General features: G+C 53.2%; 116 protein-coding genes, 1 pseudogene and 3 riboswitches (2 of these 120 cut by a window edge). Of the genes and pseudogenes, 28 read left to right on the forward strand and 89 right to left on the reverse strand.

The features are described from left to right. From ACTHPM_RS21920 to ACTHPM_RS22010, 19 genes and pseudogenes are all read right to left on the reverse strand, one after another. Positions 1-327 carry the 5' portion of a hypothetical protein gene (locus ACTHPM_RS21920; RefSeq protein ID WP_440398436.1) on the reverse strand. 27 nt of this gene lie to the left of the window's left edge, so only the first 327 of its 354 coding nucleotides appear in the window; it begins with the start codon at positions 325-327; its stop codon lies beyond the left edge, outside the window. Beyond that, positions 317-829: a hypothetical protein gene (locus ACTHPM_RS21925; protein WP_440398437.1), complete on the reverse strand. Its 513-nt coding sequence runs from the start codon at positions 827-829 to the stop codon at positions 317-319. The genes ACTHPM_RS21920 and ACTHPM_RS21925 overlap by 11 nt, the downstream gene beginning before the upstream one ends. Beyond that, positions 826-1,392, reverse strand: coding sequence for a phage tail protein (locus tag ACTHPM_RS21930; RefSeq protein ID WP_440398438.1), 567 nt, complete (start codon positions 1,390-1,392; stop codon positions 826-828). Before ACTHPM_RS21930 ends, ACTHPM_RS21925 begins: the two co-directional genes overlap by 4 nt. Then, complete coding sequence (locus ACTHPM_RS21935) at positions 1,389-1,745, reverse strand: hypothetical protein (RefSeq protein ID WP_440398440.1); 357 nt, start codon at positions 1,743-1,745, stop codon at positions 1,389-1,391. Before ACTHPM_RS21935 ends, ACTHPM_RS21930 begins: the two co-directional genes overlap by 4 nt. A gap of 11 nt (positions 1,746-1,756) precedes the next feature. Next, positions 1,757-1,927 carry a DUF7210 family protein gene (locus ACTHPM_RS21940; protein ID WP_440398441.1) on the reverse strand — a complete coding sequence of 57 codons (171 nt, stop codon included), beginning with the start codon at positions 1,925-1,927 and terminating at the stop codon, positions 1,757-1,759. A 23-nt stretch (positions 1,928-1,950) separates the two neighbouring features. Beyond that, on the reverse strand, positions 1,951-2,985 hold the full coding sequence (locus tag ACTHPM_RS21945) for a major capsid protein (protein WP_440398442.1): 1,035 nt from the start codon (positions 2,983-2,985) through the stop codon (positions 1,951-1,953). Between the two features lie 14 nt (positions 2,986-2,999). Further along, a complete protein-coding gene (locus ACTHPM_RS21950; RefSeq protein WP_440398443.1) occupies positions 3,000-3,383 on the reverse strand; it encodes a head decoration protein in 384 nt (127 codons plus the stop codon). After that, a complete protein-coding gene (locus ACTHPM_RS21955) occupies positions 3,383-4,525 on the reverse strand; it encodes a head maturation protease, ClpP-related (protein WP_440398444.1) in 1,143 nt (380 codons plus the stop codon). The genes ACTHPM_RS21950 and ACTHPM_RS21955 overlap by 1 nt, the downstream gene beginning before the upstream one ends. Then, on the reverse strand, positions 4,503-6,110 hold the full coding sequence (locus ACTHPM_RS21960) for a phage portal protein (RefSeq protein WP_440398445.1): 1,608 nt from the start codon (positions 6,108-6,110) through the stop codon (positions 4,503-4,505). Before ACTHPM_RS21960 ends, ACTHPM_RS21955 begins: the two co-directional genes overlap by 23 nt. After that, positions 6,107-6,346 carry a DUF6148 family protein gene (locus tag ACTHPM_RS21965; protein ID WP_440398446.1) on the reverse strand — a complete coding sequence of 80 codons (240 nt, stop codon included), beginning with the start codon at positions 6,344-6,346 and terminating at the stop codon, positions 6,107-6,109. The genes ACTHPM_RS21960 and ACTHPM_RS21965 overlap by 4 nt, the downstream gene beginning before the upstream one ends. A 24-nt stretch (positions 6,347-6,370) precedes the next feature. Beyond that, a complete protein-coding gene (locus ACTHPM_RS21970) occupies positions 6,371-8,245 on the reverse strand; it encodes a phage terminase large subunit family protein (protein WP_440398447.1) in 1,875 nt (624 codons plus the stop codon). Continuing rightward, entirely contained in the window at positions 8,223-8,756 is a 534-nt protein-coding gene (locus ACTHPM_RS21975; RefSeq protein WP_440398448.1) for a hypothetical protein, read from the reverse strand. The genes ACTHPM_RS21970 and ACTHPM_RS21975 overlap by 23 nt, the downstream gene beginning before the upstream one ends. A 281-nt stretch (positions 8,757-9,037) precedes the next feature. Then, entirely contained in the window at positions 9,038-9,265 is a 228-nt protein-coding gene (locus tag ACTHPM_RS21980) for a hypothetical protein (protein WP_440398450.1), read from the reverse strand. A gap of 6 nt (positions 9,266-9,271) precedes the next feature. Then, the gene (locus ACTHPM_RS21985) at positions 9,272-9,493 is read right to left on the reverse strand and encodes a hypothetical protein (RefSeq protein WP_440398451.1); all 222 of its coding nucleotides are present in this window, start codon (positions 9,491-9,493) and stop codon (positions 9,272-9,274) included. 237 nt (positions 9,494-9,730) lie between these two features. Then, positions 9,731-9,934, reverse strand: coding sequence for an Acb2/Tad1 domain-containing protein (locus ACTHPM_RS21990; RefSeq protein WP_440398452.1), 204 nt, complete (start codon positions 9,932-9,934; stop codon positions 9,731-9,733). A gap of 52 nt (positions 9,935-9,986) precedes the next feature. After that, positions 9,987-10,649, reverse strand: coding sequence for a hypothetical protein (locus ACTHPM_RS21995; RefSeq protein ID WP_440398453.1), 663 nt, complete (start codon positions 10,647-10,649; stop codon positions 9,987-9,989). A gap of 276 nt (positions 10,650-10,925) precedes the next feature. Further along, on the reverse strand, positions 10,926-11,324 hold the full coding sequence (locus tag ACTHPM_RS22000) for a hypothetical protein (protein ID WP_440398454.1): 399 nt from the start codon (positions 11,322-11,324) through the stop codon (positions 10,926-10,928). A 372-nt stretch (positions 11,325-11,696) separates the two neighbouring features. Further along, positions 11,697-12,272, reverse strand: a complete 576-nt coding sequence (locus ACTHPM_RS22005; RefSeq protein WP_440398455.1) for a hypothetical protein — start codon at positions 12,270-12,272, stop codon at positions 11,697-11,699. Between the two features lie 77 nt (positions 12,273-12,349). After that, a pseudogene (locus ACTHPM_RS22010) lies at positions 12,350-12,502 on the reverse strand (LuxR C-terminal-related transcriptional regulator); the annotation flags it as partial. A 233-nt stretch (positions 12,503-12,735) separates the two neighbouring features. On the opposite strand from ACTHPM_RS22010, the gene ACTHPM_RS22015 reads away from it, so the two are divergent. From ACTHPM_RS22015 to nagA, 7 genes are all read left to right on the forward strand, one after another. After that, positions 12,736-13,029, forward strand: coding sequence for a transposase (locus ACTHPM_RS22015; protein ID WP_440397603.1), 294 nt, complete (start codon positions 12,736-12,738; stop codon positions 13,027-13,029). Between the two features lie 192 nt (positions 13,030-13,221). Beyond that, on the forward strand, positions 13,222-14,085 hold the full coding sequence (efeO, locus tag ACTHPM_RS22020) for an iron uptake system protein EfeO (protein WP_440397604.1): 864 nt from the start codon (positions 13,222-13,224) through the stop codon (positions 14,083-14,085). A gap of 3 nt (positions 14,086-14,088) precedes the next feature. Then, a complete protein-coding gene (gene efeB, locus ACTHPM_RS22025; protein ID WP_440397605.1) occupies positions 14,089-15,393 on the forward strand; it encodes an iron uptake transporter deferrochelatase/peroxidase subunit in 1,305 nt (434 codons plus the stop codon). A gap of 38 nt (positions 15,394-15,431) precedes the next feature. Beyond that, the gene (locus ACTHPM_RS22030; protein WP_440397606.1) at positions 15,432-17,276 is read left to right on the forward strand and encodes an FTR1 family iron permease; all 1,845 of its coding nucleotides are present in this window, start codon (positions 15,432-15,434) and stop codon (positions 17,274-17,276) included. 293 nt (positions 17,277-17,569) lie between these two features. Then, a complete protein-coding gene (locus ACTHPM_RS22035) occupies positions 17,570-18,454 on the forward strand; it encodes a MurR/RpiR family transcriptional regulator (protein WP_440397607.1) in 885 nt (294 codons plus the stop codon). After that, a complete protein-coding gene (gene nagB / locus ACTHPM_RS22040; RefSeq protein ID WP_440397608.1) occupies positions 18,451-19,179 on the forward strand; it encodes a glucosamine-6-phosphate deaminase in 729 nt (242 codons plus the stop codon). Before ACTHPM_RS22035 ends, nagB begins: the two co-directional genes overlap by 4 nt. After that, entirely contained in the window at positions 19,176-20,351 is a 1,176-nt protein-coding gene (gene nagA / locus ACTHPM_RS22045) for an N-acetylglucosamine-6-phosphate deacetylase (protein ID WP_440397609.1), read from the forward strand. The genes nagB and nagA overlap by 4 nt, the downstream gene beginning before the upstream one ends. A 166-nt stretch (positions 20,352-20,517) precedes the next feature. Here nagA and ACTHPM_RS22050 read toward each other — a convergent pair whose 3' ends face one another. After that, the gene (locus tag ACTHPM_RS22050; protein WP_440397610.1) at positions 20,518-21,570 is read right to left on the reverse strand and encodes a YhcN/YlaJ family sporulation lipoprotein; all 1,053 of its coding nucleotides are present in this window, start codon (positions 21,568-21,570) and stop codon (positions 20,518-20,520) included. 101 nt (positions 21,571-21,671) lie between these two features. After that, on the reverse strand, positions 21,672-22,259 hold the full coding sequence (locus ACTHPM_RS22055; protein WP_440397611.1) for a hypothetical protein: 588 nt from the start codon (positions 22,257-22,259) through the stop codon (positions 21,672-21,674). Between the two features lie 210 nt (positions 22,260-22,469). On the opposite strand from ACTHPM_RS22055, the gene ACTHPM_RS22060 reads away from it, so the two are divergent. Beyond that, positions 22,470-23,387 carry an NAD-dependent epimerase/dehydratase family protein gene (locus ACTHPM_RS22060; RefSeq protein WP_440397612.1) on the forward strand — a complete coding sequence of 306 codons (918 nt, stop codon included), beginning with the start codon at positions 22,470-22,472 and terminating at the stop codon, positions 23,385-23,387. A gap of 65 nt (positions 23,388-23,452) precedes the next feature. On the opposite strand, the gene ACTHPM_RS22065 is transcribed toward ACTHPM_RS22060, so the two are convergent. Genes ACTHPM_RS22065 through ACTHPM_RS22075 form a run of 3 tightly spaced genes read right to left on the reverse strand, consistent with a single transcriptional unit; the run spans position 23,453 to position 25,278 of the window. After that, positions 23,453-23,839: a hypothetical protein gene (locus tag ACTHPM_RS22065; RefSeq protein WP_440397613.1), complete on the reverse strand. Its 387-nt coding sequence runs from the start codon at positions 23,837-23,839 to the stop codon at positions 23,453-23,455. Positions 23,840-23,854: 15 nt separating this feature from the next. Then, complete coding sequence (locus ACTHPM_RS22070; protein ID WP_440397614.1) at positions 23,855-24,916, reverse strand: glycosyltransferase family 4 protein; 1,062 nt, start codon at positions 24,914-24,916, stop codon at positions 23,855-23,857. Between the two features lie 26 nt (positions 24,917-24,942). Then, on the reverse strand, positions 24,943-25,278 hold the full coding sequence (locus tag ACTHPM_RS22075; protein WP_440397615.1) for a hypothetical protein: 336 nt from the start codon (positions 25,276-25,278) through the stop codon (positions 24,943-24,945). 219 nt (positions 25,279-25,497) lie between these two features. On the opposite strand from ACTHPM_RS22075, the gene ACTHPM_RS22080 reads away from it, so the two are divergent. Then, positions 25,498-26,127 carry a DUF1796 family putative cysteine peptidase gene (locus tag ACTHPM_RS22080; RefSeq protein ID WP_440397616.1) on the forward strand — a complete coding sequence of 210 codons (630 nt, stop codon included), beginning with the start codon at positions 25,498-25,500 and terminating at the stop codon, positions 26,125-26,127. Positions 26,128-26,325: 198 nt separating this feature from the next. Here the strand turns inward: ACTHPM_RS22080 and ACTHPM_RS22085 are convergent, their stop codons facing one another. The 23 genes from ACTHPM_RS22085 to ACTHPM_RS22195 all read right to left on the reverse strand — a co-directional run bounded on the left by ACTHPM_RS22085 (position 26,326) and on the right by ACTHPM_RS22195 (position 51,697). After that, on the reverse strand, positions 26,326-26,490 hold the full coding sequence (locus ACTHPM_RS22085) for a hypothetical protein (protein WP_440397617.1): 165 nt from the start codon (positions 26,488-26,490) through the stop codon (positions 26,326-26,328). Between the two features lie 37 nt (positions 26,491-26,527). After that, positions 26,528-27,754 (reverse strand): glycosyltransferase family 4 protein, encoded by a 1,227-nt coding sequence (locus ACTHPM_RS22090; protein WP_440397618.1) that lies wholly within the window; start codon positions 27,752-27,754, stop codon positions 26,528-26,530. Positions 27,755-28,037: 283 nt separating this feature from the next. After that, on the reverse strand, positions 28,038-28,475 hold the full coding sequence (locus ACTHPM_RS22095) for a hypothetical protein (protein WP_440397619.1): 438 nt from the start codon (positions 28,473-28,475) through the stop codon (positions 28,038-28,040). 82 nt (positions 28,476-28,557) lie between these two features. Beyond that, on the reverse strand, positions 28,558-29,277 hold the full coding sequence (locus tag ACTHPM_RS22100; protein ID WP_440397620.1) for a glycosyltransferase: 720 nt from the start codon (positions 29,275-29,277) through the stop codon (positions 28,558-28,560). After that, entirely contained in the window at positions 29,274-30,209 is a 936-nt protein-coding gene (locus ACTHPM_RS22105) for an NAD-dependent epimerase/dehydratase family protein (protein ID WP_440397621.1), read from the reverse strand. The genes ACTHPM_RS22100 and ACTHPM_RS22105 overlap by 4 nt, the downstream gene beginning before the upstream one ends. Beyond that, the gene (locus ACTHPM_RS22110) at positions 30,170-31,018 is read right to left on the reverse strand and encodes an SDR family oxidoreductase (RefSeq protein WP_440397622.1); all 849 of its coding nucleotides are present in this window, start codon (positions 31,016-31,018) and stop codon (positions 30,170-30,172) included. Before ACTHPM_RS22110 ends, ACTHPM_RS22105 begins: the two co-directional genes overlap by 40 nt. Further along, positions 31,015-32,001: a polysaccharide biosynthesis protein gene (locus tag ACTHPM_RS22115; protein WP_440397623.1), complete on the reverse strand. Its 987-nt coding sequence runs from the start codon at positions 31,999-32,001 to the stop codon at positions 31,015-31,017. The genes ACTHPM_RS22110 and ACTHPM_RS22115 overlap by 4 nt, the downstream gene beginning before the upstream one ends. Beyond that, positions 31,994-33,085 carry a non-hydrolyzing UDP-N-acetylglucosamine 2-epimerase gene (gene wecB, locus ACTHPM_RS22120; RefSeq protein ID WP_440397624.1) on the reverse strand — a complete coding sequence of 364 codons (1,092 nt, stop codon included), beginning with the start codon at positions 33,083-33,085 and terminating at the stop codon, positions 31,994-31,996. Before wecB ends, ACTHPM_RS22115 begins: the two co-directional genes overlap by 8 nt. 12 nt (positions 33,086-33,097) lie before the next feature. Continuing rightward, positions 33,098-34,519 (reverse strand): glycosyltransferase, encoded by a 1,422-nt coding sequence (locus ACTHPM_RS22125; RefSeq protein WP_440397625.1) that lies wholly within the window; start codon positions 34,517-34,519, stop codon positions 33,098-33,100. Positions 34,520-34,656: 137 nt separating this feature from the next. After that, positions 34,657-35,796: a CgeB family protein gene (locus tag ACTHPM_RS22130; RefSeq protein ID WP_440397626.1), complete on the reverse strand. Its 1,140-nt coding sequence runs from the start codon at positions 35,794-35,796 to the stop codon at positions 34,657-34,659. A 26-nt stretch (positions 35,797-35,822) separates the two neighbouring features. Continuing rightward, positions 35,823-36,917: a CgeB family protein gene (locus ACTHPM_RS22135; protein ID WP_440397627.1), complete on the reverse strand. Its 1,095-nt coding sequence runs from the start codon at positions 36,915-36,917 to the stop codon at positions 35,823-35,825. 229 nt (positions 36,918-37,146) lie between these two features. After that, entirely contained in the window at positions 37,147-37,506 is a 360-nt protein-coding gene (locus ACTHPM_RS22140; protein ID WP_440397628.1) for a hypothetical protein, read from the reverse strand. 26 nt (positions 37,507-37,532) lie between these two features. Beyond that, a complete protein-coding gene (locus tag ACTHPM_RS22145; protein ID WP_440397629.1) occupies positions 37,533-37,805 on the reverse strand; it encodes a hypothetical protein in 273 nt (90 codons plus the stop codon). Beyond that, positions 37,802-38,140 (reverse strand): restriction endonuclease subunit S, encoded by a 339-nt coding sequence (locus tag ACTHPM_RS22150; RefSeq protein ID WP_440397630.1) that lies wholly within the window; start codon positions 38,138-38,140, stop codon positions 37,802-37,804. The genes ACTHPM_RS22145 and ACTHPM_RS22150 overlap by 4 nt, the downstream gene beginning before the upstream one ends. Positions 38,141-38,170: 30 nt before the next feature. Further along, positions 38,171-38,458: a nucleoside-diphosphate sugar epimerase gene (locus tag ACTHPM_RS22155; RefSeq protein ID WP_440397631.1), complete on the reverse strand. Its 288-nt coding sequence runs from the start codon at positions 38,456-38,458 to the stop codon at positions 38,171-38,173. Between the two features lie 132 nt (positions 38,459-38,590). Beyond that, on the reverse strand, positions 38,591-40,000 hold the full coding sequence (locus tag ACTHPM_RS22160; protein ID WP_440397632.1) for a glycosyltransferase family 2 protein: 1,410 nt from the start codon (positions 39,998-40,000) through the stop codon (positions 38,591-38,593). Positions 40,001-40,068: 68 nt separating this feature from the next. Next, positions 40,069-41,169, reverse strand: coding sequence for a GT-D fold domain-containing protein (locus ACTHPM_RS22165; RefSeq protein ID WP_440397633.1), 1,101 nt, complete (start codon positions 41,167-41,169; stop codon positions 40,069-40,071). Between the two features lie 62 nt (positions 41,170-41,231). After that, positions 41,232-41,963 (reverse strand): sugar phosphate nucleotidyltransferase, encoded by a 732-nt coding sequence (locus ACTHPM_RS22170; RefSeq protein ID WP_440397634.1) that lies wholly within the window; start codon positions 41,961-41,963, stop codon positions 41,232-41,234. After that, entirely contained in the window at positions 41,960-42,748 is a 789-nt protein-coding gene (locus ACTHPM_RS22175; protein ID WP_440397635.1) for a glycosyltransferase family 2 protein, read from the reverse strand. Before ACTHPM_RS22175 ends, ACTHPM_RS22170 begins: the two co-directional genes overlap by 4 nt. Next, positions 42,745-43,860, reverse strand: coding sequence for a glycosyltransferase family 2 protein (locus ACTHPM_RS22180; protein WP_440397636.1), 1,116 nt, complete (start codon positions 43,858-43,860; stop codon positions 42,745-42,747). Before ACTHPM_RS22180 ends, ACTHPM_RS22175 begins: the two co-directional genes overlap by 4 nt. 5 nt (positions 43,861-43,865) lie before the next feature. Then, positions 43,866-44,687 (reverse strand): glycosyltransferase family 2 protein, encoded by an 822-nt coding sequence (locus ACTHPM_RS22185; RefSeq protein WP_440397637.1) that lies wholly within the window; start codon positions 44,685-44,687, stop codon positions 43,866-43,868. 202 nt (positions 44,688-44,889) lie between these two features. After that, positions 44,890-50,475 carry a WIAG-tail domain gene (locus ACTHPM_RS22190; protein WP_440397638.1) on the reverse strand — a complete coding sequence of 1,862 codons (5,586 nt, stop codon included), beginning with the start codon at positions 50,473-50,475 and terminating at the stop codon, positions 44,890-44,892. Between the two features lie 64 nt (positions 50,476-50,539). Then, a complete protein-coding gene (locus tag ACTHPM_RS22195; RefSeq protein ID WP_440397639.1) occupies positions 50,540-51,697 on the reverse strand; it encodes a glycosyltransferase family 4 protein in 1,158 nt (385 codons plus the stop codon). 245 nt (positions 51,698-51,942) lie between these two features. Here ACTHPM_RS22195 and ACTHPM_RS22200 point away from each other — a divergent pair, with 245 nt between their 5' ends. Beyond that, positions 51,943-53,025 carry a YheC/YheD family endospore coat-associated protein gene (locus tag ACTHPM_RS22200; RefSeq protein ID WP_440397640.1) on the forward strand — a complete coding sequence of 361 codons (1,083 nt, stop codon included), beginning with the start codon at positions 51,943-51,945 and terminating at the stop codon, positions 53,023-53,025. A 29-nt stretch (positions 53,026-53,054) separates the two neighbouring features. Here the strand turns inward: ACTHPM_RS22200 and ACTHPM_RS22205 are convergent, their stop codons facing one another. The 3 genes from ACTHPM_RS22205 to ACTHPM_RS22215 are packed head-to-tail and all read right to left on the reverse strand — an operon-like array spanning position 53,055 to position 55,994. Then, positions 53,055-53,864, reverse strand: coding sequence for an energy-coupling factor transporter transmembrane component T family protein (locus ACTHPM_RS22205; protein WP_440397641.1), 810 nt, complete (start codon positions 53,862-53,864; stop codon positions 53,055-53,057). After that, entirely contained in the window at positions 53,861-55,372 is a 1,512-nt protein-coding gene (locus ACTHPM_RS22210) for an ABC transporter ATP-binding protein (protein ID WP_440397642.1), read from the reverse strand. Before ACTHPM_RS22210 ends, ACTHPM_RS22205 begins: the two co-directional genes overlap by 4 nt. A 25-nt stretch (positions 55,373-55,397) precedes the next feature. Next, complete coding sequence (locus ACTHPM_RS22215; RefSeq protein ID WP_440397643.1) at positions 55,398-55,994, reverse strand: ECF transporter S component; 597 nt, start codon at positions 55,992-55,994, stop codon at positions 55,398-55,400. A gap of 98 nt (positions 55,995-56,092) precedes the next feature. Further along, a riboswitch (TPP riboswitch) is annotated at positions 56,093-56,205 on the reverse strand. 318 nt (positions 56,206-56,523) lie between these two features. Here ACTHPM_RS22215 and asd point away from each other — a divergent pair. Then, positions 56,524-57,321: an archaetidylserine decarboxylase gene (asd, locus tag ACTHPM_RS22220; protein WP_440397644.1), complete on the forward strand. Its 798-nt coding sequence runs from the start codon at positions 56,524-56,526 to the stop codon at positions 57,319-57,321. 18 nt (positions 57,322-57,339) lie between these two features. Here asd and ACTHPM_RS22225 read toward each other — a convergent pair whose 3' ends face one another. The 4 genes from ACTHPM_RS22225 to pdxR all read right to left on the reverse strand — a co-directional run bounded on the left by ACTHPM_RS22225 (position 57,340) and on the right by pdxR (position 61,924). Next, positions 57,340-58,194 (reverse strand): SDR family oxidoreductase, encoded by an 855-nt coding sequence (locus ACTHPM_RS22225; RefSeq protein ID WP_440397645.1) that lies wholly within the window; start codon positions 58,192-58,194, stop codon positions 57,340-57,342. Positions 58,195-58,211: 17 nt separating this feature from the next. Beyond that, on the reverse strand, positions 58,212-59,222 hold the full coding sequence (locus ACTHPM_RS22230) for a phosphotransferase enzyme family protein (protein WP_440397646.1): 1,011 nt from the start codon (positions 59,220-59,222) through the stop codon (positions 58,212-58,214). 402 nt (positions 59,223-59,624) lie between these two features. After that, positions 59,625-60,410: a helix-turn-helix domain-containing protein gene (locus tag ACTHPM_RS22235; protein ID WP_440397647.1), complete on the reverse strand. Its 786-nt coding sequence runs from the start codon at positions 60,408-60,410 to the stop codon at positions 59,625-59,627. Between the two features lie 53 nt (positions 60,411-60,463). Then, complete coding sequence (gene pdxR, locus ACTHPM_RS22240; protein ID WP_440397648.1) at positions 60,464-61,924, reverse strand: MocR-like pyridoxine biosynthesis transcription factor PdxR; 1,461 nt, start codon at positions 61,922-61,924, stop codon at positions 60,464-60,466. A gap of 160 nt (positions 61,925-62,084) precedes the next feature. On the opposite strand from pdxR, the gene ACTHPM_RS22245 reads away from it, so the two are divergent. The 3 genes from ACTHPM_RS22245 to ACTHPM_RS22255 all read left to right on the forward strand — a co-directional run bounded on the left by ACTHPM_RS22245 (position 62,085) and on the right by ACTHPM_RS22255 (position 64,471). Continuing rightward, entirely contained in the window at positions 62,085-62,744 is a 660-nt protein-coding gene (locus ACTHPM_RS22245; protein ID WP_440397649.1) for a pyridoxamine 5'-phosphate oxidase family protein, read from the forward strand. Between the two features lie 189 nt (positions 62,745-62,933). Continuing rightward, positions 62,934-64,235 carry an aminotransferase class I/II-fold pyridoxal phosphate-dependent enzyme gene (locus tag ACTHPM_RS22250; RefSeq protein ID WP_440397650.1) on the forward strand — a complete coding sequence of 434 codons (1,302 nt, stop codon included), beginning with the start codon at positions 62,934-62,936 and terminating at the stop codon, positions 64,233-64,235. A gap of 113 nt (positions 64,236-64,348) precedes the next feature. Then, positions 64,349-64,471 carry a YjcZ family sporulation protein gene (locus tag ACTHPM_RS22255; RefSeq protein ID WP_440397651.1) on the forward strand — a complete coding sequence of 41 codons (123 nt, stop codon included), beginning with the start codon at positions 64,349-64,351 and terminating at the stop codon, positions 64,469-64,471. Positions 64,472-64,578: 107 nt separating this feature from the next. On the opposite strand, the gene ACTHPM_RS22260 is transcribed toward ACTHPM_RS22255, so the two are convergent. From ACTHPM_RS22260 to ACTHPM_RS22280, 5 genes are all read right to left on the reverse strand, one after another. Next, a complete protein-coding gene (locus ACTHPM_RS22260) occupies positions 64,579-65,799 on the reverse strand; it encodes an ABC transporter permease (protein WP_440397652.1) in 1,221 nt (406 codons plus the stop codon). 2 nt (positions 65,800-65,801) lie between these two features. Beyond that, positions 65,802-66,548 carry an ABC transporter ATP-binding protein gene (locus ACTHPM_RS22265; RefSeq protein ID WP_440397653.1) on the reverse strand — a complete coding sequence of 249 codons (747 nt, stop codon included), beginning with the start codon at positions 66,546-66,548 and terminating at the stop codon, positions 65,802-65,804. Positions 66,549-66,596: 48 nt separating this feature from the next. Next, positions 66,597-68,003, reverse strand: a complete 1,407-nt coding sequence (locus ACTHPM_RS22270) for a DEAD/DEAH box helicase (protein ID WP_440397654.1) — start codon at positions 68,001-68,003, stop codon at positions 66,597-66,599. A 158-nt stretch (positions 68,004-68,161) separates the two neighbouring features. Continuing rightward, positions 68,162-68,935, reverse strand: coding sequence for an SDR family NAD(P)-dependent oxidoreductase (locus ACTHPM_RS22275; RefSeq protein ID WP_440397655.1), 774 nt, complete (start codon positions 68,933-68,935; stop codon positions 68,162-68,164). Positions 68,936-68,972: 37 nt separating this feature from the next. Then, entirely contained in the window at positions 68,973-69,431 is a 459-nt protein-coding gene (locus ACTHPM_RS22280; RefSeq protein ID WP_136608419.1) for a chemotaxis protein CheX, read from the reverse strand. 395 nt (positions 69,432-69,826) lie between these two features. Between ACTHPM_RS22280 and ACTHPM_RS22285 the strand changes: the two genes are divergently transcribed. Further along, positions 69,827-70,729, forward strand: a complete 903-nt coding sequence (locus ACTHPM_RS22285; RefSeq protein ID WP_440397656.1) for a LysR family transcriptional regulator — start codon at positions 69,827-69,829, stop codon at positions 70,727-70,729. Between the two features lie 35 nt (positions 70,730-70,764). Continuing rightward, positions 70,765-71,574, forward strand: coding sequence for a histidinol-phosphatase (locus ACTHPM_RS22290; protein WP_440397657.1), 810 nt, complete (start codon positions 70,765-70,767; stop codon positions 71,572-71,574). Positions 71,575-71,732: 158 nt separating this feature from the next. Here ACTHPM_RS22290 and ACTHPM_RS22295 read toward each other — a convergent pair whose 3' ends face one another. Genes ACTHPM_RS22295 through ACTHPM_RS22305 form a run of 3 tightly spaced genes read right to left on the reverse strand, consistent with a single transcriptional unit; the run spans position 71,733 to position 74,211 of the window. Further along, positions 71,733-72,701, reverse strand: coding sequence for a DMT family transporter (locus tag ACTHPM_RS22295; protein WP_440397658.1), 969 nt, complete (start codon positions 72,699-72,701; stop codon positions 71,733-71,735). Positions 72,702-72,725: 24 nt separating this feature from the next. Then, positions 72,726-73,316 carry a GNAT family N-acetyltransferase gene (locus ACTHPM_RS22300; RefSeq protein WP_440397659.1) on the reverse strand — a complete coding sequence of 197 codons (591 nt, stop codon included), beginning with the start codon at positions 73,314-73,316 and terminating at the stop codon, positions 72,726-72,728. A 55-nt stretch (positions 73,317-73,371) separates the two neighbouring features. Continuing rightward, positions 73,372-74,211 carry a metallophosphoesterase gene (locus tag ACTHPM_RS22305; protein WP_440421683.1) on the reverse strand — a complete coding sequence of 280 codons (840 nt, stop codon included), beginning with the start codon at positions 74,209-74,211 and terminating at the stop codon, positions 73,372-73,374. 112 nt (positions 74,212-74,323) lie between these two features. Between ACTHPM_RS22305 and ACTHPM_RS22310 the strand changes: the two genes are divergently transcribed. Continuing rightward, positions 74,324-75,703 (forward strand): aldehyde dehydrogenase, encoded by a 1,380-nt coding sequence (locus ACTHPM_RS22310; protein ID WP_440397805.1) that lies wholly within the window; start codon positions 74,324-74,326, stop codon positions 75,701-75,703. 13 nt (positions 75,704-75,716) lie between these two features. On the opposite strand, the gene ACTHPM_RS22315 is transcribed toward ACTHPM_RS22310, so the two are convergent. Further along, complete coding sequence (locus ACTHPM_RS22315; RefSeq protein WP_440397661.1) at positions 75,717-76,361, reverse strand: ion channel; 645 nt, start codon at positions 76,359-76,361, stop codon at positions 75,717-75,719. Positions 76,362-76,667: 306 nt separating this feature from the next. Between ACTHPM_RS22315 and ACTHPM_RS22320 the strand changes: the two genes are divergently transcribed. Beyond that, positions 76,668-77,252: a VanZ family protein gene (locus ACTHPM_RS22320; RefSeq protein ID WP_440397662.1), complete on the forward strand. Its 585-nt coding sequence runs from the start codon at positions 76,668-76,670 to the stop codon at positions 77,250-77,252. A 112-nt stretch (positions 77,253-77,364) separates the two neighbouring features. On the opposite strand, the gene sdhB is transcribed toward ACTHPM_RS22320, so the two are convergent. The 3 genes from sdhB to ACTHPM_RS22335 are packed head-to-tail and all read right to left on the reverse strand — an operon-like array spanning position 77,365 to position 80,574. Further along, positions 77,365-78,129, reverse strand: a complete 765-nt coding sequence (gene sdhB, locus ACTHPM_RS22325; RefSeq protein WP_440397663.1) for a succinate dehydrogenase iron-sulfur subunit — start codon at positions 78,127-78,129, stop codon at positions 77,365-77,367. A gap of 15 nt (positions 78,130-78,144) precedes the next feature. Continuing rightward, a complete protein-coding gene (sdhA, locus tag ACTHPM_RS22330) occupies positions 78,145-79,890 on the reverse strand; it encodes a succinate dehydrogenase flavoprotein subunit (RefSeq protein ID WP_440397664.1) in 1,746 nt (581 codons plus the stop codon). A gap of 15 nt (positions 79,891-79,905) precedes the next feature. Further along, on the reverse strand, positions 79,906-80,574 hold the full coding sequence (locus ACTHPM_RS22335; protein ID WP_440397665.1) for a succinate dehydrogenase cytochrome b558 subunit: 669 nt from the start codon (positions 80,572-80,574) through the stop codon (positions 79,906-79,908). Positions 80,575-80,811: 237 nt separating this feature from the next. On the opposite strand from ACTHPM_RS22335, the gene ACTHPM_RS22340 reads away from it, so the two are divergent. Next, positions 80,812-81,723 carry a LysR family transcriptional regulator gene (locus ACTHPM_RS22340; RefSeq protein WP_440397666.1) on the forward strand — a complete coding sequence of 304 codons (912 nt, stop codon included), beginning with the start codon at positions 80,812-80,814 and terminating at the stop codon, positions 81,721-81,723. A gap of 133 nt (positions 81,724-81,856) precedes the next feature. On the opposite strand, the gene ACTHPM_RS22345 is transcribed toward ACTHPM_RS22340, so the two are convergent. Genes ACTHPM_RS22345 through ACTHPM_RS22355 form a run of 3 tightly spaced genes read right to left on the reverse strand, consistent with a single transcriptional unit; the run spans position 81,857 to position 85,190 of the window. After that, positions 81,857-83,101 (reverse strand): cation:proton antiporter, encoded by a 1,245-nt coding sequence (locus ACTHPM_RS22345; RefSeq protein ID WP_440397667.1) that lies wholly within the window; start codon positions 83,099-83,101, stop codon positions 81,857-81,859. Positions 83,102-83,120: 19 nt separating this feature from the next. Further along, complete coding sequence (locus tag ACTHPM_RS22350; protein ID WP_440397668.1) at positions 83,121-83,789, reverse strand: potassium channel family protein; 669 nt, start codon at positions 83,787-83,789, stop codon at positions 83,121-83,123. A 60-nt stretch (positions 83,790-83,849) separates the two neighbouring features. Continuing rightward, positions 83,850-85,190 carry a TrkH family potassium uptake protein gene (locus ACTHPM_RS22355; protein ID WP_440397669.1) on the reverse strand — a complete coding sequence of 447 codons (1,341 nt, stop codon included), beginning with the start codon at positions 85,188-85,190 and terminating at the stop codon, positions 83,850-83,852. A gap of 68 nt (positions 85,191-85,258) precedes the next feature. Then, a riboswitch (cyclic di-AMP (ydaO/yuaA leader) is annotated at positions 85,259-85,398 on the reverse strand. Positions 85,399-85,659: 261 nt separating this feature from the next. On the opposite strand from ACTHPM_RS22355, the gene ACTHPM_RS22360 reads away from it, so the two are divergent. Beyond that, entirely contained in the window at positions 85,660-87,342 is a 1,683-nt protein-coding gene (locus ACTHPM_RS22360) for a CPBP family intramembrane glutamic endopeptidase (protein WP_440397670.1), read from the forward strand. Between the two features lie 26 nt (positions 87,343-87,368). Here the strand turns inward: ACTHPM_RS22360 and uvrC are convergent, their stop codons facing one another. After that, positions 87,369-89,252 (reverse strand): excinuclease ABC subunit UvrC, encoded by a 1,884-nt coding sequence (gene uvrC, locus ACTHPM_RS22365; protein WP_440397671.1) that lies wholly within the window; start codon positions 89,250-89,252, stop codon positions 87,369-87,371. 134 nt (positions 89,253-89,386) lie between these two features. Continuing rightward, positions 89,387-89,704: a thioredoxin gene (gene trxA / locus ACTHPM_RS22370; RefSeq protein ID WP_136608436.1), complete on the reverse strand. Its 318-nt coding sequence runs from the start codon at positions 89,702-89,704 to the stop codon at positions 89,387-89,389. 369 nt (positions 89,705-90,073) lie between these two features. Between trxA and ACTHPM_RS22375 the strand changes: the two genes are divergently transcribed. Further along, positions 90,074-90,232 carry a YqzM family protein gene (locus ACTHPM_RS22375; protein WP_440397672.1) on the forward strand — a complete coding sequence of 53 codons (159 nt, stop codon included), beginning with the start codon at positions 90,074-90,076 and terminating at the stop codon, positions 90,230-90,232. Positions 90,233-90,331: 99 nt separating this feature from the next. On the opposite strand, the gene dnaI is transcribed toward ACTHPM_RS22375, so the two are convergent. The 4 genes from dnaI to ACTHPM_RS22395 form a co-directional block, all read right to left on the reverse strand. Continuing rightward, positions 90,332-91,288 (reverse strand): primosomal protein DnaI, encoded by a 957-nt coding sequence (gene dnaI, locus ACTHPM_RS22380; RefSeq protein WP_440397673.1) that lies wholly within the window; start codon positions 91,286-91,288, stop codon positions 90,332-90,334. Positions 91,289-91,379: 91 nt separating this feature from the next. Beyond that, positions 91,380-92,900 (reverse strand): helicase DnaB, encoded by a 1,521-nt coding sequence (locus tag ACTHPM_RS22385; protein ID WP_440397674.1) that lies wholly within the window; start codon positions 92,898-92,900, stop codon positions 91,380-91,382. Positions 92,901-92,979: 79 nt separating this feature from the next. After that, positions 92,980-94,620: an alpha/beta hydrolase family protein gene (locus ACTHPM_RS22390; RefSeq protein WP_440397675.1), complete on the reverse strand. Its 1,641-nt coding sequence runs from the start codon at positions 94,618-94,620 to the stop codon at positions 92,980-92,982. A 95-nt stretch (positions 94,621-94,715) separates the two neighbouring features. Next, the gene (locus ACTHPM_RS22395; RefSeq protein WP_440397676.1) at positions 94,716-95,012 is read right to left on the reverse strand and encodes a YuiB family protein; all 297 of its coding nucleotides are present in this window, start codon (positions 95,010-95,012) and stop codon (positions 94,716-94,718) included. A 255-nt stretch (positions 95,013-95,267) separates the two neighbouring features. Between ACTHPM_RS22395 and hemQ the strand changes: the two genes are divergently transcribed. Next, positions 95,268-96,017: a hydrogen peroxide-dependent heme synthase gene (gene hemQ / locus ACTHPM_RS22400; protein WP_440397677.1), complete on the forward strand. Its 750-nt coding sequence runs from the start codon at positions 95,268-95,270 to the stop codon at positions 96,015-96,017. An 84-nt stretch (positions 96,018-96,101) separates the two neighbouring features. On the opposite strand, the gene ACTHPM_RS22405 is transcribed toward hemQ, so the two are convergent. Then, positions 96,102-96,359, reverse strand: a complete 258-nt coding sequence (locus tag ACTHPM_RS22405; RefSeq protein WP_440397678.1) for a hypothetical protein — start codon at positions 96,357-96,359, stop codon at positions 96,102-96,104. A gap of 1 nt (position 96,360) precedes the next feature. Next, positions 96,361-97,554 carry an NAD(P)/FAD-dependent oxidoreductase gene (locus ACTHPM_RS22410; RefSeq protein ID WP_440397679.1) on the reverse strand — a complete coding sequence of 398 codons (1,194 nt, stop codon included), beginning with the start codon at positions 97,552-97,554 and terminating at the stop codon, positions 96,361-96,363. 475 nt (positions 97,555-98,029) lie between these two features. Between ACTHPM_RS22410 and ACTHPM_RS22415 the strand changes: the two genes are divergently transcribed. Beyond that, complete coding sequence (locus tag ACTHPM_RS22415; protein ID WP_440397680.1) at positions 98,030-99,031, forward strand: NAD(P)/FAD-dependent oxidoreductase; 1,002 nt, start codon at positions 98,030-98,032, stop codon at positions 99,029-99,031. A 205-nt stretch (positions 99,032-99,236) separates the two neighbouring features. Here the strand turns inward: ACTHPM_RS22415 and ACTHPM_RS22420 are convergent, their stop codons facing one another. Together ACTHPM_RS22420 and ACTHPM_RS22425 are read right to left on the reverse strand one after the other, a co-directional pair. Beyond that, on the reverse strand, positions 99,237-99,380 hold the full coding sequence (locus ACTHPM_RS22420) for a sporulation histidine kinase inhibitor Sda (protein WP_136608445.1): 144 nt from the start codon (positions 99,378-99,380) through the stop codon (positions 99,237-99,239). 289 nt (positions 99,381-99,669) lie between these two features. Continuing rightward, complete coding sequence (locus ACTHPM_RS22425; protein WP_440397681.1) at positions 99,670-100,332, reverse strand: YheC/YheD family protein; 663 nt, start codon at positions 100,330-100,332, stop codon at positions 99,670-99,672. A gap of 212 nt (positions 100,333-100,544) precedes the next feature. Here ACTHPM_RS22425 and ACTHPM_RS22430 point away from each other — a divergent pair, with 212 nt between their 5' ends. After that, entirely contained in the window at positions 100,545-100,757 is a 213-nt protein-coding gene (locus tag ACTHPM_RS22430) for a hypothetical protein (RefSeq protein WP_440397682.1), read from the forward strand. Positions 100,758-100,855: 98 nt separating this feature from the next. Here ACTHPM_RS22430 and ACTHPM_RS22435 read toward each other — a convergent pair whose 3' ends face one another. Continuing rightward, positions 100,856-101,215, reverse strand: coding sequence for a HesB/IscA family protein (locus ACTHPM_RS22435; protein ID WP_440397683.1), 360 nt, complete (start codon positions 101,213-101,215; stop codon positions 100,856-100,858). Between the two features lie 430 nt (positions 101,216-101,645). On the opposite strand from ACTHPM_RS22435, the gene mqnE reads away from it, so the two are divergent. Together mqnE and ACTHPM_RS22445 are read left to right on the forward strand one after the other, a co-directional pair. Continuing rightward, complete coding sequence (mqnE, locus tag ACTHPM_RS22440) at positions 101,646-102,752, forward strand: aminofutalosine synthase MqnE (RefSeq protein ID WP_440397684.1); 1,107 nt, start codon at positions 101,646-101,648, stop codon at positions 102,750-102,752. 87 nt (positions 102,753-102,839) lie between these two features. Further along, positions 102,840-103,901 carry an NAD(P)/FAD-dependent oxidoreductase gene (locus tag ACTHPM_RS22445; protein ID WP_440397685.1) on the forward strand — a complete coding sequence of 354 codons (1,062 nt, stop codon included), beginning with the start codon at positions 102,840-102,842 and terminating at the stop codon, positions 103,899-103,901. On the opposite strand, the gene ACTHPM_RS22450 is transcribed toward ACTHPM_RS22445, so the two are convergent. Continuing rightward, complete coding sequence (locus tag ACTHPM_RS22450; protein WP_328275916.1) at positions 103,898-104,152, reverse strand: YuzB family protein; 255 nt, start codon at positions 104,150-104,152, stop codon at positions 103,898-103,900. The genes ACTHPM_RS22445 and ACTHPM_RS22450 overlap by 4 nt on opposite strands. Before the next feature lie 172 nt (positions 104,153-104,324). Here ACTHPM_RS22450 and ACTHPM_RS22455 point away from each other — a divergent pair, with 172 nt between their 5' ends. Then, positions 104,325-104,570: a NifU family protein gene (locus tag ACTHPM_RS22455; RefSeq protein WP_076173718.1), complete on the forward strand. Its 246-nt coding sequence runs from the start codon at positions 104,325-104,327 to the stop codon at positions 104,568-104,570. 66 nt (positions 104,571-104,636) lie between these two features. Here ACTHPM_RS22455 and ACTHPM_RS22460 read toward each other — a convergent pair whose 3' ends face one another. The 7 genes from ACTHPM_RS22460 to ACTHPM_RS22490 all read right to left on the reverse strand — a co-directional run bounded on the left by ACTHPM_RS22460 (position 104,637) and on the right by ACTHPM_RS22490 (position 111,376). Further along, positions 104,637-105,422, reverse strand: coding sequence for an SDR family oxidoreductase (locus tag ACTHPM_RS22460; protein ID WP_440397686.1), 786 nt, complete (start codon positions 105,420-105,422; stop codon positions 104,637-104,639). A gap of 308 nt (positions 105,423-105,730) precedes the next feature. Then, on the reverse strand, positions 105,731-106,573 hold the full coding sequence (locus ACTHPM_RS22465) for a MetQ/NlpA family ABC transporter substrate-binding protein (RefSeq protein WP_440397687.1): 843 nt from the start codon (positions 106,571-106,573) through the stop codon (positions 105,731-105,733). Between the two features lie 149 nt (positions 106,574-106,722). After that, positions 106,723-107,391, reverse strand: coding sequence for a methionine ABC transporter permease (locus ACTHPM_RS22470; protein ID WP_440397688.1), 669 nt, complete (start codon positions 107,389-107,391; stop codon positions 106,723-106,725). Beyond that, the gene (locus ACTHPM_RS22475; protein WP_440397689.1) at positions 107,391-108,401 is read right to left on the reverse strand and encodes a methionine ABC transporter ATP-binding protein; all 1,011 of its coding nucleotides are present in this window, start codon (positions 108,399-108,401) and stop codon (positions 107,391-107,393) included. The genes ACTHPM_RS22470 and ACTHPM_RS22475 overlap by 1 nt, the downstream gene beginning before the upstream one ends. A 134-nt stretch (positions 108,402-108,535) precedes the next feature. After that, a riboswitch (SAM riboswitch) is annotated at positions 108,536-108,674 on the reverse strand. Positions 108,675-108,764: 90 nt separating this feature from the next. Beyond that, a complete protein-coding gene (locus tag ACTHPM_RS22480; protein WP_440397690.1) occupies positions 108,765-109,484 on the reverse strand; it encodes a Cthe_2314 family HEPN domain-containing protein in 720 nt (239 codons plus the stop codon). 392 nt (positions 109,485-109,876) lie between these two features. Then, positions 109,877-110,833: a COX15/CtaA family protein gene (locus tag ACTHPM_RS22485; protein ID WP_440397691.1), complete on the reverse strand. Its 957-nt coding sequence runs from the start codon at positions 110,831-110,833 to the stop codon at positions 109,877-109,879. Positions 110,834-111,028: 195 nt separating this feature from the next. After that, the gene (locus ACTHPM_RS22490) at positions 111,029-111,376 is read right to left on the reverse strand and encodes a thioredoxin family protein (protein ID WP_440397692.1); all 348 of its coding nucleotides are present in this window, start codon (positions 111,374-111,376) and stop codon (positions 111,029-111,031) included. A 90-nt stretch (positions 111,377-111,466) separates the two neighbouring features. On the opposite strand from ACTHPM_RS22490, the gene ACTHPM_RS22495 reads away from it, so the two are divergent. After that, complete coding sequence (locus tag ACTHPM_RS22495; protein ID WP_440397693.1) at positions 111,467-112,927, forward strand: DUF2515 family protein; 1,461 nt, start codon at positions 111,467-111,469, stop codon at positions 112,925-112,927. Positions 112,928-112,965: 38 nt separating this feature from the next. Here ACTHPM_RS22495 and ACTHPM_RS22500 read toward each other — a convergent pair whose 3' ends face one another. Next, on the reverse strand, positions 112,966-113,163 hold the end of the coding sequence (locus ACTHPM_RS22500; RefSeq protein ID WP_440397694.1) for a putative polysaccharide biosynthesis protein. It continues 1,446 nt past the right edge of the window; only the last 198 of its 1,644 coding nucleotides appear in the window; its start codon lies off the right edge, out of view; the stop codon is at positions 112,966-112,968.

A 113,163-nucleotide genomic window follows, 5' to 3' on the forward strand; every position in this document is an offset into this window, starting at 1 on the left:
AGCATTCAATGCCGTGCCTGTCGTGTTAATTTGTTTTTTTGCTTCCTGCAGCTTATTGACGGGCACAAAAAGCGCCTTGATTTGTGGATAAGCTGTGTACAACGGCTCGAAATACTTAGGATGACCGCCCAGAAACGTCTGATTCGTCCGGATCCCAACGCCATTCTGCCGAATTGACGGGCCGATGTAGATCAGCTGCTCCCGATCTGTTCCGGATACGGCGGTTTCCTCCTTGGTCTCCGACACCTCATCCGGTTCTGCATTCGCAGCCAGCGTCACCGTGGGCTGCTGCTCTTCCTGCTTTTCCTCGTACCTCTTAGAACCCATTCTTCCATACCTCCTGTTCAATTGACGGCACTTCCCAAGTCGTCGACATATACCCCATCCAATAGGGATCGGGCTGCTCTTCGTAAAATCCCATTGAGAGCGGACGTGTCAGCCGGAAAGACCATCCTTCATATGTTTCTCGCAAAAAAGAGGCTCTTACGTATTCCATGAGATGCAAAACATCCATGTATCCGTCGGGCCCTCTTCCTTCACATCCAAACGTCAGGTCAATATTCGCCGTCCGGTAACCGTCCTCCGTGTCCTCCGCATCGTTAAAGATGACGATGATAAACGGCCAGCGCTCGTCCCGCTCCTCTGGCAGCGTGGTCTGGGCAGGCGTAATATCGGTTTCCTGAACCAAAGGGTCATAATCGGGCGTAGCACGCGCCGGCAGATCCACCTTGTAAATGTTCGGCCGGAGTCGTTCCGGGCCGAGAACCATGCCTTGGGTGATCTCCTGCAGGTATTCCTGCAGCTTATCCATAATGATACTTGGGGTCACATCTTCAACCTCCCTAACGTGCGGTCAAGCTCATGCGGCAGGCGCTTTTGCATTTCCTCTCCATACACCTGCTGTACATGCTCCCGGACCACTTCATTACCAACCATTGACGGTACGGCAGGGCCGCGGAGCTCCTTGATAGGCAAGCGCTTTTTGCCAACCCGCTCAAATACGCCGGTATGACTACCAGCTTCGGCGACAAACGCGCCCGGAATCGGCTTCTTTGCGCCGCCCCGAAGCACCGCCGCTTTGATCGCCTTGGGCGCTCTTTTCAATCGGCGTTTCGGAGAGACCGAGAACTTAATCAATGGGATTGCATACCCTTGTGAAGTCATTATGGCTTTCAATGCACTGCCAGTTGCCTTCCGGATCCGGATGGTCTCCACGACTTCCTTTTGCTTAACCACATACCGCTCGCGCGTCTTCCGCCCAGCTTCCGTCTTTGCCCGCTGTGCAGCCCGGTTGAGGCTGGACAAGAACGCTTGTCGCGTGGCCTTGTCCATTTGCTTCAAAGACCGGCTTACCTGCATAAAGTTGTCCTTGATCTGAAAAAAGTCACTCATGGCCGGGTACCATTGGACTGCAGCACGATCTTCAGGATACCGGTGTCATTCGATACTCCCTTGACCTTATACTTCAAAAAGTCCAAATAAAAATTCTGGTCCACCCTTGGGGTATAAACCAGAATCTTAGGATCGATATGGACAATGGCACTATGGGCAGATACGCCGTCCGCGCTTTGGATAGGTCTGCCGTCCAGGGTGAACTTCTCGACGATCATGGAAAGCACACGGTCTTTCTGTCCTGCCTGATTTTTCTCATCGGTAAAAGTAGAAACCGTATGAAGCTCTGCGAATTCATTCGGATTCATGAATGTTTGCTGTACGTCTACCGCCATTTGCTCTCTTAAATTCATGGTGCAGCCCCCTAAGCATCAGGCTTTTGGTTATCCTTGGACTTGACGGGCTTCTTCTCTTCCTCAATCACTTCAAGGGCAAGCAGGCGCTCGGCCTCTTCCTTTTTGAGTCCGGGCACCTCATCACCTGGCCGGTAATACTTACCGTTATGCAACACCTTGCCTGTAGCAATGTATTCCATGGATATCATCCTCTCATGTTAAATTAGAGTACTTTGGCGACAACCCAGCCGGCCACGTTTGAAGGCACGGCCAACGGACGGGAAAGCATCTGCAGCCAGCGCTGGGCAGGTTCCACGGTAACCCAGGATTGCGGAGTGATTTTGCCCATAACCCGAACGAATTGCTCTGTTTTAGGGTCCATAATGACGTTGGCGCCATAATGGAAGGTGAACTTGTCGCGAGTTGACAAGATCGCAATCGTTCCAGCCGGAATGAATGGAACCTCTTGCCCAGCATCATTGGTGTAAGTGCCGGTGTAACTGTACACGTCCATGCCCACATCACGGAGGCGGCCATGGTATGTCACACCGTCCGGAAGCAGAGTCGTGTCGATGTTGCCCACATCCACCCCTTTGTTATCGGCGAGCTTCAGAATCGATGGATGACGCATCAAGGCTACAGCTGCATCGTAGTCAGCAAGGACCAGGTTCGGTGTAGGTGCATTGGCATCCATGACGGCCTTGCGCTGTGCAGCCAGGAATTTGAGCGGATCAGATGCGGCATTGCTCCACAAGTCCGTGCCTGATAACGTCACGATGTTGGTAAAATCGTATTCGATGACCTGGTTCACACCTTCGCCGATTTGGGTCACCTTGCCTGTGAACATAAGCTCGGAGGCCTGTTGAACCAGTCGGCGAGTGATCGTGGCCTGAAGGTCGATGATGTCCTTCGCAAGCAGTTTTCGTGCTCGTACTTCTGGTTGATCCGGGTTAATCAAGCTTTCGCCGGCACTACGTACTTTGAGATCGATCGCAGTTATAGGGCGGGCAGGTTTGATCAGTGCTGGCTTATATTGCTTCGCCGTGAAACCGGTTCGCTGAATAACTTTACCTGGCTGAAGCTCAGATACATACGGCGCAATCGGCTTGTTTCCTTTCATGGTTTGGATTTCGACGGTTTCAGTGTCGAATGTCTCACCGTCTTGGAAGAACGTATCCAAAATATATGTGCTTGGCGGCGGCAGCTGACCGATCACCTTCAGCAAAGTCGGGAATGCATACAAATCTTTAATAGCCATCGTGGTTTTCCTCCTTATTTTACGACCCGTTTGGTATAGATTTTTGCGTTATTCAGAGCTGCTTCGTGGTTTGCAATCGTATCTGTGCCACCAAAAATTAATGCATCTCGGTTAAATTCGCCTTGAGTGTACACCGTAGCACGCTGCTGGGCAGTCGTTGCATCTACAAATTCATCGGCCAATACAGCCACCGGAATTTTTTGGGCAGCTCCTGCAGCAGCAGAATCAACAACAGTGCAGATCCAAGTCCCATCCGGGGAAAACCCTGTTCTAGCCATTACAGTTCCGCGGATAAATACTGCCCCTGCAGCCGGTTCAATGATAATGGATTGAGTGACAATCGGCTGGACCATTCCGGCGATCAGGTTATCATAAGGCACGCTTTCGTATGCTGGCATTATTTTCGACCTCCCATGATATTTTTGATTTCCTCAGCCAGGGCATCAGCTTCCGCTTGAGACGTAACTTCAGGATTTGGCGTAGCCGGCGCTTCGTCCGGTGTTACGCCGTTGACCCCGCTGTTCTGGGAATCGTTGGCACGACGCTGTCCTTCATTTGCAATACGCTCCGCAGAAGCCTTGACAATATCCATCGCCGCTTCGCCCGCTGTCTTACCTTCTGCAATCGCATTGGCTACGATCTCGGCCGCACCTGGGGCAGTGGCAAGAGCATTGAGTTCCGTAATCCGTCCCCGTTCCTGCGTTACTCCGAGATTCATAATCTCGTTGTATAGGTCGGGGTATTGTGCTTTCAATTCATCCTTATTCATTGGCTGTTCTTCCTCCTTCGTTTGTGGTTCAGCATTTTCTTGCTGACCATCTTCATTTTCCATGCTGTTGGATACCTGGGGCATAATTGCCGATAAGTCCAAACCAGCAAATAGGCCTTGCTTATCGCCGTTACTGGTGCCGCCCTTGAGCATGGCACTGATCAGGACATCGCGGAGCTTCGCTTCCACATCCGGTGGGATCTCTCCACTGATGCTATTTGTAATGGCAATCAGGGAGTTTTCCTCGTCAAACAGTATTCCGTCAGCAAATCCAAAACCAACAGCCTCTTGTGCATTCATCCACGTTGTCTTATTCATGAGCGCCAGTAATTCGTCAGTGCTTTTGCCTGTCTTTAGACGGTATGCATTGGTAATTGCGACATCGGTACCACTCAGCATATCAGCGTTACTGGAGTGAGCATTTTTGTCCCCTTCGGTCCCCGTCCTTGCATTATGAATCATCAATTGTGACGTCGGTGACATCATGATTTCATCAGCTGCCATCAGGAAAAATGATGCAGCACTAGCAGCTACACCTGTGACCTTTGCTTTCACCTTTCCGGCGTACTCCTTCAGAATGGTGTACACTTCCGACCCGGCAGACACTAATCCTCCTGGGGAATTGATATAAAGCTCGACATCATCCCCTCGAGCATCATCCAGTTCCCTCGATAGCCTTCCGGCGCTGATATATGGCATACCAATCCAGTCATATAACCAGACACTGCCGTCACCTATGACTGGGCCATTAAGCTTGATCTTCTTCGGCATCTTCTTCTTCACCCCCCTTCACAGATGAATCGCTTTGTTCTTCAAGCCCGTTTTGCTCGCGAACCTTCTTTTCATAGGCAAGCTGCCGAACGTTGCTCTCGTATTCGGAGCCAGTCAGCTCAGCCGCCTCACGAGCCCGCGTGCTAAATCCATTCTCAACCCGGATGACAGCTGCATTTGCTTCTTTCACAGGATCAAGCTGACCTTGAGAAGGACCGTGCCATTCGGCTTTGGTGTATGCCTTAAAGAGCAGAGGATCGTCAAAGATACCAGGTGCATCAATACGGCCTTTGATAACCGCCTCAGCAAACCATTCCTCATAGATCGGCTGACAGAAGTCTGCTGACATCCAAGACCGACGCATGCGGAACATCTTCCAAGCTTCCAGCAAGGCTGCTCTGGAGGCTGAGTACGAAGCCGTAAAGTGCTTGAGCAGCAACTCATATGGAATCTCTAAAGACGCGCCTACCTGCCGTAGAATGGCCGTGACAAACGGGTCAAATCCGCTGTTTGGGCGCCCAGGATTAGCAATGCTAGCTTTTTCTCCCGGCTCCAAAAACTGCACAGCTCCATTACCCAGTGCTATGTCATCGTCCGCCAAAGGCAGGGGCTCCCCGGTCGGGTTATCAACGGGCGGAAGTGGTACTCCAAATTCGCTCTTCTCCTGGGACTGTGTCTCGATAAAAACCGTGAACATCCCACTGATGACCGCTGCCATCAATTCGGCTTCGGTATAACGCTCAAGCTGCTTGAGCGATTCGATGACTGGGGCCAAGATGGGAACTCCGCGCCTTTGTTCTGGGCGTTCCGCCTCCATTAGGTGCAGCACGTTCCGACGTCCGCTCTCTTCGCCTACCACGGTAACCCTCTGCCATTTCGTCGGCAGTGCAAACGTCGAACCGGGGTGCTTGTCAGAAAACCAATAAGCAACGACCATGCCGTCATTATCCACCTCGACCCCGCTGCTCAACTTGTTGTTCATCTCAACCTGCTTGGTTAGCGGATTACTGCATCGGTCAGCCTCAAGCAGTCGGACCCGCAGATCATAAATCGTATGTTTACGCTGCAAGAGTGGTAGAAGTACAAACGCATCACCTGACATCATCCATGATAGAAACGCGAGCTGCTGGAGTTCATAGAAGTTGTGCATGCCGGCGGCGTCGCAGTCTTTAGATTCTGCCCAGAGTGCGAATTCCCGCTCGATCTGTCGCTTCAGGCGTGCGGCCTGCTCCTCAGATAGGCGTAAAAAATCGGCATCGAAGGAAGGTTTTAGCCTTAACCCCGTGCCGATAATGTTTGTTCTCAGCGTTTTCAACGATCCGTTTGCGAGCGATCCGCCCATGTAGAGGTCACGGGCACGCGGTCGCAAGTCTTCCAGATTAACATGGATGTCTTCCTCGGCGTCACCCGCTGCGGGATTCCATGCCTTCAAAGAGTTTTTCCTTCGGCTCGCTCCGTGGTCTCCGTACCCCTGATTGAATACTTCTTGCACCGCTCGCTGCCGAGCGATCTCTGTACGGGCCAGTTCTCGTTTAGCTGCAATACGGGGTGCCACAACAGCCACCGTTTTATCCAGCCAACTCATAAATCAATCGGAACATACCGACGTACTTTATGACTAGGCCCCAGACCCAGCTCGCATCTTTGAATATCGTCCATTTGCTTCTGCCAATATTTAATTTGCTGCATGACCTCAGCCAGATTCGCTCGAGTCAACGATCGCCCCGCAATGCTGTACGACTGCCCGGTGGAGAGAGCCAATTCCGCGGCTAGCCAGGCGTTTAGGTGCTGCTGTGCTACTTCCTTTGTATACAATGGCATTTCCTTTTCACCTCCTCTCAAGTATTAGATACTGCTCTTGGTTCCGCGTCGCCGTTTCGGGGCGGGTTGTACACCGCTCCCTGTACTCGCTCCAGCCAGCGCTGGAACTCTCGCCGCACCAGAACAGTACGGCTGCATGTTTTCCAAATCCGGCTGCAGGATTTCGATGGCTGCCCGGTTATATACCGCTAAGTCTAGCGGTTCGTTCCGAGTCCGAATCTTCACCCATACTTGATACGGGACGCCCATCTTTTGACGCGTATGAAGTGCCTCGGCTGTCAAACCCTCGAAATATTGCCGCTCATAACCCCGGTTACGCTCCGGAGTGGTCAGCGGAAAGTGGACGTATCCGCGCGATTTGAAGCCGAACTCGTCAACCATCGGAATTTTCAAAGCACTCATAACCTTTGACTTGCCCTCATCAACGCCGAGACGGACGACTGTCGCTTTATATCTGTTGTTTGTGGATGTACCTATGATCAAAGGTAACCGGGTTCCATCTCCAGTACCTTCGCCCTTGATAGGGAATATCCGCCGCCCATTACGCTCTTTACTGAAGCGATACACTTCGTTCGTAAAGTGACCGCCTGAGTCCATGCATGTCAGGGCGATTGGATACTTCCTGCCATCCGCATCCTCCCAGGTCCGCTGGAGGTATTCGTCAAGATCGGCCCATACCTGCGGCTGCTTTAGATCGCCGTATATGATGTGGTACTGAATGCGCCAGTTCTCATGCCCAGCTCCCCAGCCTTGAATTTCGACCTCGAACCGATCATCCTGGGTATCTACAGCTGCCGTTAGGATCTTTACACCATCCGGCACGTCCGCATGGTACATCTCCCGGCGGTTATACAGGACATCCTCGTCCAACTGCTCTCCTTTTTCTTCCCACGTCTCACCAAGGGAAGTATTGACCCAGGCTTTCAAGGTCTCAGTACCGTTTGCCTTCGCCTCGCGAAATTCCTCGATGATGGTTGCCCAGCGCTTCCATGGGCTTGCCAGTTCGTTCAGATGGAACCCGCGCACCTTGCGATTTTCCTTCCGGGCTATCCACTTGCCGGCGCCCGCCTTCCATTCCATTTCAGAGTGAAGGGCGCCGCAATATTTGCAGGCCATCGATGCATCTTCAAAGCGAATTTGACCCCATGCCAGCGGCTGGTGGTCCCCGCAGCTCGGGCAAGGCAAACTCCATTGTTCCATGCTGCTTGCTTCATATGCCGTTTCAATCCGGGACGCACCTTTGATTGTCGGGGTACTTACCAGTACACGCTTCCTATTGTGAAAGGTTGTTGCCCGCTTGGAAACCAGCGTTACCGGGTCACCCTCGCTACCTGCAGAGACCGGGTAACGGTCCACCTCATCCAGAAGCACAACCCGGATAGGACGAGACGCCAAAGAGGCCGGCGAGTTGGCGCCAGCCATCGTGATATGTCCACCAGGAAACGTTTTGTGCAGCATGGTGTTCCCGCTATCTCTACTCTTGGCTCCGGCCATCCTTTTTTTCAATTCTGGACTATCCCGGACCATCGGAGAAAGTCGATCTTTCGAAAAAGCTTGGGCCAGTTCGAGTGTGGGCTGGACCAGCATGATCGGCGAGGGGTCCTGGTGGATGAAGTACCCGATGATATTCAGGATGATTTCCGTCTTTCCCACCTGGGCCGAAGACATGACGACGATCGTTTCCGTCTCATCATCGTTTAAAGCGTCCATGATTTCGCGCTGATAAGGCGCCCGCTCTGTCCGCCATTGCCCTGGTTCAGCGGAGGCTTCCGAGGAAAGGCGTCTGTATATGTCTGCCCAATCAGAAACTGTCAGGCTTGGCGGTGGAGCAACAACCCTAGCAATCTTCCGGAATAGGGCTGCTGTCTTTAGAAAATTAGGAACTGCCATCAGAATCATTCCTTACCTGTTCCTGTTGGAACAGCTCCGGGTCATAATCAGCTAATTCAGCCAGTGCTTCATCCAGCGCCGCCGATAAACGTCCTTTTATAACGTTCAATTCACTCTGACCAATCAGTTCAGGGGCTAACCGCATCGGAATTGCTCGTATTCGCTGCCGAAACGCACCAAGCATGTCGTTCATAACGGCCTCAACGTCTTCTGAACGGTGCAGTTCTCCCTGCATTTCGGCCAGTTCCAAGGCTGATTTTTCCTTCTTTATGCGCTCGTGTTCGGTCTTTTCGTCCATGTACCGTGGCCTTTTATCATCTTCCCTGCCCCCAGCAACGTGCTCGATGTAGGCCTGAACAGAAAGACCGAGGTTATATTTGCCACGGTCAACCTGCTTGAGGATTCCTTCGCCGGTGATCTGCCGAACCCACCGGTCCGATTTACCGATAATGGCCGCCAATTCCCCGGTACCGATGACCCTCTCATGCAGTTTATTTGCTTCCGCTTTCTTTTTGGCCATTATCTCACCTCAACTTCCGTTTTTTATCGATTTCCCCGCTCTTTGATCGCATGGTCACATTATTCGAAGGAATTTTCATGCTCTTCGAATATTAGGGACTATTGAAACGGAAGCGGAACTGAATTTTTGAAAATAAATCTAGCGGAAAATCGGGGTCGTCCGCACCCGCACCTAATCCGAACCCTCAGAAGGACCCGTGAACGAAAATTCGACCCCTCTCAGCCTTTCAAATCATTCACTCGACTGTTTGCTCATCTTCATAACAAAACGCCTACACGGAGTCATTTAATCCGTCTGGTGATGTACCGTATCACATCCCTGAACTTATCCCACACCATTTGTTCTTTATTGGTAAGGTTATACGATGGTATTGCCGGTTCACCTAACCATGACGCAGTTTCATCAGGATCTCGGTTGAGGATCGCAATAATGATTTCCGTCTCTTCGTCTGTTAAACCAAGATGCTGTCCAAACACTCGGCTTGTTGGTGGTGTTGTGGTTTGATCCATACTGCCTCACCCTTTCCAGGTTTCTATTAACGAGATAATCCCAAGTGTGATGATACAAATCAACCATATCGAAAATACAATTGCGAGCCCTCCCCAAAACGGTATGGTCACCCACCACCAAGACCAATCGATATACCCCGTCAATTTGAGAACAACGAATGCAACTCCTAGAAGCCCGATAACTCCGATGCCTCCACTCTTCTGCGAGCTGTTGCTTTGCTTGCTCATTACGATTTATCTCCTTTCCTATTCATTCCGCCCTTGCCGGCGTTCTTGTCGGTTACGCGGTGGTGTCGATATTGCCTGCGTCTTCCTAGCGAGCCATGATGTATCAACTGGCTGATGTCCACCAGTGAATGCTTCAATCACCCTACGCTTTCCGCACTTACTACATTCTTGATACCTGTGAATGCTGAATCGCTTCACGGTTTTCCATCTGTGGAATGTGTGCATACCTTCTCACCCTCAGTTCCTAGCAATAGCAGCATTAGCCCACATGACGGCTTGCTCAAGGTTCGTCATGGCAAGTGACTTCTCACGACTGTTCGGGCACAGCTCGTCAATGGCAGTTGCCATCCCTTTTGCTAAATTCCTGAGCGCTTCGTATTTCTCGGGCTGCCCTTCCTTCGGCGCGTGATATTTAAAATTGTTCTCGATTTGCTGATTCATATTGATCGCTCCTTTCCCCAAAATAAAAAGCCACTCGAATGAGTGACCTTGTTTATCCCGTATCAAACCGCCGTGGAGCAGCATGCAGGAAAGCTATGATATTCCCATTGTTGCTTTTCGGCAGCTCTTTGAAATGCTCCATGACCTCAGCCTCCCATTCCTCTGCTGTAACTCCAAAGGACTGCAGCTGATCGATCTGCTCGCCTATGCTTTGATATTGCTCTTCAGTTATTCTCATATGCTGTTTTTTCTTATTCGAAGCAAAGTGTTTCAGATAGGTTTGGAAGTAGGGATTTTGTATCTTTTCAAAAGCGATGTATTTATTAAATCTTTTATTATTCGTTAGTATTTTATCATTAGTTACTAGCGTTGGATTTTCCACAACTGGAAAACCCGATTCTGGACGTAATGACGGGCATTCGTAAATATCGAGTTCCCAGGACATGATCTTGCCTCGCTCATTTTTGACCGGATAGCGATGCACGTATCCAAGCTGCTCGAGCTCCTTCATGCCAGCGCGGATGCTGTCCTTTCCATCGGTCGTGTGCTTGATCAGCTCGTCCAGGTAAAACCGGAAATGGTCCGTCTTGGATAACATGTAGGCGAGCAACCCGCGGGCTTTGAATGAGAGCCGTTCGTTCTGGAGGGCTTCGTTATCGATCCGGGTGAACGGTGGCGGATCCTTACCTGTCTTTTTAACTCGATGTGTTGCCACGTCACTCCCTCCAAATTATTAAGAGTTGTGATATAATATTCCAAACTCCACCGGCCCCTGTCTTAGGGCTTGCCCGGGATGGGGAGATGGTTGCTAGCCTGAAGCAAACCACTCTGGGGGAGTGAGGCAATGAGAAGTCGAATTCGATTCGATTTCACCATCACTGTCGGTGATGTACTGACTTTCATCAGTCTTATCATCGACTTTTTGGAGCTCCTACGAATGTAGGGGCTTTTGCCTTTTTAATAGAAAAGCACCCTTTAAGGGTGCTCAAAATTAGCTGCGTTGTGAGATATTATTATTAATCCAGTTCTTTAGAAATTCATCGCAAGACTTCCAACTTTCAACTAATTTATCACGAGCGCTGACAAGCCACGATAAGTTTTCATCTTTATCAACAATCACTTGTTTTAACTGGAAAGCATAGTGGTCGAATGCAGTGAAGTAGCCATCTATTTCAGGATGAACCACATCTTTTTCCCAGTAGATGCGCTTTAATTCCAGATAACTCTGCTGGGCCATTATTAAAAAACTAAGAGAAATTCCATACATTGTATTATCTTCATCGTATTTTTCAAGTACTTTGAATGCCTTGAGAGAATCTGTATACGATAAACTCATGGTTTCTTGAAAGTGATAAAGGGTCGCTATTCTTCTTTCAGTCTCTGTATCCATTTTTCTCACCTCCTCGACATCACACTTCGACATCAAGGAAGTAATTTCCTTTTAAAGGAGCCCACTCACAAACTCAGCCACGTAGGCACGTGACCTTGAACGCTTATGACAGACCCCCCGAATAATGGCCCACCCCCAAAATATAGTCGCACACAATACATTGTAGGCAGACAGGATCGTCGAGCTCGGAGCTTTCACCACCAATAGAAAAGGCCGGCTCTTTGGCCGACCTGGTAAGCAGGGCATTCATGCCCCTGTGGTGTCCTTCATTCGATTTTCCATGATACAAATATATCACGTCTAAAACCTAACAGTTCACAAGCTTTTCTTATTTTTTTCATAATCTTTTCGCAATATCTTCTTTCAATCCAATTATATAGACTCTTCTTTTGGACGATAAGAATAAAGGCCCGGCAATCTAGGCTCCCTTCCTTCTTTCATAGCCAAATAACGCTCTACCTGCCTGTCATTCATTATATCGAAATCAAATTTCTCTTCATCAGTATCGAACCAGAATGTCCATAGAGCACCACGCACCTTAACATCTATTACTATAGTTGGCGGGTCGATCTCTTCACTTTGGTTGGGATCACATCCAAAATCGTCAATGGAGATAACCACACGTTCCAATTCGCGAAATCTGGTCACATTTTCAATTTCGTCCATCACAAAATGTGTGAACTCAGCATTTGTTAGATCGCGGATTTTCCCGTATTCGACTCCGCCCTTCGTCTCAAACACATCTTCGAACATGACACTGTTAAAGCTTTCCTTATACCCTTCAAAAAAGACATAGGTTTGCGCCTGATAAATACCTATTTGATCTATAGTGTATACCTCACCTTTCTGAAGGATACTCAATGCATGCTCTGCTTCCCCTTCCCACCCTCCCTTACCAGTAAAGCGGATCTTTGATCCTTTACTAGCTTTTAATATGTTCATGCTCAATTCGAACAACTCCCCTCAACAAATTGTATGTATTGTATAAAAAAAGAAGCATCACAATGTTTGTGTGCTTCGAATTATATTACATTGGAGATGTGGTTCCGCACCGTCTTTTCACTGATAAACAACTGCCCGGCTATATCGCGAGTCGTTTTATCTTGAACAAGCAGCTCGAACACTTCACGTTCACGATGAGTCAATAAAAATTTGCTTTTATGATCGTTCCCCTTCAATGGTGTCACCCCTCCTTGCTCGGGTTTGTATGGTATAACAAGGTAAAGGGATACAGTCAACTCATATTATGTAAGGTTCAGGCCAATGGTGTCGTTCAGGCTAAAAAATAGGCTTCAGCCTTGTGGGCGGGCTTTGACGCAATCGAAATCATCGTAAAAGATCCGTTTAGCGGGATCACCCGGGTTTAAATTCGAAGGCCGGTGCCGAAAATGGAGCCAAGGAGGTGCTGGCTTTGCTGTTTTGGCTTATTGCCGGTTTTATCGTAGTCCCCTTCATCATGGCGGCCCTGGCTGTTTCGTTTCGACCGATCAGGTACATCATCCATTTGCTTGCGCTGATCTCCTTTTACGTGACCGGATCCATCATTACATCAGCTGTATATCTGAACAGAATCCATGAAACCGTCCTAACCACCCATGTCCATCATGTGCTGTTGAACCCCTGGTTTTTGATCACGGGCGCCTATCTTGGGCTTTATATCCCCTATCGCCTGCTCGCGGGATTTTGGGTTCGCCGGCACCAGTAACCATACGATAAAAAGCGGCACTCGGCAGCAATTTGCAGCCAGGGTGTTTTTGCCATGCATCCAATATACGGTACTAAAAATAAAGATTGACAGAAACCAAGCAACTCTATATTATTATTCCAGGCATGATATTGAGAATCATTATCAGTTAAGGCCGAAATACATACTTTCATATAAAAGGAGCTGCTGTTCTTGAAATACAATGCGATTCTCCCCACTGGTATTCTGGCTGCTTCCCTCCTCTTCAGCGGATGCGGGCAGCAGGATAAGACGGAGGCGGACCAGGCGCCAGCCGAATCTGCGGCCACCGAAACGAGCACGGTCCCCGCTTCTGACTTCAGCGCTGCGATCGAGCAGTACCGCTCATTTGCCGTTGAACAGTGTGATCTGTTCGTCAAAGAAACGGAGAAATTCACCGCTGCGGTCAAAGCCGGAAATCTGGACGAAGCCAAAAAGCTTTACGCGCCTGCGCGTGCCTACTATGAGCGGATCGAGCCGGTCGCCGAAGCGCTTGGGGACCTGGACCCGAACATCGATGCACGGGTGAATGACGTTGACGCGGCCGACTGGCGCGGCTTCCACCGCATTGAAAAGGCGCTATGGGAGGACAAAACGGCCGCCGGACAGGAAGGTTATGCCGATCAGCTGTTGAAGGACGCCCAGCTGCTTAGAGCAAAAATCGAAACGATCGATATCGACGCCAGCCTGATGGTCACCGGCGCCGTGGAGCTGCTGAACGAAGTGTCCTCCTCCAAAGTGACCGGCGAGGAAGAGCTATACTCCCACACGGATCTGTATGACTTCGCCGCCAACGTGGAAGGCGCGAACAAAATTTTCGAGATCCTGAAGCCGGAGCTTGCGAAGAAGGATGCCGATTTGGAGAAGGAAATCGGCGAGCGGTTCGCCGCCCTGAAGCAGGAGCTGGACGCGTTCAAGAAAGGCGACGGTTACGCGGATTACACCGATCTGAAGGAAGACGAGATTCGCAAGCTCAGCCAAAACCTCGATGCTTTAGCTGAACCGCTGTCCAATATGGGCAAAATTTTGGGAGTGTAAACCATGTCAGACCAGCATACCGATCCTCGTCCAAATCCGAACGACAATTCCATCCTGAAAAAACCGGTGACCCGCCGCGATGTCCTTCGTATGGCGGGTACCGGCGGTCTTGGGCTTCTCCTCGGCGGGGGCGCCATCGGCAGCCTGTTTGCGGCCGAGAACATCCGCAAAACGGAAGCAGCACAATCCCAGGAAGCATCGGGGGCAGCCATTCCCTTCTACGGACCCCATCAGGCCGGAATTGTCACCCCCGCACAAAACTTCATTTGTTTTGCGGCCTTTGACGTAACGGCCAGCGGAGCCGCCTCGCTTCAGAAGCTGTTCCGGACCTGGACCGGGGCTGCCGCGGCTATGGCGGAAGGCAAACCGGTCGGCGCGGAGAGCAGCAATCATAACCTGCCGCCCGTCGACACCGGTGAATCGGCCGGCCTGTCTCCCTCCCGGTTAACGATCACCTTCGGCGCCGGTCTGACGCTGTTCGATGACCGGTTCGGCCTTGCTGCCAAACGCCCCTCTTCCTTCCGGGAGCTGCCTTCCTTTAACGGGGATCAGCTCGAGCCGCAGTGGTGCGGAGGCGATATCGGCGTGCAGGTCTGCGCGGACGATATGCAGGTCGCCTTTCATGCTGTCCGTAACCTGGCCCGCATCGCCCGCGGCACCGCTGTCCTGCGCTGGGTGCAGGAGGGCTTCCAGCGTTCCGCGCAGGCGGATCCGGCCGGAGGCACGCCGCGCAACCTGCTCGGCTTTAAAGACGGAACGGCCAATCCCGCTGTCAGCAGCGCCCGGGACATGAATTCGGTCGTCTGGGCGCAGGGCAGCGACGGCGCCGCCTGGATGGACGGGGGCAGCTACATGGCTGTCCGGCGCATCCGGATGCGCATTGAGGTGTGGGACCGTTCCAGCCTGAAGGACCAAGAGGATACCTTCGGGCGCTATCGTGCCAGCGGGGCTCCGCTCGGATCGGCCAACGAATTTGATCCGGTCGATCTCGCTGCCAAGGATGCTAAGGGGAACCCGCATATCCCTGCGGACTCCCATGTCGCTCTTGCCCGCGGGGACGGCTCCATCCGAATGCTCCGCCGATCCTATTCCTACTCCGGCGGCATGGATCTCAAGACAGGCCAGCTCGACGCCGGCCTGCTGTTCATCAGTTATCAACGCGATATATACAAGCAATTCGTCGCCATGCAGCAGAAGCTGTCCAAGGGCGACCGTCTGAACGAATATATCCTGCATGTCGGCAGCGCTGTATTTGCCTGCTTCCCGGGGGCATCCAAAGGCGGATACATCGGAGATACCCTGTTCTAAGGCTGCCTCACCAAATTGCTTTAAAGGAGATTATAGTCATGCTGCGAAGCCATCGTGCCGCACCAATCAGTCCATACAGGGATAGCCAAACGGGCATCAGGAACATTTGGCTCCTCGTCATGCTCGTTGTCTTCTTCCTCTCTGCGGCCCCGGCGCTTGCGGAAGCAGAGCCTTCCGGGTCCCTTGACCACCTGCTGCCTGCCGTCGGCAGCGCGCTCGTGGAAGCCGGGCAGCAGCAATGGAAGGAGGCAGCCGGTGACCTGCAGCAGTTCAAAGAGCTGTGGCTTGCCGTTAAACTTGCCGATGGTCAAGCGCTTGCCGAAGCCAAGGCGCAGGTCGACGCCGCCCTGACGGATGCCGAGTCAAAGCTTCAGGCAAAGGATGCCGGGGCCAAAGTTTCGCTCTCAACGCTCGCGAAGGCGGTTAACGCCTATGTGGAAGCTGCATCGGAGCCGCCGGGAAGCGAGAACGCGTCAAGCGGCACCGAAGCCGCCGCCCAATTGCTCCCTTTGGCCCAAGAGAGCCTGGCAGCTATAGAAAGCAAGGATTGGGCCAAAGCCAAGTCGAGCTACCAGAGCATCGTGAACGGCTGGCCCAAAACGGAATCGCCGATCCGCAGCGATAACTTTACCGTGTACGGTCAACTGGAAACGCAGATCAGCCTTGTACGGATCTCCCTGCAGGCAGATCCGGTTCGCGAAGATCAGGCTGCCCGGGAAATGAGAAAGCTGGTCACGGTTCTTACCGACTATACGGAGGGCAAAATACAAAATATCGCTGCCGCTGAAAACGGAAGCCATTATACCCTTTCCGATCTTCTGGGTGTACTTGAAACCGCACGTCAGCATACCGTGGACGGACAAAGCGGCAAAGCCGCGGACAATATGAACCAATTCATCGCGTCCTGGCCTTCCGTCGAAGGCGAAGTGCGCATCTCTTCTCCCTCTCTCTATACCAAAGTGGAGAACCAGATGTCCGAAGCATCGGGATACCTCCTTTCAGCCCCTCCGCGCAATCAGGAGGCATTAGCCCTCATTGAGGAAATGAAAGCTTCCTTAACTAAGGTCGCCGGAAGCCACCGTTATACCTTTTGGGATGCTGCGCTCATCCTGCTTCGCGAAGGTCTGGAAGCCATACTGGTCATCGCGGCCCTGCTCTCTTACCTGAAGCGCAGCGGCAACAGTGAAGGCCGCAAATACATATGGTCCGGAGCAGGCACCGGCTTTGTCATGTCGCTTGTTTTGGCAGTCGTACTCACCTACGCCATATCCCAGGCAGCCTCAGGCAGCGCACGCGAGATGATCGAGGGTATCACCGGTCTCGTTGCCGTCGTCATGATGATAACGGTGGGACAATGGCTTCATAACAAGTCCAATACCAAGGCCTGGAATCAGTACGTCGGAACACAGGTCAACCAAGCGCTGGCCAAAGGGAGTCTGTGGTCCCTCTTCGCGGTGGCCCTGCTGGCGATTCTGCGTGAAGGTGCCGAAACAACGATTTTCTATGTCGGCATGGCTTCCTCCATCTCTATGCTTCAGCTCGTGATCGGCGTGGCGGTTGCGCTTGCCATCCTTGTGATTTTGGGCTATGCCATCATCGTGCTCAGCGCGTCGCTTCCGGTTCGCGCCTTTTTCCTGGGAGCAACGCTGCTGATCTATTATCTTGTCTTCCGTTTCCTTGGCGACAGCATACACGCGCTGCAGATCGCCGGACGTCTGTCAGCCCATTCCGCATCCTCCCTGCCTTCCGTTTCATGGCTTGGCATGTATCCGACCTGGGAGACATTCATACCGCAGCTCATTATTTTGGCCTACATCATCTGGCAGGTCTTGCGGCAGGAAGCCGGAAAGGGAACCAAAGGGAAGCCTCGCATCAGTGCCTAACAATTACATTTGGAGCGCCTGATTTGTACGTAAAGAGGCTTTGGCAGTGCCCAAATATTCTGCCCAAAATAATCAGCAGCAAAGCAAATTCGCACTGATAAACAGCCCGTGTTCATTGGAACGCGGGCTTTGTCATTTCCTGGGGAATGTTTGTCTTATGAATCTTGAAATCCCCCTTGTCACCTGGCGACTTTTGTCCTATGATGGGGTTAGATATAAAAATAATTTTCTTGAATTTGAAAACAATCGCAAAAATTATTTTCATAAACTCAATCGAATCAGGAGGTCCTATCGTGGCACCTATCTTGTATGCCCTGGCGCAGGAAAAAGAAAAACTGTCCCAGCAGGAACGCCGGATTGCCGATTACATTCTCTCTTCCCCGGCGGAAGTGGTGCATATGGGAATCAAGGAGCTGGCCGAGCAGTGCGGAACCAGTCCGGCCACGGTCACGCGCTTTTGCAAGGTCTTCCATTTAAAAGGCTATCCTGACTTAAAGGTCAAGCTGTCCGCGGAAATTGCCCATACGGAGATGCAGGAACGGAGCCAGGCTTCCTCTTATCAAGACATCGTCGCGAACAATCCGTTGTCCAAAATCGTGGAAGCCATGGAAGCCAACCATCTTACCTCCATTCATGACACCACTTCACTGCTGGACATGAACCGGCTGTCAGAAGCCATCAACTTGCTGTGCGCGGCGCAACGGATCGATCTGTATGGCGTGGCAACCTCGTCGGTTGTCGCCCTCGACTTTTACCAGAAGCTGATCCGGATCGGGAAGAACTGCACCGCGTTCGCCGATCCCCATATGCAGATCACGTCGGCTTCCACGCTGACAAGCCGGGATGTGGCCGTTGCCATTTCCTATTCCGGTGAAACCGAGGAAACGATCAACGCGCTGGCCTGCGCCAAAGACAGCGGAGCCGCGACGATCACCCTTACTTCTTACGGCAGCAACACGCTGGCTTCCATGGCCGACATTCCCCTGTTCGTTTCTTCGCTCGAAGAAGGCATGCGGCGCGGGGATATGGCTTCACGGATCGCCCAGCTTCATATTATCGATATTCTTTTCATGGGCATGAGCAGCGAGCAGTTCGGACAGTATGTGCCCAAGCTGGAGCAATCCTACCAGAATGTCCGGAACTACCGAAAACCTAGAGGAGGTCATTCACCCGTATGAACATCTACACATTCAAGCAGGAGGCCGATTTCGTCAACACCGGAGCCAGCCTCATCGCAAGCCTGCTTCACACCAAACCAAGGTCCGTTCTCGGCCTTGCGACAGGCAGCTCGCCGATCGGCATCTACCAGCGCCTGATTGAGATGAACCAGCAGGGACTCGTCAGCTTTGCCAAGGCTTCCAGCTACAATCTGGATGAGTATGTCGGTCTGCCGGAGGGCCATCCGGAAAGCTACCGTTATTTCATGAACGACAAGCTCTTCAATCATATCGATATCAAAATGGAAAATACGCATGTGCCCGACGGCAATGCAGCAGATCTCGAAGCCGAGTGCCAAAAGTATGACGCCATGCTGGAAGAGAACGGTCCTGTGGACCTTCAGATTCTCGGGCTCGGTCATAACGGCCATATCGGCTTCAATGAGCCGGATGAGGGCCTGGTCGGCGGAACGCATCTCGTTGAGCTTCAGGAAAAAACGCGCACGGCGAACGCCCGCTTCTTCCCTTCGCTTGATGACGTGCCGACGCAGGCCGTAACGATGGGTGTAGGCAGCATTTTGAAGGCCAAACAGATTCTGCTGCTCGTGCGCGGCGAAGACAAAGCGGAAATCGTCAAGCGCGCCTTGAAGGGACCTATCACATCCCAGTGTCCGGCATCGCTGCTTCAGTGCCACCCGAACGTCGTCGTATTATTGGATCAAGGAGCAGGGAGGTTATTAGTATGAGTGAAGGATCGGTTCAACTGCTGTACGGAAAGGTTGTCGTACCCGGCAGCGTGATCGAGGAAGGTGTCGTTGCCATTCAGGAAGGCAGCATTGTATATGCGGGAGAGGTGCAGCAATTGCCGGAGCGCTGGCAGAGCGCGGGCACGGACAGCAAAAAAACGGACGGCTACATTATGCCGGGCTTTATTGATGTCCATGTTCATGGAGGCAACGGCGAGGATTTCATGTATTCCGGCAAGGATGAGCTGGATAAAATCACTTCCTTCCACTGTTCCCAGGGAACAACCGCCATGCTGGCCACGACCATGACCGCTCCCAAAGCATCGATCGATAAAGTGCTGGAGGAAGTAAACCATTATAGACAGCAGGATATGCCCTACACAATCATCGAAGGCGTGCATATGGAGGGTCCTTTCATCAGCCCGAAATGGCCCGGAGCCCAGAATCCGGAGCACATCGTCCTGCCGAGCGTAGAATGGCTGGAAGCCTGGGATGCCCAGTATCCGGGACTGATCAAGCAGGTGACGCTGGCTCCGGAACGCGATGGCGCCTTGGAAGCCATCGCTTGGATGAGCGAGCATGGCATCAATGCCGCCCTCGGCCATACGGACGCGACCTACGAAGAGGTCGAGGCTGCGGTTGAAGCGGGCCTGCGCCAAGGCGTGCATACGTTCAACGCCATGACGCCGCTCCATCACCGCAAGCCGGGAACGGCCGGCGCGGTCCTGGGTGATGACCGGATTCATGCCGAGATTATCGCCGACGGGATTCACGTACATCCGGCAGCCATTTCCATCCTGGCTAAGCTGAAAACGAACGATAATCTCATACTGATCACCGATGCCATGTCTGCTGCCGGCATGCCGGACGGAGATTATATGATCGGCGACCTCCCTGTCCAGGTCAAAGACGGGATCGCCATGCTGAAAGGCGAATCGAACAGTCTGGCCGGAAGCACGCTGACCATGATCAAGGGCTTCCGTTACCTCGTCGAAACCGTCGGCTTAAGCATTGAGCATGCCTCGCGCGTTGCCAGCTACAACCCGGCCAAGCGCCTTCGTATCGAAGATCGCACCGGCACGCTGGAAGCGGGCAAGCAGGCCGACGTTCTGATGCTGGATGACAGCCTGAACCTGAAGGGCGTCTGGGTACGCGGACGCCAGGTATTTTAATATTGAATTAGAAATGATTTTAAAATTATAAGCAATCTTGCACACCAAAGCCTCTCCGAAATATCTATTTCGGGAGGCTTTTGGTTTTTCTATGGGAAATGTGCTGACCTTTCTGATTAACAACAATAAAAAGCAGCCGCGCGTGAAGCGCGAAGCTGCTCTGAAATTACTGCATCATATGTCTGCCGGCAGGCGTTTTACCAAGGGGAGCCGGACGGGTGTTTCCCATCGGGGTTATCTTGTTGTTATTGTTCATGTTGGTGTTGTTGTTCATGTTGTTATTGTTCAAGTTGTTGCCGTCCGTGCCCGTGTGCATCGGGAAGATGCGCTCGAACATCGTGGACATTTCGGTCAGCATGCCTTGAACCGGATGTCCGTTCTTCAACTCGGTTGCATAATTGCTGACGCGTTGGACAAAATCAGGATTAGCGGATACGTAGACGTTGGTGATGCTTGGATCGGATTTTTTGATCGTATCGCTGATTTTATTTTTAATTTCCATACTCACATCGTCTTTGTTATCGGACAACGTTCCATTGGTACCTGACGTGCCGGGAGTCGTGGCGTTATAGCCGTTGCTTCTCGTGATCGGTTCCCCGTCGCTCGTCGTGTAGTTATGCAAACGATGCGTATCGGTTCCCGTACCCGAGCCGTTTCCGGTCATGCCGCGCATAATTCCGTAGCTGCCCGTTCCCATCGTGCCGTACAACCCGCGGTTGTTCGCGCTCATGGAGCCGCTGCCTACGCTGCCATTGTCATTGTTAAAGCTGCTGTTATTCGTCGAGCCAAAGCTGCTGCTGCGGTAATTACTATTGGTGCTCTTCATGCCGTAGTTGCCGGTAATGCCTTTGGCGCCCATATGGCCCTTGGCGCCGTTCTCCAAGGACACGGCCACATAAGCGCTGTTACCGCCGCGAAGGACATTGGCTGTACGCACTTCCTTCATTGCAGCAACCTTGTCCGCAAGATCCTGCGAGGAGGTTAAGCTGCCCACGCGATGGCTCGAGCTCGTATTGTACGTCGACATCCGATCCCCACCGTCCCGCAGGGAGTTGACGTTAAGACGGCCGTTCATGCCGTTCAATCCGCGCGCGTCATGAACATTTTTGGTGCGGACATTGGTATTGGCAGGCTCGTTTGTCGTACAGCCGGCCACACCAGCCACGCTCACAAGCAGGGCCGCGGATATGGAAAGGCTAATCGCTTTGGATCGCATCATGAGTTCATCCTCCGTTATGATGTAATGTAGGAACACCTTTTAGGATGACCGTGCGATCAGGCGGATATGCTGAAAGGATTTGGCATCACACCTCGTTCATTTTAATTCCTTCCCCCTGCGGCTGCTTTTATTGAATCCACCTTTTTTTCCAGCTCCATCAAGCTTTTTATCGGTATCGGGTAAACCTGCGATTCCCCGGCGGGAATGATCCATGCCGTCTCGGGATATGCTGGCTCGACTGCGATTTGATATACCTTGTCCCCATGCTCCGGACCGCTTACGATCGTTACGGTAGAATCCATGACCTCTGCTTTCAAGGAAGAAGCCTTGCGTGAAGATTCCAATCCCCGGATGAGCAGCGCGTTCATTTCCGTCAGTATCCCCTGCGCCTGCTCCGCGGAAACCGGAGAGCCGTTCAATGTCCAAACATCGCTTTCAGATTCCCCTCCGCCCTCGGCATGCTTAAGCATCCATGAGGTTCTTTTTCCATCCCACTCGACGGTTATTGCCTCCTTATTAGCCCAAACGGCTTCCCCTTCACTCGTCGGTTCGCCTGCATCGCCTGGAAGAGACTGCATGTTATTCTGTCCAGTGACTTCCGTTTCATAGGGACGAAACCAATAGGCTGCGCCGGCGATGAGTATCATGCAAATGACAATGATGATGGCTGGCATCCATTTTTTCGCCATATGTTCCACCCTCCCCTTCTTTGACAATCTCAAGACCCCTATGAATATGTTACCCCGGGTAACTCTCCGTTACTACCTTGTTTCCTCCTTACATGGATTTCTTCGGGGAGAACGGTAATTAGGCGAACAGGAAATAGGGAAATGCCTAATACCAACCAAACGCCTGCCACATACGATACATCATGACCTTATCCATCAGGAGGTAAAAACATGAAAACGGTGGTGGTAACAGGCGGAGCCGGATTTATCGGTTCTCATCTCGTGCAAGAGCTGGTCGAAGCGCAGCATCAGGTCCATGTCATCGATAATCTTTCCTCCGGGTCGGCCGGCAGGGTTCATCCTGCCGCGTCTTTGCATGTGGAGGATATCCGGAGTCCGGCGGCCCTGCAAACGGTTCTTGCTCTGAATCCCGATGTGATTTACCATCTGGCGGCGCAGGCCGATGTCCAGCAATCCATCCACGATCCGCTTCAGGACATGGACCATAACGTCAAGGGAACGCTAAACATGCTCGAAGGCTGCAGGCAAGCCGGCGTCCGGAAGTTTATTTTTGCATCAACATCGGGGGTCTATGGTAATCTTGAGACCAATAAACTGAGGGAGACCGATCCGGCTGCCCCTATCTCTTTTTACGGCCTGTCCAAATATGCTGCTGAGCATTATATTCGCCTGTATGGGCAGCTCTTCGGTTTGGATTGGGCAATCATGCGTTTCGCCAATGTGTATGGCCCTGGTCAAACCTCTAAAGGAGAAGGCGGAGTCGTATCGATTTTCATGAATCAGCTCCGTCAGAACCAGCCTTTAACCATCAACGGTGACGGCGAGCAGACCCGGGATTTCATTTATGTAAAGGATGTGGTTTCGGCCTTGATTGCCGCGCAGGCATCGGGAGACCTCCCTATTCTTCATGTCAGCACCGGGAAGGCAACCTCCGTCAACCGTCTAGTCGATCTTCTTGGGCATTTTCGCGGCGTGGAAATCCAGACCAAACATCGCCCAGACAGATCCGGAGATATTCGTCACAGCTGCTTATCGAATGACCGTATTCTCGCCGAATTGGGATGGAAGCCCGCTTTCGAAATCGAAGAAGGGCTGAAAGAAACGTATACTCATTTCATGAATCCCTGAACGATGAAGCAAATAGGCAAAAGAGGCCGATCCCGCTCGAACCGGGGAATGGCCTCTTTCGTTCTTCAAACTGGTGCGTACACGCTCCCCTCCAATGCATAGGAAACGAGACGGGCCTTCTGCTCGCCGGATTTGACCGACAAATAAAAATGACGCATGCCGCCTTCCGCAGTCAGCGTGAAGCTTTCTTTCGTACGCGCTTTGGCATAACAGGTCTCAAGCGTCCAGTAAATGACCGGTCCGTCAGCGGCATCCTTTCGCAGAAAGAATTCGAGTTCCCCCAGGTCGCACATCGGCTTGAGCCAGGAGACGTCAATGGAGAGCACAACGCGGTCTCCGGCCTCGATCCCTTCAAGCGTAACGGAGGTCAGCACGATTTCCTCGGCCCCGACGACAAACGAGTCAAACGTCCCGGCAGCGGCTCCCTGGCTGGTTTTATATTTGAGCGACATCCTCTTTCATCTCCTTCACAATTGATTGACCATCCGGATAAAGCTGAGACAATATAAATGGGGGTTGAACTCCGTTTGCAGCAGCCGCAGCGCATTGTTCCGAATGTCTTCCCGGCGCGGGGCGTTCAGCATCAAATCGAGCCCTTCCTGAAGCGCCTGCGCGATATTGCCAAGCATGTAGTTTTTGCCGGTCTCGTTATGCCGGATACACAATGCGACGCCATCCGAATTTGTCGCGAGTACGGGGCATCTGCAGCTCATCGCTTCCAGTACGGACAGTGGTCCCCCTTCGACCTTGGAAGTGGAGCACATGAAGCCGCCGGAATCGCCGATCAGCGAATAATAATACTGCATCTGCGCATTTGGCACATTGGACCGAAGCGTCAGCCGGGGGCGCAGTCCCAGGTTATCAACCATTTGCTCGAACTGCTCCCGCTCATGCGGGTCCGACAGATTGGGATCCTCGAACATCCATAACGCCAAATTCGGAATATAATAGGAAAGCTGATGACCGATGTGAAGGAACTCCCTCCAGTTCTTATTGTCCTCCATCCGGCCGAGCCAGGCGATGATGGGCTGCTCAGGCTTCGCGGCAGGACGGTATGTGAAGGCTTCGGAATCAAAACAGTTGGGAAAATGAAACTGTGGAATGTGAGGATAAAACTCCTGAAACAAAGCGGCAATATGAGGCGTGCAGGGATTGAGCAGACCATTCGCGTAGCTGTTGACATACGGGATAGCCTCCATCAGCTGCTTTCTTGCATTCTCTTTCGGACCGTAGCCTTGAATCTCGAGTACCAGCTTCCCCGTGTAGCCGAGCTGCCTGAATCTAGGGAAGCTCTTATGATCCGTCGTGACGACGATGACGTCAAAGTTGCCAGCCGCCAGAATGCCGCGGATCTCCTCATCATCATTTGTGATGTGCATTGGAACCTCGTCGTTGTTTTGCACGCCCGCCCCCCAATGGAAATAGAGGCAGGAAGCATGAATCCCGTATTTTTTCAAGGCTTTGCATCGCAGCCGGTTCAGCGTATCCATGCCGCCGCTGGGCACATAAAATACAAACAATACATTCACGTCGCGTTTCCTCCTCTATCCTCCGGTTACAACGTACGGATCGTGTCCTCCTGCGTATATAAGGCAATCAGATGTCCTTGATTGTACATCCTTAAAGTGACCCCTGTATGGGCATATTCGTTGACATTCGAGACCAAAACGATCTGAAAGGGCATGTAACCTGTCACGATATTCTGAAGGGGCACGGCAGCGCCGGAGCTTACATGAATCAACTGTACATAAAATAGCCCCTGTTCCCCATAGGCGTGGACCAGCATCTCGAAGCCAACGCTTCCGCCGTTGGTAACCTCCACATCAACGGATTCGATGTAACGGCAATCGATCGGGGCAAAGGGTGCTGCTTCGAGCCGTAAAATGGACATAACCATCCTCCTGAAATCAAGTCTTATCCCATCGTATGTTGTTCCCTGCAGACGGTAAGGGCGTTTGGCTTTGGCCACAGACCTAAATATGAAGAAGGAATAAACGGAGATACAAGCGAACCCGTCAAGCAACGCATCTAATAGAAGAAAGGAACTGCAGTTGAATCCTGCTTCTCCTTGGGAAATCCTTACGATGAAGCGAAAGGAAGGATAACATTCATGCGGATATCAGATCTGAAAGGAACCTATGACGCGATCTTCAGCCTGGGAGATTTGTGCCTGGCTTCGATGCAGCTTGAGAAATTCGATCTTCGTCCCTATGCCGGCCCCCTCGATTGGATGGCTACTTATAATTTGGCTAACGTCAACCGGCTGCTCCGGAACCATTTCGCTAACTTCATGAACTACGAAAATCTGTTCGTCGAGAAACGGCTCAGCGATCAGCTGTATCTGGTCCGGGAAACTTACTACGATTTTCTGTCCAACCATGACTTTTTTACTCACAACAATTTCCCTCCCTACCTGGCTGCCTACCCGGAAGTGAAAGCGAAGTATGACCGCCGGGTTCAGCGCTTTATGGAGAAAATGGCTACCGCGCGCAACATTCTTTTTATCCGGACGGAAGGGTCGCTCGAAGACGCGCAGGAGCTGCAGGAGGTGTTATCCGGTCTTGTAGCGCATGATTTTAAGGTTCTGCTTATCAATCACACCGCCGTGCCGCATGTCATGGAGACCGATTGGCCGCTCGACAAGGTGTGCTCCATCCTGATGCCAAACGATGACAAATGGGAAGGGAACGATCATCTGTGGGCTGAAATATTTAAGGGGGTTCAATTGGCGGAATATTAAACGATTAAATAAAGAGTCCCTTTTGAGCTTGATGCAATTAATTAATGATTGGATTAAAAAAGTCGAATTCGTTAAAGAATCCGACTTTTTGTTTATTATGCTGTAAAAATTTCATTTGGCAGCATAGTGCATTGCAGAAATCAGCCCTGCAGCGAAGATGTGACGAGGCGTGCTCCATCCCGTTGTTCGTGGATATCCTCAAAAAGTCAGCACTTCCATATCCGGAAGCCTGTAATCCGCAGGCAGCTGTTCAAAAATCCGGTTCCACACCGCATAGTCCACCAGCACGTCAAGATGCGAGGACTGCGCGACGAAAATCCGGTTGTACAGATCCCCGATAACCATAAACGGATCTCCTTCCATAACTCTTCTCCCTCCTCCCTCTCTCACATATCCTCACTTAACGACCGATGCTGGCCGCAGCCCTGCCGTACGCATTCAGCAGTCTTGCGATCATCAGATCCATCGACCAGTGCTCCTGAGCAAAGCGGGCAGCATTCTGGCCCAGCATTTGGCGGAATTCGTCATTCCCCAGAAGCACGTTCAAATGATCGGCAAGCGTGAACGGATCCCTCACCGGGGATACGAGTCCGGTTACGCCGTGTTCCACCATCTCCGGCAGTCCGCCTGCACTCGATACGCATGAAGCCAACCCGGCGATCTGTGCTTCCATAACCGAGAAAGGCTGGTTATCCTGAATACAGGAATGTACGAATATATCGGATTGCAGAAGCAGCGCCGGAATGTCGCGTCTTTCCCCCATGAACACGACTTTGTCCTGAAGCGACAGCCCCGCGGTCTGCCTCATCAGCTCCTCGCGTTTTTCTCCCTCGCCCACGATCCAGCATACCCAGTCATCGCGCATATGCTTCAGCATGCCCAGAGCGGAAATCAGCACATCGATTCCTTTCACGAAGGCAAGCCGGGCTGGGACGATGATCACTTTTTTGCCCGGCGGCTTCTGGATATCGGTTCCGTTCTGCGCGCTTTGCCAAAAAGGGCCCGTATCCAGTCCGTACTGAAAAACCTCGATCCGTTGTTCCGGTACGCCGAAATCATGCACAAGCTCGTTTTTCTGCCACTGGGTCGAAGTGATGGTCAGCTGCCCCGAGGTGGCCCCGTAATATTCAATCGAATCAAAATATTTCCATCCCGGAGAATGCTCCTGAACGCCAAGATGCGGATTCAGACGGAAATGATTATGCAGCTCCAGACTGACAGAGCCGTGAACCTGCGCAACCAGCGGAACATGCGGTGGTTTGACCCGGTGCAAAGCTCTGGCCGCGAAAATATCCTGCGTATGAATGACATCGTATTGCCCCAGTCCGAAATAGGCTGCCGAAAGTTCCATGAAATAACGGTCTTCTTCATAGAAATGAATGAACGGGTCTTGGTGCATCCGTGGCGCCTGCACTGCAGACAGTTTGGCAGTCAGAAAGGGACGTAGCGCGGTTTTGGACAGCTCCTGCCCCCGGTTGATGATGTGAAATTTGGAGTAATCTGGACTGTTTCCCATCAGATCCACCTGGTGCCCCATTGCTTCCAGCCGCTGCTGAATCTGCAGCATGTATTTCCACACCCCGCCGACATGGGGAATGAGCCAGTAGGTTGCCAGTAGTATTTTCATGCAATCTCCTTTCCATGGGATCCGGCAAGCCGGATTCATTCAGGGTAATCCGTCCATGATCGGACACTATACTATATTATTGAAGAGCCAGGCAGGACCCGACTCCTGAACCCTACTTGCACAAAAAAACGTCTATCGATGTACTTTCAAAGGAAACCGGACGGTATTAAAATGGTTTTTTGTTGCGAGAACGGGAGGATTTGCTTCGAATTGCATACTTTCTGATATCCTAAAAAAAGGCACCGGATACCGGTGCCCATGATCATTATAAGATTTTGCGTTCTTAATCCGAGAACGCCACGGCTTCGAAGCTTTCGGGTCCTACCCGTGTCGGAATGACTGCCAGGCCTGCGGGAATGCTGACAAAAGCCTGATAGATGACAAATCCAGGGTTCGTGGTGAGTAAATCAATACCCGAGACCGTTACGACATCCGTCGTCAGCAGCAGCGTACCTACAGGAAGTGATTTCGTTGCTGTATAAACCGTAGTTGAAACACCTTCTACCACTCTATTAATCGTGATCGTGACCGGCACAAGTACGGCAACAACGGCACTCAGGGTAACCGTAGCCGTGAAATGCACGGACAGGTTCGCACCTGCAGTGGACGTATTCAGACCCAATGTTCCGAATAATGCCGGCGTGGTGCTTGCAGGAATGGATACGGCTCCTGCTGTGGAGACATTTTGCGATATTTGACTATCAACCAATACATTTGGCATGTTGTGTTCCCTCCTTTCATACTATATTTATGCTATATTTGCGAAATTTGCATGGACGAACCATGCGGCTCATTCATCCAATTCATGCCCTTTCCATGATCGATATCAGCGGTCCCAACGCACTACGTACCTGGCTGCTCGTCATAGCATATTCCTGCTCAATGACCGCGCGGTGGCGGATTGTTCCCATGGCTTCATGCTGACGGTACCCGACCAGCGGCTCATCCAGATACAGCAGTGGAAAACCGGCCTGAATAACCCTTCTCCAAAAATCCAAATCATGCGTATACGGCAGGCTTTCATCAAATAGACCGACATGGCAAAACAGTTCTTTTCGCATCATCACCGTGCAGCCGTTCACCGGATTGCCGTTCATGAAGATCCGATAGAAATCGAGGAAGTTCGTAAAGGAACAGCCTGCCCGGTAAGAGGTGATCTGGCTGGAGCTATCGATCACATTAAAATTGGTATGCGATATAAAAGCTTCCTGCTCTATCATGAATTGGACTTGGCGGCTGATCTTCTCCGGATAAAACAGGTCGTCGGAGCTCAGCCAGGCCACATATTGCCCCGATGCGTGGCGTATGCCGTGATTGAGGGCGCTGGCCGTGCCTCCGTTCGCCTTGCCCAGATAATAGATTTGCGGCAGATAAGGCTTGATCCTGTCGGCGAAACGGGTGGAACCGTCATCCACGACGATAATCTCCAGCGGAGCATACGTCTGCGATAATGCGCTTTGAATCGCCTGATCCACATATGGATCATTGTAAAAAGGAATGACAATCGTTACGAGCGGTCTCATACTGCCCCTCCTTTCCGCTCACGAAAATGCCGAAGGACATCGCGGAGCGAAGTCTCAAGCGGTATCTCCGGCTGCCAGCCCAGCCCGGCCATGCCTTCCTCCGGCGCTTGAGCCTCTGTCATGACCGCAGCTTCCGGCGCGTCCCCCCATTCCAGCGGCGCTTGACTGCCGGCGATGGCCATCATTTTAACTGCTATGTCCTCAAGCGTATGCTGTACTCCCGATCTGACGATAACAGTACGTCCCGGCGTGCCTCTTTTCAATAACAGATCGTACGCCCTAACCGCATCTCTTACATCCAGAAAATCACGCCGTGCCTTCCTGGAGGAAACATTGAATGCAGCGGTTTTGCCTTCCTGCTCGCAAGCCGCGATATGGCGGGCAAGAAGCGCGCAAAAGCCCGTTGATGGCCCGGGCCCAATGAGGTTCGATGGTTCTGCAAGGATCACAGACTGGCCAAACAGCGCATTCCATGAGAGAGCGGCCGCCTTTTGCAGGCTTTTGCTGAGACTGTAGGGGTGGGGCGGCTCGAAAGGAGGCGTAAGCGGAAATACCGCCATCGAACCGGCGATGACGATTCTGCAGGCAGGAAGCGGGCGGAGTGAATTCAAGAGGTATATGGTAGGTAATACATTCGTTTCGAGGTAAAGCAGCGGACTCTCCCACGATTCGGGCACCGAGTTTTTACCGCCCAGATGCAGGACATAGTCCGGCGCGACGCTTTGAACAACCTGCTCAAGCTCCTGCTTATTCAGCAAATCGCATGTATAATACGTAATCCCCTCCGGAGCCGGTCCTTGAGGGACGTTTCGGACGATGGCGGCTACCTGCATGCCCTGGCCGGCAAAATACCGGCAAGCATGGCCCCCGGTAAAACCGGAGGCTCCTGTAATCAAAATGACATGCTTGCGGAAGGAAGCTCGTTCATCCATCTCTCCAACTCCTTCAGCATATCGCGGTAATGAGGTACGGCATATTGCGCATCCGTACGCGAAGAAGCCAGCGTACGATCCTGAATCGGCAGGTCCGTAGGCACGATCGTCACATCATGTATTTTCCATATTTCCTGAAACAGCAGAAGCAAATCATGTTTGCTGATCGGTACGGGATGGGCCAGGTGCATCAATCCCGAGATCGGAGCATCCATCAGTTTATCGATGGCCTTGGCCAGCTCCAGGGTAGTCACACCGTTCCAAAGAACGTTCCGATACCCGGAAACCGTCCCTTTCTGGGTCATGAACCAATGCATGAGGCCGATGCCATGCCGGCGGGTTTCCGGACCGATGATGGACGTGCGGATGGTCAAGTGTCCGGGGGCCCGGACCTCGCCAAGGGCCTTGGTTAATGCATAGGCACTTGTCCCATCCGGTTCGTCGTCCTCTTCATAACGGCCTTTGGTGCCTTCGAACACGCAATCGGTACTGATATGAATCAGACGGGTTCCAAGCATATCGGCTGACCGGCGCAGCCTGTGGGGAAGGAAGCCGTTGACATGGTAGGCATTGATCCGATCCTCTTCCGCAAATTGGTTCAAGACCCCGATGGCATTGATTACAATATCTGGCCTGACGATTTCCATCACCTTTTCAACCATGCAGGATTCGGACACATCAAGGAAAAGCCCCCCCGGGCTCCGCTGATCCCGGGTTGTATAGAATACCTGATGCTTTCCCTGCCGCTGAAAATACTCGACAAGCATGTGTCCTGCCATTCCGTTTCCTCCCAGAATGAGCAGCTTCATTGCAGGAACCCCCCGGACCGAAGAATGTCCCTGATCTCCTCTTTGTTCATCAGATGGTAATTCGAGCTGAAGCTGGTGAACGATACGGGTCTGCAGTGGCTGTATCTCTCCTTGAGTTCAGGCATGTGGAGCGTCGGAAGGATGACCAGGTACTCCTCGTCGTAAACAACCGTCGTGAGGCTTTCGAAATCGCTCATCAGAATTTCGTGGATTTTCTCACCTGGCCGGATACCGGACTCTACAATTCTGACATCCTCCCGGCCGGAGTCCTCAATCAGAACCTCCGCCATATCCACAATTCTGCAGGCAGGCATCGTCATGACGAAGATTTCGCCGCCGTAGCTTTCTTCGGCCGCTTTAAACAGCAGCTTGATGGCATCCCGCAGCGTCAGGAAAAAGCGGGTCATCCCCATATCCGTAATCGTGACCTGGCCTTTGTTGCGGATCTGATCCTTAAAAACATGCACGACGCTGCCGTTCGTTCCGAGCACATTGCCGCCTCGAACCGTAACGAAACGGGTTTCGCTGTTCAGAAGATTGGCATATACGATTAGCTTTTCTCCAATAGCCTTGGTCATGCCGTAGAAATTCGACGGATTGGCCGCCTTGTCAGTCGATATATAGAAGACCTTTTTCACTTTGTTCTCGATTGCTGCCTCAATGACGTTTTGCGTTCCGATCACATTGGTTTTGAGCGCTTCATAAGGCTGATCCTCACACACGGGAACATGCTTCAAAGCCGCAAGGTGAAATACATAATCCATACCCTGACAAGCGGCGACCAGCGCGTCCTTATCCCGGATGTCCCCGATCCGGAAGCCCAGATGCTTGCTTTCGAACTCCCGGCTCATGGCCACTTGCGAAGATTCATTCCGAGAGTAAACGATCACTTCCTTCGGGTTAAGCCCCAGCAGCTGGGAGACCAGTTCATACCCCCAGGAGCCCGTACCCCCGGTGATCAAAATCCGTTTATTTTCAAACATGAACTACCCCTCCAAGCAGAAATTTTACAACCTTATCCGAGACATTTTCCGTCAAGTAGCCCTCCGGGCAATCCCAGCCCCCGTCCAGGTTCAGCATCAGTTCAGCCGACCGGAATATCGCCTCGGCATCCACGCCGGACACGATATTGCTGCCGCAGTCCACCGTCTCCGGACGTTCGGTTGTATCCCGCATCGTCACGGTCGGTACCTGCATGATGCAGCATTCCTCCTGCACCGTCCCGCTATCGGTCAATGCGCAGCAGGCATGGCGTTCAAGCATTACGAAATCAAAAAATCCGAAGGGCTCATGGAACTCCACCAGCGGATGCAGCGCGATGGACTTCAGCCCGGCGATCCGAGAGGCCGTACGCGGATGAATGCTGCAGATGATCCGGCGTCCGTATTTACCGGCAATCCGGTTCAGCCCTTCGACAATCTGCTGCAGGCGCCCATGATGATCCACGTTCTCCGCGCGGTGTGCGGTGACCAAAAAATACTGTTTGGTCTTCAAGGAGAGCTGGTTCAATATATCGCTCTCGGCGATAGATGGCTCGTAATGCTTCATCACTTCATAAATGGGGTTGCCTGTCAGCACGATGCGGGAGCTTGGGAAGCCTTCGGCCAGCAAGTGCTTCTTGCTCTGCTCCGTGTAAGGCATGTTAATCGAAGATATCGCGTCGATGACCCTTCGGTTCTTCTCCTCGGGCACTCTCAGGTCGAAGCAGCGGTTCCCCGCCTCCATGTGCACGACGGGAATCCCGAGCCTTTCTGCGAGAATCGCGCACAAGGCGCTATTGGTATCCCCGAGCAGCAGTACCTTGTCAGGCTTTTCCTTCTCCAGAATGGCCTCCATCTGCGAAAACATGGCCGAGAGCTGATTTCCGAGGGATGCGGCCGCATCCTGCAAAACATAATCCGGCGGGCGCAAGCCCAACTGCCTGAAAAAAATCCCACTCAACCTTTCAGCAAAATTCTGTCCGGTATGCACGAGCACATGCCGCTCCGCATACCGGTCCAGCTTCGGAAGGATGAGGCTGAGGCGAATAATTTCGGGTCTGGTGCCCAAAATCGTCATAATTCTCATGGCATCCGTCTCCTACCTTCGTTTAGTGGTGATGAAACGGCGTTTGGAACGCCTGCGGGCACCTGTCCTTCTTTTGGCCAGACGGCGTTGGCGTTTGGCTGCTGCCCCTTTCCTTCTTGCGCCGCGTCCTCTTCGACCGGGTCTGCGTCTGGCCGTGACCGTTTTCTGGGCAATCTCCGGCGGTTGAAGCAAAGGCGGCTCCCGGTATGCAGTGAGACTGGCGGAAATTGCGCCGCTCATCCAGTCCGGGCATCCCTGCATCAATGCGTGAACATAGGATGCGACTCTGCTGCGGTAAGTTTCCATCCCGTACTGCGCTTTTGCCGCCTCCGCATTCCTTGAGCCGGTGCTTTGCAGCAGTTCGGGGTCATTCAGGAATTCGGCAACCTTCACGGCAAGCGCCGCCGCATCGCCTGCAGGCACCACTGCATGTGAGTTTCCCGTATTGGCCATCAGTTCCCCCAAGCCGCCCGAATCGAATGCAACGACAGGTTTGCCGCACAGCATGCCTTCGAGTGCAGTCATGCCGAAGCCCTCATGCACCATGCTGGGAACGACAAGGATATCCATTGCGCTGTATGCAGAGTGCACGGACTCAACGAAAGGAATGAACCGGAAGCGGGTCCTGAAGCCCGAAGCGCTCACTTCCGCCATGCATCGCTCATAATACGCCTGGTCAGCCGGCTTGCCGATCACGACAAACCGGCTGTTCTCATGGGATTGGGATATGATGCAGGCCATTCGAACGAATTCGAGCAGCCCTTTTTCGGGGTGTATGAAAGAAGAAATGTACCCGATGCACACATGTGAATTTTTGAGACGAAGAACCTTGCGGTATCCGGTGCGAATGAGTATTTGGGCCGGCTTTAACAGCTCATTGTCTGAGGACGGGGGAAGAAGGGTGATGGGCCTTGCAACACGACCGCGAAAAACGCGGGCCGATGCCTCCGAAATCGCAATCAGGCAATCGCTGTACTTCTCTACGACGGACATCGCTGCATGGTCGTATTCGGTGGACTGCATCACCTCGGTCACTTTCCATAACACCGGAATTCCAAGTGTCTTGGCCGCCATTGCAGGCAGAACGTTCACAATGGTATTGGTCAGGACCATGTCCGGCGCAACCTCGGTCAAAGTGCGGATAACGGAAGCAAAGTCAGGATGGTGCCGAAGCGCCTCCGCCTCCTGTTCGAGCAACGCCCCGGGATGATACATGCCATACAGCAGCGGATAGGGCTGGATTCGTACCGAAATGCCCTGCCTTCTGGCATAGTCTGTCAGTTTGCCTTCCTGCGGGGCTGCCAGGGTACACTCGAAGTAAGGGGTGAGCTGAAGGCAGAACAGCAGGAGGAGCTTTTCAGCCCCCGTGATACTGCCTGTATTGCTGACATGCGAGAACATCATGAGTTTAGGTTTATATGTCATCATGCGCATGGACCGCTGCAATAAGAACAGGGTACGATCCACACCTCCTTTAACCCAAGTAATACAATATATTAGAAGTGAATCTGTACCGGCACGTCATTTACTCCCCTCCATCCGTCCAAAATGAGCGGATCCGGAGCTTTGAGTCAAGGGAAAACGATGGAAAGCATTTCGTTTACCCGGTTTCCGTAGGTATGCTCTCGCATCGTCCGGTCGAGCGCGTTCAGGGCGATCTCCCTGCGCTCCTTTTCATGCGTCAGGTAATATTCGACTTTGTCCAGAAGTTCCTGCGGCGAACTGTACGTCTCGATCTCCACGCCGGGTGTGTAGAATTTAGCGAGGTCACTGCGGTAATCGCTGAGCTGAAGGGTGGCGCAGGCAGAAATTTCGAAGGTGCGCGGGTTCGGAGAGGCCGCGGGGATTTTGACGGCATTGTTGTTCACGGAATCATCTTCATGGGATCGATGCAGATTTATGACGATTTTGGAAGCATTGTAAGCTTCGGCCGTTTCCTCAGGACCCATCCATTTGTTGACCTCAATCCGGCCCTGATAGGCGGCGAAATTCGGAAGACGATCCCACCAAATCCCGTTGATGAGGGTATTCCGCTGCATCAGGCGTTCCATGATCGGGCTCAAAAAATCAATCCGGTTCCAATATGCGGAACCGATGAAACTTACTTCCCTTCGCGGGACGGATGGTTTCCTGGATGGTCTGTAATGGTCGGGAAAAGCAGCAAAAGGCAAATGATGCACCTGCGTGCAGCCGAGCTGCTGATAATAAGGGATGCAGTTCGATTCAAGCGTGAATACATAGTCGTAGTGGCTTACATTTTCCGTGGTCATATCCGTATAATACGGATCGTCGGTCAACCAAACCGCCGTTTTGATCCCCTGCCGGCGCACCGCATCCAGCTGATCATTCTGAATAAACATACCGTCCAGAACGAGAACCATGTCCGGCATGATCTGATAAGCTACCTCACTAATCGGCTGGCCCGGCTCGATAACCGTCACCTGTGATACCATGCTTCGCAGTGTCGATGAAATGGCTTCATCCAGAGGTGAATAGGGAAAGCCTTTACCCGATGCAACGTACAGCACATGAATCTGGCGGAAAGGAAAGGACGTCGCATGGCGGCTGACGATCACATCAGCGCGTCCTTTCAAATAGCCCTCATCATACCCTCCCTGATAGCCCGCTTCACGCCCGCGAGCCCGCGCTTCCTCGGCAGGGGTCAGCACTTCAGGCTGCATGACTCTTAACCGGTGCTTAATGGTAGACATGTCATAACCCGCTCCTCTTCGTTTTCTTATACAAGCGCAAGCAGCGATTTCATTCTTGAGACAAAGGAGTGCTCCTTTCGCGTGGTCCATAATCCCCGCCATGCCATCTCCAGCCGCTCCTCCTCATGCTGGAGATAGTAACTGATTTTGTCCTGCAGCTCTTTGACAGAACCGAAGGTTTCGATGTCGTAACCGGGTCTGTAATGGGAATGCGTGTCCTCGCGCAGGTCGGTAATTTGAAGCGTGCCGCAGGCGCTGATTTCGTAAGTGCGTGGGTTGATCGATTTGGCTTTGATCCGGTGACTGTTGCGGTTATCCTGCCCATACTCGTCCGGCCGATGGATATTCAGAACGATCTTGGCCCCGTTGTAATAATTAACAGTTTCCTCCGGCGCGATAAAGCCCATATGAAGCAGGCCTCCCAGCTTTTCGGTCTGGGTAACCCGCTCCCAGAATCCTCCGGCAATCAGCACCTTCTTGTCTTCCAGGAACGGAGCCATCTCGTCGAACAAGGCAACCCTGTTCCAGAAGGCATTGCCAATGAAACAGATATCATACAAATGCCCGGGACCTGGCCTTTGCGGTTTGAACATGCCCGTATTCACGGCCAGGGGCAGATAATGCACATTCGCGGCTCCAAGTCCCAGGTAAAACGGCACACAGGCCAATTCATGTGTAAAAACCAAGTCGTAGCAGGTACACATGGAGGCGGTATCCTCCGTAAAATACGGATCATCGACGAACCACACGGCTGTTTTGATGCCCATTCCCCGGAGTTTGGCGATGTCCTCCAGATGATTCTCCGGAAATACATGCAGCCCGTTCATGACGAGAACCAGATCGGGCCTTTCCGCGGCAGCCTGCTCCAGCATATTCGGGGCTTCCACCACGATGCATTCTCTGACCAGTCTCCGCAGTGCGGCGATCACACCCTGATCGATGGCATGAAACCCCTGGGGAACGTACACGATTTTCATATCCCGGTGACCGGATTCCGGCAATGGCACCCGTTGTTCCACGGCTTGGCATATTCCCAGCCTGTAGCCATCCCCGTAACCGTGCCGGTAACTCCCGCTGTTGCCTGCAATATTTCCTCCCACAGCTTTCACCCTGTCTGTCATGATTTAAAAGTTCCATTCGAACAATTTATTCTTTGAAATTCAATCTATAATTCTAAATATATGCGGAAGAGACACTTGCATCATGGACGACAGCCTTACGGCCAGGAATTTGGCGGATGTCACGATATGTACACGGCAAAAAGCCTTCGCTTCATGGTTGCCCATGAAGCGAAGACCTGACTGTATCCATCACCTTGTTTATCGGTTCAAAAGTCTATTGCGAGAATCCTCATTTCGATTGGTATGCTAACTGATGCCCATCCTCAAAGCCCTTCGCGAAGCCGGCATTGAATCCTTCATTGTATGCTTCATCAAATCCTTGGTTGTAAGCGGCGTCCGGCGCTTGAGGCAGCGCCCCCTGCTCCACGGGAGACGGAAGCACCGGTTTGACCCATCTCCGCTTCCGTCTCCGGCGGGTCATGCCGAGCCGATGATGCCGTCTTTGTCCACCCTTGGCCAGCCGACGCTGCCTGGCTCCGCCCGATCGCGGCTTTCTCGATCTCAGCGGCCTGGCTTTGCGGGCAACGAGGAGCTGGCGCCTCCGGGTGCCGGGTTTCGCGGACCGTGAAACACGTTTCTTGGTCTTCATCCGTTATTCCTCCTGTATTTCGGTCATCATGTATGCGGCAGTCGGGATGCGTTTAACCAGGGCGGCGCAGGAGTACCGCTGCGGGGGTGGCATAATGTGATTCCCTGCAGCATTTGGCACATGGTGGCCTGATGCTGCGTAAGGAGCCGGATGTTCTCCATCAGACTTCGGGCGGACAATTCCGAATGGGAGGATACATCCGCAATGCTGCTGAGAATCCGGGCAAGCGCCTGCTGGCTTTGGGCGATCGAAGCAATGAGATCCAGCTTGGCTTCCTGCTCTTTGAGAAGCAAACTCATTTGCCGAGGTCTCCGAGGTCAAATCCGGAGCCGAACATGCCTTCTTCATCCCCGAGCCCGCTCTCTTCCTGAATCAGTACAGCTTTCAGATTGCTGCAAAGTCCGTTCTCGAGCTTGGTCAGACCTTCGAGCAGCTCCACGATTTGCCCATGGATTTGCAGCGGCTCGTTCAGCTGGTGTTCATGCGTCTGAAACGCGTCCGACGTCAAATGATTGATAGCCCAATTCCGGACTTTCTCCGCCTCAACTGCTTTTGCTTCCAAAATCATGGCGATGTTCCATTGAATTTTGGAAGCGGCATCCAGCATATGCAAAAAGGCTTGTTCCCTGCTCATCTGCAGCACTCTCCTATATCAAGTCTCCATTTACTCTTCCTCATGGCTGCCCAGCTCTTTCACGACATGATTCAGAGTTTCCGCGAGCGCTTCCTGAAGATCCGCGATACTTCCCAGATAGGCGATAATGCTTTTATTGATCTGCCCAGAGTTCTCCAGTAGGCCGTTAATGCCATCAAACTCCGGATCCGCATCTGGCAGGTCATGAATAATTTGAGCCATTCTGACCGCCATTTGGCGCTCGGCATCGAGAACTCTGGCCATCTGCTGGTGCGAATGGGACATATGGGTTAACATTTCATCAATTTTGCTCTGCATGGTCAATTCCTCCTGTAGATGCTGTCGCGGAAGGTCGCGAAGGCCCGCCCCGCCTGATCCGCTTCTGCCTGCTATATCCTATGCCGGTCGCCCACATACAGTTACGCTTAACCGGGTGCGGATATAAATTTATTAAAGCACCGGGTTTAGCAGTACCGGCGGGGCAATGAGGGGCAGGCCGCGGGGCACCGACTTCATCTTGTCTGCGGGGAGGCGGATGATGCTTCTCCCTTTGAGTTCCCATCTCCCCAAAGCGAAATCGGATACGAATGGCCGGACGGAGCCGTCGCACCATTGGTAAACGGTGCCGTCGTCACTGCATACAAGCTGCCCGTCCTTCGGCTCATCCGCAGGATGCTGCAGAAGCGCCAGCAGCTCCTCCCCGGGGATGATGGCATCTGCTGTCGGAATGCTTCGGATATCCATTCGGGACAATGTTACGGGCCTCACACCCACCAGCTCCTGTAACGGGCCGCAGGGATATTTATGCCCCCGGTAAAGGAGGAACTGCCTCTCCCCCTGGTCGCGAATCAGCACATGAGAAGGGTAAAAGTCGGCAGGGGAGGCTGATTGACCAGACCCCAGGACGTTATTTCCCACCGTCGAATGCTGCCCCGCGAAAGCTACCCAAGCATAGGGATTGCCCCATTTTTCCGCGTAATACGATCCGTTATGCCCCTCCACTTCCCGAAACTGCTTCTCGCCGAGATTCTTCATGCTGACGCTCCCGAAATGATGAATGAAGGAGTCGCCGGCAATCATCAATTTGAGGCCGCATAACCGGATCCGGATGATCCAGTCATCATCCTCGTAATTTCCGATTCGGAAGCCTTCGTCGAAGTAGCCGATTCTCTCAAGCAGCGTCCGCCGGAACAATACGCAGAATCCCACGAGCCTGTCGGTCTCTTTCCACTTCCCTTCATCCGGCATGCTGCGGGATGCCGCAAAATTCCACATTTCCTCCACGCTCTTATACGGCACGTCGATTTGCTGTTCACCGCTGATATAATTCGTGACCGGGCCGACGGCGCCGATCTCGGGATCGCTATGCAAACAGCGCAGCATATGGCTGAGCCAGCCCGGAGTCACCAGCGTATCGTTATTCAGAATAACGATCGAATCGCCCCTCGCCATCATCAGGCCTTGATTCACCCCGCCGGCGAATCCCCGGTTCGTATCAAACCGCTTGAAGCGAAGCCGTCCGGATCGTTTCTCCAGATAAGCACCCGTTCCGTCCGTAGAGCCGTTGTCCACCACGATAATTTCATGCGGCTCGGCGGTGTGGCTCTCGATGCTTTCGATGCACCGGGCCAAGTAATCCGCCTGATTGTAGCTGGGAATGATGATGCTGGTGCCATGAAAAGGCTCGGTGTAGGCTTCCTTCCCTTGGATGAGGCCCTGTTCGTACCCCCTTTCGTAGCCCAGACGGTACGTTCCGCCGGGATGAGAGCCGCCCCTTCCGGCATGTCTTCGTCTTCTCCCGGCCCGTGTTTTTCTCGTCTTGGCCGAATGGGCGGCCGTGCGCCCAAAAGTTTTTTTCATTGGCCATAACCTCCCTGCCGTAACTTGAATCGATTCCGACCCGAGAGAAGAATCCCTTGAAGCCGGAATCATGGCGTGAAAGACAGCTCACCCGAAACAAGCTTATCGGCCAAGTGTCCGAAATCGAGCGCAGCGCGGCCCAGCTCTGCCGCTATTCTCTGGCAGATGACGACGGCAGGAATTCCGCCGGCGACGAGCGCGATCTCAAAGGAATACTCTGCCGCTTCCGCCAGCACGCGGGGAATATCCGCGAATCCGTTCACCGGGGCAATGATCCCTGCGATCTGTATAGACAAGGAAGACAGCAGGGCTGCCAGTTCTCCCGCCCTGTTGCCAACGACCAATACCCGTTTATGCTGCAGCAAAGGCAGCAGAAGGCCATGCTCATGGAGCGCGTAATTGATCGTGGAAACCGTGAACGCAAGCGTTCCGTAATCGATGCCGTAATACCGTAATACCGGAAACAGCAAGCCTTGGTACGTAGGCAGGCGCGATGAAGGAATGCCGATGATATCCGCTTTTCGCACTGCCTCCGCCAGAAGGTCCCGGGCCGCCGGATCCGGCAGCGTCATGCCCGCGAGCGTTAAGAAATGTCCGGCTGATTGGGCATGCTCCAACGGGAGTACAGTATCATGCGCCAACGCAAGCAGTTCTCCGTCCCCGAGCCGGACGACGGATAGCGGCCGATTCTCGGCCATCGCCTGCGCGAGCCTGCCGTGAACCTCTTCCGGCCGCAAAAGCGGCTTTAACCTTGGCAGGTACCCCTGCAATCCCGCCGCCATAATTTCCCTTGCGGATACTTCGGGCAGAACGGTGTAAGGCGGGAGAAGCGAAGCCACTTCCTCCTCGGCTCCCGCCGTGCTGCCTGCACGGTACCCCATGTCAAAGCCCTCCGCGTACGATAAGCCCGGCTTGCCGGGATTGAAAGCGGCTGGCACGGCTGTCTCCGCCATCCCCCCTTCGATCATTCGAAACCCCTTCGGGAGCATGATTTTCCGATTCTTCACACGCGGGCGCTTCGCCGCCCTTGGCCCGATTGGATCTGCCGGACGGCGCCTGCGGCGCCGAGGATGCAGGCGGCTGCCCGCATTCCTTCTTCGCTCCTTCGCTACGGGAGCGGGGCCTGGAACCGGTGAGCCGTTGCCGGGCGCATGCGGTTTTCCCGCCATGTCTATAGCAACAGCCTTCTTCCTTAAAGGAATGAAGGCTGTATTTTTAACGAGAGGCCGTCTCACGGGATCATCCCCTTCATCCGCCGGCCGGCTTCCTGAAGCGATTCGAAGGTGCCCGCATCGCTCCACCATTTTTGGAGAATGTCGTATTCCAGCTTTCCTTGGGCCGCATAGACGTTGTTCACATCGGTGATTTCCAGTTCTCCGCGCTGCGAACGCTCGATTTGCGAAATCACGTCAAACACAGCCGTGTCGTACATGTAGATTCCGGTCACGCAATAAGAGGACTTGGGGACGGCTGGCTTCTCCTCGATTCTCGCGATGAGATCAGGCCGCGCTTCGTCAAAGACCGGCACGCCGTAACGTCTGCTGTCCTTTACCTCCTTCAGCAGCACTTTGGCAGTTCCCTTCGGCTGACGCTCATAGCTGGCCGCCAAAGGGGCCAGATCATCCATGAACAGATTATCGCCCAGAAGAACGACGAATCGTTCGCCCTCCGCCACGAATCCCCGGGCAAGCTCTAGTGCCTCGGCAATGCCGCCTGCCTCTTCCTGAATCCGGTAAGTCAGACGAACTCCGAAAGCCTTGCCGCTTGCCAAAAAATCGGTATACAGACCGGCGGACTGCTTTCCCATCACGATCAGGATGTCGGTAATCCCCGCTTGACGCAGCCTGTCGATGCCATAAACGATCATGGGATACTTCCCTACAGGAAGCAAATGCTTGTTGATCATCCGGGTCAGCGGATACAACCTCGTTCCTGTACCGCCTGCCAAAACGACGCCTTTCACTGCACTTCTCCTCCTTCGGGTCTGCTAGTATGCTCTTCAATATAATGGCGAGGATCAAAATGCCATTTGCTCAAAAAGTACCGATAGTTCCGTTCAATCAATGCCTGCAGCGTTTCGGGCCGCGACTGCTTAAAGCTGACACTTCCCTTGTGATGCACAAGCACATCCTTGCAGATCAAGAGCCTATAACCCGCCAACCTTGCCCGGTGGCAATAATCGTCATCTTCATAATGACCTGGCGAATAGGCTTCGTCCAGATAGCCGATCCGCTGCGTGAGTTCTCTTTTCACCAGCAGGCACATGCCGATGATCCGTTTGGCCGGGGTCCACCTTCCCGCATCCGAACGGTTGTTATCCGCGGCAATCCGTTCAAACTCGTCAAGGTCACGGAAGGAAACGTCCACCTTCTGCATGCCGCTCGCTTCATTCGTTACCGGCCCCACGAGGCCGACATCGCTCGCGCTTTCCGCTGCCGCAAGCATATTGGACAGCCAGCTGCGCGTTACCGTCACGTCGTTGTTCAGCAGCAGGAGATAATCCCCCTGCGCGATCTTCATGCCTAAATTACAGGCTTTCGGAAAGCCCTCGTTGGCAGGAAGGGAAATAAAAATGATTCCTTCCCGGATGCAGTAAGCATCCGTACCGTCGCTTGAACCGTTATCGATCACGATAATTTCGTAGGGAACATCGGTGTACCTCCGAATTGACTCAATGCAGGAGATGAGCAGCGGCAAGCCGTTATATGTCGGGATAATGATGCTGGTCAGCCTCGTTTGCCGCGTCATATGGCATTCCTCTTCAGCGCGATGTCCTTACGCGAAATACGGGCAGAGAAAGCGGACATCCCCCGAAGCCTAAAGCATTCCTCCATCGCCTCGGCATGGTCGCCAATGATCAGCCCGGCAACACCGTTCCCTTTGCCCGTATTTCCTTCCCGTCTCCGGTTGCCTTTAACCACATCGACCGCATGGACGGCCTCTACCCGGTATCCCTTCAAAATCGCCAGGGCCTGAGCTTTGGGTGGCACGCTCAAATGCTTCGCATCGATTTCCCGGATCAGCCGGCTGGAAAGGGCATGCGGAACAGCCGTCAGGGAGCTTGCCCCGAGATCCCCCCGCCCCAGCGCCCTATTTACAAAGCTTTTGCAATGTGTCACTTCATCCTGGTGCACAAACGGAGGCAGAAACCCGCTCAGATCGTTCAGAGCGGCGTCGCAGCCGCCGTCAACCGCGTATATAAAGGGAGCAAGCTCCTCGGCTGGTACAACCATGTCACCGTCGCAGAAAAGAACGATATCGGCGTCCGTGAGCCGCGCTCCCACACTTCTTCCCACGTCATGGCCGAGCAGTTCGGGAAAATACACGGCTGTGACCAGCGGATGCTTCCGGGAGATGGTATAGCTGTTGTCCCTGCTGCCGTTCAGCACCAGAATGATCTCCTTCAGCGGCAGTCTCTCCAGCTCGTTCAGCATCCCGTCCAGGCTGTCTTCCTCGCTGCTTGCGCACACAACGGCAGCCGCGCTACCCCGCAGCAGGAGGGGCATGCCTTTCTCTGCGGCGTTCGCTCCTTTGTTATACCCTTGGACATAAGCCGCGGAAATCTTCTTCAGCAGCGGAAATTCCGGCCTCGCATCCATACTGGCGCTAATCCATTCCGCAAAGGATGATTGCAGTCCCGACTCACGAAAATGGGGTTCTGGATGGACTGCGGCTCCACAGATCTCACTGCCGGCCCTCCATCCTGCCTGATACGCCCGGTGTGGCCAAGGATTCGCGTTCCCTTGCCTTACTGCTGATGTTCGGCGTTTGGATTTGAATGGCTTACGCTTACCCGCACTGCTCCAAGCCCGGTTGCCGGCACGCCGCGATTTGCCAGATTTCAATTTTCTGCCGGTCATTCGTTTCACCTTCCTGCCCTCTCTCTGATCCGCCCCAAATCGCTGCGACCCGCTCTTGGGTCTGTATGGGACAAGTACCAATGCAATGCCTGGAGGTGATCCTCCCAGACCACTTGCTGCAGCAAATCCCTTCCGCCTGATTTGCGCCTGCGCCGATTCAGCCTGCCTACAGGGACCTCGTGCACGGCCGAGACGCTCAAGCCCGAGTGGACAGCCACCGCCTGCGCAAGCGGAGGAATGGATAGATTTCCTCTTCCGATGGTGTCGGCCGCCTGGCGGCTCATCGCATGCGGAACGGCAGTTAGAGAGGCTCCAAGCAAATCGGGGCGTCCCAGCATCGTATTGAGCGTATGCTTGGCTAGAATGACCGGGTGCACCTGCTCACGCCCCACCGGGCCGCGATAGCTGTTCAGCGCAACGTCCGTTCCCTTCAGGACCGCATCGGCAAAAGGCTTTAGATGACGGCTGTCGATTCTCATATCCGCATCGATAAACAGCAACACCTGTCCGGAGGCCGCCTCTGCGCCAACAGACCTGCCTGTATCGTGCCCAAGCGGTTCGTCATGCTGGAGGACCCGTGCTCCCCATGCCGCTGCAATTTCCGCGGTACGGTCGGTACAACCGTTGGCCACGACGATGACTTCGCAAGCCTCATGCACCTTCCATGCTTCCCTGATGACACTTCCAATCGTCCGCTGTTCGTTCATCGCAGGGATAATGACCGATACGACCGGGTGCGCGCAGCCTCTGCGTCCCGATAAGTAAGTCTGCCTGCTTCGATTTCGTTTCCGTTGCAGCTGTCGTTTGGGTCCGGTTAGCTTATGCATGCGGGCATGTTCCCCCCTATTCGAGTCGGCTGATAGTACCTTGAGTATCGTATGCGTTTGGCCGAAAGGGGGACGCGGCGTTTGTGCCGGAAATTCGCTTCCATCCTGTTTTCCGAACAACCCGGACAATAACAAAGACGCGGGAGAGCTCCCGCGTCTGAATCCGAACCTTGCCTTGTCTGAAGCTGAGTAATCCCTTTCCTTATACCCGATTCGTAAACGGATAACCACCGAAGACGTCGGTTGCTGCTTGAGCGGCTCCCACGGCAATCCACGATAAGAAACCGAACGTTTCGGCACCGCCCTGCCTGCGCACGACTTCGATGAACGCCGCATCCTCCCGCTGCGTCTTCAGAACGGCATAGAAATCGGGATGATTGCACATCGCGACAATGACGTAATGATTGCTTGGATAAGACTCCTGCAGCGCAATGGGCACTTCCACCTGCAGCTGTCCTTCACCGATGCGGAAGGAGGCGATGCCGAATTGCTGGATGCATGGCTGCTGGGAAGCGCTCCGGACCGGCGCAAAAGCCAGATGGGAAGCCGATACGGATTGCTGCGCCAAGTGCTTACCCTGGACAGACTGCTCCTGGATATGCCGGCTGCCTACAGCCCCTTGCTGCAGATGCCACTCTTGTATGCCCTCCGCCTGCAGATGAAGCGGCCGGATGGATTCAGGCTGAATATGCGTACTCCCGATGGAGCCGGGGGCAATCTTGGCGGCGCTGACGGCTCCGTCGCGAAGCGCTTCACCGTGGACCGCTCCGGGAACGAGGTGCCTGCTGCCGATGGCACCAGACTTTACATGTTCGCTGCCAACAGACGCATCCGCCAGTTTCTCTGCCGTGACAGCCTCCTGGGCCAGAGCTTCCGTCGTCACCGCTCCGCTGGCGAGATGCTGCTCTCCGATAATACCGGGCTGAAGCTGATCCTCTCCGACCGATTCAGGCGCCAGGTGCGAATAATCGATCGCCCGGGCCGCAATATGATTCTTTTGGATCGCCCGCTCCTGCACTTGAAGGGAACCGACAGCACCCGGCTGCAAATGCTCATTCCCGATCGATCCGGGTGCGATCTTATCCGCGGTTACCGCTTCTTCCTGCAGAGCTCCGGCCGATACCGAGCCCCATGCCAAATGCTGCTCCGCCACGCTTCCTGGTTGCAGCTGGCTGCCGCCTACGGATTCCGCTGCCAGATGGTTCGTATTCACCGCGTCATCCGCCAAATGCTGCTCCTGAACGGCCCCGACCTGGATGTGATAAGCTGCCACCGAATCGGACGTAAGCTGATGGCTGCCCACGGATTCAAAAGCGAGCTTGCTCCGGGTTACCGCTCCGTCCTGAATCGCGGCACCGAACACGGAACCTTCCGTCAGGTGCCTTTCCTCGATGATTTCGGATTGAAGCTGCTCGATTCCAACCGATTCGGCCGCCAGATGCCGCTGAACGATCGCATCCGGAGAAATATGCCTTTTTTGAACGCTTTTTTCGTGAAGATGGATGGAACGCACGGAATCCTGCTGGAGATTCACACTCCCTACAGACTCAGCTGCCATATGAAGCGCCGTGATCGAAGTCTCCTTTATAGCTTCTGAACTCACAGCCCCTCTGGTCAAATGGCATTCTCTGACGATTCCGGCCTGCAAATGCTCCGTACCAACCGATTGGGGAGCCAAATGCTCATGCTCCACCGCTCCGTGAGCGAGATGGACATTCTGTACCGCCTGCTCCTGCAGTTGAGCTGAACCGACGATATCAGGCTGCAGATGCTCCTTCCCGATCGACCCGGCAGCAATCTTTTCCGTCGTCACCGCTTCTTTTTGTAGAGCCTCGCCGGACACAGAGGCAATGGCCAGATGCTCTTCCATAACGCTTCCGTATTGCAGCTGGCCGGGGCCGACGGCTTCCGGAGCCAAATGCTCATGCTCTACCGCTCCGTGAGCGAGATGGACATTCTGTACCGCCTGCTCCTGCAGTTGAGCTGAACCGACGATATCGGGCTTCAGATGCTCCTTTTTAATGGCTCCTGCTGCAATCTTATCCGCGGTAACTGCTTCTTTCTGCAGCGCCTCTGCCGAAACGGAGCCGATGGCCAGATGCTCTTCCGTGACGCTTCCGGATTGCAGCTGGTCGGGACCGACGGCTTCCGGAGCCAAATGCTCATGCTCTACAGCGCCAGGAGCAAGATGGACATTCTGTACCGCCTGCTCCTGCAGTTGAGCTGAACCGACGATATCGGGCTTCAGATGCTCCGTTTCAATGGCTCCCGCTGCAATCTTATCCGCGGTAACCGCTTCTTTCTGCAGTGCCTCTGCCGAAACGGAGCCCATGGCCAAATGCCGCTCCGTGACGCTTTCGGGTTGAAGCTGGACAGTACCGACGGAATCCGGCGCCAAGTGCGGATGCTCTACCGCTCCGTGGGCAATATGGCCATTCTGTACGGCCTGCTCCTGCAGATGAGACGACGCTACCGCTCCGGAACGCAAATGATCCTTGCCGATTGATCCTGTCGCCATTTTATCCGCGGTAACCGATTCCTTCTGCAGCGCCTCTGCCGAAACGGAGCCGATGGCCAAATGCCGCTCCGTGACGCTTCCGGGCTGAAGCTGGACAGTACCGACGGAATCCTGCGCCAAGTGCCGGTGTTCTACCGCTCCGTGGGCAATATGGCCATTCTGTACGGCCTGCTCCTGCAGATGCGTTGACCCTACAATATCTGGCTGCAGATGTTCCTTCTTGATCGTCCCTGCAGCTATCTTATCCGCGGTAATCGATTCCTTCTGCAGCGCCTCTGCCGAAACGGAGCCCATAGCCAAATGCCGCTCCGTGACGCTTTCGGGCTGAAGCTGGACAGTACCAACGGAGTCCGGTGCCAAGTGCGCATGCTCTACTGCACCGAGCGAAATATGGGAATTCTGTACAGCCTGCTCCTGCAGATGCGTTGACCCTACAATATCTGGCTGCAGATGTTCATTCTTAATCGTCCCTGCGGCTATCTTATCCGCCGTGACTGCTTCTTTCTGCAATGCCTCGCCGGACACAGAGCCCATGGCCAAATGCCGCTCCATGACGCTTCCGGGCTGAAGCTGGCTGGAACTGACGGAATGCGGCGCCAGATGGTCCGTATTCACCGCATGCACGGCAAGATGCTGCTCCTGCACGGCGCCACTCTGAAGATGATAGGAAGCCACGGCCTCTGATGTGAGCTGATGGGAGCTGACGGACTCAAAAGCGAGTTTGCTGCGCGTCACGGCCGCATCCTGAATAGCCCCCGCGTGTACAGAGCCTGCAGACAAATGCCGCTTCTCGATGCTTTCGGTTTGCAGCTGGCCGGCTCCAACGGAATCGGCTGCGAGATGATTCGCCGTGACGGAATACTTCTGAATGGCTTCCGAACTCACTGATCCTGCCGCCAAATGGCGCTCCTGCACGGCCTCTGGCTGCAGCTGGCTGGCTCCCACCGAGTCTGCCGCTATATGCACCGCCGTAATGGAAGAATCCTGAATGGCTTCCGAGCTCACCGACCCTGCCGACAAATGGCGCTCCTGCACGATCCCCGGCTGCAGCTGCTGTGTGCCCACCGCTTGTTCCGCCAAATGCCGGAACATGACGGCTCCGTCTTTTATGGCGAGGGGGTGTACGGCTCCTTCAGCAATATGCTCTTTGCCCACAGCCCCTTTGACGATTTTGGATGCCGTCACGCTCCCGTCCGTAAGCTTGCTGGTCGTGATAGCCGAATCCTGAATTTTATCCGTGGCCACACTTTCCGGGGATAACTTCAGGGAGGTCACCGCATGATCCGCCAAATGGATCGGTGACACGATCGACGCATTCAAATGCCTCGCTTGAACGCTTCCCGAAGCGAGCTGATCCGTCGTAACCGAGTCCTTTGCCAATATGTCGGTACCGATGATTCCCCGCTGCAGATGCCCCGCCGCGATGGCACCCGCACGGATATGGCGGGATTGGACCGCCTCATCCACGATCGTTTCCCCCGCTACGCTCAACTCGGCCAAGTGCCGGCTGCCGACCGCCCTTGCGCGGATATGTTCACCGCCAACGCCCTCGGCAGCCAGAATGTCTCCCCCGACGGAACGGGGTGCAAGTTTGCCGCCCGTCACGCTGGCGCCGGCCAGCTTCTCTCCTGTCACCGAGGCAGGCTGCAGTTGGGAGGTTCCGACCGCGCCGTCTGCGATATGCTTTTCCGTAACGGCCCTGATGGCAATCTGATTGCCCAGGATGGAGGACTCCTGCAAATGTCTGGATTCGATGCTGTTCTTCGCCAGATGATTGCCGTGGATCGCGCCTTGCCGGATATGTTCCCCGGTGATCGTATCAAGCGCGATTTGTCCTGCCTGCACGGCAGCCTGTGCAATATGCCGGGTTTGAACCGCCTCATTGGCAATTTTGCTCGGCAGGATGCTCTGGTCCGCGATTTTGGACGAAGTGACGGTTTGTTCCACGATCTGTGCCGTGCCGACGGACTGTTCCTGCAGCTTGGCGGAGCTGATACTGTGATCTGCGATATGAGCGGCGGAAATGACGCCTTCGTCAATATGGCTGCTCTGCACGGTCCGTTCCGCAATGTGGGCTCCGGTCACGGCCGAAGGAGCGATTTTGTCCGATGTTACGGCCCCCTCCCCGAGATGGCTGGTCGTTACGGAACTGCTGTCGATCTGCTCGGACCCGATGCTGCCTGCCGCGATTTGCGCACTTCCGATCGTCCCCTCCGCAAACAATGCACCCGTCAGGGATTGAGGCTGCAGATGATGGCCTGCGATGGAGCCTTCCCGGATTTTCTCCCCCGTAATGGCTCCGTCCCGGATTTTGGAAGCTGTCACAGCCCCGTCCGCCAATTTGGACGTATCGACCGCCTCATGGACCAGGTGGTAGGAACGAATGCTGGAGCCGGCAATTTTGCTTCCGGTTACAGCTTCATCCTGTATCAATTCGCTAGCAACCACGAGCTCGGCAAGATGACGGGCACGGATGGAGCCGTCGGCGATCTTTTCCGATGCGATGGCCTTATCCTGCAGTTTGTCGGATGAAATGCTTCCTTCGCGGATTTTCTCGCCGCCGATGGATTGATCCCGGAATTTGCTTCCACCGAATGCGCTATCCGCCACATGCTCTTCCGTAATCGCTAGTGGAGCGATTTTGGAAGCTGTCACGGCACCATCTGCCAAATGCACTTGACTGACGGCATAGTCGGCGATGGCTTCACCGTCAACGGCACCGGGTTTCAATCTGGAAGAATCGACGGCACGCAAGGCGATCTTGGAGGTAGTAACGGCCCCATCGCTCAAGTCTTCCGTATAAATAAACGGCTGTGCGGCATCCGGCAGCTGCTTCTCCGCTATTTTTTCCTCTACGGCTTCCTGCGGCAGACGGTGGCTGACAGCCTCTTCTTCTTCTTCTTCTTCTTCTTCTTCGTTATTTGCATCGGCGAAGCCTAAACTTTCTTCCGGTTGTTCTGCTTCCATTGGCGTTTCAACATGAATTGACTGCTGTTCAGCATGAACTGGCAATTCATCATACATGGATTCTTCGGCATAGATAAGCTCTTCTTCCTGAATCGGCGCTTCAGCCTGTACAGAGATTTCTGCCTCCGCAAGAGTCTCCGCGGTAACGGATTTGACCGAAGCATGTGCAGACTCCTCAATTCTCGGCGTTATAACCGGCCTCGTCGGCCTGCTGATCATCTCCAACTCATGGAGGTTCGGATTATCCACATAATAACGGTTCTTTCCAGCTTTTTCGGACCGTTTGTTCCCTTTCTTTTTCAAGCCTTCTCGCTCCCTTCCTGACCGTTTCATCCTTTGGCATCATATGCGTCAATTTAGGCCTTTGTCACTGTGAAGACAGCTTTTGCATCAATTCATGCCACCTGGCCGAGCTATGCCTCCATTGATATGACTGCGCAGCCCGCATGAGCCCTGCCTGCCCGAATGAACGTCGCAGGGATTCGTCGGTGAGGAGGCGGATCAGCGCCGGGACGAGACCATGAGGAAGCGAAGATTGCGTTACCAGCAAACCGCTCACCCCGTCCACTACGATTTCCGGAATCCCTCCCGCATCCGAAGCGACCACAGGCACGGCTGAAGCCATCGCCTCTACATTGACGAGTCCGAACGCCTCCCCTTCGCCCGAGGGAACGACGACCACGTCGGCCAGATGATACCAATAGGAAATGGCCTGGTAAGATACGAAGGGAACAAACGTCACATGATTCGCGGATGCCCCCGCCAAATGATGAAGATGCGTTTCATAGGACGTCCTTCGGCCCGTGCCGTAGAATGGGCTTCCAACGATCACTACCATCACTTCCGGTACAATCCGAATCAACTCCGGCAAGGCTTCAAGAATATGGTGCACTCCCTTGATCGGCAGCAGCCTTCCGGCATACAGGACGATACGCCGTCCCTGCCATCCTCTGTCTCTCAGCTTCGCATCCCGCAGGGCCTCGGATTGAGGAGTCCAGCGCGGAACAAAATCCTGCAGGCGAACCCCCAGCGGATTGACGCTGATTTTGTCCCGCACGCCGGGATAGCGCGTACCGATCACATGTTTCAGATAAACGCTGTTCGCGACGATCTCGTCGATGGGCTCCAAAAGATGTTCGGCGGACTCCCGGCTGACATGAGGTGGTGATATATACGTAAGGGAATGGAGGGTGGCAACCACTCTTGCGTCCGGCATTGCTTGTTTAATACGCCGGGCCAGCAGGGGACGGTTCTGCACATCGATCACCCGGGGTCTCCACTCCCGCAAAGACCTGATCACACTGGGGGCGTAACTCTTGCCGCCAGGCAGGCGATAGACGGGGAGATTCCCTCCGATGGTTCCGATTACCGGTTGGTCGGGCTCCTGAACGCCGTATAGCCGGATGTCAAAGCCCTCCGGAACCAGAGGAATCATGTGCTCTACCACCCGCTCGACGGAGCTGCTTCGCCCTGAGGGTATAAAGAACGAACCCGGCGTAATCACTGCCGCTTTGTGCTTCTCCACCAGCTTTTTCCTCCTATTCGGCCATCAGCCGCCTCTTCTGCCTTAGCCTATACACTCGGAGGGGGGTGTGGTGACACATGGAGCGGGTTGCCGTAAAAATAGGCTCGTGGAAGACGGACAAACGTACCTTGCTGGGTGGAAATTCCTCGCATAGTCTATACAACCAAGAGAATGCCTGAAGGCACTGTCCATTGCATGTCACATGGCCGGAGGCGGTTTTAATCAATATGCAGGAGGGATAAAGGATGTGGGTTTCTTATGTCGGAATTCTGCTGAACGCGGCTGTGCACCGGGGAATACCACAGGGAAAAACAGGCCAGGAATCCCTTGTAAGCTACGAGGAAGCCGCCAAAACCTTCGGCCTGATCCCTTGTTTCATCCAGCTTCAGGATATCGATACAGACAGCGGCGAATGCACGGCTTACATGCACAGGAATAACGCCTACTCTCTCGTTCGCATGCCCATTCCGCGCATCATTCATAACCGCGCCATTTATCTGGATGCGGGGTCTCAGTCCAAAATCAGCCGTCTGCTACAGATGGGATATACCATATACAACGCATTCAACCGCTACGGAAAGGATGACATCCATCAACTTCTCAGCCAGGATCCCCTTCTTCTCCCCCATCTTCCCGAAACGAAAAATGCTACATCCAATTCCGTTGCGGAAATGATGCAGCATTATGATGATCTTGTGATCAAACCTTGTGTCGGCAGTATCGGCCGCGGCATCTTGCGATTGCGTCATACAGGCACAGCGTGGAGCCTCACCTACTCCTCAAGCGGAAAATCCTATGGCTGGAGAACGGTGACGCTTCGCCGTAAAACGCTCCCGCCGGTTCTCCAAAGCCGTCTCGCCCGTATTCCCCACCTCGTGCAGGAACGGATCGCGCTGGCAGAGTACAAAGGCAGGCCTTTCGATCTGAGGGTCTCCGTTCAGCGTGGAATCAGCGGCAAGTGGGATATTACAGGCATTTATGCCAAAGCTGCCTCGGCAAGAACCTTTGTCTCGAACGTTGCCCAAGGAGGAAAAGCCTTTCCCGCCGAAGCGATCCTCATCGAAAGCCTGCCAGGCCTTCCACCGGGCAACGTGCTGGCCGATGTCCGCAGCCTTGCGCTTCGCGTCGCCGGAAAACTGGAGAAGCATCTTCCCTTTGCAGCCGATTTCGGGCTCGATATCGGACTCTCTGCTGCAGGAAAGCCATATTTTATCGAATGCAACGGACGAGACCAGCGCTACGGCTTTTGCAGGGCAGGTCTTCATGGAATCTGGAAAGAAACGTACCGCCAGCCGATGGCATACGCCCGCTATTTGCTTGACCGATAATGCGGGCGTCGCCACGCTTTAACAGGAAATCAGGAATGATAACGCACATCCGTAATGCCCAGCCATGGCAAGCCGATTGCCGCCGCGTAGGCGGCTGCAGGAGCCAGGAGCAGCAAAATGGCGATCAACCCGTCCAACCAGGTCATTTGAGAAGGATAAAAAAAGGTTCTCGCCCCCTTCCCGTCAAACTGCTTCGCTTCCATCGCGACAGCAACCCGGTGGGCACGGCGGATGCTTTGGGAAAGCAGCGGTACCGCATACATCCGGATGTGCTCGGCCACTCCCCTCAATCCCTTTCCTTTCACCTCCGCGCCACGCACCAACAGCGCCTGCCTGCGGATCAAGAACTCCTCCCACACCATGGGCAGCAGCCGAATGGAAGCCATGAAGCTGTAGGCAAACCGCGGGGCAAGCCTGAAATTCTGCATCAGCGCATAGAAGAGCCTGACCGAAGGAGTCGTCGTCACGAACAGGAGGCCTTCGGCCGCAAAGGCAATGGAGCGGAAGCCCAAATGCATTCCCCTATAAAAGCTCTCCTCGGTAACTCGCATCCATCCCCATTGCCACCACAAAGTATCCCCTTTGCCGAACAAAATCATCGTCATCGACGAGGACACGAACAGCAGCGCGAAAGGCAGGACAAGCAGCAGCGTTCTTTGGGCAGGGAAGCCGCCCAGAAACAGCAAGAGCAGCGTGTAGACCGCGGCCTGGTTGATCGCAAAGTCAATGCTGCGCGTCTGCATGGTTACGACGAAAACAGCGATAAATACGGCGAGCTTGACGGCAGGATTGGCTCGCTGCAGTATCGTAGAGCGGGATGGGGTCAGCAGTCCGATCATGTTCCCACCCGTTGGTCCGCAGGCTTGATTTCGGATGGTTTCGCTTCCTGGAGCCTGCCATCCTGCACCTCCCAGACCCTTGTCGCAACATGACGCGCAATCCCGTCCTCATGCGTGACCATGAGGATGGCTGAGCCCTCGGCCTGCATCGTCATGCAGTAATCCAGGATGGCGAACGTATTTCTCGCATCCTGCCCGAAGGTCGGCTCATCCAGCAGCAGGACCGGCTGTCCGCCGACGACGGCGGAGGCCATGCTGAGCCTTCGTTTCTGGCCGGTGGATAGCTGGTACGGATGGCGCTCCTCCAAGCCCTTCAGATGGAAGAAGCTCAGAAAGCTCTGAACCTTTCTTTCGATCTCCCTATGATCCGCTTGAGCTTGAAGCTTTAACGTAAAACCGATCTCCTCCTCCACGGTCTCAGCCACGAACTGAAACTCCGGATTTTGAAATACATACCCGATCCGGTCCGATGGCGGCCGGTGCCGTTTGCGCTGCCTCCAGCCCGCCCCGGCGGTTTCAGGCATCTTCTCCCCGCACAGCGTATACCTGCCTTTTCTAAGCAACAGGCCCATCAAGCTCAGCAGAAGCGAGGTTTTTCCTGCCCCGTTCGGACCGGTCACCGCGATAAAGTCACCAGGGTAAATATCGGCGGCTTCCACGTGAATCACCGGCTGTCCCGAACGGTATCCGGTAAAACGGCGAAGCGAAACGAGTGCTTCGCAGCCGTTCTGCAGCGCCATCTCCCGCGCCTCGCCCTGCCTAAGCTCCGCCAGCTGGAAGTAGTCCCTCCATACCCCCGGATACCAAATCCCGTAGTCTTGAAGCTCACGGCGAAACATGCGGAAAATAAGCTCGGGATTTCCATTGCCGATGATGCTCCCGTCCGGCGCAAACAGGATGATCCGATCCATGCGGTCCACAATCTCTTCGATCCGGTGCTCTACAATGACCAAGGTGCGCCCTTCGGCCGCCCGCCAGACCGATTCCCACATTTGCGTTCTGCCTGCGGGGTCCAGCAGCGCCGAGGGCTCATCCAGGAAGATCGATTCCGGTTCCAGCAGCAGCACCGAAGCGAGCGCCAGCCGCTGTTTCATACCTTGGGACAGGCTGTCCACCGGAACATGGAGTCCGGCCAGCTGCAGACCGACCGCTCCTAAGGCTTGCTGCATCATAGGAATCATGTGCTCGCGGGCTATTCCGCGGTTCTCTAGTACAAAAGCAAGCTCCTCATCCACATACGGCATGCAAAACTGCGTATCCGGATCCTGAAACACAAAGCCTTTGGACTTCGGTACTACCAGCTTTTCGGCCTTCAGCGGTACTTCAATCACATGCGGGATCAGACCTCCCAGCACCTGCAGCAGCGTCGACTTGCCGCAGCCGCTCGGGCCTAGCAGAAGAACCTTCTCCCCCTGAAATACCGTGATGGACAAGTCCTTGAATATAAAATCGCGCTCCCCCGGAAATTTAAGCCGCAGATTCTGAGCCGATGCGACGACCTCCTTCATGACCCCTTGTCCCCCCGCCCCGTTGTCAATCATGGTCCAGGGCTTCGTAATCCTGCTTCGTTACCGGGCGCAGAAGCTGCGTAACCCCCGTGGCCTCGAGCGCCTTCGCCAAGGCGAACGCCAGGTATCCCGCAAGCACGGCCGAGCTGACGAGGCGCAGCGCATATTTAAGCAGCATCATCCAGAGCGTGTAATCCGCCACATAGCCGTAATAAACGTCCACCAGCAGGGAGCCAAGCCCTGCGGCCGCTCCCGCGAAGGCTGCCGTGACCATCGAGAAGCTTCGATAGCGAAGCAGCGCAAATACCAGCTCGGCGGCAAGGCCCTGCACGACGCTGTAGAGCACAAGCTGAATGCCCCACTCGCTTCCGAACATGATCTCCACATGGGCGGCCGCCACTTCCGCCAGCAGGGCAATGCCCGGTTTGCGGATCAGCAGCATGGCCAGCGTCGGAGCCAGGAACCAAATCCCGTAAACGAGCTCATCCGCCTGGAAAAACAGCGGTTTAAACAGGTCATATACGGAGCCCCAAAAATGGTACACAACACCGATCACAAGCGACAGCAAAATAGTTACAAGCAAATCGCTCAGCCGGAGCCCCTTTCTTTTTTCCGTTCCCATGGCATGGTTCATCATACTTACATCTTCCTCTCCTTTGGATTAAAAACAGGCAACAAAAAAACCGCCTGGACATGCAAAGAGAGACGGTCAAATAAGCCCGGAGGGGACTACGAATTCTCTACGCTGGCATTATCCAGTTCAGATGATCGGTCAGCAGCGGATGGCAGCTGCAATCTCAGCCTGATTCACTCAAGCTCCCGCATTCCATATGTAACAGATGAACCTTCCGTAAACGAAAAATGCAGAAGGGTCCTCCGTATCCTGGTTCCAAAATACACCAACACCTTGGACGTTGGCAATAGAAAATAATCAGCGGCCATGGACGCCCTGCCGAAAATGAGCCTTTTGGCCTGGAGGTTGTTGCTTAAAACGGGTTTCTATGTAATTATATTTCAGAGTGTTCAAATGTATGGATTACAAACCGGATTTCGCGATAACCAGGTTCCCTGCCTTTTTTCTGCAACCATCAGGCGGCCGCGTACGTTAACTTAATAGATTGTCTACAGCACCATCCGAAGGGAGAAAGAGCATGGCAAAGGAATTTTTGAGGCTGATGACGGAGCTCTCCTCGAGAAAGTGGCTTTCTGCATTGATGGGACGCTTCTCTCACAGCAGGCTCAGCAGGGGCATCATCCCCATTTTTATTAAAAGCTATGAAATCCCCGCTCATGAAGCGGAAAAAGAGATACATGAATACCGGACATTAAACGAGTTCTTCTCCCGCCGCCTGAAGCCGGGCATGCGACCTGTGGAAGAGGGGCGCGATGTGCTCACAAGCCCGGTGGATGCCAAAATTACCGCCATGGGCGAAATTAACGCAGGGACCATTCTGAACGTGAAGGGTCAGGATTACTCCGTGGCGGAGCTCCTGAATTTTTCACCTCACTTGGAGCTGTATAAGCACGGTTATATGTTCGTCCTGTACCTCAGCCCTACCGACTACCATCGCATTCATTCTCCCATTACGGGTGTACGTACGGAAAGCGAGCATATCAAGGGCCGCGCCTATCCGGTCAACGAATTCGGAATGACCCAGATGAAGTCGGTGTTATGCCGGAACGAGCGGCTCATCACGTATATTGCCGGAGAATACGGCGAGGTGGCCGTGGTCAAGGTCGGGGCCATGAACGTGAGCAGCATCCGCTATAACGACGATTCGGTGACGCGCTGGAATAACGGCGATGATCTTGCCTATTTCGAATTCGGCTCGACCGTTGTGCTGTTGACACAGGATGGAACGTTCACCCCACGCCCGGACCTGGCACCCGGAGACCAGGTGCGTATGGGACAGCTTCTCGGCACGCTACATGCCAAGGCAGCCCGTTAACACGGGTGAAACCATCTTCTAAGAGCGCCCCAGCACGGAGGCCATCAGCTTCTGAAATAACCGGGCCGGCAGCGCGGACTTTGCCCCGATCGTAAGCTTTGTACTGCGGGGAAGCGCATAACGGAAAGCCGGGCGTTTCATGCAGGCAATATCAGCCACCATTCCGGCGACCTCACTCGGGTCGCCTCCTTGTTGTGCGCTTTTGCGGGAGAAGGCAAGCACCTTGTTCAGCATCCCATGGTAAGGGGAGCCTTCGGAGGCGCTCATTTGCGTAAATCCTTTATCCCAGATCGGCGTTCCGTAGGCCCCCGGCTCGATCAGAACCACGTCGATGCCAAAGGGCTTAACCTCAAGCGCCAGGCATTCGCTGAAGCCTTCCACTGCAAATTTGGAAGAAGCGTAAGGGGCGTAGCCCGGAAACCCCACTCTTCCGCTGATGCTGCTCATCTGAATGATCCGGCCTTTTCCGTTCTCCCGCATCAGTGGCAGAACGGCTTGCGTAACCCGCACCATCCCGTGAAAATTGGTATTCATCTGCTCCAGCCAAATCTCTGCAGGCACTTCCTCGATAAAGCCGCCATACGCGGTTCCCGCATTGTTGACAAGAACATCCAGACGCCCGTAACGGCTGGCGATATCCTGCACGACCGCTTCGGCCCCGGCAGGAGACGTGACATCCAACTGAACGGGGCGGATGCTCTCCCCGGCACCTGCACGCATTCCGGCTTCCTTCAGCGGGCCGGCCGTTTCCATCCGCCGCACGCCTGCAATGACGATAAAGCCCCGGCTGGCCAGCTCCACGCATGTCAGCAACCCGAATCCGCTTGAGCTGCCCGTCACGAGCGCAACCGGCTTGTCCTGAACTGTTCTCAATGGCTCAATCCTCCTCACTAGACAGGTATGGCGCCGAACAGGAACGGTTTGGAATCCAGATAATGGCGGACCAGCGCTACGCTGTACGGCTTGCTCTCCCGGAGTTCCGCCGCTTCCCAAGGATGCGGTGCATGGTAGCTCTGATTCTCAATGAGCGCTTTGATGAAGAAGGTTTCCAGCATCCGCATCCGGTCCGGACCGGATGGCAGCGGTAACAGACTTTCATAACCGTCCAGGAACTGCTGCCGCTGCACCGGATACAGACCGATGAATGCCTGGGCCAGATCGTATGCATAATAGCCGAACCCGCAGCGCCCGAAATCGATAGGATAAGGCTTTCCGTCCCGGAAAACGAGATTCCCCTCATGAAAATCCGCGTGAATCATGCCGTAGGTGCCTGGATTCTTGTCCATTTCGGACATGTGGTCCACGATGCGGCCGGCTGCCTGTTCGTACAAGCGGAATTCATCCGCCGTCAAATAGCTGCGGTAATGCTTTTTCAGCCTGCCGACTTCCTGTTCGAACGCCTCCGCTTCCCACACCGGACGGCTGAAGCCCTCCGCGGGCTGAAAAGCTTGCGCGGCCCGATGCATCTGAGCAAGCAGAATGCCCATTTGACGAATCTGGCCTTCGCTCAGGCCGTCTTCGAAATGGCTGCCCTCGACCCAGTGAAGCACCGAGACGTAAAAGCGGCTTCCCCGGTCCGCCTCGACCTCGGTGACGCAGGAGCCGTCTTGGTTCGCAACGCCTGTCGGCACCACCATCTCCCATCTACCGGCCAAGTGATCAAGCCACAACATTTCCGAGTTGATTTCACCGGGATCAGCCGAGCCCGGGTGGATGCGGAGCAGATAGGATTTCCCCGTCTCATCTTCGATTCTATACGTCACATGCTCCGACACCTGTATAAAAGCAATTTCCTTTTCCTGCAATTCATATCGTTCAAGCGCACTCGTCAAAGCGGCCTCCGCCTGCACCAGCAGCAGCCGTCTGCTGTCCTCCGTATCCGCGCCGAAAGCTTCGTTCATTCGTGATTCCCCCTTATTCTCTTCTTACATGCGATACTTGCCGTAATGGTAGAATACCATATTTGGAGCCTCCATACGGCATGGGAATGACAGGCCGTATGATCGGCATTATTTTCTCCCGGGCCTTTCATGACTGTATACGACACGAAAAAAAGCAGCCCGGCGACATGCTCCCGTGCTGCTTTTTCGTATCCCATGCTTTAAAACCACAAATCAACCGCAGGCTCGTTCGCCTTATATCGGCGCATCCGTGTCCGAACCATGCTGCGCCCGCTCGTGGCATATTCGCGTCTGCGTATTCTGCGTCTGTACGTCATCCGCGCTGACCTCCCTTCGTTACATGCAACCGTTATCCTTCACCCTATTTACCCGGACTTAACATGGCCGAAACAAACGGAAGGATCAGCGGATTTCGGAAGGCTTTTTCCCCGTATACTGCTTAAACTGCCGGCTGAAGAAAAAGATATCGCGGTAGCCGAGCGCATCCGCCACTTCCGTGACGTTCATGCCCGCATGAATCAGCAGATGCTGCGCGCGCTCAATTCTTGTCCGGATAATATAAGACTGTACAGGGGTTCCGATCAGCTCCTTGAACTTGATGGAAAAGTACCGCGGAGACAAGCCAGCACGGGCGGCAAGATCCTCCACACGATGCGGCTTGCCGGGATGCTGCTGTACATAGTTCGCGATTTCATGGATGACCTCGGTCAGCTGATTGCTGGCCTTCTTCTCCTCCGGCTGCTCGCGGTCATGCCGCAGGAGATGGATCATCAGCTGCTTGAGAATCAGCTGGCCTTCCTCTTCCGCTGCGAACGTGTTGACGAGGAACAGTCTCACGTACCTGGCAAGCATGTATTCGAAATCAACCGTTTCCTTCAAGCGGCGGTACGGCAGCGGAATTTCGTTCACCGGCTCGGAGATCTTGAAATGACTATAACTGAGCACAAGCGGCTTCTGAGGGTTATGAGTCGCGCTCGTATGATCCCCCGGTCTGAACAAAAAACAGCTGCCTTTGCCGACCTCGAAGGCTTCGTCATTGCGGATCACCGTTCCTTCGCCGCTCCATACATAGAATAAATCATAGTTTTCCAGCGCTTTCTCGCGCTTCTGCCATTTCCACCCGGGCTCGCATACAATCTTCGCAAGCGAAGGCAGTATTTGAAAAGAAGATGGCGACGCATGCAGCATGTCGTCACTCCCCCTTACTTATATACTTAAATCAACAACCATATCATACTCTTTCACGAGAAATTTTGCACATCCTGCCAAGCGGCGGCCAGCCTGCGAACCCCTTCCTTCATCCGCTCCTCCTCTAGATGCGCGAATCCGAAACAGGCGGCCGGCGGCCCCTCATCCAGCCGGTACACCTGAGCATCGCGGAAGCTGACGCCTTGCCTGCGTGCCGACTGGCAGAATGCCCGGTATTCGTCCGGGGATTTAAGCCAGGTGCCGTAGACATGCAGCCCGGCGTCTCCCGGCATCAATTCGAAAAGATCGCCGGCCATTTCCTTCATAAGCGCCAGAAAATGCCGGTGCCTCGTTCCATAAATGCGGGTTAACCTTCGCAAATGCCGCATGTATCCTCCCTTGGCCATGAATCTGGCAAGCGCCTGCTGCTCCAGGATGTTCGGAGACATCGGGTCGTACAGCGCTTTGGCGCGCACTGCCGCTTCTACCAGCCCCTCCGGCAGCACCGCGTAACCCAGCCTGAGCCCGCTGAACATGGTTTGGGAAAAAGAACCGATATAGATGACGCGCTCCTCAGTGTCCAATGCCTTCAGAGGCTCGATGGGCTTGCCCCCAAACCGGAACTCGCTGTCGTAATCATCCTCGATGATGACAGCATCATGCCTTTGCGCCCAATCCAGCAGCTGGCGCCTGCGCTGCAGGCTGAGCACGGCTCCGGTGGGGTACTGGCGGCTTGGAGTGACGAAGAGGATGCCTGAATCCCAATCCATCGGCTGGACGCCTTGACGGTCAACCGCAGCCGGGATCGCCGTCCCCCCGCAAGCCCGAATGGCTTTGTGGATGCCGTGAAAGCCCGGATTCTCCACCACGGCCGTCTCCCCCTCGTTCATCAAGAGCTGAAACAGCAGGACGATGGCCTGCATGGAACCGCTGAATAGAACGATATGATCGGGATAGGCCATAATACCGCGCGTCACACGCAAATGGGAGGCGATGGCCTCGCGCAGCTGCCTGTCCCCCTCCGGCGGCGCTTTATGCTGCAGGCGGCTTCCCTTGCGGCCTCCGGCATAGGACAGCGCACTCCGCCACTCCTCATACGGAAAGTGAGCCATGTCGAGCGGCTGAAGGATGAAGCTGATTCCCTCCTTCTCCTTCTCCTTCGGCTGCTTCTCCTGAGCCTGCGGCAGCTGCAGAATCCGCTCGCCCCAGCCCGACAGCTTAACGGGCGTGCTTTGAGATGTACCCGCGGATGGGGGCGAATAACCGGCGGATGTCACGAAGGTGCCTCTGCCCGTTTCGGTATGGACATATCCCTCCGCGAGCAGCATGTCATAGCTTTGCGCGACCGCTCCCCGGGACAATCCGTACTGATCTGCCAGGGCTCGGGTCGAAGGCAGCTTCATGCCCCCCGGCAACCGGCCGTCCTGAATCGCTTCCCTGAGAGCATGGTACATCGCCAGATATTTATAACGGTATTTCATAAGGTAAGCATGCATATGCAGCGTAAGCTCCATGAGTTTGCCCTTCCCGCTGCCGGTTTACCGATCAGCATTGCCCAAAGCTCGTTTTTGATCGCAAATTGGACTATAAATTTTAATCTAAATTGGATCTTTTTCCTTGTCAATCCCTCCGTTATGCTGTCAACAACATACAAACAAACAGGGGGTAATTAACATGCGCAGAGATGAATTCAGCATCAGCGAAGAGCAAGAGATTCATGATTTTTTATCGGGGATGAGCTTCGGCTTTCTCGGGACCGTCGGAGAGGACGGACGCCCGCGCGTCACACCGCTCAATTACGTGTACGATCAAGGGAACTTTTATTTTCACGGCAGCCGGATCGGCGAAAAAATGGAGCATTTAAAGGCGAATCCCCACGTCAGTTTTAGCGTGGCCGACGAGTATGCCGTCATTCCTTCTTATTTTACCGATCCAAACCTCGCCTGCCCTGCCACGGCCTATTTCAAAAGCGTGACGGCAAGCGGACGCGCCGAAGTTGTGCACAATCTGGACGAGAAGGCTGCAGTCTTCTCCCTGCTCATGAAAAAGCTGCAGCCGGAAGGCGGATATGATCCGATTGATGCATCCGATCCGGCTTATACGTCGCGCCTTCGCAACGTGGCCGTGGTGAAGATCGTCACCGATCATCTGAGCGCCAAATTCAAATTCGGGCAGAACCTGACGGAAGACAAGCGCGAGGATGTCTTGTGCGGGCTCGCCTCGCGGGGAGCGGCTAGAGACGCGGAGACCGCGGAGCTCGTCCGCAGCAGCGTGCCGAAGACCAGGAAAAAGAAAAAGGCAGAAGCAGCCTCTGAACAGGATGATGGCTACTGAGAGGAGCAGCATGTGTTGGCAAGCCCGATTCCTTGAAAAATATACCGCCGTTTGAGACGGCCGAAGGCCCCATTTTCCGTGACGGTTCCGCCCGCAGGTGATATAATGTTAGGCAGTTAAAACGGAAAACCTTACATTGGGATTTTTCAAAATTCCTGACATTACAACCGATTCGGAAGGATGGAAGACATGTTAAACTCACTTGCTGAACAATTGAACGAGGGCGTAAAATCCGGCAACCCGCATGTGTACGACATGCTGTCCACGCTGGGCAAAGAGATCTATTTTCCTAAGGAAGGCATCTTGAGCCAATCCGCGGAAGCATCCGGACATGCCAAGAAATACAATGCAACGATCGGCATCGCCACCGAAGGCGGCATCCCGATGCATCTGGATGTCATCCAAAGCAAGCTCTCCGCTTTCCAGCCGAAGGATTTGTACCCTTATGCTCCGCCTGCCGGCAAACCGGAACTCCGGACGGCCTGGCTCGCCAAAATGAAAGAGGAGAATCCTTCGCTTCAAGGCAAATCGCTTAGCAGTCCGATCGTGACCAATGCGCTGACGCACGGACTCAGCGTGGTTGCCGACCTGTTCGTCAACGAGGGGGACGCCGTCATCTACCCCGACAAAAACTGGGAGAACTACGAGCTCACCTTCGGCATCCGCCGTCATGCAGAGATCGTAAACTATCCGCTCTTCACGGAGGAGATGACGTTCAACAGCCAGGGTTTGCGCGAAGCGCTGCTCGCCCAGAAGGATAAAGGCAAAGCAGTTGTCATCCTAAACTTCCCGAATAACCCCACGGGCTACACGCCGGGACTGAAGGAAGGCAACGAGATCGTCGCTGCCGTCAAGGAAGCGGCCGAAGCCGGCATTAATGTCGTGGTCGTAACGGATGACGCCTATTTCGGCCTGTTCTTTGAAGATTCCCTGAAGGAATCCCTGTTCGGCAAGCTGGCGGATCTCCATCCACGCGTACTCGCGGTTAAAGTCGACGGCGCGACCAAAGAGGAATTCGTCTGGGGCTTCCGCGTCGGTTTCATTACCTATGCTTCCGAAAGCAAGGAAGTCATCCATGCGCTGGAGCAAAAGACGCTCGGCATCATCCGGGCCACCATTTCAAGCGGTGCCCACCCTTCCCAGACCTTTGTGCTCGAAGCGCTCAAATCGCCTGAATTCCATGCGCAAAAGGAAGAGAAATTCCAGATCATGAAGGGCCGTGCCAACAAGGTTAAAGACTTGCTGGACAGCGGCAAGTACAAGGATGTGTGGGAATACTATCCGTTCAACTCGGGATACTTCATGTGCCTTAAGCTCAAGGATGTTTCCGCTGAAGAGCTGCGTACGCATATCCTATATGAATACGGCGTCGGAACTATCGCGCTCGGAGAGCATGATTTGCGCGTTGCCTTTTCGTGCATCGAGGAAGAATACCTCGAGGAGCTCTTCGATCTCGTGTATCAGGGCATTCAGGACCTGAAGAGCAAGTAAACGGCGCGAATTGATTTTTTTGAAGAAGAACGGGTGATTGCCCAAGCACAGTGTACCCCTGAGACATAAGATACGATGTAACTAAAACAATCCATGGCAAAGGGGAATGAACAATGAGCGAAGAAGTAAGAGGCGGATACGGATACGGTTGCGGAGCAGGATTATTTGGTAACACAGGTGCCATCCTGGTTCTCTTCATCCTCCTGGTTATCATCACTCGTTCTTTCTGGATCTAATCCATCTTCTTGAATCAAAAAATCAGCCGAAACCAAAAAGCAGAAGGCGGGAGCAATCCCTGCCTTCTGCTTTTTTATGCGTACTTATAATGCTCCGGGGCATCCGGTTATTCGTCATCATCGTCAACCGTCTTGTTCCGTCCTGCGAAATACCGGAACAACAGGCTGAGAATCACGCCTCCGGCCAGCGCCATGAAAATCGCTCCCATCCGGTTCACGCCGCCCCCAAGCAGCGGAAGCCACACCAGCACCGCAAACAGCAGCTGGATTTGAAACGCGAGCTCCACCGCATTCTTGCGGCGGCTGCCGGGAGGAATGGGATACACATGCAGCCAGAAGGATTCACTGTGGTAGCGAAGCAGCGACGAAAGCTGCACACCCGCCAGAAATACAAAAAACAAATAAATGCCGATTCCCAGCATGCCGCTCCGCGTCCACCAGACCAGCAGCGCAGCCAAGATCCCTGCCCGGAGCACGATCCCCAGAATATCGCTGCGCACAAAGCTTTTCATCAGGAGATACCGGTAGGCAGCCTCAGGCTTCCACGGTATGCGGTTGCCAGCCCAGGACAGCCATTTCCTCGCGTAAATGCGCTGCTGTCTGCCCGGTACGTTCACGAACCAGCCGAGTACCATCAGCACGCGGCCGCTATGCGTTTTCTCTTGGGCAATCAATCTCTCCCATGCCACGAGATGCTTGGCAGGCAGGCGAAGCGCCACGAAGTAAGTGGCGGCAATCAGGATGATAAATATCAGGCTTCTCCCTGCCGGCTGCCACAGCCACGCGGCCACCGCCAGCGCAAGCACGGCATAGCGGAGAAACCGATACGACATGGCTACCCTGCGCGATACCATCCGCAGCTCTTTCCAGCATCCGTAGCTCGCAATCAGCTTCAAAGCGACAAGTACGAGCAGGAAAGGCCAGAAGGACTGCGGATGCTCATCGCTGCGAACATACAGCGGCCATGAAATGAGGAAGACGAGAGCCATCCCAAGCAGCTTATAAACGACTCCGCTCCTCCAGCTTCCGCTGAAATAAGAGCTCATCCGGGATTCCTGCGGCAGCAGAAACACGGTATCAGCAGGCTGCAAATACGTTCGGAAGCTGCTGTTGACCGTCAGCGGCACAAACAAAACGAGCATAATCCAGCGGATCGGGAGTCCTTCGGGGATATGCTGTACCAAGGACGTATACCATGCCGAGAAGGCGATTAGCAGGAACAACAGCAGCACGGCCACTCCGCTCTGTATGACATAGCCCAGATAAGGCAGCACTTCTTTTCCCCAGAAGCGGCTGCGCCGCTCAGCCCTTAATTGTCTCAGGTCCATCGTTAATCCCTGCCTTGCACGAGGGTATAGAACATGTCTTCCAGTCCTGCCCCGGTCGTTCCGGCCTGCGCTGCGATGTCTGCCAGCGTTCCTTGGGCAATCACGCTTCCCTGATGCAGCACGATAAACCGGTCGCAGTAATTTTCAATCGTCGAAAGGATATGTGAACTGAGCAGAATCGAAGTTCCGCCTTCCTTCAGCTCAACCATGAAATCCAGCAGCGAGCGGATGCCCAGCGGATCAAGGCCGAGAAAAGGCTCATCAATAATGTACAGCGAAGGCCGGGCCACGAAAGCGCACATAATCATGACTTTTTGGCGCATCCCTTTGGACAGATGCGTCGAGAGACTGTCCATTTTGTCCCGCATACGGAATATGCCAGCCAGCCTGTTCGCACGTTCCTCATAATCGCCGCGGTCTACGCCGTACGCTCTTGCCGTAAACTCCAGATGCTCGCGGACGGTCATTTCCTCATACAACAGCGGAGACTCCGGGACAAACGCCAGCGAGCCGTGATAGATTTCCGAGTCCTCTTCCCGTTTTTTGCCCTGTACCCGAATCTCACCCTTCTGGGGGTTCATCAGACCGAGAATGTGCTTCATGGTCGTACTTTTACCGGCGCCGTTCAAGCCGATGAGGCCGACCATCTCGCCCGGCTTCACCTGAAAGGAAATATCGTGCAGCACCGGCCGATTCAAGCTGTAGCCGCCGCTTAACCCCTGGATGTCCAGAATCGTATTGCCGCTCATTGCATCACCTCCATGATATGCCAACTGTCCATTCGGGATGGACGCTTCTTATTTTTTATCCTTCAACCATTTAGGAGCGCCTTTGTTTTTCCGTTCCCGCTCCCGTTCGCTGCGGCTTTGACGCTCGGACGGCTTCCCGCCGCGGAAAGGCTCGGCTTTGCTTTTGGCAGGGCCTGCCTTACGGCTGTCTTTTTTATCCGAATTATTCTTCAGCGAGCCCTCGCGGCCCGCACCTTCAGCCGAAATCGACGCCCGGGTTCCTTTTTTAGGGTCCGCAGGCTTAAGACGCGGAGATGCATTTCGAACACCGGCGGCCTCTCTTGGATCCAACACCTTGCCGCCGTACAATTTGCGCTCCGTCAGCGAGATGCCAAGCTCCTTGGCGAACTTATTCATGATGAAAATCTGCCGGTTCGTGACCAGTGAAACGACCAATCCGCTGCGCCCCATACGTCCCGTACGTCCGGCACGGTGCACATAATGCTCGGAATCCGGCGCGGGATCATAATTGATGACCATCTCAAGTCCTTCAATATCCAATCCGCGCGCGGCAACGCCGCTGGCCACAAGCACTTTGAACTTGCCGGCACGGAAACCGTTCAGTACCCGGCTTCTGGCCAGCTTATCCGCATCTGCGTATAAGGCTTCCGCAGACAAGCCCATAAAGTTGAGCTTGGACTGCACCTCTCCGATGGTCTCGGTCTGATTGACGAACACCATCACTTTCTTCGGGTTGTAATGACGGATGACCCGGCGCAGGTTCTCCACCTTGTCCCGTTCTTCTCCCGCGAAGTAAATATGTTCAAGTCCCTTGGCCGTTGATTGATCCGGATCGATGCCGATTTCCACCGGATTATGCATTTCCCGTTTGACCAGTGCTGCCGTCTGCTCGCTTACGGTTGCCGACAAGAAGACCAGCTGCCGGTCCCGGAGGGCGCTGCGGAGAATCCGGTCTACGTCGCCTGCACCGCCGAGCTGGAAAACCTGGTCCACCTCATCGACGACAATCGTGCCCACGTTATGCATCTTAAGCTTGCGGACCTCGATCAGCTCGCGAACTCTTCCCGGCGTACCCACGATCAGCTGCGGATGCAGCTTCAGCTTCTCCACCTGTCTCTTGAGCGCCGCTCCGCCGATCAGGCCAAGCACCTGAATGCCGCGAAGCTGCCCGTATTTCTCGCCTTCTCTCACGATTTGCATGGCGAGCTCCTGCGTTGGTGCGATAACCAGCTTCTGCGCCGATTTCAGCTCGGGATCAATGCTCTGCAGAAGCGGGAGAAGGTAGGCAAGGGTTTTGCCTGTTCCGGTCTGCGAACGTGCAAGCACATCCGCCCCTTTCATAATGGCGGGAATCGCCTCGGCTTGTACCGGGGTTGGCTCCGTAATACCGTATTCCGACAGGCCATCGACCAATGAATCTTCAATGCCCAATGCTGTAAATGAAGTTAAGCTCATCAATTTCCATCCTTTAAACCTGATTTTTTGAACGTGCATGATCGTCATTACTACTTATTATATGATAAAAGCGCCGCGGTACCAAAAGTTAATTCGAAAGCGCAGTCCGAGGAGTCGTTCTTCACAAGAAAAAAACCGGCTCATTCGGAGCCGGCCTGTCACTTTTTATTCATCATCCGGTAGGTAAGCTTATCTGATAGACGCGGAAACAGCTGGTACAATCGCATAGCGGCCGCGGCCTTAAGCGGAAGGTTCAGCTCTTCCCTGCCCGTCTTCATGAGCTTTACGATTTTGCGTGCCACATGTTCGGGCTTCATCATCAGCCACTCCACGCTGCTTACATACCCGCCTGATGGATCCGCGATATCAAAAAAAGGCGTATCGATCGGACCCGGATTGACGGTCGATACGGTAATACCCGTCTCACGCAGTTCTTGGCGCAGCGCATTGCTAAAACCAAGCACCGCATGCTTGGTCGCTGTGTAAGCCGTCGATTTGGCCGTCCCGATTTTGCCTGCCATGGAGGCAATGTTTACGATATGCCCGCTTCGGCGTTCCAGCATATGGGGCAGCACCGCCTTCGTACAGCGCACGATCCCCATATAATTCACGTCCATCATCCGCTGAAACTCCTCCGGGGGCATGTCCAAGGCGCTTTCGAATTTGCCGTACCCCGCGTTGTTCACCAGGATATCGATTCTGCCATGCTCCTGGATGATCTCCTCCATCGCCTGCTTGACTTGATCCGTATTCGTCACGTCCAGCGTTTGGATCGCGTGCTTTCCGGCGATATCGCTTGCAGCCTCTTCCAGCTTGTCGCGCGAGCGTGCAGCCAGAATGGGTACCGCGCCTTCGCTGCTCAGCATTTGGGCCGTCAGCCGGCCGATCCCGCTTGAGGCTCCCGTAATGACGACGATTTTATTCTCCAACATGATTTCATATCCTCCCAAGAACTTGGATAACCTTATTTTATGAAATCATGACCTGAATATCCAGTTCTCCGATACCGTCCATAAGAAGAGGGATACTGAGCGCCTTTTGCGGAAGAAACGAAGTGACCTGCTCGCTTTTCACGACTTTGGGCGGCGTAATGTCGACGCTCACTCCCTGATTGGACAGAATCGTGCTCGCGTTTCCGCTGATCATGTTGCCAAGCTCGGAAATGGCGCTTTGCCCCATCTCGTCCATTTCGGTCAGCACATAGCCTCCCATCATCGCAGACACCATCCGCAGCGCAACATGCTCATGAATGCCGAACATAATATTTCCGCTCAATTGCCCGGTCATCCCGATATGTATCCATATATGGTCCTGAATTAATTCCACCGTCTTGATTCCAAGGCTTCCCGTCGAGGGAGAAACTTGAATGACCTGCTCAATGACAAGCCGCGCGGACTCCAGAAAAGGATTGATAACCTCTGCTTTCATGTTCTGTTAAACACCCCTTCCATTGTAGATTCCAGGACACGCTCCTAAAGTCCCATTTCTCTTTGAAATAATTATACGGTAAACCCCTGAATAAATCACCAAAATTCACACTTGATTTTATAACCAGGGTACAAATACCCTTATTACCGATCCCTATTTCCTATTTGTGAAAAGAATCAATAAAATCCTGATACTTATATCGGTCCTTTAGATACAAATTTGAATACCATAGCGAATTTTGTAGACAACATTTTTTAAAAAAATAGGTCTGCTTCCTTCTCCTGCCGAAGCTCTCTCTTCCATTGTAACGGCTTTCCGAATCCCATATAATTAAAGGATATACATATGGTCGAAATTCAGCTGTAGGGTACAAATAAGGTCTAAGGAGGAACTGCATGAACATCAGTCAACTGGAGACACTGATTACCATCTCGAAGACGATGAGTTTCCGCAAAGCCGGGGAACTGCTTAATTTGACCCAGCCTGCCGTATCTGCCCAAATCAAGAGCCTCGAGGATGAATTCAAAACCGTCCTGGTCGACAGGAACCAGCCGGTGACGCTGACCGACCGCGGTGAAGTCTTTCTCGAGCATGCCGAACGAATTCTGGCCGTCGTCGAAGAGCTTAAACAGCGTTTGTCCGATCTCGAGCATATTCCGCAGGGACACATCGCGCTTGGCACGACGACCTCGATCGCGATTCAAATCCTGCCAAGGGTGCTTTCTTATTTTCAGAACCAGTTTCCGCTTATCAAAACCTCGATCCAGTCCATGGCCTCCTCGCAAATCTATACGAGCGTCGAAAACGGGCAAATCGACGTTGGCATCGGTTACTTGATCGAGCGCAATCCGAATCTCATGACGTCGGTGCTCTATTACGACACCTTTGAGCTCATCGTTTCGCCCCGCCATCCTTTGGCCAAGAAAACGACCGTGTCCATCGATGTCCTCAAAGATACGCCGCTCATTCTGCTCTCTCCGGATACAGTCGGCAGGCGTTTTACCGATGACATATTCAAAAAGCATGGCATCGAGCCCAATGTGGTCATGGAGCTGTCCAGCAGCGAAGAGATCAAGCGGATGGTCGAGATCGATCTGGGCGCGGCTATTATGTCCAAACAATCGGTCGCAAGCGAGCTGCGCCACGGTACACTGAAGATCATTCAGCTGGGGGAGCTGGAGGTCAGTCATCCCGTTGGAGTGATCTATAAGTCAGGCAAGTACCTCAACTCAGCCATGCAGCAATTTTTGAGCGATGTAAGGGGCATGCCCGAAACCCAGTTCATCAGCTCCGAATAAACATCCGGAATCTATCATGGAAGGGAGTTTTTTACGTGAAATTTGATCTTCATACCCATCATTTCCGCTGCGGTCATGCAGACGGCAATATCCGCGACTATGTTGAGGCCGGCATTGCAGCCGGTCTTTCGGCCATCGGTATCTCGGACCATACGCCGTACTTTGGCGAACAGGAAGAGCAGAAGTTTCCCGGCATTGCGATGGGCAAATCCGAGCTAGTTCACTACGTCGATGAAGTGCTGCAGTTGAAAAAGGAATACGCAGGGAAGATCGATGTGCTCCTGGGCATTGAATCGGATTACTTTCCCGATCATGCCGAGGTCTACCGCCGAATTTTATCGGGATATCCTTTCGATTACGTGATCGGCTCTGTGCATTTTGTCGGCGGGGTCAGCATTTTTAACAAAAACCGCTGGAAGGGACTCGGGGAAAAAGAGCATGCAGCAACGAAGGCGGATTATCACAAGCTCATCCAGGATTCGGCTCGCAGCGGCATGTTCCAGATTCTCGGCCACATTGACGCCATGAAGGGCAATTATCCGGCGTTCTCCGATATTCCTGCCACAGAGGTTCTGGACGAAACGCTGCAGGTCATTGCAGAGTGCAATGTTGCGATCGAGATCAACACTTCGGGTAAAACGAAGCTGAGCGGCGGCTGGTATCCATCCGATGCGATACTTGAGCGGGCATGCCACTTTGGCGTGGATGTCACGTTCGGCTCCGACGCCCATAAGCCGTCCCGCGTGGCGGATGAGCTGGATCAGGTCGCGAGCCGGCTGAAGGAGATCGGTTTTACTGAGTGGGTGTATTACAAAAATAAGCAGCAGATCCGCGTACCTTTGTAATGAGCGTATAAAGGCAAAAAAAAATGGACCCGTCACGTGCGGGTCCTCAAACATCATTTATATTTTCAAAAAGGGGGTCATGCAATAAGTGTACCCGCTCTCTGTTAGAGACGCATAACAGTAATATTTCAATTGTGTTACAAAGCTTACCTCTTTCATTACAAGCTCTTCGAAGCCTCTTTCTGGACTTGTCCATTCTGCCCCCTCGAACGACCGGAACGATTCACGATAACGATACCCGTAACGACCAGCGCGAGCGACAAACCGATCCACGCCGAAACTCTCTCATCCAGCAGGACCGACGACAACAGAACCCCGAATACCGGAATCAGAAACAGATAAAGCGACACCTTGCCGACGGCGTTATATTTCATGACCGTATTCCAAAGGGCAAACCCTGCCGCTGACAAGACCGACAGATAAGCGAGCAGCAGCCAGCCCTTGGCGTCAAAATGGAACGGGGCCAGCCCGCTCCGCACGGCCCCTACCAACAGCAGTCCGAGACCGCCCGCCAGCATCTGCTTACCGGTCAGCGCGATGACGGATTCCTGGGCGCTTTCCCTGCGGAAAAGCACGTTCCCGAACCCGCCGAACGCAGCCGAGGCCAACAAAAGGATCGCTCCAATGCCAAAATGAAACTGGACCCCCTGCTGCGCAAATCCCATGACCAGGATGCCCAGAAAACCAAGCAGCAGTCCGCACCACTTGGTAAGGCTTAATCCCTCGTTCTTGTCCATCAGCCTGGCCGACAGAATCTGAAACAATGAGGTGGAGCCTACCAGAATGGAGCCTTCAATTCCCGAGCTGAAGCTCAGTCCCGCATACAGCACGAGATACTGCATAAACGTTTGGATGAAGCCCAAACGCACCAGCCGGGGCATGGAGAGCGGCTTTCTTCCGCTGCTTCGCGTCTGCCCCATCATCAAGGCAAGCACGATCAGAATGAGCCCTGCGAGGGCAAAACGGTATCCTGCGAATACCCATTCTCCAAATACGTTCTGTGAATCGATGTCAAAATGCTCATAGCTGATCTTAATGACCGGCAAGGCGCTTCCCCAGAGCAATGTCGCCCCTGCGGAACTGATCAGTATGCCTGCCGGATGTCTAAACCACGTTTCTGCCTTCACCTTGCTGTCCGAATCTCCCTTCGATTAATCCTTTGCATCATCCCAAGCACCTCTATATCGGGCCTGATATTGTTGATCCGTAAGACTGTAAATTTTCATTTCCAGCGGCGCCGCAAAAAACATGCGCCTTTGGGACATGGTCCGCTCGAGAACCATGCCATTCCTCTGCATCACGCGTTCCGATGCTGTATTCACCGCGTGGCATCTGCCCTCAATGCGACGGAGATGCAGGTCATTGAATACATAGCGAAGCAATAGGCCCAGTGCCTCCGTAGCCAGCCCCTGATGCCAGAAACTGCGATCGAGCATGTAGCCGATCATGGCATCGCGGCGTTCCTCCCGCAGGTTCTGCAAGGATACCACCCCAGCCAACTTGTCCTCTCCGGGAAGCCGGATACCGTAATGCACCGAGCCCGACAGCCCCCCGTTCAGCAGCTCGGCCGCAACACGGCGCGATCTTGCAAAGCTGAACAAAGAGCCCTGCGTGACGTATTTCATCACAAGCGGATCGGAGAGGATCGACAGCACGTCCGGAGCATCCTTCTTCCCGATTTGCTCAAGCGATAAGCGTTCTCCCGTCAGCCTTGGCGCGAATCGGCACGGTTCCGCGAACATCTCCATTCCTCCTTTGATTCCGTTATTCACCGGTAGCTCATCGGCTCTCCCGGATTCAGGGTTCGCCTGTACGCAGCGTAAGCACGGTAAGCTCCGGTTTGCATAAAAAGCGTATAGGCAGATGCGTTTCGCCGATGCCTCGATTGACGTACAGCGGCATGGAACGATCTCCGATCGCGTACCTTCCCATAATATAACGTCTAGATCCAGGCGGCGTCAGCAGCGCGCCAACCCAAGGCAGCCTTACCTGCCCGCCATGGCTGTGACCGGATATCTGCAGATCGAACGGATATAAGGCGGCCGTGTCCGCATAATCCGGCTCATGCATCATCAGCAGGGTGAACAGGCCTTTCGGCACACCGTTTAGACCCTGAACAGGATCCGGGCTGCCCATCAGTTGGTCTTCCAGCCCGACGACGGCCAAATGGGCTCCCTGATGGTTGATCAGGACATTCTCGTTACGGAGGACTCGAAAGCCTGCCGTGACCAGCATATCAGCGACACGGTCCGGATGGACCAAGTAATCGTGATTGCCGAGAATGGCATACTTGCCAAGTCCTGCATCCATGGAAGCCAGGAGCGGTATATAGTCAGCGAGGGCGTCCGTTCCTGAATCTACGGCGTCGCCGGTAAAGCAGATCATATCGGGCGCCTCGGCCTGAACCGCGTCTTTCAACCGTGCCATGTCACGGACGCGGGAATGATAACCTACATGAAGGTCACTGAAATGCGCAATCCGCACACCGTCAAACGCCTCCGGCAGCCTGGGACAGCGAAGGGTCAGACGGGTTACGTCAAGCTGGCGCGGCTCCCAAAGCCAGGCATAACCGCTGGTCAGCATGCCGGCACCCAAAAAAGCCGCTCCGCAGCGCTTTAAAAACGCCCTTCGCGTCATCGTGCCAGACTTCGGACTGTTTTTCATTTCATGAAAACTCCCTGTATAATAGGAATAAGAATAGATGAACGGAAAAACGTTCGATCATAACCGAAAAAGGGATGAAGCTGTTATGTATAACGATACCATGGCGAACCTGATTCAGAAACAAAAACATTTTTACAAAAGCGGCACGACGCGTTCTTATGAGTATCGGCTGAAGCAGCTGAAGAAGCTGAGAAATGTGCTCATCGCATACGAGAAGAAGGTTATCGAAGCACTTAAAAGGGACTTGAATAAAAGCGAATTCGAGGCTTACTCCACGGAAATCGGGATTGTTTACGAGGAACTGTCCTTCACGATCAAACATTTGAAAAGATGGATGACGCCCAAAAAGGTCAAAACGGCGCTGACGCATATCGGCAGCAAAGGGCGAATCGTTCCTGAACCTTACGGTGTCACGCTCATTATCGCGCCTTGGAATTACCCTTTTCAGTTGGCGGTATCCCCCCTGATCGGAGCCCTGGCCGCGGGCAATACGGTCGTCATGAAGCCGTCGGAGCTGACTCCCTCCATGTCCTCGCTGCTCGCGGAAATGATGCGCAGCGCCTTCGATGAGGAGTACGTGGCTGTTATCGAAGGCGGTGTGGACGTAAGCCAGGCGCTGCTCGCACAGCCGGTCGACTATATCTTTTTCACGGGCAGCGTCCAGGTCGGCAAAATCGTCATGCAGGCTGCCGCCAAACAGCTAACCCCGCTGACGCTGGAGCTCGGAGGAAAAAGCCCCTGCATAGTCCATGCGGACGCCCCGCTCAAGCTGACCGCCCAGCGGATCGTTTTCGGCAAATTCACTAATGCCGGGCAGACCTGCATCGCTCCCGATTATCTTCTGGTGCACCGGAGCGTGAAGCAGGAGCTGATTGTCTGCATACAGGAAGCCATCAGGGAGTTCTACGGCCCGGATCCGGTTTCCAATCCTGCATACGCTCATATCGTTTCCGACAAGCACTTCAAACGCCTTGCTTCCTTCCTCCAAGACGGCAACGTTCTATGCGGCGGCAACAGCGATCCGGAAAGTCTGGCCATCGCCCCCACCCTGCTGGATCAAGTAACTTGGGATATGCACGTGATGCAGGAAGAAATCTTCGGTCCGATCCTGCCGATCATAGCATACGACGGTATTCAGGAGGCCATGGACATGATCAATGATCGTCCGAAGCCGCTTGCCCTTTATCTGTTCACGCGGGAGTCCGAGATCGAGGAAATGGTTGTCGGCAACGTCTCTTACGGCGGGGGATGCATCAACGATACGCTCATGCATATCGCCACTCCACATCTTCCATTTGGCGGTGTCGGGGAAAGCGGGATGGGTGCCTACCACGGACAAGGCAGCTTCGATACCTTCACTCACTTCAAGAGCGTCCTGAAGCAGACCAATAGGTTTGATTTCAAATTCCGCTATCCGTCTTCCAAAAACGGCTTGAAATATATTCGGAAGCTCATGAAGCCTTAAGTGCGGATGCTCCCTAAATCTCTTCCTCTTGCGGATGATCATCCGGCCCAGGGCTGAAGATTTTACGAAATACGCTCAGCATGGACAGGGCGTAAGCCACCGTGATGAAGCTGAAGCAGATTTCCATGACGACCGCCAGCCTGGAGGTGCTGTCCACGGGGGCAATGTCTCCGTATCCGACCGTCACAAACGTGGCTACGCTGAAGTACAAGAAGGATACGAGCTGATTCAGCAGATCGTTGCCGATATTTTGCCCATCAAAGGTATGATGTCCGAACAGCTTATAAATGGACGTGTAAATAATAGTAAAGAAGAAAACGCAGGTCATGGCCGCCGTGCTGATCCGAATCAGCAGCGCCTTCATGTAGACCTTCTTTTTATTCATTACCGATTCGGCGATCCGGCTAAAAATATACAGTACGTAAAAAGTGACGGATACCAGGCAGAACAAGAGAATCAGCGCCTGCATGCCCCCGTTCCCCGGCACGATCTTCATCAGATCAATGAGTCCGAACAAATCTTCCAAGGACACCAGCACATAAATGATGATGGGCGCGAGCAGCACGGCTTTGCTCGTCCATTTCTTCTCCAAGCTGTAAAAGAAGTAGATTAGCGCAGCCAATCCTGCGACATTAACCATCCACATCCACCAAGACATGACTAAGCACGCTCCCGCCAGATTACAAGCATCGCCTGCCCTAAGAGCTGGCGATGCTTGTAATCTATGATATTACCCCAAATCATGATGGTCTTAATTTTGATTACCCTGGCGCAGCCCTATATACGCATCTTTACATAAGTAAAACATGTTCATTTTTTCAGTTTAAACGACTTAACCTGCAGCCTGTTCAATTCAAGACAGGCCTTCTTTCTTACGGCCCTGTAAGGTGGATGTAAGCCAAACCGATAGGAGATCAAAGCGACCTGCCTTATACTTGGATTCACAGTATTGGAGGTATTGGTTATGTCGCTTTTTATTGGTGTGTTCATGCTCGGAATGCCGGTTGCTGCCATCCTGTCGGCCATTCTCTACCTGCCGTTCTTTTTTGCTCTGCGTAAAAGACATCGGCCTGTATTGAGGCATGTCACCGTATATGTATTGATCGTGTGCTGCAGCTTAATCAGCTTGGCCACAATTTTCCTTGGGGGTATCACATTCAGGCCTGGATACTATTATTTAAACCTGAAGCCGTTCGTCTGGGTAACCCATACGTACGAGATGGGCTATAAGAGAATGATCGGCCAGCTGGTGTTGAATGTTCTGATGTTCGTTCCGTTGTCAGTGCTGCTGATGATGGTGTTTAAATCCTTGCGCTCATTGTGGAGAGCCGCACTCTGCTTGTTGTCACTTACGCTTCTGATCGAATGTATTCAGTACTTCACGGGAAGGTCTGCCGACGTGGATGATGTCATCATGAACGGGGCCGGAGGAATGATCGGATATGCCCTTTTTGCAGGGTTGAACTATCTATTCAGGAGCAGTTCAGGCTGGAAACGGATGACCGGCGCAGCAGACACGCCTGATTTGAGGGGCGGCGTCCACATATAAGGACATATTCACTCTGCAGCGGTTTCTGCACATGTCTGCGCGATTGAGAAAGAGCCTCCTGCTCTGCAGTTTATGCTGCAGAGCAGGAGGCTCTTGTCGTACGGGCCGGGCGTTACACGCTAAGCCATTTTTTGAACAGATGCTTGGTCGTCTGCTTGTTGATTTCCGCGATGGAAGTCGTCAGCGGAATTCCTTTCGGGCAGGAGCGGACACAGTTTTGCGAGTTGCCGCAGCCCTCGATGCCGCCATCGTCCATAAGAGCGTCCAGACGCTCGTCGGCGTTCATCTCTCCCGTTGGGTGAGCATTGAACAAACGAACCTGGGAAATCGCTGCCGGACCGATAAAGTCGGTTCTGTCATTCACGTTCGGACAAGCCTCGAGGCATACGCCGCAGGTCATGCACTTGGACAGCTCATATGCCCACTGGCGCTTCTTCTCAGGCATCCGTGGTCCAGGACCGAGGTCGTACGTGCCATCGATCGGAACCCATGCTTTAACACGTTTGAGAGCGTTAAACATCCGGCTGCGGTCGATGATAAGGTCACGGACCACAGGGAATGTTCTCATCGGCTGTACGCGGATCGGCTGTTCCAATTTATCGATCAGCGCGGCGCAGGCCTGGCGAGGCTTGCCGTTGATGACCATGGAGCAGGCACCGCATACCTCCTCGAGACAGTTGGATTCCCAGCATACCGGCGCTACGGTTTCGCCTTTGGTATTGCGTGGATTACGCTGAATTTCCATCAGCGCGCTGATTACGTTCATTCCCGGGCGATAAGGAAGCTCGAACTCCTCGACATACGCTGCAGCGTCCGGGCTGTCCTGACGGGTAATGATAAACTTCACTGTTTTGGTAGATGCAGTTTGTTCCGCCATGTCAAATCCCCCTTCTTACTTCTCTTTGGAATAATCGCGGATCCGCGGAGGGATCAGCGAAACGTCAACCGGTTCATAAGAAATTTCCGGACCATCCGGCGTCCAAGTCGCTTTGGTGGTTTTCAGGAATTCTTCGTCGTTGCGATCCGGGAATTCAGGCTTGTAATGCGCACCGCGGCTCTCGTTGCGCAGCAGCGCTCCGAGGGTCATGGCTTCGGCAAGCTCGAGCATGTTCCACAGCTGGCGCGTAAAGGAAGCACCCGGATTGTTCCAGCGCGATTTATCGTTGATGTTGATGTTCTTGTAGCGCTGCTTCATGTCCTTGATCTTGCCAATGGTCTGCTCCAGCTTGTCATTGTAGCGAACAACCGTCATATTGTTATTCATCATTTCGCCAAGCTCTTTATGGATGCCGTATGCGTTCTCGTTGCCATCCATTTTGAGGATGCTTTCGTATTTGTCATCCTGCAGCTTTTTGTATCTCTCGAATACGCTCGACGATACGTCCGCAGCCGACTTCTTCAGTCCCTTGATATACTCGACAGCTTTCGGTCCGGCTACCATACCGCCATAGATCGCAGATACGAGCGAGTTTGCGCCCAAACGGTTCGCGCCGTGGTATTGATAGTCGCATTCGCCAGCTGCGAACAGCCCGGGAATGTTCGTCATTTGGTTGTAATCAACCCACATGCCGCCCATGGAGTAATGCACGGCAGGGTAAATTTTCATCGGGATTTTGCGAGGATCGTCGCCGACAAATTTCTCATAGATTTCGATGATGCCGCCAAGCTTCACGTCCAGCTCTTTCGGATCCTTATGCGATAAATCGAGATAAACCGTATTCTCCCCGTTGACGCCAAGTCCCTGGTTTACGCACACGTCATAAATTTCGCGTGTCGCGATATCCCGCGGAACGAGGTTGCCATAAGCCGGGTATTTCTCTTCAAGGAAGTACCAAGGCTTGCCGTCTTTGTACGTCCAGATCCGTCCGCCTTCGCCGCGCGCGGATTCGGACATCAGGCGCAGCTTGTCATCCCCAGGGATGGCCGTCGGGTGAATCTGAATGAACTCGCCGTTCGCATAATGCACGCCCTGCTGGTATACGGCACTTGCTGCTGTACCTGTGTTGATGACCGAGTTGGTCGTTCTGCCGAATACGATGCCGGGGCCGCCGGTCGCAAGAATAACCGCATCCGCAGCAAACGTATGAATTTCCATCGTGCGTAGATCCTGCGCGCAAATGCCGCGGCATACGCCGTCATCATCGAGAACTGCGGACAGGAACTCCCAGTGCTCATGCTTCGTTACGAGGCCTTCCGCTTCGTGACGGCGTACCTGCTCATCAAGAGCGTACAGCAGCTGCTGGCCTGTCGTAGCGCCCGCATACGCCGTGCGGTGATGCTTAGTACCGCCGAAACGGCGGAAATCAAGCAAGCCTTCCGGCGTCCGGTTGAACATTACGCCCATGCGGTCCATCAGGTGAATGATGCCGGGAGCGGCTTCGCACATCGCTTTGACCGGAGGCTGATTGGCCAGGAAGTCACCGCCATATACGGTGTCGTCAAAGTGGATCCATGGTGAATCGCCTTCACCTTTGGTGTTTACGGCTCCGTTAATACCGCCCTGCGCGCAAACGGAGTGAGATCTTTTGACAGGAACCAACGAGAACAAGTGAACATGGACGCCGGCTTCCGCCGATTTGATGGTAGCCATCAGGCCCGCCAGACCGCCGCCCACGATAATTACATTATTTGTTGCCATTCACGATCACTCTCCTTAACTAAAAACTGACTTTACAGTATCAAGCAATACGGCTGCTTCCTGGAATTCCGCTCTGCGGAAAGCTACCATGGACAGCACGAACAGCAGTGCAACGACTACGAACAGCGTCATGCAGACATACGAAGATACGCGCTGCGCGCGCGGTCCGACCGTGATGCCCCAGCTGACCAGGAAAGACCACAGACCATTGGCGAAGTGGAACGATGCGGATACGACGCCGATGAGGTACAGAATGAACAGCCCCGGCTGCGTCATGATGTCGTGCATCACGCTGCCCAGCTCCTCATGGGTCACGTTCCCGAGCGCAACCTGAATACGGGTTTCATACAAGTGCCAGACGATGTACACAAAGGTAATGACGCCTGTAATCCGCTGGAACAAGTAGCGCCAGTTGCGGGAATACTGGAAGCGCCCGTTATTCGGCTTGGCCTGATAGGCAATATACAAACCGAAAACGCCGTGGTAGAGCAGCGGAAGATAAATCAGCACCCACTCCAGCACGATGACAAGCGGAAGGTCGTTCAGCAGCTTCACACCTGCGTTGAAACGCCCCGGACCTCCCTCGAATGCACCGAAATTCGTCAGCGCATGCTCAATGAAAAACAAGCCGAGCGGAATGACTCCAAGAAGCGAATGCAGCTTTCTGGAAGAATAACCATTCATAGATTGACGTGCCCCTTTCTCACTTTACAACGTTTTCAAAATTCATTTTTCGACATTTCACAGCTATTCTCTTTTAAAGTGTGAACAACTTGTGGCACATTTCATGTTACTCTTTTTTTTCTTATAATGGAATTGCAATATAATTATTAATCGTTATAATCTAGATGCATATATAACATAAGGCGTACAAACTCGCTGTGAACTATTTCATAATACATCAAAGGAGGTGATTTTCGCATGTTCGAGGATCTGGACGTTTTCGCCACCATCGTCGAGCAGTCCAGCCTGAATAAGGCTTCCAAGCTGCTCAATCTGTCTCAGCCTGCGCTGTCCCGCAAAATCTCCAAACTGGAGGACGAGCTCGGCGTCAGTCTTTTCAATCGCCGCGGCAAAAGACTGGAGCTTACCGCATTCGGACAGACCGCGTATAACTTCGCTTTGGAGCAGCGGCAGCAGCAGGCGAAATTCATACAGTTGATCGCCAAATATAAAGGAGACGAGCAAATTTCCGTCACGCTCGGAGCCAGTCTGACCACCCTGCAAACGACGCTGCCGCCGCTCGTCACCGCTTTTATGGAGAAGCATCCGACGGCCGAGCTCAAGCTCATCACAGGGAAGACGCATGAGATCGTATCTGCCGTGCGGGACAAAAAGCTGGATGCGGGCATTGTCGCCTCCTCCATCGAAGAACCCGGCCTGCGGTGTACGGCCTTGTTTGACGATCACCTGGAGCTCATCCTCCACAAAAATCATCCGCTTACTGAGCAGGCCGAGGTGGGCATGGATGAGCTTCACGGCCTCCCCATGATTATTTTTTCAACGGGAACCTGGTACCGCAAACTAACGGATGAGCTCTTTCATCGCGCTGGCGTCGTACCGGACATCCGCATGGAGATGGATTCGTTCGAAGCCATCGTACGGCTCCTGCCTGCCTGTAAGGCAGCTGCCCTGCTTCCCAAATCGTATCTGCGCCGTCAGCTCCTGGAAGACAACGATTTGGTGAGTATTCATATTCCGGCGCTCAAAGAAACGAGGCGTACCACTTCGCTGATCTATTCCGAGAACGGAGGATTAAGCGCCGGTGCCAAACGCTGGATCGAAGAAACCAAGTCTATCTTCGGCCAGTATGTACAATCCACCGGACTCTGAATCTTAGAGTCAGGGCTGTTTACACAAAAAGCTGCCCTTCTCCGCCATATTTCGTGCGCCTGAAGAGCAGCTTATGTTTGTACCCAAGAAAGCTTCGCTTCAACCAAACTTCCGAATGATTCAGCCTGCCGTCTTAAGGCCCTTCCGTCCCGGGCTTAATCTCAAGCCCCAGCTTGCGTGCAGCAAGCCCCGTGGTGCTGGCCTGCAGCAGAATCGTCAGCATGATCGCCATGAACGTGATTGCCGAAATCGCGCTGGCATGCTGGACGCCCATCCCCACAATCAAGCCGGACAACGCCGCCGGAATGACGCCGGTTTCGCGTACCCACATCATGAACAGCAGCTCGCGCCAGGACCACTTCACCTTGCGGTCCGGCAAGGCGCACAGCAGAATCGTCAGCGGCCGGGCAACAAACATCAGGACGAGCACCGCGATCAGGCTCTGCCAGAAGTATTCGCCAAGCACCTTGAAATCGACCTGGCTTCCCAGCAAAATAAAAATCAGCATCCGCATCATCACGCTGGTATTATCCGCAAAGCTTCCCGTTTCCTCCAGCTTGTCATCCATGGAAAGTCCCATCGTATCGGCATTGCCCCAGATCAGACCGGCCACGAACGTCGCCATAAAGCCACTCACATGAAGCAAGTCTCCTATTAAATAGGAAGAAAGTGCAACGACAATCATGGCGATCGTCGTGTAATCCTTCAGCACGCCAAGGCGGAAATGCGCAACGAGATAGGTCAGGATTGTCGAGACGACCGCTCCGACGAGAATGCCGCCGACGGCTGTTTTGACAAAGTCCCATGCCATATTTCCGACATGCAAAGACTCGCCGCCTGTCACCGCCGCGAGCAGCGCAAAGGTCAGAATCGAGCCCGTTGCGTCATTGAAGGCGGACTCGCTCTCCACCGTTTCCCTCACCCGCTCCTTAATCTTGACCTGCTTAAAGACCGGAATGATCGAAGCGGGGTCGGTCGAAGCAATGACCGCAGCCGCCAGAAAGGAGAAGATCCAGTCCAGCCCGAACAAATAATGCACGGCGAGGCCTACGACGCCAGTCGTGATAATGACGCCGGGAACACTAAGCAGCGAAAGGCTGATCCACACTTTTTTCAGTCCGCTGAGCCGTAAGTTGCGGCCTCCGTCAAACAGAATCAGCGCCGACCCCACGGTCAGGATCAGCTGATTGATCAGCGAGCTGCTGGAGGCATTGATCAGATGCAGGCCTCTTCCAAGCACCATGCCGGCGATGATGAATACGGCCACGTCGGGCAAACGGAGCCAGGACGCCAGCCTTCCGGCCAGCATCCCGACGGTAATGATGAATAACAGCAAAATTAAAATATGATGGATAATTTCAGTCGTCGAGGACTCCATGGCTTTGTCACTTCCTGCTCTATTTTACGTTCACGGCTTCGCTCTCGAAGCGGTCGATATTCGAATTGGAGCCAATAATGACCATGATATCCCCTACATGAAGCTGGTCCATCGCGGTTGGAGCAACAATGATCTTTCCTTCACGATGCAGCGCGACGATGCTGCAGCCGAATTTGGCCCGGGTATTGATCTCGCTTAACGTTTTGCCATCCAGCGCTTTCGGCACCGTCATTTCGACGATGCTGTACTCCTTGGACAGCTCGATATAATCAAGCAGGTTCGGCGTTACCAGCTGATGCGCCACGCGGATTCCCATGTCCCGTTCCGGAAAAATGACCCGGTCCACGCCCAGCTTGCCGAGCGCGCGCCCGTGCAGGATCGAGATCGCTTTGGCGACAACCGTTCGCACGCCAAGATCCTTCAGCAAAATCGCCGCGAGAATGCTCATCTGGATATCGTCCCCGATGGCCACGATGCCGCAGTCGAAATTCCGTATCCCCAGCGACTTTAATACTTCCTCGTCCGTGGCGTCCGCCACGACCGCATGGGTCAGGTATTCGCTCATATTGCTGACGACCTCTTCATTTTTGTCGATGCCTAGCACCTCATACCCCAGATCGATCAGCTCCAGTGCAAGACTGGAACCGAAACGTCCCAGACCGATCACGACAAACTGCTGTGTTTTCATCTCTCTCCCGATACTCCTTATATAATCAAATTTCTTGTCTCTCTATACTTAATCCGGCATCTACCCGATAATAATTTTCCCTTCGGGATGGCGATACAATTCCTTGCCTTTCTTCGGACCCAGCGCATAGGCCAGCGTCAGCGGACCGAGACGTCCGGCAAACATCGTCAGACTGATAAGAATCTTCCCTACCAGCGACAAATGCGGCGTCAGGCCGAGCGTTAAGCCGACCGTGCCGAAGGCCGAAGTCGTTTCATACAAAATCGTCAGAAAGTTGCTGTCTTCCGTCGTTGAAAGCACCATCGCGACGCCGACCACCAAAAACAAAGCCAGGAACGTAATCGTCAGCGCCTTAAAAATGCGTTCCTGTGCAAGACGGTAACGGAAGAGCACGATATCGTCGCGGCCCCGGATCATGGCGATTACTGCGCCCACCATGATTGTAAAGGTCGTCGTTTTGATACCGCCGCCGGTCGATCCCGGCGAAGCGCCGATGAACATGAGTATGACCATGAAGAATTGGGATGCCTGCCGCATGCCTGCCAGATCAATCGTATTAGCGCCTGCCGTACGCGGCGTCACCGACTGGAAGAAGGATGCGAGCACTTTGCCGCCCCAATTCAAGGAGCCGAGCGTTTTGGGATTGGTGAACTCGAACACAAAAATAACGAGAGCCCCGATCAGGATCAGCGCCGCCGTCATGGACAGCACGATCTTGGAATGCAGGGACAGCCTCCGGTTCTTGCGATATTCCACCAAATCCGACAAGACGATAAAGCCAATGCCGCCAGATACAATCAGAAACATCACGACAAAGTTCACGAGCGGATCGTACACATACCCGGTCAAGGAATTGAAATGGCCGAACAGGTCGAAGCCCGCGTTGTTGAACATGGATACGCCATGAAATATACCGAAGTAGATGGCCCGTCCCACCGGCATGTCGAAGGACCAGCGAACCGCGAACAGAATGGCGCCGCAGCCTTCGATAAGGAGCGAGAACAGCAGAACCTTGCGGATCAGACGCACGATGCCTTCCATTGTATTCTGGTTCATGGCTTCCTGCAGAATCAGGCGGTCGCGCAGCGAGATCCTGCGTTTCAGAACGAGCGAGAACAGGGTTGCCATGGTCATGAAACCGAGTCCCCCCACCTGGATAAGCAGCATGATCACAACTTGTCCGAAGGTGCTGAAAAAAGTACCTGTATCTTTGACAACCAAACCCGTAACGCATGTCGCCGACGTCGCGGTGAACAAGGCATCGATAAACCGAAGCGGCTTGCCCGTCGTGTTGGATATCGGCAGGGTGAGAAGTATGGCCCCGATCAGGATAATAGCGGCGAACCCCAAAACAAGTATTTGCGGGGGCGCCAATCGAAACCATTTGAATTTAGCTGTCAACATATCCACCTCTTACGAAAAAAGTCAAAAGAAAAAAAGCATCGGAAATCCAATGCCTTTCGGTTTGGGCTCCTGCTGCATAACGCCTACGAGGTTAGCTGACGGATTCGGGCATGCACAGGTTGCCCTATTCGCTCCTATTCAAGCGAAATTCACCCCTAAATAATGGTTCCCCCGTTTTCAAACTGAAATTCGGCGCGTGTTATTCAATTGCATCAAAATTATAATCCTTATTGTTTTACATCACAAAGCCATAATTCGTATGAAAAACTCGGAATACAGCCTGATTGCATCACAATTCTCATAAAAGTCTGCCATTCTCTTGAGTTTACAACTTCTTTTCTTCGTTTTCATCGTATTTTCATGACTCTTTCCGCGAAAACTGGCATTCCTGGGACATCGTATGCTATGTTTACGTTTATACTATGTATATAACCAATCATTTCACTATTAAAAAAGGGGGCATCTCATGAATCCCGTCGGACAACCACTCCAGCTCAAGGCGAATTACAAGCGGCTGGGCGTGTTCGCGGTCATTGGTCTTGTTCTGTTCGTCCTGTTCCAGATCCTGCCTTCCACCGCTTCGGACACGCTCGAGCAGCAAGATGCGAAGGTGATCAGCAAGGAGCAGGCGCAAAAAGCCGCCGCGGCATTCGCGCAGGATTCGCTTCATCTCCAGATTGACAAGGGAGACGAGGCGCTAGTTACTTACCAGTCCAGCTCCGACCTTTATGGTTATTTATCGAGAGAAAAGCTGCTGGACCAATACAACAAAACATACGAAAAAAACTATCCCTACGACGTCTTCCGCGTGCGGCTGACAGAGCAGGGAGATGGCGGCTACGCCAACATCGACATACATATGAAGTCAGGCAAGCCCATCGCATTCTCGTTGACGCCGCAATATTCCCGGTACTCTGCAGCGATGGCCGAGCCCAATAAGGAAAAACGGGACAACAAGCTGCGCATCGTCGAGGGAGACTTAACCCTTCAGGATAAAAAGCAGCTCGCCGATCCGTGGATCAAGCAGGCCGGCCTCGATCCGGCCAAACTGGAGGCAGCTGCCGGGGACGGCGGAGCAGGACTCGTATACACAGATCCAAGCCAAGCCATCGGCAGCTCGAACCTGCAGCTCAGGTTTGCATTCGAAGACAATGCCATTCATTCCTTCCAGCCGACCTTCTCCATTCCTGAAGGCCATGCAGCTTATGTCGATAAGGAAACAACCAAAGCCAAGTGGCTTACCATCGTGGGCTACGGGCTGCTCACGTTTGCCCTCGGCGTGCTCGCCATCGTCTACAGCGCATTGACACGGCATCACACCTCCTTTAAAAGAGGCATCTTTCTGAGCGTTTTTTATTTTGCAGTAGCCACGTTCAGTACTTATAACATGCTGCCTGCGCTTCAAGCGGAGGGACTTACCGGGTTTGGTCTTACCATCGGCATGATCGTCCAGACGTTCTTCAATCTCGTCATGGCTGCGCTCCTGTATTTCTCCCTGGTTGGCGGTGACGGGCTTTGGCGCAAATCCGGCGTGAATGCCTGGGCCCGTGCCAAAGAGCCGGGATACGGCCCTTACGTGCTTCACAGCATGTTTACAGGCTTCCTGTGGGCGTTCATTCTGATGGGTGTGCAATCCGTCATCTACATCGTGCTCGATAAAACGATTCACAGCTGGTCCACTACCGATGCCACGCAGTCGCCGTACAACATGCTGTATCCTTGGCTTCTGCCGATCATGGCTTGGATGGCAGGCATTTCCGAAGAGGCGGTATACCGTTTATTCGGGATTCCGATGCTCAAAAAACTCGTCCGCAATACGTTTGTGGCCTGCCTCATCCCTACCTTGATATGGGCGTTCGGACATACGCTGTACCCGATCTACCCGGTTATGACGCGGCCGATCGAGCTGACCGTTATCGGGCTGATCTTCAGTTTTATATTCCTGAAGCACGGTTATATTGCGGCCATGTTCAGCCACGTCGTGTTCGACAGCGTGCTCATGAGCTTCAGCCTGTTCGCCCTCGGCGACGTTCCTGACATTCTCGCAGGCATCGTCACGATCATTATGCCGGCTGTGGTCGCTTACATCGTTTATCTCGTGAACAAAAATAAAGGCTCATCAGGAACGCGTCCGATCCTGACAGAATAAAAGCGCAAAAGAAAAAGGAGTCATGTTCATGACTCCTCATCCTGCAGGGCTGCTATAATCTGCTTCGCCAGTTTATCCCCTATCGAAAGAGGCCGGAAATCATCGATGCTGGCCTCTTTTATTTTTTTCAGCGATCCAAAATGCTTTAAGAGCAGCTTGCGCCGCTTTTCTCCGATGCCGGGAATCGAATCCAGCTTCGACACCACCATCGATTTGCCGCGCTGTTCACGGTGAAAGGTGATGGCAAAACGGTGAACCTCATCCTGAATCCGCTGCAGCAGATAGAATTCCTGGCTGTCGCGCGGAAGATCCACCGGTTCAGGCGGATCTCCGACCATCAGCTGTGCGGTTCTATGCTTCACGTCCTTGACCAGGCCGCACACCGGAATGAAAAGGCCCAGCTCATTTTCGAGCACATCAACCGCTGCCGAAATTTGTCCCTTGCCTCCGTCCACAACAATCAGATCGGGCATCTCCAGATTTTCCTTCAGCACGCGTTCATAGCGGCGCCGGATCACCTCCCGCATCGTTTCATAATCATCCGGTCCCTGCACGGAGCGGACCTTATATTTGCGGTACTCTTTTTTGTCCGGCTTGCCGTCTATAAAAACCACCATCGCGGAAACGGGGTTGGTTCCCTGAATGTTGGAGTTGTCAAATGCTTCGATCCGGTGCAGCCGCTCAATGCCGATCGACTGGCCCAGATTGGATGCAGCCTTGAAGGTTCTTTCCTCGTCCCGTTCAATCAGCCTGAACTTCTCGTCGAGCGACACCTTGGCGTTTTCGATCGCCATGCCCACCATCTGCCGCTTCATGCCACGCTGCGGCACGAGCACCTTGATCCCGAGCCATTCCTGCATCGAAGCAGCGGCTCCGGCGGCATCCAGCGAGTCGGACCCTGCCGCGGCGCCGGCTTCGGCCTGCACTTCAGCTTCCTTCGGCATGTCCGGAAGAAGAATCTCCTGCGGCAGAGCCGGGTTATCGCTGTAATACTGCGTCACGAATGTCATAAAATCGTTGTACGCTTCGCCGTAGAACGGAAAAGCCGACGCGTGGCGCTGCACCATTTTCCCCTGCCGCATGTAGAGAATCTGCACGCACATCCAGCCTTTATCCACGGCAAATCCAAGCACGTCCCGGTCTCTCGCATCCGCCGTCGTGATCTTCTGCTTCTCCATGATCGCATCGATGTTCAGAATCTGGTCGCGGAGCTCCTTGGCCCGTTCGAAATACAGCTCTTCGGCAGCCTCCTCCATTTTCCGCTGAAGCTCCTTCTTGATCTCCTCATGTCCGCCGCTTAGAAAGGACGTAATTTCCTGGGTAATGCGATCGTATTCCGACTGCTGCACGTCCTTCTCGCAAGGAGCCAGGCATTGACCCATGTGATAATACAGGCATACCTCCTTCGGCATGACCCCGCATTTGCGCAGAGGGTACATCCGGTCCAGCAGCTTTTTGGTTTGCTGTGCCGCATAAGCGTTCGGATAAGGTCCGAAGTACTTGGCCTTATCCTTGAGGACCTTCCTCGTCACTTCAAGACGCGGATGCGGTTCGTTGGTAATTTTTATATATGGAAACGTCTTGTCATCTTTCAGCAAAACGTTATATCTCGGCATATGCGTTTTAATCAGGTTGCACTCGAGGATCAGGGCCTCGATATTGCTGCCTGTGACGATATATTCGAAGTCGCGGATATCGGCCACAAGCCGCTGCGTCTTTCCGTCATGGCTGCCGGTGAAATAGGAACGGACGCGGTTTTTCAGCACTTTGGCCTTGCCCACGTAAATGATTTTGCCGTCCGTGTTTTTCATTAAGTAGCATCCGGGCAAATCCGGGAGCAGCGCAAGCTTATTGCGTATATTGTCCATCGCTTTCTCATAATCGCGTAATGACTCCGTCGTTTCGTCCATGCAAAGTTCCTCCTCCCGGTCTTTAAGATATCATGAAATCGATAAAATCCAAAGAGTTATCGCAAAACAACCAAACAAAGCGCCCCCGGATTATCCGGAGGCGCATCATATGGTTGATCGTGAAATATGCTTAATTATTGATGTTTGGAGATGATATTCTTCAGGTTTTCCTTGGAATTCAGACCTACCACTTTATCAACAGGTTGGCCGTCTTTGAAGAAGATCAATGTCGGGATGCTCATCACGCCGAAACGGGAAGCCGTTTCCGGATTTTCATCCACGTTCAATTTGGCAATTTTCACGGAGTCGCCCATTTCGTTTGAAAGGTCATCCAGAATTGGAGCGATCATTTTGCAAGGACCGCACCAAGGCGCCCAGAAGTCAACCAATACTGTACCTTGGCCTTCAATTTCAGCATTAAAGGATTGGTCAGTTACATTCACAATAGCCATAATCATTTTCCTCCTTATAAAAAGCTGAATTTCAACAAACTGATATGTCTTTTCGGACAGTTTAAGTATAACACATTGTTTCTTGAAATGTAAATTCCTTAATTACAGATCTTGTGAACTTTGCCCCAAAGTGTTGCTTCATATGAGTACAATTAAACGAATTTCGCCCCGCTTAAACGGCTCCGGTCCGAGCCGCCCTTTTTTCTGCCGTATAAGCCGGCGAAGCCCGCGTCCCCTCTATAAGTATTCACCATATATTCTTTACAAATTCTTTGGAAATTGGGTATACTAATGTTAACTCGGGTTTCTCTGTCAATGACAACGCTCATTTACATAATGTGAAACCATCCTGAGGGAGGCATTGTGATTATGGATGCAAACGTGCAAGCAAACGATCCGCGGAAACACGTGAACGAAGAGCCGCGCAATGACTTGATGGATCTGATGAACGGCTTCGGGGGCATGGCTTTGCTTATGACCCTTATTTTCGCTGTCATGGTCATTATCAAGTTTGTTATTTCCGGCTAACGGAACCTTGCGGATACGCTCAAACCCAAAAAGCCTGACCTTGCTGCCCAATGGGCAGTAGGTCAGGCTTTTTTCGCTCGCCACAATATAAATCCGTCGTTATCCCCGGCTTCGCCGCTGGTTCTCGCCATGCAGATGCACGACATCCACGAATGGGGAAATGCGGTCCATAAGCCGCTGTCCCTTGTGCATTTCCTCGCCGTCCTTGTTCGTGAAGCTCAGATGCTTCTCCAGGCCCGCTAGGTCATAATTCGAGGTATAAAAGGTCGGCTTGCGGTTCATGCGGAAATTGAGAATGGCTCCAAGCACGTGATCACGCACCCAAGGGCTCAAATTCTCCGCACCGATATCGTCAAAAATGAGCAGATCGCAGTTTTTCATCACTTCGACCGTATCCTTCAGCTTCTGATTGTCCTGCAGCATTGACTTCAAATCCTCAACGAATTCGGGCATGTATACGATCACACCCGTATAACCGCGAGTGGCCAGCTCATGCAGCAGGTAGCTCATCAAAAACGTTTTGCCCGTTCCAAAGGAACCGTATAGATACAGTCCTTGCGGGGTGAGGCCCTCTTCCTTGACGTCGCGAATGTAACGGAATACCTGATTGACGGCCGGTGCGCGCAGTCGGTCTTTCCCCATGATCTCGACTTCGTTATATCCCTCTTGAAGGGCGCGTTCATCCACATAGAAGCTGCGAATCCGTTTCTTGATCTGGTCTTCGTTCTCCCGCGCGATCTGGAGCGAACAAGCCGTTTTCCGCTCAATGAGCTCTACCTGACCGTTCAGCTCCCGGATCTCCAGCTTACTGTAATGTCCCTGAAAATCATTCGGGCATCGGTCAAGCCCCGGACAATTCCCGCAATTGCGAAGGTCATGAACATACTGATAGAGCCGGGGCAGGTTGGTCCGGAGTTTCGCTTCATCCAGCTCGGGATGCTCGTCCCGCAGCTCCTTGACGATCGGATCGCTCATCAGCTCATCGAAAATGGCCTGCGACCTTTTTAAAAAGGATGGCCCCTTCATTTGCTTCAATACTTGACCCATAGATTCCATACGCAGTTCCTCCTTTCTGCCCAAAGCCAAAGCCTTGTAAAATGAACCACAGTCGTTTTCCTTTAGTTCATTTCATGTGCCTCATTTTGGTTTATACTCCCTTTTTCTTGCTTGCCTGCATTTCAGCCGCCATGCGCAGCATGGCTTCGAATTCTTCTTCGCTGACCGCGTCCATCGCTTTATTTTCTTGGGCGATCGGTATTTCAGGCTTCATCCGTACCGGCTTGCTGCCGCCATATGTACGCGTTCTTGCGCTTCCGGAAGCTGCAGCCTGTTTTCCTTTGACCTTGGATTGGTCACGTATATATTGAACGGCTTTTTCATACGAGTTGACCTGCTTCAGCAGCATGTTCGAAGCGATCGCTTCAACGAAGTTGCGGTTGACGCGCTGTTCGTTCCCGCCTGCAGTCAGCAGTGACATTAAATAATGTATCAGTACATTGATGACCTCGCCCGGAAGCTTATAGCTGTGGTCAATTTTATCGAAAATATCCAAAAAATTATCCGGTATGGAACCCGGAAAAAAGGTTTTGAGCAGCTTCGTATACGGTTCATTGCGCAGCATCATATTATACTGGTGAATGTCGCATTTGGACTGGAACTGGACCGGAACATCGACGTAATATTCCATCTCGACGGCATGCTCGAGCGGCGCCGGGTCCTGCGCACCCTCGCTCTGGCGGAACGAAACCACCTTGCCCGCATACACCTCGCGCTGTTCCTGACGGCGCTTGCCCTGGCGGAAATGCAGGTTGGCCTTGCGCTGAAGCTCCTCAAGCGCAATTCCGCCGTCTTCCGCGAAGACACCGTCCTCATCCAGCAGACGGCATAAATCCTGCACACTGAGATCGTATTTGTTCACCACATAATTGATGATCCCCATCTGTTCGTGATTGAAGCGAAGCTTCTCCACATGTCCCCGGTTCACTGAATCTTTCGGAAAACGGAGAATGATGTCGGCGTAATTCAAGGCATCCTCGTCTTCAGACAGACGGACGCCAGGCTGCCTTGCCGTGGATACTTCGGACAGCGCCTGCTCCAGCTCATAATCGATGACATGGGTGTTCAGCTCGAAGATATCGTAAAATGCCAGCGATATATTCTCTTTGTGGCCGGCGGTCGAATCGGAGAACTCCTCCGGTTCCCTGGCCCAGAGCTCCTCGCGGAGCGACAATACGGCAAACTTGCCGATCTTATCCCGAAGCAGCAGCGTCAGATGCTGGGTATTGAAAAAATCTGCAGGAGACAGCGGCTGCTGAAGCTCATATTCATAAATATAGTCCTCTTGCTCAGGCATGTACATGCGGCAGGTTTGCAGCAGGCCCACGGCCTCCAGCAGCGAAGCCTGCTCGATCAGGAACTTCCGTCCTTTTTCGCTTGGCTCAAGCCCTAGTGTCAGAAATAGACGGCGCTGCTGCTCAAGCGGAGAATAACCCAACTTTTCTATAGGAATCTGCTGAAACAGCAGATGATACAAACTGATGGCGAAGGCTCCGACCATGGGCTGGTATACCGAGCTGAGCATTCTGCCGTCCAGGCTGCTTAAGCAAAAATCCCGATACACGCAGTACCTGTGGTTTTCCGTAAAATGCAGCAAGCTCTTCATATGCATATGTTGGCTCCTCCCATCGTAACGTAGACTTTCTCTATTCTATCATAAATGGAATCCCATCTCCGATATATTTCGACGATTATTTTACCGCCAAATGAATCCATTCGGCTATATCCTGAATCACCGTCTCCGGCACATTCGACGGAAATCGGTACTCATCGCCGGTCGAAGGCTGGCCGTACAGACCATACATATGATTCAGCCCAGGATATGATTTATACTGCACATCCGCTCTGCTGTCAAGCGCCTGCTTCCATACCTTCAGGCTTGCTGGCGGTACCTGCACGTCGTTGTCCCCCTGCATAACGAGCAGCGGAACATGCTGGCTGCGGGCGATCATCGGGGCGCTGTAGCGCCGGATATCATACCACCAATAGGGGCTTTGCAGCGGGAAGCTCGCAGGGAGGTGCTCCTTGGAATATGCATCGTCATGAAGCAAATCCACGGCCGTCTGCCATGCATCCACTTTCGCTTGCTTCCGCTCCAGCTCCGCGACAGTTTCATGATCGGCGCTGGCCCGCTCCAGAATTCCCTTATACTGCTGAAGCATCAGATCCTCCAGTGAGCCTGATGGAGCCGACAGCAGCACCCCACCGGCAATCGTCTTGTCCAGATCCTGCTCCAGGATCTCGGGAACCAGCATGCCTCCCTGGCTGTGTCCCAGCACATAGATGGCTGCGGGGTCGATCCGCTCGTCCTTCTGCAATAGCCGGACCGCCGACAAGCTGTCCTCGATCGTCTCCTCCTGAACGGTAAAGGTCGGGTTTAACGAGCGGTTGGGATATTCATATGTCCGTTTGGAGTAGCGCAGAACGGCTATTCCTTCGTTCGCGAGTCCGACCGCGATATCCCTGAACATTTTGCCGCCGCCCGACGATTCATCCTCATCGTTTGGACCCGATCCGTGAACGAGCACGACCGCCGGCACCTTTCCTTCGGAAGGGACAGGCAGCGTCAGCGTACCGGGCAGTGGAAGGCCATCCGTTCCTACGATGACCTTCTCCTCGGCGTATGCCATTGGATTTTCATAGGAGGGAGAGAGATAGGTATCGGACGTGCTGCGCAGTGCCGCAAGGTCGTCCAGCTTGCCTTCGCGGTCAAACCGAAGCTCCATCTTGAAGCTTTTGCCGCGCGGAGTCTGGTATACCAGAACCGCATGTTTATGTACAAGATCCTCCCGAAGGTCCGATTTCAGCAGCGTCCAAGTCCCGTAGGTTGCTTCGAGGCTGTCCCGGTACTGCCCCAGCGCATCCGCCGGGAAAATAGCCGCAAGCCGGCCGTTCATGATGCTCCGGGCCTCTTCGAAGTACCCCAGCTGCAGCAGCCTCATCCAATACATGCCCAGGCCGACCGCGTCCCCTCTCTTCGGCAGCCACTTTCCGTTATGCTGCTCCAGATCAACGCCCAAAGCTTTACCGAAGGACGCAAGCGGTACGCATACCTTTTTATCTGCGTTCAATACCGTAGGCTGAACCAGTTCAAACGTCTTGCCATTCCGTTCTGACAGGCTGCTGCCGACGACGATGCTCCATTTCAGCTGACCAAGCGTTGCCTTTAATGCCTTCTCTTCCTTGTTCCAGAGCACGCTCCCTCCCAGGGCTTCTACGGCTGTGCGGACCGGCACGCACGGTGCCCCGGCCCCGCTCGCCTGCTCCCTTGGAAATAAACAGCCTAGCAGCATAACGATCAATAAGACGGATAGCCATGATCTCTTTATCAATGCTCATCCTCCTTTCGGACTCTAGTTCATACATTACCTTCTATTTATATGAAGCAAAACAGCCCTCCTTCCGGAGAGCTGTCCATGGTTCCTCATTAAAACATTTTGAATCCGCTCTTGCGGAGCGACTGAATCGATAACCCGCTGATCACGGCACCCGCAAGACCTGCGAGGCCCGTCAAATAGTCGACCACGCGGAACGATGCCAAATGGTTCATGAATGAAATTTCGCCGCGGTCCCACAGCGAGTACACCACAAGCGGCAAAATGACGACGATGAACAAATAGGAAGGAAACCACGTCGTCTTCATAAGCATATTTAAGATGAAGCCGATACCGAACATCATCACAAAAAATAAAACCATCAGCACCAACACAGGAATAAACTGCATCTAACCTGCTCACCTCTTCTTCTCTCTGACCCGCTCTTTTCCGTATGCGATGGTAACCGTTCACATTTCCCGAAAATACAGGCTAAGCATCGCTGCCGCGACATTATGTAGTAAGTTTACTAGAAAATTTGTCACGAAGCAACGAACAATAATTGAATAGATTGTGACTTCATTTGCTCTTTCCTGTGGGGTTGGATACAATATATAGAAGATATTCGGGTTAGAAAGCAACTAAATTTGGGAGTGATCGATACAATGAACGAAGCAGCATCCACTTTAGAAGGCTGGTACGCTCTTCATGATTTTCGTTCCATCAACTGGTCGGCCTGGAAGTCCGCAGACGACGAAGAACGCGCCATGGCGCTTGACGAGCTGCAGGAATTCATGAAGGAATGGTCGGATATTGAATCCGCCAATCAAGGCAGTACGGCAGTCTACACGATCGTGGGACAAAAGGCTGATTTCATCATCATGCATTTGCGCGAGACGCTCGAGGAACTTAACGCGGCGGAAACCGCATTCAATAAAACCCTGTTTGCCCGCTTCACGACGAAGTCGTATTCCTATGTCAGCGTCGTGGAGCTCAGCAATTACCTTGCAGGCTCGGGCGGCGGCGATCCGATGGAGAACCCGCAAGTCATTGCGCGCCTGAAGCCGATTCTGCCGAAGACGCAGTACATCTGCTTCTATCCAATGAACAAGAAGCGCGATCAAAACGACAACTGGTACATGCTTGACATGGAAGAACGCCGCAACATGATGCGCAGCCACGGACTCATCGGCCGTTCTTATGCAGGCAAAGTGAAGCAAATCATCACCGGCTCCGTCGGCTTCGACGACTGGGAATGGGGAGTTACGCTGTTTGCCGACGACGCGCTTCAGTTCAAGAAGCTCGTGTACGAAATGCGTTTTGACGAAGTCAGCGCGCGTTACGCCGAATTCGGCAGCTTCTTCGTTGGCACGCGGCTGACCGCCGAATCGTTTGAAGAAATGCTGAAAGTATAATCAGCCCTACATGTGGCATCAAAAAATAACCGTCCCCTTCGGGACGGTTATTTCTATTATAATGGCCATACTCTCGCGCGAATCTTAAACCGATTCCTCTTCATCTGCCTGCTGCTTCAGAGATTCCAGAAATTCCGCCGTCGCCCGGTCGCGGTCGCGGCTCTTCTCCTTCAGCCGTTCGATGGCAGGCAGGATCAAAATGTCGATTTCCTTCTGAACCGTGTAGACCAGATCATAGCGGTTCTGGTCTTCCAGATAAGCCCCGACTTCCATCAACGCATTGTAACGGTCCAGCTCATCCCTCGTCAAAAGTGAGCGGACCTGAACGCTGCAGTGCCGCATCTTACAGGAACTTCCCTTTTTTCAGGACGAGCGGAATGCCGCCGATGATGAACAGATAACGCATATCCACGAGCTTCTTCAGCTGGGCGGCCCTCCATCCTTTGATCAGCTTATCGCCGACCACAGCAATGCCTTCGCCTTTGCCGAGGGAAGCGACCGTGCCTTTGTTGCTGTAAACGAACTTTCGCGGCTGCTGGTTGCGGATGGCTGCGACAATGTTATGCGCACAGCACACGCCCTGCTGCATCGCGATCTGGGCCGTCGGCGGATATGGCCGGCCTTCCGGATTAAAGACGAGGGCATTGTCTCCAATGATATAAATATGATCGTGTCCCGGCGCATGGAGGTATTCATCCACCTTCACGCGTCCGCGCGCCGTTTCAAAGCCTGCCGCATCAATCATGTGGTTGCCGCGGATGCCGCCGGTCCATACCACCGTTGCCGCTTTGATCTCTTCACCTGTGGCGAGCAGAACCCCGTCCGGTGTGCATTCCTGGATGGCGACACCGATCTTGAAGGTCACGCCTTTTCTCTTGAGAACGTCCATTGCGTATTCCACCAGCTCAGGTGCAAAGCCCGGAAGCGCGGTAGGCGCAGCTTCCACGTTGTAAATGTTGACGAGGTTCGGATCCACGTCAAATTCTTTGCACAGCTCCGGCATCCGGTCGGCAAGCTCTGCCACGAATTCGATGCCGCTGAAGCCGGCTCCCCCAACGACAAAGTTCAGACGCTCCTGGGGATGTCTTTCGTTTTTATATAAAGCAAACTGGTATTCGATATGCTTGCGGATCAGGCGCACCGAGTTAATGCTGCGAATCGTCATAGCATAGTCTGCGAGACCCGGAATGCCAAAGCTTTCAGATTCCCCGCCCAGCGAAATGACAAGATAATCGTAAGAAAGAGTTCCATCTTCCAAAATGACCTTTTTCTCATGAGGCCGGATTTCCTGTACAGAGGATTTGACAAGATCGATCTTGAATTCGTCTATCAGCTTCGAAATGGGAACACGTGTATTTTCAACGCTGTCCGTGCCTGCAGCAGGCATATGCAAATGGGTCGTAATATAGTGGTAATCATGGCGGTTCACCAGCGTAACATCGGCTTCGTTATAGTTCAATTCCTTTTGAAGTCGCTGTGCTGTCAGAATACCTGCATATCCCGCGCCAAGGATTACGATCTTGGGAATGTTGCTCATCATCTTGCTCCTTCCACATCCTGCTTTATATATTTATATATTTTGTGATACATTACAAAAGTTATTGTGAAATTATACACTTTAATAATCAGGCAGCGATCAATATCTCCGCCGTTTACGGTATAGAAATCGCAACATTCTGACAGCTGTGGAAAGTTTTATCAGCGGTCAATTAACCATATTCAAAAATTGGGGCTTACATGTCTTTATTTCGACAAAAAGATGGTAATGCACAATTGAAATGATAGCTACTTTCAGGCAAAAGATCAAGTCTTATTTGGACCTGGTTTCCTTGCCAAAAGCGGGATTTTACAAGCATATTTCGGGTTGTCTGGCCCATTCGTCCCTCCCTGTTTTTCCAGGTTTTGCACATCGGTTGCTTCCAGTTCGCTTTCAGCCCGAAGCGGGATATATTATAATGAGAGAGGTTATTCATATTCAATCCTGATTCCCAAGCTGGAGGTGCTTATATACAATGACATCACATGCAGATGGTGTTGAACTATCCGACCTGCTCATCATTGGAGGAGGTCCAACCGGCATGTTCGCTTCCTTTTATTGCGGCATGCGCCAGGCATCGGTCACGCTGATCGAAAGCATGCCGCAGCTCGGCGGGCAGCTGACGGCTCTGTATCCCGAGAAATACATCTACGACGTCGCCGGCTTTCCCAAAGTAACCGCCCAGGAGCTTGTGGACAATCTGTCCAAGCAAATGGAGCTTTTTGATGCAAACGTCCGTCTGGAGGAAAGGGTCACCTCGCTTACAAAGCAGGATGAACGCCATTTCATCGTAACGACGGACAAGGGTGAATATCATGCAAGAGCCGTCATCATCACGGCCGGTGTTGGCGCGTTCCAGCCCCGCCGTCTCGAAGTCGAAGGCGCGGAGCGGTTCGAGAAATCAAACCTTCATTACTTCGTCAATGACTTGAACCGGTTTAAGGACAGAAAGGTCCTCATAACGGGGGGCGGCGACTCTGCCGTGGACTGGGCACTCATGCTGGAGCCAATCGCCGAGCAGGTAACCCTGGTTCACCGCCGTGACAAATTCCGCGCGCATGAACACAGCGTGGAGAACTTGATGAATTCCAAGGTAAACGTCGTAACGCCGACGGAAATCACCGGTCTGCATGGCGAGGACGCGATTACCAAAGTCACGCTTTCGCATGTGAAGACCAAAGAAACACAAGAAATCGAAGTCGATGACGTCATCGTCAATTTCGGCTTTGTTTCTTCGCTTGGTCCGATCGCCGAATGGGGCATCGAGATCGAGTCGAATTCCATCCTCGTCGATTCGAGAATGGAAACCAACATTCCGGGCATTTTTGCAGCAGGCGACATTACGACGTATCCCGGCAAGCTGAAGCTGATTGCCGTCGGATTCGGCGAAGCGCCGACCGCCGTCAATAACGCCAAGGTATACATCGATCCGGAAGCGAAGCTCTCTCCGGGACACAGCAGCAACATGAAGCTTTAAACGAGTTAATCTATCGGACACAAAAAAGGGTATCCTTGATCAGCCTGCGAATGTATGCAGTCTGCAAAGGGTACCCTCATTTTTTGATGATTCGTTCTATGTATCTGAATAATAGATTCTACACCTCCATGACGTGTTAAGATGACAGAACGCAATGGCTTTTAAGGAAACAAATGACGTTGGATGTGTAGCGGAATATTATTTTTTAGTGAACGACGCTCGGCTGGACAGCCTCCAGATTCCGTTTATGAATTTCCGCCAGCAGCAGGGTTATGAAATCCCGGTCCAGCATCAACTCTACGGCCGCATGATAAGAATCAAGAAGCATTTCATCCGTCAAGATAGCCATTCCTTTCACATCCTTTCCTATTTTTTCCTCGAAACTATCATATCAAACATCCAGAAGTGGAACAAGCGTTCGCAGTATCCACAGGCAGTTGTGGAAATCCTGTGTATAATTTGTTAGCAAGTGTCGTAATATCAATGAAATTGCAGTGGGTTTTGGGGATAAAAGTTATACACAGGACATTCAGCCTCGGGGTAAGCCAAAAAATATTTTTCCTTTACTTGTAAAAAACTAACAATCTACCATTCATTACCCTCATTATGGTTAACTAAACAACCGAAAATGCTATTTTTTACTGCGGTCTCGTGTTCACCTCGAAGATCCATACTTTCCCGCTGTAATCCAGCCCGTAATCAAAGCCAAGCTGTCCGATGCCCGGGAATTGCTGCTCCAGAATGGCCGTGCATTTGCGCGTGATGCTGCGCATCTCGCTTCGCTTGGCAGACGAATTGATATGCGGCAAAGATCGGCGAATCCCCTCTCTGCAGCTCAGCATATAGCCTCCCTTGCTCAGATTGGTCACGAACAACCCTTTTCTTGCGAGTCTGCCCACCATCGCCCGGAATTCCCATACAGATCCGTTCTTAACGTATTTTACGCGGTAATCGATCGGGCGGCCCTGGATTTTGGCCAGGTGAATTCCCTGTTGGATCAAATATCTCCGTTTTACCTTCACCCGCATCAGCGCCTGATACATATCCTGAAAGGATGCATAACGACGCGTTCTGGACGATTGGGTTATGCTGTAGCCTTCCCCTGACCGGGCCACCTTGATTACGCCGTATCCTCCGCCCCCTACGATCGGCTTGACGACAACAAATCCAAAGGCCTCAAGCATCTCCTGGAGATTTTCTTTACTCAGCGCTCTTGTCTGCGGTATATAAGGGGCTACTTCGGGATCTGTCAGCAGTGCTTCCGTTTTGAGCCACTTGCTTGCCAGCTGTCTTCCCCCCACTCGTACCGCCTCCTTTCCTCGCTCATATCTTTTAGCATACTCGCAAGGCGGATTTCTCTCCTGTATGTTTGTACATACCGGGGCAAACTAGCGCCAAAAACGGGGGAATGCGGAGTAAATCCTTCGGAATGTTGCCATAATAGTTCTATTGGCGTCTATGATGTTATGGGCTATAATGGGATTTGAATGTGACAAAGGGAGGAAACTTGGCCGTGGCTGAATTTTTTAGAGTATTGTACTGGATCGCGATCGTCGGCATGTCGATCTCGCTTGCTGCCGTCACCGTTGCAATTTTCGCTATCGGATTTAAATTCATTAAAGATAAACGCAAGGGACTGGGTACCGGCTGCATTGTATTTTCCCTGCTTGCAGCCGCGATGATCGTGTTCATGGTGAACCAAACCTTCATCGTTCCAGCTTCCTAAAGTACTTACAACCCCAAGACAACGCAAAAAGGCTCGCACCGCTTCTTTCTGAAGCTTGGTGCGAGCCTTTTCAGCCTAAGAACCGATACGTTGTCTGATCAGCACTCTTCGGGCGCAGGCTTGCCGGCATTGGTCGCCGTGCGGAAGGAAGCTCCGCAGCCGCAGGTTGCCGTCGCGTTCGGATTGCTCATCGTGAACCCGCCGCTCATGCCGGCGTCTTCAAAATCGATTTCAAGCCCGTTGATCAGCGGCAGGCTTTCCTTGTCAACCACCACCTTGAGGTCGTTGACGTTCATGTATACGTCGTTCTCCGATTCTTCATCGTCGAATCCCATGGCATAGGAGAAGCCGCTGCAGCCGCCTTCCTGCACACCCAGGCGAAGAAACATATTCGGAATCTCCTGCTCGGCGAGCATTTCTTTAAGCTTATCGGAAGCGGAATCGCTAATGTTAATCATAGGTTACCCTCCTTCGTGTTACTTAAGCTCAGTATACTCCACAAATTTGATCCTCTCAAGTAACTCCCGTCTCCCAAGCGAGGCGCTGCCGCCCTTTTTTTTCCTGTTCAGTGTATTGCGGAGCCCGAATGGGCGGTTTATAATAGGGTGGGTGATAAGGGAAAGGCATTTGTCGGAATTTTGTCACCTGCATGACAATGGTCTGCCATAATTTTTTGTAATTTTTTTCACAAAATCATTGCATTGGATTCAAGCTGCCGGCAAGCAGACCTGCCACCTACATTTAACCGGCCTTTGCTCTCCGGAGCGCATTAACAAGCCGTTACTTAAGACTTGATTGAATGAAGCCGGACACCTTCCGACGAGCGGATTTTTTGTGTTTTTTCACCTTAAACCGCATCCCATCCAAATTTGAACAGGAGGAATGGATATGTCCATGATCGTAACACCTAACGCTGACACAAGAATGGCGGAAATTGCTGAAAAAGTTCGGCACGGGGAGCGTCTAAACCTCGAAGACGGTGTATTTCTTTATGAAACGGATGATTTGTTGACTTTGGGCCAGCTGGCCAATGAGGTCAATCTGCGCAAAAACGGTAAAAAGGTTTATTTTATTGAGAATATGAGCCTTTACTTCACCAACGTATGCGAAGCCAGATGCGCATTCTGCAACTTCAGAAAGGATCTGGATGATGAAGGTGCCTATACGCTGAGCGGTCAAGAAATGATCGAATACGTCGAGCAGCACATTCACCCGGGCGTACGCGAATTCCACATTGTCGGAGGGCATAACAACCACATGCCGTTCCAATATTTTGTAGATTCGCTGCAGGCGCTGACGGACCGCTTCCCTGATGTTACACTAAAGGCATATACGGCTGCAGAAATAGAGTTTTTCACCCGCATTAGCGGTCTCAGCACTGAACAGGTTCTTAAAGAGCTGCAGAAGGCCGGACTGAAATCCCTGACGGGTGGTGGCGCCGAAATTCTGTCGGACCAATACCGCAAGAAAATGAGAGTGGAGAAAGCGAACGTAGAGCAGTATCTTGACGTTCACCGGACCGCGCACAAGCTCGGGATGAAGACCCACACCACGATGCTTTACGGCTCCATCGAATCCCACGAGGACCGCATTCGCCACATGATGCAGATCCGCGAGCTCCAGGATGAAACGAACGGCTTCCTGGTCTTCATTCCGCTTTCCATGCAGCCAAGAAACAAGAATGCCGGCATCATGCGCCGCAACTCCGCTTACGAGGATCTGAAAACCATTGCCATTAGCCGATTGATGCTCGACAATTTCAATCACATCAAAGCGTACTTCATTAACATCGGTCCGCAGCTGACTCAGGTTTCCCTCTCATTCGGGGCTTCCGACGTTCACGGCACGATCCTTAAGGAACGTATCAGTCACGCCGCCGGAGCGTTGACGCCAGAAGGAATGACGCGTGAAGAGCTGATCTGGCTGGTCAAGGGAGCAGGCCGAATTCCTGTTGAACGGGATACGTTCTACAATGAAATCAAAGTTTACGAGTAGGTAGGAACTAAGAAAATTCAATCCTGGTCTTTGTATTTTCGGGAAGTGGCATTCATTATTGGACTCAAGAAAGGATAGACGGACCCAATGAGAAAATTTGTCATTCTAGGTGGAGGCTATGGCGGTCTAGCCATGATTCAGGGCTTGATCAGCAGCCACCTGCCGCCTGATATCGAAATCGTGCTGGTGGACCGGATGCCTTTTCAGGGCATCAAAACGGAATACTATGCGCTCGCGGCGGGAACCGCTTCGGATTTTGATCTGCGGATCCAGTTTCCAAACCATCAACAGCTGACCAAGCGCTACGGCGAAGTGACCTCCGTCGACCTCGAGAACAAACGGGTGCTGATGGAGAACGACGAACCGATCGATTACGATTATCTCGTCATTGCGCTCGGCTGTACCGACCGTTACCACGGCATTCCGGGTGCGGAGCAGTTCACGAACAGCATTCAGACCTTCTCCAGCACAAGACAAACGTATCAACGCTTGAATGATATCAAGCCTTATGGGCAGGTGCATATTGTCGGCGGCGGCCTGAGCGGCGTCGAAACGGCAGCCGAGCTCCGCGAAAGCCGTCCCGATTTGAACATTACGATTCTCGACCGGGGAAGCCGCGTTCTCTCGGCCTTCCCGTCCACGGTATCCGCCTATGTCGAGCAATGGTTCCGCGACCATGACGTCATTACGAGATCACACATCTCTGTATGCCGTTTCGAGGATGGGGTTGTGTATAACGGGGACGAGCCGATCCATACGGACGTGACGATTTGGACCGGCGGCATTCAGCCCGTGAAGGTGGTTCAGGACCTCGATGTGCCAAAGGATCCGGGCGGACGGGTTCTTCTCAACTCGTATTCGCAAATCCCGGAACATCCCGAGGTTTATGTCGTAGGCGACTGCGCAAGCATCCCGTTTGCCCCAAGCGCACAGGCTGCAGGAGCGCAGGCCGAGCAAGTCGCGGAAGTTCTGCATGCTCTCTGGCGCGGAGACACGCCAAAGCTTCATAAAATACGCCTGAAAGGCACGCTCGGCTCACTCGGCAGCAAGGCCGGGTTCGGCCTGATGGGGAAAACCTCCGTAAAAGGAAGAGTACCCCGTCTCCTGAAGAGCGGGGTACTCTGGTTATCCAGACGCCATTTCGGCTAATCCAGCTCGAGGCTGTCCCAGGCCTCGAGTTCTTTTATTTTGGCCATGATGGCCTCATACAGCTCGTCCGCGCTGTCGGCATCAATGATTTCGCCGTTGACCATCGCGAATGGCATCATCGCGCATTGGCCGCAGTTGCTTAGACAGCCGTATTCTATAACATCATAATCCGGATTTTCCTCCAGATTGTCCATGACTTCATCCGTCCCGAAATGCATGTTGTTCGTGCAAAATTCGATGATGGGTCTCATTTGGTATCACCTGCTTCACGAGAATTCAAGATAATGAAGGACACCTTTATAGTTTAGCGAGGGTTGTGTATAATATCAATGTCTTCGTCTTTTCTTTTTGGAGCAGATATAGCCATTTTATTTTATCTCCGTTTGTAATATAATAATCATTATAGGAAAGGAGTTGAAACTAATGAGCGAAAACGCACAAAGCACCATGTATGATGAGGTAGCAGAAGTGCTGGATAAGCTTCGTCCGTTCCTTCAGCGCGATGGCGGTGACGTGGAACTGGTTGACGTGGAAGACGGCATCGTGAAATTGAAATTGATGGGTGCATGCGGCAGCTGCCCAAGCTCCACTATTACACTCAAAGCCGGGATTGAACGCGCCCTCGTTGAGGAAGTTGAAGGAATCAACGACGTTATCCAAGTATTCTAATCCCATTTTATACGAACACAAGAGTCCTGCACTTCGATATGAAGGCAGGACTCTTTTTTGTACGGGCTATGATTTGGGATGGGCCGGTTCAATCCATGGACGGATCGGGTCAAGCCCCCCTGTAATGTCCATAATATTCCCCGTCATAAAATCGGAATCGTGATGGCACAGATAGCGGATCACGCGCGCGATATCTTCTCCGCTGCCGGGTCTTCCCCGCGGCGTTTCGCCGTCCACCAGCCCCGCCACCTCTGCGATGGACTTCTCCTTGTTGTCTCCCCGAATATCGCCCGGACAGACCATATTCACCGTGATGCCGAAAGGCGCCTCTTCCACGGCCAGCGTTTTCGTAAAGGACACGAGCCCTGTCTTGGCGGCTGCATATACGGCGCGATGCGGCCACGCTCTGGCCTCCGCCGCGTGTCCGTAACCGAAGTGGATGATTCGTCCCCATTGTTTGTGACGCATCGCGGGCAGCACGAGATGATCCAGCAGCATTGTCCCCACCAGGTTCCCCTGGATCAGCGACAGAATTTCAGCCTGCGTATATTCGGAGAACAGCCTGCGCTCCCGGATAAAAGGTCCCGCGTTATTCACCACGATGTCTGCGCTTCCAAGCCTGGACTCAACCTGGCGCACCAGCTCCTCGATCTGGGCCGCGTCCGATATATCCGCCTTAACGGCAATGCAGCGAACGCCAAGCTCCTGAATCGTGCGCTGAAGCTCCTCCGCTTCCTTTTGGCTGTGCACGTAATTCAGGGCAATGTCGCAGCCCTGACTGGCCAGCGTCAATGCCGTCGTTTTCCCCAAACCTTTCGCGCTGCCGGTTATGAGGGCGATTTTGTCCTTCAACGGTGTTCCTCCTCTCCAAACACGGGTGTGTTGTTTCTTGTAGTCCCTGTTATTCTGCATCTATCCAAACCCGCGCTGCATCTTCCCCGCATGGTTCTATTCTTATGTCTGTCATGACCTCTGGATTCCGGGAAAAGCGAGGTTAAGCTTATCGTTCATCTTTATATAGTATAAAAGATTTGCGTGACGCCCACAACTTACCGCTCGCATCCCTCTGTCAAGGATGGACCCCGGAGCTTAAAAGCAAAAAAACCACCGGGCTGGCATGCCCGGCGGTTTTTCGTGTGGAACGTATTCGATTGCGAAGTTTAGAATGCAGGGATAACTGCGCCTTTATACTCGTCTTCGATGAATTTCTTCACGTCGTCGGAAGTCAGGGCAGCAGCCAGCTTCTTGATCGCATCGGAGTCCTTGTTATCCGGACGTGCAACCAGGATGTTGGCATACGGGTTGTCCTTGCCTTCCATGAACAGCGCATCCTTCAGCGGGTCGATACCCGCATCAAGGGCATAGTTCGTGTTGATGACAGCCAGGTCGAATTCGGCCAATTGGCGCGGCAGCATGGCGGCATCGGATTCCTTGATCTTGATGTTCTTCGGATTTTCGACGATATCTTTAACCGTAGCCTGAATCATGTTGTCTTCCTTCAATTTGATGAGTCCGTTTGCGGCCAGCAGGCTGAGTGCGCGTCCGCCGTTCGTTTTATCGTTCGGAATGCCGACCACGGCGCCTTCTGGCAGCTCATCGACGGATTTGTGCTTCTTGGAATATGCGCCAAGCGGCTCCACATGCACGGCTACGACAGGGACCAGATCCATTTTGCGGGTGCTGTTTTCATCGTCAAGGTACGGCTTATGCTGGAAGAAATTTGCGTCCAGCTGTTTTTGGAACGTCTGCACGTTCGGCTGTACATAGTCGGAGAACTCCTTGATTTCGAGCTTCACGCCTTCCTTCTCAAGCGCAGGCTGGATATGCTTCAGAATTTCCGCGTGTGGTACGGCGGTAGCGCCGACGGTCAACGTTACGGTTTTAGCTTCAGTGCCTTTGTCTTCGCCTCCGGCAGCCGGCTTCTCATCCGTATTTTTATTGCCGCACGCGGCCAGTGCCACCACCAAAATCAGGCTGAGCAAAGCGAACAATCCTTTTTTCATTGTAAATCCCCCTTAAGTTTATCCATTTAATATGATTTATTCGCGGAAAACTTCGCGCATGTTACTCTCTTAACCGAAAAGAGCATGCTTGATGCAAAAGTTTTCCGAATAAGCATCCGATAATCGGATGACGTTACCAAAGTTGAATCCTACTTCCGGGTAAAATGCTTCACCAGACGGTCACCGGCCATCTGCAGCAGCTGTACCAGAACGATCATGGCAAGGACGGAAATAATCATGACCTCAATCTGATAACGGTAATAGCCGTACCGGATTGCCAGGTCACCCAAACCGCCGCCACCGACCATGCCGGACATCGCCGTATAAGATACGAGCGTTACGACCGTGATCGTTAGGGCAGCCAAGAGGCCCGGTCTCGCTTCGGGCAGCAGCACCTTCACGATGACCTGCCAGGTAGAGGCTCCCATCGACTGCGCCGCCTCCAGCACGCCGCGATCCACCTCGCGCAGCGAGGTTTCCACCAGCCGGGCGAAGAACGGGGCAGCCCCGATGACCAGCGGCGGAATCGTCCCGAGCACGCCGTAGGATACGCCGACGATCGATACCGTGAACGGAATGAGCGCCACGATCAGGATGATGAACGGCACCGAACGCAAAATGTTCACGATGACCGACAAAATACTGTACACCGCACGAACCCAGCCGCTGCTTGAACGCGAGCTTTGGTACAGCAGCACGCCCAGGGGCAAGCCCAGGATGAACGTGAAGATCGCTGATGAAACGAGCATTTTCAGCGTATCCAGGCTGGCAACGCCAATCTCATGCCAGTCGAGCGTCGAAAAGTCAAGTCCCCACATCAGTCCATCACCTCCACGTCTAAGCCATCGGCCGCTACTTTCCGGATTGTCTGCTCTATTGCCGCGTCCTCACCCTCCAGACGGACAATCAGCTGGCCGTATGGAATATCTTTGATTTTCGAGATGGTGCCCTGCAGAATCGCAAAGTCCACGCCGGTTTCCCGGGCCGTTCGGGACAGAATCGAATCATACGTCTTCTCGCCCAGGAACGTAATCTTACATAAGCGGGATGGCCCGTCATGGGGCGCATGCAGCGCAAGCTGCGCCGACTCACCGGCTTGCCCCAGAATAAAGTCGCGGGTCACCGGATGCTTAGGCTTCAGGAATACCTCCGTGACGGGGCCCTCTTCGACGATGCCTCCCTGATGAATGACGGCCACCCGGTCGCAAATGCTCTGAATAACATGCATTTCATGCGTGATCAGAACGATCGTCAAATGAAATTTCCGGTTAATGTCGAGCAGCAGCCTTAGGATCGAATCCGTCGTTTGCGGGTCAAGCGCCGAGGTTGCTTCGTCGCACAGGAGCACCTGCGGGTCACTGGCAAGCGCGCGGGCGATGCCGACCCTCTGCTTCTGGCCTCCGGACAGCTGGGCCGGATACTTGTCGCGGTGGGCTTCCAGGCCGACCAGCTGCAGCAGCTCGTTCACTTTGGACGCGATCTGTGCTTTGTCCATATGAGCCAGCCGCAGCGGAAAAGCAATATTATCGTACACGGTCGCCGAGCTCAGCAGATTGAAATGCTGGAAGATCATGCCGATCTTTCTGCGCTTCGCTTGCAGCTGCTGCTTACCCAGCTTCGTCAGGTCCTCGCCGTCAACCCAAACCTCGCCGCTGGTTGGCCGTTCCAGCAGATTCATGCAGCGAATCAGCGTGCTTTTGCCGGCGCCGGAGTGCCCGATCACGCCGAATATTTCACCTTTCTCAACCGTCAGATCAAGTCCGGACAAAGCTTCGGTCGTTCTTGCGCCCTTGCCGTATTTCTTCGTAACCTGCTTTAATTCTATCAATCCAAAGCTCTCCTTCCCTGAACCTTTTGCGTTGCAGCATCTATCTTTTCAGCGTCCAATCGACGTAAACAGACAAAATAAAAAGCCCTCTTGACGGAATCAAAAAGGGCTCTTCGTATGCGAAGTCGCAACCTTTCTCATCTGCCAATCCGCAGGATCACCTGCAGTTGTAGGAATTAGCACCATGTCATTTGGGAACGGGCACTCTCGCCTCATTCTCAAATCGGTTGCCGGGCTTCATCGGGCCTGTCCCTCCGCCTCTCTCGATAAGAAAAAAGTCTATGCAATTATTCGTTACATTTTCATGTTTTTCAGTATAATTACTTTTTCTTTCTTTGTCAAAAGGAAAATTGTTGAACGCTTTTACACTTTCATGCCTTTCCGGGCCCATAACTCATTCGCGTATTTATATGAGGCCAGAAGTGACTTGCATACCATCTCGAGTCCCTGCTTCAAATCGTCGAGGTGCTTATCCAAATCCTCCAGCTCCACCTTATCATGCAGCCCCTGATGCCGCTGCCACAGATCATCCTGCATTTCTGCATTCATATAGTGGATTTCTGCGTTGCGCCGTTTGCGCAGGACATTCAGCGCGCTTCTGTAATCGTTCTTGATGACCGTCAGCTCGTCCGCGAGCTGTTGGTGATTTTTGAGATAATGAAACTGTCTGAGGACGGTAAAATAAGAATAATGTGCTTTGACCTTGGAGGTATTCAAATCAAACAGGTCGTTCAGGACCGTGCCGAGTTTGTCCAAAATGGAGAACACCCGGATGAAGCCATTTTTATAAAAATAGACATAACGTGCGTATTCGCTTTGCTCCTGTATGCTCATGTCATCCACGAACCCGGCTCGCACTGACTTGCGGAAAAAGCAAGCCGCATACCAGCTTTGCTCCAGCTCATCAATCGACGAGACCAGGCCGCGCGTCCAAATCTCCAGCTTACGGAAATCGTGGCTCGGATCATCGTTTCTGTCGATTTCCTTCTGCAGCAGCTGGATCGTTCGATACATTGTTTCAATCGTTTCCTCCAGCAGCCCATTGTTCTGGCGGGGCATTTCTCCAAGCAGTATTCGCAGCATCGGCTTTCTCTCCCTGCAATAGTTTTACGCGATCAATCGCTTTCGATATCATCAGAGCCGCCATGCTGCCGCAGTCCGGCTGCCAAGCATGTAAGTCCAGCGGATCTTGTCAGCGTCATATTTAAAATATAAACAAATCAGCTCCGGGATTAAACTTTCCGCACAACATTTCCTGGCTGCCACCATTCTTTCCGGCTGCCTTGCTGGCCAATTACTTCTTCTTCATTAAGCCTCCTACCCTGTACGTCAAATGGCTATCCCTTAGCATGTCCTTAAGCCAGTCCGGTTCATTCGAATGACGCTTCCCCAAGGATAAGCTCTTGCTCACAAATAAAGCCCGCGAAGCGGCTTCGCAGGCTTTATCTTGGATGTCTTATGCACGCATCAGAGACCTAAACGTTTGACGCTGCTTTCAGCTGCCGGGCTGGTTCTCTTCCAAGCTGCCACACCCTCACGCTGAGGTAGCACAGCACGCCGAACAAAGAAGAAATCAGCAAGTTATGAAGAAGCGCCGCAAAAATATAAACCTCCGGCTTGTTCAGCGTGTACACGATCCCTGCTCCACTGAACACCTGCAGCAGGCACAGAACCGCTGCCGAGATCCCGAGGCCGCCTAGCTCACGGTTTCCTTTATGAAGCTTGTACGCATAGTAAGCCATGACGACAACTGCGATGAACAGCAGCAAAGCGGCGAGCCGGTGGATAAAGGCGATCGCTACGCTGCCCGTCAGCTCGGGTACCAGCTTCCCATTGCACAGCGGCCAGCCGGAACATCCTCCTGCCGAGCTTGTGTGACTTACGTAAGCGCCGACATATACCACGAGATACGAATAGATCGTGACCATCCATACGAAATTCCGGAAAGCCAGGCTGACCGGAGGAAACTGCTCCTTCGCGGTCGAGGCCTTCTCCTTGTCCATTTTCCGCGCTCCGAGCGCAAGCATCAGGGAACTGGCGAAAGCGATGAGGGAAAATCCGAAATGAAGCGCAAGCACCGCTGACGACTGGTCGTACACAACCGCGAGAGCTCCCATCAGAGCTTGTACGAGGACAAAAATCAGGGTCAGCCAAGAATACGTGCGCAGATCCTTGCGGTTCTTGGCGAACAGCCAGAATGCCACCACGACGGCAACCGCTGTCAATCCGGCCAAGCCGCTGACCAGACGGTGGGAATATTCGATTAACGAAGCAATCGTATGCGCAGGAACGAATTGCCCCCGGCATAAAGGCCACTCATGGCCGCAGCCCAAACCCGAGTCGGTCTTGGTGACGACAGTCCCCCCGAAGGTCGCGAAAAACATGACAAAAAAGGTCAGGTAGCTGAGCCATTTCAATTGTTTGGTATTCAAAATCGTCTCACCTGCAGCTCAAATTAAAAACGCTCCATCCGTTCCGAAGCGTTCCGTATATTTACATCTCATCTATTATACCTGATAAAGTGTGACGGAATATACCCACTTTGTGACAAAATGCAAAGAAAACGCATTCTTTTTGTGACAAAAAGCAATGACACCGCCCTTGACCGGCAGGGGCGGTGCATTTTCTTAATATTTGTGGATCGTTCTGTACACGTCAAGGGCCTGCTGCAGGAAGCCTTCGATTTCTTCGCGCGATTTGCGGAGCTTGTTGACAAGACGTACCAGCTCCCGACCGTCGGAAAAGGCCACGAAGCTCGGAATACCCAAAATGTTCAGCTCCTGGCTGACATCACCGACCTTGTCGACATCCACTTCCACCAGGGTCATGTCATTCGCGAACTTCTCTTCGACATCCGGCATGAACGGCTCCATGAACTTGCAATCACCGCACCAATCCGCCTTGAAAATGGCGACGGTCAGTCTTGGGGATTGAATCGCAACCTGAAATTCAGCTTTCGAAGTGATCTTTTGCATCTATGATCAGTCCTTTCTGAACATTTCTTGTCCAAATCTTACTTTAGTGAATCAAAATATAGAGTGGAAGTCAAATTTTTGAGCCATACTGTGAATAAGCTCATTTCACACGGAAAGGAAGATCCGTCCATGGCGGAGAAGGTGGAAGAACGTTCGTCATTTCAAGGTTTCGTTCGTCTTGCAAAAACGCTGCCCCAGACCGCTGTGGAAGTGGTCAAAGGCAAATATGCCTGCTGGAAGGCTTCGCAGCTCCTCATCAAAGAACGCAGGCCCCTCGGGTGGAAGGAATCATCCGCACACGGCATCCGTGATCAGCTGGAGCGGATGCTGGGCGAACGCGGCCGCGTCCGGGACGGCGCATTCGGCAAGGAGGAAACAGCGCCGCCGCTTTCGCCCGAAGACCTTGAGATCGTGCAATCAATTCGCGGCTCGGCTCTCGAGGCCAACCGCAGCAACATTACGCGGACACAGGCTTATTATGACTGCTATCAGGATTATCCTGAGCTCCATTGGGCTTTTCTTGCCCACATGGTTTCCCGCAACGCGGGCTGGAATATGACGGACCTCAAAGGCGGCTTGCTGTCGGATGTCGTCACGGACAAGCTGCGCGAGGATATGTATCAGATGCTGGAACGGAGCAATGCCTTGATTTTCCTTGATGCATACCCGCAGCTGCTTCTATACATCCACAGCCGGAGGCTTGGCAGAAGCCTCTTTCATCTGCTGCCTGAGTTTCGCGTCTCGGGGTTCATGCGTCCCTTTTGGGACCGTTTCTGGATTGAACGCGACAGCGCGCAGCTGGCCGTAGGACTGATCATCAACGAGCAGAACTACATCGAAGGCCGGGTCGTCCAGAACAGCTATTTCCAGAAGAACATCTTGCAGAGCCCCATATTTGCGCTCCACAGCCGGTTTCAATTGAATCAGATCATATTCCCCATGCTGGTGAAGACTTTACCGCGGATGGAAGCCGCGGACGAGAAAGAACGGGAAACGGAAATTGCCCCGTCTCCTGTCTCCGGGCCCGAACCTGGCCGGGAAACCCCTGATGACTGCGCCAGCGGCTGCCGCGGCATGGTGGGGCTCATTCTGGAGCACTTCTCCAACCTTGAGGAGCGAATCGCCTTCGGCAAAGCCTTGTATGCCATGCTGTTCGGCTATAAGGATGTGCTGGCAGGGGTCCAGGCCTTCGCGGCCGCAACCAAGCACCAAGGTTCGCGTGAGGAATACTGGCCGAGGCTGTTCACCAGCAGCAAAAAAGCAGCCCTGAACTCTCCGGAGGAGAGCACGGAGCTGCTCAAATCGGAATGGCTTCCGAAGGACAAGCGATTTTACAGCCCGTCGCTGAACGAGGTATGGCATGATATGCCCTATGAGCCCATCACCCGCTACGACTGGTTCAAAAGCAGGAAGGCCATCGATCAGGTATCACGGCCGAAACGGCCCGTCCTTATCGAAATGACGCATGCCCACCGTTTCGCCGTGCAAAAAACCGCTCTTACCCATGATGCGGAAAGAGCGGTTGCCCATACTTTGGAAGATACACCCTGACACTGCAGGGTATCTTGTCCTATTGTCTTCCGTGAAAGCTAGCGTCCTTGCTGCGAATTTCCCGCTTTGAATCGGGAAGGCTGCAGACGCATTAACGGACGAAGCACCTTCTGCACCTTGCGCGGATAATTCCCGAGCTCATGCTGGCGAAGCACCCCAAGCATAATCATGAGCACCAGGTAAAGAAGCACGACTGCACCGCCCACAATGATGCAGGTAATCAAGAACGCGAGACG

The organism is Paenibacillus sp. SAFN-054, from assembly GCF_051966755.1.
Lineage (GTDB): Bacteria > Bacillota > Bacilli > Paenibacillales > Paenibacillaceae > Paenibacillus_AQ.

Excerpts from the sequence above, each read along its gene's own strand:
- nagA (WP_440397609.1), top strand. The coding sequence starts at position 19,176 with ATGAGTGAAGGATCGGTTCAACTGCTGTACGGAAAGGTTGTCGTACCC.
- ACTHPM_RS22260 (WP_440397652.1), bottom strand. The coding sequence starts at position 65,799 with ATGGACCTGAGACAATTAAGGGCTGAGCGGCGCAGCCGCTTCTGGGGA.
- ACTHPM_RS22180 (WP_440397636.1), bottom strand. The coding sequence starts at position 43,860 with ATGACCGGCAGAAAATTGAAATCTGGCAAATCGCGGCGTGCCGGCAAC.
- ACTHPM_RS22080 (WP_440397616.1), top strand. The coding sequence starts at position 25,498 with ATGCGGATATCAGATCTGAAAGGAACCTATGACGCGATCTTCAGCCTG.
- ACTHPM_RS21980 (WP_440398450.1), bottom strand. The coding sequence starts at position 9,265 with ATGGATCAAACCACAACACCACCAACAAGCCGAGTGTTTGGACAGCAT.
- ACTHPM_RS22245 (WP_440397649.1), top strand. The coding sequence starts at position 62,085 with ATGCGCAGAGATGAATTCAGCATCAGCGAAGAGCAAGAGATTCATGAT.
- ACTHPM_RS22345 (WP_440397667.1), bottom strand. The coding sequence starts at position 83,101 with ATGGAGTCCTCGACGACTGAAATTATCCATCATATTTTAATTTTGCTG.
- ACTHPM_RS22030 (WP_440397606.1), top strand. The coding sequence starts at position 15,432 with ATGCTGCGAAGCCATCGTGCCGCACCAATCAGTCCATACAGGGATAGC.
- ACTHPM_RS21965 (WP_440398446.1), bottom strand. The coding sequence starts at position 6,346 with ATGCCATTGTATACAAAGGAAGTAGCACAGCAGCACCTAAACGCCTGG.
- ACTHPM_RS22350 (WP_440397668.1), bottom strand. The coding sequence starts at position 83,789 with ATGAAAACACAGCAGTTTGTCGTGATCGGTCTGGGACGTTTCGGTTCC.
- ACTHPM_RS22230 (WP_440397646.1), bottom strand. The coding sequence starts at position 59,222 with ATGAACGAAGCTTTCGGCGCGGATACGGAGGACAGCAGACGGCTGCTG.
- ACTHPM_RS22145 (WP_440397629.1), bottom strand. The coding sequence starts at position 37,805 with ATGAGTTTGCTTCTCAAAGAGCAGGAAGCCAAGCTGGATCTCATTGCT.
- ACTHPM_RS22310 (WP_440397805.1), top strand. The coding sequence starts at position 74,324 with ATGTATAACGATACCATGGCGAACCTGATTCAGAAACAAAAACATTTT.
- ACTHPM_RS22250 (WP_440397650.1), top strand. The coding sequence starts at position 62,934 with ATGTTAAACTCACTTGCTGAACAATTGAACGAGGGCGTAAAATCCGGC.
- uvrC (WP_440397671.1), bottom strand. The coding sequence starts at position 89,252 with ATGGACGAAACGACGGAGTCATTACGCGATTATGAGAAAGCGATGGAC.
- ACTHPM_RS22360 (WP_440397670.1), top strand. The coding sequence starts at position 85,660 with ATGAATCCCGTCGGACAACCACTCCAGCTCAAGGCGAATTACAAGCGG.
- ACTHPM_RS22160 (WP_440397632.1), bottom strand. The coding sequence starts at position 40,000 with ATGAAAAAAACTTTTGGGCGCACGGCCGCCCATTCGGCCAAGACGAGA.
- ACTHPM_RS22395 (WP_440397676.1), bottom strand. The coding sequence starts at position 95,012 with ATGCAGTTTATTCCTGTGTTGGTGCTGATGGTTTTATTTTTTGTGATG.
- ACTHPM_RS21960 (WP_440398445.1), bottom strand. The coding sequence starts at position 6,110 with ATGAGTTGGCTGGATAAAACGGTGGCTGTTGTGGCACCCCGTATTGCA.
- asd (WP_440397644.1), top strand. The coding sequence starts at position 56,524 with ATGGCAAAGGAATTTTTGAGGCTGATGACGGAGCTCTCCTCGAGAAAG.
- nagB (WP_440397608.1), top strand. The coding sequence starts at position 18,451 with ATGAACATCTACACATTCAAGCAGGAGGCCGATTTCGTCAACACCGGA.
- ACTHPM_RS21985 (WP_440398451.1), bottom strand. The coding sequence starts at position 9,493 with ATGAGCAAGCAAAGCAACAGCTCGCAGAAGAGTGGAGGCATCGGAGTT.
- ACTHPM_RS21955 (WP_440398444.1), bottom strand. The coding sequence starts at position 4,525 with ATGCCGAAGAAGATCAAGCTTAATGGCCCAGTCATAGGTGACGGCAGT.
- sdhA (WP_440397664.1), bottom strand. The coding sequence starts at position 79,890 with ATGGCAACAAATAATGTAATTATCGTGGGCGGCGGTCTGGCGGGCCTG.
- ACTHPM_RS22315 (WP_440397661.1), bottom strand. The coding sequence starts at position 76,361 with ATGTCTTGGTGGATGTGGATGGTTAATGTCGCAGGATTGGCTGCGCTA.
- ACTHPM_RS22490 (WP_440397692.1), bottom strand. The coding sequence starts at position 111,376 with ATGCAAAAGATCACTTCGAAAGCTGAATTTCAGGTTGCGATTCAATCC.
- ACTHPM_RS22340 (WP_440397666.1), top strand. The coding sequence starts at position 80,812 with ATGTTCGAGGATCTGGACGTTTTCGCCACCATCGTCGAGCAGTCCAGC.
- ACTHPM_RS22155 (WP_440397631.1), bottom strand. The coding sequence starts at position 38,458 with ATGCAGAGCAAAATTGATGAAATGTTAACCCATATGTCCCATTCGCAC.
- ACTHPM_RS22205 (WP_440397641.1), bottom strand. The coding sequence starts at position 53,864 with ATGATCGGACTGCTGACCCCATCCCGCTCTACGATACTGCAGCGAGCC.
- sdhB (WP_440397663.1), bottom strand. The coding sequence starts at position 78,129 with ATGGCGGAACAAACTGCATCTACCAAAACAGTGAAGTTTATCATTACC.
- ACTHPM_RS21945 (WP_440398442.1), bottom strand. The coding sequence starts at position 2,985 with ATGGCTATTAAAGATTTGTATGCATTCCCGACTTTGCTGAAGGTGATC.
- ACTHPM_RS22420 (WP_136608445.1), bottom strand. The coding sequence starts at position 99,380 with ATGGCTATCTTGACGGATGAAATGCTTCTTGATTCTTATCATGCGGCC.
- ACTHPM_RS22450 (WP_328275916.1), bottom strand. The coding sequence starts at position 104,152 with ATGAGACCCATCATCGAATTTTGCACGAACAACATGCATTTCGGGACG.
- ACTHPM_RS22375 (WP_440397672.1), top strand. The coding sequence starts at position 90,074 with ATGGATGCAAACGTGCAAGCAAACGATCCGCGGAAACACGTGAACGAA.
- ACTHPM_RS22110 (WP_440397622.1), bottom strand. The coding sequence starts at position 31,018 with ATGAAGCTGCTCATTCTGGGAGGAAACGGAATGGCAGGACACATGCTT.
- ACTHPM_RS22435 (WP_440397683.1), bottom strand. The coding sequence starts at position 101,215 with ATGATTAACATTAGCGATTCCGCTTCCGATAAGCTTAAAGAAATGCTC.
- ACTHPM_RS22065 (WP_440397613.1), bottom strand. The coding sequence starts at position 23,839 with ATGTCGCTCAAATATAAAACCAGCCAGGGAGCCGCTGCCGGGACGTTT.
- ACTHPM_RS22000 (WP_440398454.1), bottom strand. The coding sequence starts at position 11,324 with ATGGATACAGAGACTGAAAGAAGAATAGCGACCCTTTATCACTTTCAA.
- wecB (WP_440397624.1), bottom strand. The coding sequence starts at position 33,085 with ATGAGAATTATGACGATTTTGGGCACCAGACCCGAAATTATTCGCCTC.
- ACTHPM_RS22465 (WP_440397687.1), bottom strand. The coding sequence starts at position 106,573 with ATGAAAAAAGGATTGTTCGCTTTGCTCAGCCTGATTTTGGTGGTGGCA.
- ACTHPM_RS22100 (WP_440397620.1), bottom strand. The coding sequence starts at position 29,277 with ATGAGACCGCTCGTAACGATTGTCATTCCTTTTTACAATGATCCATAT.
- ACTHPM_RS22135 (WP_440397627.1), bottom strand. The coding sequence starts at position 36,917 with ATGACAGACAGGGTGAAAGCTGTGGGAGGAAATATTGCAGGCAACAGC.
- ACTHPM_RS22280 (WP_136608419.1), bottom strand. The coding sequence starts at position 69,431 with ATGAAAGCAGAGGTTATCAATCCTTTTCTGGAGTCCGCGCGGCTTGTC.
- ACTHPM_RS22075 (WP_440397615.1), bottom strand. The coding sequence starts at position 25,278 with ATGTCCATTTTACGGCTCGAAGCAGCACCCTTTGCCCCGATCGATTGC.
- ACTHPM_RS22060 (WP_440397612.1), top strand. The coding sequence starts at position 22,470 with ATGAAAACGGTGGTGGTAACAGGCGGAGCCGGATTTATCGGTTCTCAT.
- ACTHPM_RS22085 (WP_440397617.1), bottom strand. The coding sequence starts at position 26,490 with ATGGAAGGAGATCCGTTTATGGTTATCGGGGATCTGTACAACCGGATT.
- ACTHPM_RS22480 (WP_440397690.1), bottom strand. The coding sequence starts at position 109,484 with ATGCTGCGAATACTGCTTGGAGAAATGCCCCGCCAGAACAATGGGCTG.
- ACTHPM_RS22140 (WP_440397628.1), bottom strand. The coding sequence starts at position 37,506 with ATGAAGACCAAGAAACGTGTTTCACGGTCCGCGAAACCCGGCACCCGG.
- ACTHPM_RS21975 (WP_440398448.1), bottom strand. The coding sequence starts at position 8,756 with ATGGCCAAAAAGAAAGCGGAAGCAAATAAACTGCATGAGAGGGTCATC.
- ACTHPM_RS22285 (WP_440397656.1), top strand. The coding sequence starts at position 69,827 with ATGAACATCAGTCAACTGGAGACACTGATTACCATCTCGAAGACGATG.
- ACTHPM_RS22320 (WP_440397662.1), top strand. The coding sequence starts at position 76,668 with ATGTCGCTTTTTATTGGTGTGTTCATGCTCGGAATGCCGGTTGCTGCC.
- efeB (WP_440397605.1), top strand. The coding sequence starts at position 14,089 with ATGTCAGACCAGCATACCGATCCTCGTCCAAATCCGAACGACAATTCC.
- ACTHPM_RS22445 (WP_440397685.1), top strand. The coding sequence starts at position 102,840 with ATGAGAAAATTTGTCATTCTAGGTGGAGGCTATGGCGGTCTAGCCATG.
- ACTHPM_RS21950 (WP_440398443.1), bottom strand. The coding sequence starts at position 3,383 with ATGCCAGCATACGAAAGCGTGCCTTATGATAACCTGATCGCCGGAATG.
- ACTHPM_RS22215 (WP_440397643.1), bottom strand. The coding sequence starts at position 55,994 with ATGGGAACGGAAAAAAGAAAGGGGCTCCGGCTGAGCGATTTGCTTGTA.
- ACTHPM_RS22200 (WP_440397640.1), top strand. The coding sequence starts at position 51,943 with ATGTGGGTTTCTTATGTCGGAATTCTGCTGAACGCGGCTGTGCACCGG.
- ACTHPM_RS22405 (WP_440397678.1), bottom strand. The coding sequence starts at position 96,359 with ATGCGGCACTGCAGCGTTCAGGTCCGCTCACTTTTGACGAGGGATGAG.
- ACTHPM_RS22335 (WP_440397665.1), bottom strand. The coding sequence starts at position 80,574 with ATGAATGGTTATTCTTCCAGAAAGCTGCATTCGCTTCTTGGAGTCATT.
- ACTHPM_RS22265 (WP_440397653.1), bottom strand. The coding sequence starts at position 66,548 with ATGAGCGGCAATACGATTCTGGACATCCAGGGGTTAAGCGGCGGCTAC.
- dnaI (WP_440397673.1), bottom strand. The coding sequence starts at position 91,288 with ATGGAATCTATGGGTCAAGTATTGAAGCAAATGAAGGGGCCATCCTTT.
- ACTHPM_RS22095 (WP_440397619.1), bottom strand. The coding sequence starts at position 28,475 with ATGCCAAATGTATTGGTTGATAGTCAAATATCGCAAAATGTCTCCACA.
- ACTHPM_RS21935 (WP_440398440.1), bottom strand. The coding sequence starts at position 1,745 with ATGAATTTAAGAGAGCAAATGGCGGTAGACGTACAGCAAACATTCATG.
- ACTHPM_RS22055 (WP_440397611.1), bottom strand. The coding sequence starts at position 22,259 with ATGGCGAAAAAATGGATGCCAGCCATCATCATTGTCATTTGCATGATA.
- ACTHPM_RS22470 (WP_440397688.1), bottom strand. The coding sequence starts at position 107,391 with ATGTGGGGACTTGACTTTTCGACGCTCGACTGGCATGAGATTGGCGTT.
- ACTHPM_RS22275 (WP_440397655.1), bottom strand. The coding sequence starts at position 68,935 with ATGTTGGAGAATAAAATCGTCGTCATTACGGGAGCCTCAAGCGGGATC.
- ACTHPM_RS22150 (WP_440397630.1), bottom strand. The coding sequence starts at position 38,140 with ATGAGCAGGGAACAAGCCTTTTTGCATATGCTGGATGCCGCTTCCAAA.
- hemQ (WP_440397677.1), top strand. The coding sequence starts at position 95,268 with ATGAACGAAGCAGCATCCACTTTAGAAGGCTGGTACGCTCTTCATGAT.
- ACTHPM_RS22050 (WP_440397610.1), bottom strand. The coding sequence starts at position 21,570 with ATGATGCGATCCAAAGCGATTAGCCTTTCCATATCCGCGGCCCTGCTT.
- ACTHPM_RS21930 (WP_440398438.1), bottom strand. The coding sequence starts at position 1,392 with ATGAGTGACTTTTTTCAGATCAAGGACAACTTTATGCAGGTAAGCCGG.
- ACTHPM_RS22255 (WP_440397651.1), top strand. The coding sequence starts at position 64,349 with ATGAGCGAAGAAGTAAGAGGCGGATACGGATACGGTTGCGGAGCAGGA.
- mqnE (WP_440397684.1), top strand. The coding sequence starts at position 101,646 with ATGTCCATGATCGTAACACCTAACGCTGACACAAGAATGGCGGAAATT.
- ACTHPM_RS22090 (WP_440397618.1), bottom strand. The coding sequence starts at position 27,754 with ATGAAAATACTACTGGCAACCTACTGGCTCATTCCCCATGTCGGCGGG.
- ACTHPM_RS22105 (WP_440397621.1), bottom strand. The coding sequence starts at position 30,209 with ATGGATGAACGAGCTTCCTTCCGCAAGCATGTCATTTTGATTACAGGA.
- ACTHPM_RS22175 (WP_440397635.1), bottom strand. The coding sequence starts at position 42,748 with ATGACGCGGCAAACGAGGCTGACCAGCATCATTATCCCGACATATAAC.
- pdxR (WP_440397648.1), bottom strand. The coding sequence starts at position 61,924 with ATGGAGCTTACGCTGCATATGCATGCTTACCTTATGAAATACCGTTAT.
- ACTHPM_RS21970 (WP_440398447.1), bottom strand. The coding sequence starts at position 8,245 with ATGATTCTGATGGCAGTTCCTAATTTTCTAAAGACAGCAGCCCTATTC.
- ACTHPM_RS22300 (WP_440397659.1), bottom strand. The coding sequence starts at position 73,316 with ATGTTCGCGGAACCGTGCCGATTCGCGCCAAGGCTGACGGGAGAACGC.
- ACTHPM_RS22455 (WP_076173718.1), top strand. The coding sequence starts at position 104,325 with ATGAGCGAAAACGCACAAAGCACCATGTATGATGAGGTAGCAGAAGTG.
- ACTHPM_RS22410 (WP_440397679.1), bottom strand. The coding sequence starts at position 97,554 with ATGAGCAACATTCCCAAGATCGTAATCCTTGGCGCGGGATATGCAGGT.
- ACTHPM_RS22305 (WP_440421683.1), bottom strand. The coding sequence starts at position 74,211 with ATGACGCGAAGGGCGTTTTTAAAGCGCTGCGGAGCGGCTTTTTTGGGT.
- ACTHPM_RS21990 (WP_440398452.1), bottom strand. The coding sequence starts at position 9,934 with ATGAATCAGCAAATCGAGAACAATTTTAAATATCACGCGCCGAAGGAA.
- ACTHPM_RS22210 (WP_440397642.1), bottom strand. The coding sequence starts at position 55,372 with ATGAAGGAGGTCGTCGCATCGGCTCAGAATCTGCGGCTTAAATTTCCG.
- ACTHPM_RS21940 (WP_440398441.1), bottom strand. The coding sequence starts at position 1,927 with ATGGAATACATTGCTACAGGCAAGGTGTTGCATAACGGTAAGTATTAC.
- ACTHPM_RS22130 (WP_440397626.1), bottom strand. The coding sequence starts at position 35,796 with ATGTCTACCATTAAGCACCGGTTAAGAGTCATGCAGCCTGAAGTGCTG.
- ACTHPM_RS22235 (WP_440397647.1), bottom strand. The coding sequence starts at position 60,410 with ATGCTGCATGCGTCGCCATCTTCTTTTCAAATACTGCCTTCGCTTGCG.
- ACTHPM_RS22165 (WP_440397633.1), bottom strand. The coding sequence starts at position 41,169 with ATGGCGGGAAAACCGCATGCGCCCGGCAACGGCTCACCGGTTCCAGGC.
- ACTHPM_RS22385 (WP_440397674.1), bottom strand. The coding sequence starts at position 92,900 with ATGCATATGAAGAGCTTGCTGCATTTTACGGAAAACCACAGGTACTGC.
- ACTHPM_RS22270 (WP_440397654.1), bottom strand. The coding sequence starts at position 68,003 with ATGAGCTTAACTTCATTTACAGCATTGGGCATTGAAGATTCATTGGTC.
- trxA (WP_136608436.1), bottom strand. The coding sequence starts at position 89,704 with ATGGCTATTGTGAATGTAACTGACCAATCCTTTAATGCTGAAATTGAA.
- ACTHPM_RS22125 (WP_440397625.1), bottom strand. The coding sequence starts at position 34,519 with ATGCGCATGATGACATATAAACCTAAACTCATGATGTTCTCGCATGTC.
- ACTHPM_RS22415 (WP_440397680.1), top strand. The coding sequence starts at position 98,030 with ATGACATCACATGCAGATGGTGTTGAACTATCCGACCTGCTCATCATT.
- ACTHPM_RS22115 (WP_440397623.1), bottom strand. The coding sequence starts at position 32,001 with ATGTTTGAAAATAAACGGATTTTGATCACCGGGGGTACGGGCTCCTGG.
- ACTHPM_RS22185 (WP_440397637.1), bottom strand. The coding sequence starts at position 44,687 with ATGCATAAGCTAACCGGACCCAAACGACAGCTGCAACGGAAACGAAAT.